Annotated in this window: 102 protein-coding genes, 2 tRNA genes and 1 pseudogene (2 of these 105 running past the window's edge); 54 read left to right on the plus strand and 51 right to left on the minus strand. The window is 54.5% G+C overall.

Features of this window, described 5'->3' with window-relative positions; all coding sequences use genetic code 11:
* The 4 genes from recQ to JJL52_RS14100 form a co-directional block, all read left to right on the plus strand.
* Nucleotides 1–666, plus strand: partial view of a DNA helicase RecQ gene (gene recQ / locus JJL52_RS14085; RefSeq protein WP_202053129.1) — the 3' end only. 1,458 nt of this gene lie to the left of the window's left edge; 666 of the gene's 2,124 nt are visible here — the last part of the coding sequence; the start codon falls outside the window, past its left edge; it ends in the stop codon at nt 664–666.
* A gap of 280 nt (nt 667–946) precedes the next feature.
* On the plus strand, nt 947–1,633 hold the full coding sequence (locus JJL52_RS14090; RefSeq protein ID WP_202053130.1) for a hypothetical protein: 687 nt from the start codon (nt 947–949) through the stop codon (nt 1,631–1,633).
* A gap of 389 nt (nt 1,634–2,022) precedes the next feature.
* Nucleotides 2,023–2,883 carry a hypothetical protein gene (locus JJL52_RS14095; protein WP_202053131.1) on the plus strand — a complete coding sequence of 287 codons (861 nt, stop codon included), beginning with the start codon at nt 2,023–2,025 and terminating at the stop codon, nt 2,881–2,883.
* Between the two features lie 171 nt (nt 2,884–3,054).
* Entirely contained in the window at nt 3,055–3,813 is a 759-nt protein-coding gene (locus JJL52_RS14100; RefSeq protein WP_202053132.1) for a class I SAM-dependent methyltransferase, read from the plus strand.
* 27 nt (nt 3,814–3,840) lie between these two features.
* Here the strand turns inward: JJL52_RS14100 and JJL52_RS14105 are convergent, their stop codons facing one another.
* The 3 genes from JJL52_RS14105 to JJL52_RS14115 all read right to left on the minus strand — a co-directional run bounded on the left by JJL52_RS14105 (nt 3,841) and on the right by JJL52_RS14115 (nt 5,154).
* A complete protein-coding gene (locus JJL52_RS14105; protein ID WP_202053133.1) occupies nt 3,841–4,260 on the minus strand; it encodes an MAPEG family protein in 420 nt (139 codons plus the stop codon).
* Between the two features lie 155 nt (nt 4,261–4,415).
* A complete protein-coding gene (locus JJL52_RS14110; protein WP_202053134.1) occupies nt 4,416–4,907 on the minus strand; it encodes a glutathione peroxidase in 492 nt (163 codons plus the stop codon).
* 28 nt (nt 4,908–4,935) lie between these two features.
* Nucleotides 4,936–5,154, minus strand: a complete 219-nt coding sequence (locus JJL52_RS14115; RefSeq protein WP_202053135.1) for a hypothetical protein — start codon at nt 5,152–5,154, stop codon at nt 4,936–4,938.
* 155 nt (nt 5,155–5,309) lie between these two features.
* Between JJL52_RS14115 and JJL52_RS14120 the strand changes: the two genes are divergently transcribed.
* Nucleotides 5,310–5,549 carry a hypothetical protein gene (locus JJL52_RS14120; RefSeq protein ID WP_202053136.1) on the plus strand — a complete coding sequence of 80 codons (240 nt, stop codon included), beginning with the start codon at nt 5,310–5,312 and terminating at the stop codon, nt 5,547–5,549.
* 39 nt (nt 5,550–5,588) lie between these two features.
* Here the strand turns inward: JJL52_RS14120 and JJL52_RS14125 are convergent, their stop codons facing one another.
* From JJL52_RS14125 to minC, 5 genes are all read right to left on the minus strand, one after another.
* Complete coding sequence (locus tag JJL52_RS14125; RefSeq protein WP_202053137.1) at nt 5,589–6,185, minus strand: metal-dependent hydrolase; 597 nt, start codon at nt 6,183–6,185, stop codon at nt 5,589–5,591.
* A 598-nt stretch (nt 6,186–6,783) separates the two neighbouring features.
* Complete coding sequence (locus tag JJL52_RS14130; RefSeq protein ID WP_202053138.1) at nt 6,784–6,981, minus strand: winged helix-turn-helix domain-containing protein; 198 nt, start codon at nt 6,979–6,981, stop codon at nt 6,784–6,786.
* 30 nt (nt 6,982–7,011) lie between these two features.
* On the minus strand, nt 7,012–7,278 hold the full coding sequence (gene minE / locus JJL52_RS14135; protein ID WP_202053139.1) for a cell division topological specificity factor MinE: 267 nt from the start codon (nt 7,276–7,278) through the stop codon (nt 7,012–7,014).
* Nucleotides 7,278–8,087 carry a septum site-determining protein MinD gene (minD, locus tag JJL52_RS14140; protein ID WP_005374519.1) on the minus strand — a complete coding sequence of 270 codons (810 nt, stop codon included), beginning with the start codon at nt 8,085–8,087 and terminating at the stop codon, nt 7,278–7,280. Before minD ends, minE begins: the two co-directional genes overlap by 1 nt.
* Nucleotides 8,088–8,116: 29 nt before the next feature.
* The gene (minC, locus tag JJL52_RS14145; protein ID WP_202053140.1) at nt 8,117–8,854 is read right to left on the minus strand and encodes a septum site-determining protein MinC; all 738 of its coding nucleotides are present in this window, start codon (nt 8,852–8,854) and stop codon (nt 8,117–8,119) included.
* On the opposite strand from minC, the gene JJL52_RS14150 reads away from it, so the two are divergent.
* A complete protein-coding gene (locus tag JJL52_RS14150; protein WP_202053243.1) occupies nt 8,763–9,017 on the plus strand; it encodes a hypothetical protein in 255 nt (84 codons plus the stop codon). The two genes, minC and JJL52_RS14150, sit on opposite strands and share 92 nt — an antisense overlap.
* A 193-nt stretch (nt 9,018–9,210) precedes the next feature.
* Here the strand turns inward: JJL52_RS14150 and JJL52_RS14155 are convergent, their stop codons facing one another.
* Both JJL52_RS14155 and JJL52_RS14160 read right to left on the minus strand, forming a co-directional pair.
* Entirely contained in the window at nt 9,211–9,468 is a 258-nt protein-coding gene (locus JJL52_RS14155; RefSeq protein WP_202053141.1) for a DUF504 domain-containing protein, read from the minus strand.
* Between the two features lie 53 nt (nt 9,469–9,521).
* On the minus strand, nt 9,522–10,097 hold the full coding sequence (locus JJL52_RS14160) for a DUF2780 domain-containing protein (protein WP_202053142.1): 576 nt from the start codon (nt 10,095–10,097) through the stop codon (nt 9,522–9,524).
* A gap of 248 nt (nt 10,098–10,345) precedes the next feature.
* Here JJL52_RS14160 and JJL52_RS14165 point away from each other — a divergent pair, with 248 nt between their 5' ends.
* Together JJL52_RS14165 and JJL52_RS14170 are read left to right on the plus strand one after the other, a co-directional pair.
* A complete protein-coding gene (locus JJL52_RS14165) occupies nt 10,346–10,849 on the plus strand; it encodes a hypothetical protein (protein ID WP_202053143.1) in 504 nt (167 codons plus the stop codon).
* Between the two features lie 593 nt (nt 10,850–11,442).
* Nucleotides 11,443–12,990 (plus strand): Rieske (2Fe-2S) protein, encoded by a 1,548-nt coding sequence (locus tag JJL52_RS14170; protein ID WP_202053144.1) that lies wholly within the window; start codon nt 11,443–11,445, stop codon nt 12,988–12,990.
* A 647-nt stretch (nt 12,991–13,637) separates the two neighbouring features.
* On the opposite strand, the gene JJL52_RS14175 is transcribed toward JJL52_RS14170, so the two are convergent.
* Nucleotides 13,638–14,033: a hypothetical protein gene (locus JJL52_RS14175; RefSeq protein ID WP_202053145.1), complete on the minus strand. Its 396-nt coding sequence runs from the start codon at nt 14,031–14,033 to the stop codon at nt 13,638–13,640.
* Nucleotides 14,034–14,344: 311 nt separating this feature from the next.
* Between JJL52_RS14175 and JJL52_RS14180 the strand changes: the two genes are divergently transcribed.
* Nucleotides 14,345–15,937, plus strand: a complete 1,593-nt coding sequence (locus tag JJL52_RS14180) for an ABC-F family ATPase (protein ID WP_202053146.1) — start codon at nt 14,345–14,347, stop codon at nt 15,935–15,937.
* 48 nt (nt 15,938–15,985) lie between these two features.
* Here JJL52_RS14180 and JJL52_RS14185 read toward each other — a convergent pair whose 3' ends face one another.
* The 9 genes and pseudogenes from JJL52_RS14185 to JJL52_RS14225 all read right to left on the minus strand — a co-directional run bounded on the left by JJL52_RS14185 (nt 15,986) and on the right by JJL52_RS14225 (nt 25,805).
* The gene (locus JJL52_RS14185) at nt 15,986–16,747 is read right to left on the minus strand and encodes a TIGR02117 family protein (RefSeq protein ID WP_236994263.1); all 762 of its coding nucleotides are present in this window, start codon (nt 16,745–16,747) and stop codon (nt 15,986–15,988) included.
* A 77-nt stretch (nt 16,748–16,824) separates the two neighbouring features.
* Nucleotides 16,825–17,175 (minus strand): hypothetical protein, encoded by a 351-nt coding sequence (locus tag JJL52_RS14190; protein WP_202053147.1) that lies wholly within the window; start codon nt 17,173–17,175, stop codon nt 16,825–16,827.
* Between the two features lie 269 nt (nt 17,176–17,444).
* The gene (locus JJL52_RS14195; protein ID WP_202053148.1) at nt 17,445–19,565 is read right to left on the minus strand and encodes an InlB B-repeat-containing protein; all 2,121 of its coding nucleotides are present in this window, start codon (nt 19,563–19,565) and stop codon (nt 17,445–17,447) included.
* 1,055 nt (nt 19,566–20,620) lie between these two features.
* Nucleotides 20,621–21,433: a formylmethanofuran dehydrogenase subunit C gene (locus JJL52_RS14200; protein ID WP_202053149.1), complete on the minus strand. Its 813-nt coding sequence runs from the start codon at nt 21,431–21,433 to the stop codon at nt 20,621–20,623.
* On the minus strand, nt 21,430–22,326 hold the full coding sequence (gene fhcD / locus JJL52_RS14205) for a formylmethanofuran--tetrahydromethanopterin N-formyltransferase (RefSeq protein WP_202053150.1): 897 nt from the start codon (nt 22,324–22,326) through the stop codon (nt 21,430–21,432). The genes JJL52_RS14200 and fhcD overlap by 4 nt, the downstream gene beginning before the upstream one ends.
* 25 nt (nt 22,327–22,351) lie before the next feature.
* The gene (locus tag JJL52_RS14210; RefSeq protein ID WP_202053151.1) at nt 22,352–22,612 is read right to left on the minus strand and encodes a DUF2442 domain-containing protein; all 261 of its coding nucleotides are present in this window, start codon (nt 22,610–22,612) and stop codon (nt 22,352–22,354) included.
* A 4-nt stretch (nt 22,613–22,616) separates the two neighbouring features.
* Nucleotides 22,617–22,864: pseudogene (locus JJL52_RS21800) on the minus strand (DUF4160 domain-containing protein).
* An 8-nt stretch (nt 22,865–22,872) separates the two neighbouring features.
* On the minus strand, nt 22,873–24,537 hold the full coding sequence (locus JJL52_RS14220) for a formylmethanofuran dehydrogenase subunit A (RefSeq protein WP_202053152.1): 1,665 nt from the start codon (nt 24,535–24,537) through the stop codon (nt 22,873–22,875).
* Nucleotides 24,534–25,805, minus strand: coding sequence for a formylmethanofuran dehydrogenase subunit B (locus JJL52_RS14225; protein WP_202053153.1), 1,272 nt, complete (start codon nt 25,803–25,805; stop codon nt 24,534–24,536). Before JJL52_RS14225 ends, JJL52_RS14220 begins: the two co-directional genes overlap by 4 nt.
* A 240-nt stretch (nt 25,806–26,045) precedes the next feature.
* Between JJL52_RS14225 and prfB the strand changes: the two genes are divergently transcribed.
* Both prfB and lysS read left to right on the plus strand, forming a co-directional pair.
* Nucleotides 26,046–27,144 (plus strand): peptide chain release factor 2 gene (prfB, locus tag JJL52_RS14230; RefSeq protein ID WP_202053154.1). Its coding sequence is split into 2 segments (ribosomal slippage): nt 26,046–26,120 and nt 26,122–27,144, totalling 1,098 coding nucleotides; the frame shifts between segments, so codons are not numbered across the junction.
* 33 nt (nt 27,145–27,177) lie between these two features.
* Nucleotides 27,178–28,677: a lysine--tRNA ligase gene (gene lysS / locus JJL52_RS14235; protein ID WP_202053155.1), complete on the plus strand. Its 1,500-nt coding sequence runs from the start codon at nt 27,178–27,180 to the stop codon at nt 28,675–28,677.
* 427 nt (nt 28,678–29,104) lie between these two features.
* Here lysS and clpX read toward each other — a convergent pair whose 3' ends face one another.
* From clpX to JJL52_RS14255, 4 genes are all read right to left on the minus strand, one after another.
* Nucleotides 29,105–30,379, minus strand: coding sequence for an ATP-dependent Clp protease ATP-binding subunit ClpX (gene clpX / locus JJL52_RS14240; protein WP_202053156.1), 1,275 nt, complete (start codon nt 30,377–30,379; stop codon nt 29,105–29,107).
* A 97-nt stretch (nt 30,380–30,476) separates the two neighbouring features.
* Nucleotides 30,477–31,109, minus strand: coding sequence for an ATP-dependent Clp endopeptidase proteolytic subunit ClpP (gene clpP / locus JJL52_RS14245; protein WP_272901742.1), 633 nt, complete (start codon nt 31,107–31,109; stop codon nt 30,477–30,479).
* A gap of 7 nt (nt 31,110–31,116) precedes the next feature.
* Nucleotides 31,117–32,418, minus strand: coding sequence for a trigger factor (gene tig / locus JJL52_RS14250; protein ID WP_202053157.1), 1,302 nt, complete (start codon nt 32,416–32,418; stop codon nt 31,117–31,119).
* 108 nt (nt 32,419–32,526) lie between these two features.
* A tRNA-Leu gene (locus tag JJL52_RS14255) sits at nt 32,527–32,610 on the minus strand.
* Nucleotides 32,611–33,009: 399 nt separating this feature from the next.
* Here JJL52_RS14255 and JJL52_RS14260 point away from each other — a divergent pair.
* Together JJL52_RS14260 and JJL52_RS14265 are read left to right on the plus strand one after the other, a co-directional pair.
* Nucleotides 33,010–36,597 carry a PAS domain S-box protein gene (locus JJL52_RS14260; protein ID WP_202053158.1) on the plus strand — a complete coding sequence of 1,196 codons (3,588 nt, stop codon included), beginning with the start codon at nt 33,010–33,012 and terminating at the stop codon, nt 36,595–36,597.
* Complete coding sequence (locus JJL52_RS14265) at nt 36,590–38,683, plus strand: putative bifunctional diguanylate cyclase/phosphodiesterase (RefSeq protein WP_202053159.1); 2,094 nt, start codon at nt 36,590–36,592, stop codon at nt 38,681–38,683. The genes JJL52_RS14260 and JJL52_RS14265 overlap by 8 nt, the downstream gene beginning before the upstream one ends.
* On the opposite strand, the gene JJL52_RS14270 is transcribed toward JJL52_RS14265, so the two are convergent.
* Together JJL52_RS14270 and JJL52_RS14275 are read right to left on the minus strand one after the other, a co-directional pair.
* Entirely contained in the window at nt 38,680–39,531 is an 852-nt protein-coding gene (locus JJL52_RS14270; protein ID WP_202053160.1) for a radical SAM protein, read from the minus strand. The two genes, JJL52_RS14265 and JJL52_RS14270, sit on opposite strands and share 4 nt — an antisense overlap.
* Nucleotides 39,532–39,611: 80 nt before the next feature.
* Nucleotides 39,612–41,018, minus strand: a complete 1,407-nt coding sequence (locus tag JJL52_RS14275; RefSeq protein WP_202053161.1) for a hypothetical protein — start codon at nt 41,016–41,018, stop codon at nt 39,612–39,614.
* 509 nt (nt 41,019–41,527) lie between these two features.
* Here JJL52_RS14275 and JJL52_RS14280 point away from each other — a divergent pair.
* The 9 genes from JJL52_RS14280 to JJL52_RS14320 all read left to right on the plus strand — a co-directional run bounded on the left by JJL52_RS14280 (nt 41,528) and on the right by JJL52_RS14320 (nt 52,250).
* Nucleotides 41,528–42,268, plus strand: a complete 741-nt coding sequence (locus JJL52_RS14280; protein WP_236994264.1) for a class I SAM-dependent methyltransferase — start codon at nt 41,528–41,530, stop codon at nt 42,266–42,268.
* Nucleotides 42,269–42,777: 509 nt separating this feature from the next.
* The gene (locus JJL52_RS14285) at nt 42,778–43,956 is read left to right on the plus strand and encodes an acetyltransferase domain-containing protein (RefSeq protein ID WP_202053163.1); all 1,179 of its coding nucleotides are present in this window, start codon (nt 42,778–42,780) and stop codon (nt 43,954–43,956) included.
* A gap of 464 nt (nt 43,957–44,420) precedes the next feature.
* Nucleotides 44,421–45,767 (plus strand): cytochrome C, encoded by a 1,347-nt coding sequence (locus JJL52_RS14290; protein ID WP_236994265.1) that lies wholly within the window; start codon nt 44,421–44,423, stop codon nt 45,765–45,767.
* A 216-nt stretch (nt 45,768–45,983) separates the two neighbouring features.
* A complete protein-coding gene (locus JJL52_RS14295; RefSeq protein WP_202053164.1) occupies nt 45,984–46,766 on the plus strand; it encodes an Aq_1264-related membrane protein in 783 nt (260 codons plus the stop codon).
* Nucleotides 46,767–46,953: 187 nt separating this feature from the next.
* Entirely contained in the window at nt 46,954–47,916 is a 963-nt protein-coding gene (locus JJL52_RS14300) for a cytochrome c oxidase subunit II (RefSeq protein WP_236994266.1), read from the plus strand.
* 11 nt (nt 47,917–47,927) lie between these two features.
* Complete coding sequence (gene ctaD / locus JJL52_RS14305; protein ID WP_202053166.1) at nt 47,928–49,922, plus strand: cytochrome c oxidase subunit I; 1,995 nt, start codon at nt 47,928–47,930, stop codon at nt 49,920–49,922.
* The gene (locus tag JJL52_RS14310; protein ID WP_202053167.1) at nt 49,915–50,517 is read left to right on the plus strand and encodes a cytochrome c oxidase subunit 3; all 603 of its coding nucleotides are present in this window, start codon (nt 49,915–49,917) and stop codon (nt 50,515–50,517) included. Before ctaD ends, JJL52_RS14310 begins: the two co-directional genes overlap by 8 nt.
* Before the next feature lie 9 nt (nt 50,518–50,526).
* Nucleotides 50,527–50,967, plus strand: coding sequence for a hypothetical protein (locus JJL52_RS14315; RefSeq protein WP_202053168.1), 441 nt, complete (start codon nt 50,527–50,529; stop codon nt 50,965–50,967).
* Nucleotides 50,949–52,250 carry a c-type cytochrome gene (locus JJL52_RS14320; protein ID WP_336885077.1) on the plus strand — a complete coding sequence of 434 codons (1,302 nt, stop codon included), beginning with the start codon at nt 50,949–50,951 and terminating at the stop codon, nt 52,248–52,250. Before JJL52_RS14315 ends, JJL52_RS14320 begins: the two co-directional genes overlap by 19 nt.
* Before the next feature lie 28 nt (nt 52,251–52,278).
* On the opposite strand, the gene JJL52_RS14325 is transcribed toward JJL52_RS14320, so the two are convergent.
* The gene (locus tag JJL52_RS14325; RefSeq protein ID WP_202053169.1) at nt 52,279–53,124 is read right to left on the minus strand and encodes a pirin family protein; all 846 of its coding nucleotides are present in this window, start codon (nt 53,122–53,124) and stop codon (nt 52,279–52,281) included.
* Between the two features lie 250 nt (nt 53,125–53,374).
* On the opposite strand from JJL52_RS14325, the gene JJL52_RS14330 reads away from it, so the two are divergent.
* Nucleotides 53,375–54,550 (plus strand): exonuclease/endonuclease/phosphatase family protein, encoded by a 1,176-nt coding sequence (locus JJL52_RS14330; protein WP_202053170.1) that lies wholly within the window; start codon nt 53,375–53,377, stop codon nt 54,548–54,550.
* Between the two features lie 177 nt (nt 54,551–54,727).
* Nucleotides 54,728–55,156, plus strand: a complete 429-nt coding sequence (locus JJL52_RS14335; protein WP_202053171.1) for a DUF2721 domain-containing protein — start codon at nt 54,728–54,730, stop codon at nt 55,154–55,156.
* A gap of 69 nt (nt 55,157–55,225) precedes the next feature.
* Here JJL52_RS14335 and JJL52_RS14340 read toward each other — a convergent pair whose 3' ends face one another.
* Nucleotides 55,226–56,197 carry a CsgG/HfaB family protein gene (locus JJL52_RS14340; protein WP_202053172.1) on the minus strand — a complete coding sequence of 324 codons (972 nt, stop codon included), beginning with the start codon at nt 56,195–56,197 and terminating at the stop codon, nt 55,226–55,228.
* Nucleotides 56,198–56,562: 365 nt separating this feature from the next.
* Between JJL52_RS14340 and JJL52_RS14345 the strand changes: the two genes are divergently transcribed.
* The 10 genes from JJL52_RS14345 (at nt 56,563) to JJL52_RS14385 (ending at nt 65,052) form a co-directional block, all read left to right on the plus strand.
* Nucleotides 56,563–57,510: a 1-phosphofructokinase family hexose kinase gene (locus JJL52_RS14345; protein WP_202053173.1), complete on the plus strand. Its 948-nt coding sequence runs from the start codon at nt 56,563–56,565 to the stop codon at nt 57,508–57,510.
* A gap of 685 nt (nt 57,511–58,195) precedes the next feature.
* The gene (gene cydP / locus JJL52_RS21805) at nt 58,196–58,417 is read left to right on the plus strand and encodes a cytochrome oxidase putative small subunit CydP (protein ID WP_436231525.1); all 222 of its coding nucleotides are present in this window, start codon (nt 58,196–58,198) and stop codon (nt 58,415–58,417) included.
* A complete protein-coding gene (locus JJL52_RS14350; RefSeq protein WP_202053174.1) occupies nt 58,417–59,979 on the plus strand; it encodes a cytochrome ubiquinol oxidase subunit I in 1,563 nt (520 codons plus the stop codon). Before cydP ends, JJL52_RS14350 begins: the two co-directional genes overlap by 1 nt.
* Complete coding sequence (gene cydB, locus JJL52_RS14355) at nt 59,972–61,111, plus strand: cytochrome d ubiquinol oxidase subunit II (protein ID WP_202053175.1); 1,140 nt, start codon at nt 59,972–59,974, stop codon at nt 61,109–61,111. Before JJL52_RS14350 ends, cydB begins: the two co-directional genes overlap by 8 nt.
* A 12-nt stretch (nt 61,112–61,123) precedes the next feature.
* Nucleotides 61,124–61,228 carry a cytochrome bd-I oxidase subunit CydX gene (gene cydX, locus JJL52_RS14360; RefSeq protein WP_202053176.1) on the plus strand — a complete coding sequence of 35 codons (105 nt, stop codon included), beginning with the start codon at nt 61,124–61,126 and terminating at the stop codon, nt 61,226–61,228.
* Between the two features lie 133 nt (nt 61,229–61,361).
* Nucleotides 61,362–61,790, plus strand: coding sequence for a 50S ribosomal protein L13 (gene rplM / locus JJL52_RS14365; RefSeq protein ID WP_202053177.1), 429 nt, complete (start codon nt 61,362–61,364; stop codon nt 61,788–61,790).
* Nucleotides 61,791–61,801: 11 nt separating this feature from the next.
* On the plus strand, nt 61,802–62,194 hold the full coding sequence (rpsI, locus tag JJL52_RS14370) for a 30S ribosomal protein S9 (RefSeq protein WP_202053178.1): 393 nt from the start codon (nt 61,802–61,804) through the stop codon (nt 62,192–62,194).
* Nucleotides 62,195–62,385: 191 nt separating this feature from the next.
* Nucleotides 62,386–63,117: a glycosyltransferase family 2 protein gene (locus JJL52_RS14375; RefSeq protein WP_202053179.1), complete on the plus strand. Its 732-nt coding sequence runs from the start codon at nt 62,386–62,388 to the stop codon at nt 63,115–63,117.
* A complete protein-coding gene (locus tag JJL52_RS14380; protein WP_202053180.1) occupies nt 63,110–63,385 on the plus strand; it encodes a lipid-A-disaccharide synthase N-terminal domain-containing protein in 276 nt (91 codons plus the stop codon). The genes JJL52_RS14375 and JJL52_RS14380 overlap by 8 nt, the downstream gene beginning before the upstream one ends.
* Before the next feature lie 35 nt (nt 63,386–63,420).
* Nucleotides 63,421–65,052: an ArnT family glycosyltransferase gene (locus JJL52_RS14385; protein WP_202053181.1), complete on the plus strand. Its 1,632-nt coding sequence runs from the start codon at nt 63,421–63,423 to the stop codon at nt 65,050–65,052.
* 456 nt (nt 65,053–65,508) lie between these two features.
* Here JJL52_RS14385 and JJL52_RS14390 read toward each other — a convergent pair whose 3' ends face one another.
* The 4 genes from JJL52_RS14390 to JJL52_RS14405 form a co-directional block, all read right to left on the minus strand.
* Nucleotides 65,509–67,752: a fused MFS/spermidine synthase gene (locus JJL52_RS14390; RefSeq protein ID WP_202053182.1), complete on the minus strand. Its 2,244-nt coding sequence runs from the start codon at nt 67,750–67,752 to the stop codon at nt 65,509–65,511.
* 205 nt (nt 67,753–67,957) lie between these two features.
* Nucleotides 67,958–70,663 carry a DNA polymerase I gene (gene polA / locus JJL52_RS14395; RefSeq protein WP_202053183.1) on the minus strand — a complete coding sequence of 902 codons (2,706 nt, stop codon included), beginning with the start codon at nt 70,661–70,663 and terminating at the stop codon, nt 67,958–67,960.
* Nucleotides 70,664–70,756: 93 nt separating this feature from the next.
* On the minus strand, nt 70,757–71,542 hold the full coding sequence (locus tag JJL52_RS14400; RefSeq protein ID WP_202053184.1) for a hypothetical protein: 786 nt from the start codon (nt 71,540–71,542) through the stop codon (nt 70,757–70,759).
* Nucleotides 71,543–71,685: 143 nt separating this feature from the next.
* Nucleotides 71,686–73,800 (minus strand): RelA/SpoT family protein, encoded by a 2,115-nt coding sequence (locus tag JJL52_RS14405; RefSeq protein WP_202053185.1) that lies wholly within the window; start codon nt 73,798–73,800, stop codon nt 71,686–71,688.
* Nucleotides 73,801–73,915: 115 nt separating this feature from the next.
* On the opposite strand from JJL52_RS14405, the gene JJL52_RS14410 reads away from it, so the two are divergent.
* The 9 genes from JJL52_RS14410 to ubiD all read left to right on the plus strand — a co-directional run bounded on the left by JJL52_RS14410 (nt 73,916) and on the right by ubiD (nt 84,563).
* Nucleotides 73,916–75,238, plus strand: coding sequence for a UDP-glucose dehydrogenase family protein (locus tag JJL52_RS14410; protein WP_202053186.1), 1,323 nt, complete (start codon nt 73,916–73,918; stop codon nt 75,236–75,238).
* Between the two features lie 173 nt (nt 75,239–75,411).
* A complete protein-coding gene (locus tag JJL52_RS14415; protein ID WP_202053187.1) occupies nt 75,412–75,909 on the plus strand; it encodes an acyl-CoA thioesterase in 498 nt (165 codons plus the stop codon).
* Nucleotides 75,910–78,141 (plus strand): DNA topoisomerase IV subunit A, encoded by a 2,232-nt coding sequence (parC, locus tag JJL52_RS14420; protein ID WP_202053188.1) that lies wholly within the window; start codon nt 75,910–75,912, stop codon nt 78,139–78,141.
* Between the two features lie 234 nt (nt 78,142–78,375).
* Nucleotides 78,376–78,705: an exosortase system-associated protein, TIGR04073 family gene (locus JJL52_RS14425; protein WP_202053189.1), complete on the plus strand. Its 330-nt coding sequence runs from the start codon at nt 78,376–78,378 to the stop codon at nt 78,703–78,705.
* Between the two features lie 271 nt (nt 78,706–78,976).
* Nucleotides 78,977–79,480 carry a DUF1269 domain-containing protein gene (locus JJL52_RS14430; RefSeq protein WP_202053190.1) on the plus strand — a complete coding sequence of 168 codons (504 nt, stop codon included), beginning with the start codon at nt 78,977–78,979 and terminating at the stop codon, nt 79,478–79,480.
* Nucleotides 79,481–79,629: 149 nt separating this feature from the next.
* Nucleotides 79,630–80,406 (plus strand): pentapeptide repeat-containing protein, encoded by a 777-nt coding sequence (locus JJL52_RS14435; protein ID WP_202053191.1) that lies wholly within the window; start codon nt 79,630–79,632, stop codon nt 80,404–80,406.
* A 100-nt stretch (nt 80,407–80,506) separates the two neighbouring features.
* Nucleotides 80,507–82,546 carry an oligopeptidase A gene (gene prlC, locus JJL52_RS14440; protein ID WP_202053192.1) on the plus strand — a complete coding sequence of 680 codons (2,040 nt, stop codon included), beginning with the start codon at nt 80,507–80,509 and terminating at the stop codon, nt 82,544–82,546.
* A gap of 16 nt (nt 82,547–82,562) precedes the next feature.
* Nucleotides 82,563–83,027, plus strand: coding sequence for a Uma2 family endonuclease (locus JJL52_RS14445; RefSeq protein ID WP_202053193.1), 465 nt, complete (start codon nt 82,563–82,565; stop codon nt 83,025–83,027).
* A 72-nt stretch (nt 83,028–83,099) separates the two neighbouring features.
* Nucleotides 83,100–84,563, plus strand: a complete 1,464-nt coding sequence (gene ubiD, locus JJL52_RS14450; protein ID WP_202053194.1) for a 4-hydroxy-3-polyprenylbenzoate decarboxylase — start codon at nt 83,100–83,102, stop codon at nt 84,561–84,563.
* Between the two features lie 118 nt (nt 84,564–84,681).
* Here the strand turns inward: ubiD and JJL52_RS14455 are convergent, their stop codons facing one another.
* From JJL52_RS14455 to JJL52_RS14465, 3 genes are all read right to left on the minus strand, one after another.
* Nucleotides 84,682–85,365 (minus strand): Fe2+-dependent dioxygenase, encoded by a 684-nt coding sequence (locus tag JJL52_RS14455; protein ID WP_202053195.1) that lies wholly within the window; start codon nt 85,363–85,365, stop codon nt 84,682–84,684.
* 2 nt (nt 85,366–85,367) lie between these two features.
* Nucleotides 85,368–86,066 carry a PepSY-associated TM helix domain-containing protein gene (locus tag JJL52_RS14460; RefSeq protein WP_202053196.1) on the minus strand — a complete coding sequence of 233 codons (699 nt, stop codon included), beginning with the start codon at nt 86,064–86,066 and terminating at the stop codon, nt 85,368–85,370.
* 201 nt (nt 86,067–86,267) lie between these two features.
* Entirely contained in the window at nt 86,268–88,442 is a 2,175-nt protein-coding gene (locus JJL52_RS14465; protein ID WP_202053197.1) for a TonB-dependent receptor, read from the minus strand.
* 297 nt (nt 88,443–88,739) lie between these two features.
* Here JJL52_RS14465 and bfr point away from each other — a divergent pair, with 297 nt between their 5' ends.
* Nucleotides 88,740–89,207: a bacterioferritin gene (bfr, locus tag JJL52_RS14470; protein ID WP_202053198.1), complete on the plus strand. Its 468-nt coding sequence runs from the start codon at nt 88,740–88,742 to the stop codon at nt 89,205–89,207.
* Nucleotides 89,208–89,297: 90 nt separating this feature from the next.
* On the opposite strand, the gene JJL52_RS14475 is transcribed toward bfr, so the two are convergent.
* The 7 genes from JJL52_RS14475 to JJL52_RS14505 all read right to left on the minus strand — a co-directional run bounded on the left by JJL52_RS14475 (nt 89,298) and on the right by JJL52_RS14505 (nt 93,565).
* Nucleotides 89,298–89,720 (minus strand): ExbD/TolR family protein, encoded by a 423-nt coding sequence (locus tag JJL52_RS14475; RefSeq protein ID WP_202053199.1) that lies wholly within the window; start codon nt 89,718–89,720, stop codon nt 89,298–89,300.
* Nucleotides 89,720–90,418, minus strand: coding sequence for a MotA/TolQ/ExbB proton channel family protein (locus JJL52_RS14480; RefSeq protein ID WP_202053200.1), 699 nt, complete (start codon nt 90,416–90,418; stop codon nt 89,720–89,722). Before JJL52_RS14480 ends, JJL52_RS14475 begins: the two co-directional genes overlap by 1 nt.
* Nucleotides 90,419–90,420: 2 nt before the next feature.
* Nucleotides 90,421–91,284, minus strand: a complete 864-nt coding sequence (locus JJL52_RS14485) for an energy transducer TonB (RefSeq protein WP_202053201.1) — start codon at nt 91,282–91,284, stop codon at nt 90,421–90,423.
* Nucleotides 91,285–91,361: 77 nt separating this feature from the next.
* The gene (gene hemP, locus JJL52_RS14490) at nt 91,362–91,544 is read right to left on the minus strand and encodes a hemin uptake protein HemP (protein WP_202053202.1); all 183 of its coding nucleotides are present in this window, start codon (nt 91,542–91,544) and stop codon (nt 91,362–91,364) included.
* An 8-nt stretch (nt 91,545–91,552) separates the two neighbouring features.
* Complete coding sequence (locus JJL52_RS14495; protein WP_202053203.1) at nt 91,553–91,825, minus strand: hypothetical protein; 273 nt, start codon at nt 91,823–91,825, stop codon at nt 91,553–91,555.
* 348 nt (nt 91,826–92,173) lie between these two features.
* Complete coding sequence (locus JJL52_RS14500) at nt 92,174–93,154, minus strand: 2Fe-2S iron-sulfur cluster-binding protein (RefSeq protein WP_202053204.1); 981 nt, start codon at nt 93,152–93,154, stop codon at nt 92,174–92,176.
* Between the two features lie 42 nt (nt 93,155–93,196).
* The gene (locus JJL52_RS14505; protein WP_202053205.1) at nt 93,197–93,565 is read right to left on the minus strand and encodes a group I truncated hemoglobin; all 369 of its coding nucleotides are present in this window, start codon (nt 93,563–93,565) and stop codon (nt 93,197–93,199) included.
* 242 nt (nt 93,566–93,807) lie between these two features.
* Here JJL52_RS14505 and JJL52_RS14510 point away from each other — a divergent pair, with 242 nt between their 5' ends.
* Complete coding sequence (locus JJL52_RS14510; protein ID WP_202053206.1) at nt 93,808–94,452, plus strand: helix-turn-helix transcriptional regulator; 645 nt, start codon at nt 93,808–93,810, stop codon at nt 94,450–94,452.
* Between the two features lie 19 nt (nt 94,453–94,471).
* Here the strand turns inward: JJL52_RS14510 and queA are convergent, their stop codons facing one another.
* Entirely contained in the window at nt 94,472–95,497 is a 1,026-nt protein-coding gene (gene queA / locus JJL52_RS14515; protein WP_202053207.1) for a tRNA preQ1(34) S-adenosylmethionine ribosyltransferase-isomerase QueA, read from the minus strand.
* A gap of 86 nt (nt 95,498–95,583) precedes the next feature.
* Here queA and JJL52_RS14520 point away from each other — a divergent pair.
* Nucleotides 95,584–95,670: transfer RNA gene (locus JJL52_RS14520), tRNA-Leu, on the plus strand.
* Nucleotides 95,671–95,832: 162 nt separating this feature from the next.
* Nucleotides 95,833–96,102 carry an Arm DNA-binding domain-containing protein gene (locus JJL52_RS14525; protein ID WP_202053208.1) on the plus strand — a complete coding sequence of 90 codons (270 nt, stop codon included), beginning with the start codon at nt 95,833–95,835 and terminating at the stop codon, nt 96,100–96,102.
* Between the two features lie 26 nt (nt 96,103–96,128).
* Here JJL52_RS14525 and JJL52_RS14530 read toward each other — a convergent pair whose 3' ends face one another.
* The 4 genes from JJL52_RS14530 to JJL52_RS21595 form a co-directional block, all read right to left on the minus strand.
* On the minus strand, nt 96,129–96,368 hold the full coding sequence (locus tag JJL52_RS14530) for a hypothetical protein (protein WP_202053209.1): 240 nt from the start codon (nt 96,366–96,368) through the stop codon (nt 96,129–96,131).
* A gap of 222 nt (nt 96,369–96,590) precedes the next feature.
* Nucleotides 96,591–96,947, minus strand: coding sequence for an HPF/RaiA family ribosome-associated protein (locus JJL52_RS14535; protein ID WP_202053210.1), 357 nt, complete (start codon nt 96,945–96,947; stop codon nt 96,591–96,593).
* 188 nt (nt 96,948–97,135) lie between these two features.
* Nucleotides 97,136–97,918 (minus strand): hypothetical protein, encoded by a 783-nt coding sequence (locus JJL52_RS14540; protein ID WP_202053211.1) that lies wholly within the window; start codon nt 97,916–97,918, stop codon nt 97,136–97,138.
* Between the two features lie 589 nt (nt 97,919–98,507).
* Nucleotides 98,508–98,636 (minus strand): hypothetical protein, encoded by a 129-nt coding sequence (locus tag JJL52_RS21595; RefSeq protein WP_272901743.1) that lies wholly within the window; start codon nt 98,634–98,636, stop codon nt 98,508–98,510.
* A 577-nt stretch (nt 98,637–99,213) separates the two neighbouring features.
* Between JJL52_RS21595 and JJL52_RS14545 the strand changes: the two genes are divergently transcribed.
* From JJL52_RS14545 to JJL52_RS14565, 5 genes are all read left to right on the plus strand, one after another.
* Complete coding sequence (locus JJL52_RS14545) at nt 99,214–99,561, plus strand: VPEID-CTERM sorting domain-containing protein (RefSeq protein ID WP_202053212.1); 348 nt, start codon at nt 99,214–99,216, stop codon at nt 99,559–99,561.
* Nucleotides 99,562–99,911: 350 nt separating this feature from the next.
* Nucleotides 99,912–101,537, plus strand: a complete 1,626-nt coding sequence (xrtE, locus tag JJL52_RS14550; RefSeq protein ID WP_236994267.1) for an exosortase E/protease, VPEID-CTERM system — start codon at nt 99,912–99,914, stop codon at nt 101,535–101,537.
* Nucleotides 101,538–101,707: 170 nt separating this feature from the next.
* A complete protein-coding gene (lhgO, locus tag JJL52_RS14555) occupies nt 101,708–102,904 on the plus strand; it encodes an L-2-hydroxyglutarate oxidase (protein WP_202053214.1) in 1,197 nt (398 codons plus the stop codon).
* A gap of 408 nt (nt 102,905–103,312) precedes the next feature.
* The gene (locus JJL52_RS14560; RefSeq protein WP_202053215.1) at nt 103,313–103,918 is read left to right on the plus strand and encodes a polysaccharide biosynthesis/export family protein; all 606 of its coding nucleotides are present in this window, start codon (nt 103,313–103,315) and stop codon (nt 103,916–103,918) included.
* Nucleotides 103,919–103,936: 18 nt separating this feature from the next.
* Nucleotides 103,937–105,196, plus strand: a complete 1,260-nt coding sequence (locus JJL52_RS14565; RefSeq protein ID WP_202053216.1) for a hypothetical protein — start codon at nt 103,937–103,939, stop codon at nt 105,194–105,196.
* A 70-nt stretch (nt 105,197–105,266) separates the two neighbouring features.
* On the opposite strand, the gene JJL52_RS14570 is transcribed toward JJL52_RS14565, so the two are convergent.
* Nucleotides 105,267–106,997: an O-antigen translocase gene (locus tag JJL52_RS14570; RefSeq protein WP_202053217.1), complete on the minus strand. Its 1,731-nt coding sequence runs from the start codon at nt 106,995–106,997 to the stop codon at nt 105,267–105,269.
* Between the two features lie 1,196 nt (nt 106,998–108,193).
* Here JJL52_RS14570 and JJL52_RS14575 point away from each other — a divergent pair.
* Both JJL52_RS14575 and JJL52_RS14580 read left to right on the plus strand, forming a co-directional pair.
* The gene (locus JJL52_RS14575; protein WP_202053218.1) at nt 108,194–110,185 is read left to right on the plus strand and encodes a LamG-like jellyroll fold domain-containing protein; all 1,992 of its coding nucleotides are present in this window, start codon (nt 108,194–108,196) and stop codon (nt 110,183–110,185) included.
* 165 nt (nt 110,186–110,350) lie between these two features.
* The gene (locus tag JJL52_RS14580) at nt 110,351–111,874 is read left to right on the plus strand and encodes a hypothetical protein (RefSeq protein WP_202053219.1); all 1,524 of its coding nucleotides are present in this window, start codon (nt 110,351–110,353) and stop codon (nt 111,872–111,874) included.
* Nucleotides 111,875–112,138: 264 nt separating this feature from the next.
* Here JJL52_RS14580 and JJL52_RS14585 read toward each other — a convergent pair whose 3' ends face one another.
* The 3 genes from JJL52_RS14585 to JJL52_RS14595 all read right to left on the minus strand — a co-directional run.
* Nucleotides 112,139–113,026, minus strand: coding sequence for a beta-1,6-N-acetylglucosaminyltransferase (locus JJL52_RS14585; RefSeq protein WP_202053220.1), 888 nt, complete (start codon nt 113,024–113,026; stop codon nt 112,139–112,141).
* Nucleotides 113,027–113,620: 594 nt separating this feature from the next.
* A complete protein-coding gene (locus JJL52_RS14590; protein ID WP_202053221.1) occupies nt 113,621–115,063 on the minus strand; it encodes a class I SAM-dependent methyltransferase in 1,443 nt (480 codons plus the stop codon).
* A gap of 18 nt (nt 115,064–115,081) precedes the next feature.
* A protein-coding gene (locus tag JJL52_RS14595) for a hypothetical protein (protein WP_202053222.1) crosses the window boundary here: on the minus strand, nt 115,082–115,343 show its 3' end. Its footprint extends 1,139 nt past the window's final position; 262 of the gene's 1,401 nt are visible here — the last part of the coding sequence; the start codon falls outside the window, past its right edge — the gene reads right to left on this strand; the stop codon is at nt 115,082–115,084.

The following is a 115,343-nucleotide window of genomic DNA, read 5'->3' on the forward strand; positions in this document are numbered from 1 at the left end:
CGGCTGAACGAGGCCAGCCGGCCGGTGCTGCGCGGCGAGGAAACCCTAATGCTGCGCGAAGACATCCGACCGGAAAAAACCAAACGCACCGCCAAGAAAACCGGCATCGCCGCCGGCTCGCCGCTCTGGGAAGCGCTGCGCGCCAAACGTAGGGAAATCGCCGAAGAACAGGACGTGCCGCCTTATGTGATCTTTCACGACGCGACGCTGATGGAAATGATTTCAGTCATGCCGCAGAACCTCCGGCAAATGGCCGCGATTTCGGGCGTCGGCGCGCGCAAGCTGGAATTATACGGGGAGCAGTTCCTGGATGTGATCCGGGGGCATGCCGAAACCCCTGATCCGGCATCTTCCGAAGATACGGTCGGCACCACGGTCGAGTTGTTCCGACTCGGCTATAGCGTCGAACGGATCGCCACCCAGCGCGGGCTGAAGGCGACGACGGTTTACGGGCATCTGGCCGAAGGGATAGAACGGGGATTGGTAATGTTGAAGGAAGTCGTCGAATTGCCGGAGCGCGAGATCGATTTGATTCAGGATGCGATGTTGAATCTTCCCGAGGCACAGAAGCGGGTGTTGAAGCCGGTTTATGAGCGGTTCGGCGGGGTTTATTCTTATGAGATATTGCGGTGTGTGCGGGCGGAGTTGGATAAGATTATCGGATGACGCAATTGTAGATTGGGTTGCGGTCATCCGCAACCTAACATATCAGGCTCGGGCATTGGGTTGGCAGCCAACCCAACCTACGTCGCTGAATAGGTCTACCGCATGATAGTCATGTCTTTGCCGAGTTAATCATCCGCAAAAATTTAGGCTCGAATATTTCGGTTGGAGAATGTAAAACGTATTATTCAAGAGGTTGAGTCTTTTGGTTGACTTTAGAACACCTGATGCTTTACTGTAGAGTAAAGCCTAAATCTAGCTAGACTTTAAAGTTGGATAGCCAATGAATACTATATTCTTTCTAAAAAACCGGATCGATTTCATTCGTCAGTTATATCGAGTGACTTCTGCTCCGTATCTTGAACGAATACGAAAGATCGAAAATCAAGAGGAACCATTTGTACCTTTATACTATAGCAACGAAGGTAACGGCGATCCTCCCTTTCTAGGAGAGTATAGTGAAGCCAGCGATTCTCTTGACACACTCAGACTAATGTACCTATCTATGCTTATGTCCGCATTGCACTCTTATTTAAAAACCTGGATAAAGCAAAGCTGCATTCCATATGAGAAGAACGCTTACAAAGGCTTTTCTACGAAAAGTGGATGGTTTTGGAGCTATAGCAATCATTTTTTTCATCATTTTAACATTGACTTTAACAATGCTCCTGTCAATCTAAAAGCCGTTGAGGAGATCATTCTTGCTCGCAATAATATCGAACATCAATCATCAATTGCTGATAGCCCGAGATTTGGGGCTAAAGACTATGGAAATCTAAAAACCTTTTCATACATTGATGAGTTTAGTAATCATCTTCTTCAAGAAATTGGGTTCAGTACTCTCACCGCTCCTCACATAAGTGTCACCGAAGAACAGCTACTGACAATAGCTTCTACGATAGAAATATTTTCTATATGGTTTAATAAGGAGATCGAGCCCAAGATTTATCCATCACGTGGAAATCAATAATGAAGATATTACTTACAAAGAGTCTCGCCATATCAATACTTTTAGCCTTAACGTCTTGTGCTATGCAGTCACAGAAACCCTTATATAAAGAAGGCGCAACCCAAGAGGATTTTAGAAGAGATTCGCTAACCTGCCGACAATATGGAATGCATTCTGCCATGGCCAATGGACTGGCTGGCAATATGTTTGTGGAGATTCATATTCAAAATAGAACTAGGGAGTGTCTAAATGATTTGGGATGGAAATAAAGCAGTAAACCCGTGTAACGCATGTTTTCGAGGGATGTGCTTTCTAACGTCTGCATATCCTACGAGCTGAGTTTTACGTTAGGTTATCATAATTCTTCCTTTATCTTACTGCCAAAGATGTTCGATATAAATAATAATTTTATGAATTCATTATTGAAATATTTTATCACGACTAACCTATTATTATCCGCATGCTCGAATGAAGAATTTAATAAAAATAGTACTTATATTAATTCTGAACAAGTCGAGCGCACTGATACCAAAATAAAAGAGAGAGACAGCAAAGTTTTAAAAATTGCGTATGCTACTACTCCTTTTGATATTAGTTCAAAAAGACTTCCCTTAAACTACGAAGGGCATAATCCTGAAGAATATTTTATAAATGCACAAAAAATATATGATAATTTTATAAAAGGTGAATTTGAAACCACAAAACAGTTTCAAAAAAGAGTAGATTATTTTCAACCCCCTCCTTTTATTAAAACTTTAGACAATAATGGTGAATTTGCATTCCGTGTAGTACCTAGTTATTCGGAATATAATGCAGACTTACAAGAATTTTCTATTAAAATTGATGCTGAGTCTCGCTCTTTGGATAAATATGGCACAGGAAAATATTCTTCGTATTATGATTATAATGAGCAAGTCCTCGTAGTCAAATATCTAAAAGAAGGAGAGTCTTGGGAATCCCCAACAGTGCTCGGCATTATATTAGGCGATGCGTTACAGCGACCAAAAGAACTAAAACAGCATCTTCTTTATGAAAACTTAAAGTTACATATACCTATAGAGAAAGCAGAAGATGCCAAGAAAAAAATTAACCTATTGATTATTATTAAACCAAAAATTCCATATACAGAGCATATCTATCGCACAACAGATCATCCACCATATATCCCTTTAAAACTAATTGTAGGGCATATAATTAGTGCTTGGTGGTATAACTACGAGACTGGGGAAATTTATAAGAAATTAACACTAAGCCCTCGCAAGTCCGGTTAGCGCAGCCGGGTAGGCCGGGCAACAGCTTCATCGTTGCCCGACGTCAGATGGCAATCTTGCTTCGCTATTGCGACAATCCGAAGCCGCTACCAAATTGAAACCCTGCAATACCGGGCACAAAAAGCGTGCCCGGCCTACTCGGCTAGTTATACACTAAACCAGAGAAGCCCCATGTTCGAAAACTTTCCGAAAACCCGTCCCCCGTTGCCGAAGGAAATTCAAGCTGTTTACTCAGCACATTACAAGTCAAACCGCGAGGGTAAAACAACAGCATCTTCGTTAGCGCAAAGAATGGAGTCGTGGTTGCATACTCAGGTCGCACGGGATGTCGCCAACCTAGAGGATTCGGCAAAAGTTACGCTTGAGTTAGGAGCCGGCACCCTTAATCAACTTCACTACGAACCCGCAGTCTACCCGTATGACATAGTTGAGCCTTTTACTGATCTATATAAAAACTCGCCCCTTTTGAGGAAAGTCAGAAACATCTATTCGGATATTTCCGAAATACCCACCAGTTGCAGCTACAGCCGAATCACTTCCGTTGCCACACTGGAACATATTTGCAACTTGCCGGAAGTGATCGCGATGAGCGGGCTCTTGTTGGCAGAAAATGGCGTGTTTCGCGCGAGTATACCAAGCGAAGGCACATGGCTTTGGACGCTCGGCTGGAAGTTGACCACCGGCTTGGAGTTCAAGCTAAAGTACGGATTCAATTACGGCCTGCTCATGAAGCATGAACACGTTAATACGGCGAACGAGATTGAGGAGGTATTAGAATATTTTTTTCGCGATGTTACCTGCAAGGTTTTTGGGCTATCGAAGGCGATTTCGCTTTATCGTTACTATGAATGCCGTAACCCAAAAACCGATAGATGTCGTCAATTTTCAAACAATCCCAACCCGCGAAATTCGGAACAACCAGAACCCTAAGTTGACGGACCGTCTTCGGTATCCGCTCTACGCAGCAACGACAAACAGCAGCCCAAGCCACAGGCCTATCAATACCACGTTGCTCACCGCAAAGACGGCCAAGCGGTGCATGACGTTGTTGTAGGTCAGGTGAATCAGGCTGTGGGCGATCCGCAGGGCGACGTACAGCCAGGCGCCGAAGACGAAATAGGGCATCGGCGACCGGGTAACGTATTGCAGAATGCAGAGGACATAGAACAGGACGGGCGCTTCCAGCAAGTTCATAAAGTTTCTGTTGGGCAGGCTGACTTCGCCGGGAACACGTCTCGATTCGCCGTATTTAAAATCATTGGACGTCACATGGCCCTTTCCCGCCGCCTTGAAACGGCGGACCGGGATCAACGCCAGGACGATCAATGTCCAACCAATCAAAGCCATTACCGGAAACAGCACTGCCTTCTCGCTCATTTCTCAACCTCGCCTGTCATGTGGGGAAAATGGCGGACAGCCGGGCGGCAAATCCCCCTGCGAACGTTACGGGATGATCGAACCGCCAAGCCGTTAGCCGGCTCCGGCGCGGCCCCCCCGCCAATAACATTTTGCCAGCTCGATCTTACGCCCGTTCAAACCGGCGGCAGCAGGCTTTCTATAGCGGGGGCCAGTTGCTCGGGCTTGGTCGCCGAGCCGTAACGATCCACGACTTCCCCCTGCCGGTTCACCAGGAACTTCGTGAAATTCCATTTGATCGCGGTCGAACCGAGAATACCCTTCGCCTGCCCTTTAAGATACTTGTACAGCGGATCGGCCTGCTCGCCGTTGACCTCGATTTTCGCGAACATCGGAAAGCTGACTCCGTAATTCACGGTGCAAAACGACCGGATGTCTTCGGCACTGCCCGGCTCCTGCGCGCCGAACTGGTTGCAGGGAAATCCCAATACCACCAGTCCCCGGTTGCGGTAGCGCCGATATAGATCTTCCAACCCCTGGTATTGGGGCGTAAAGCCGCAGCGGCTGGCCGTATTGACGATCAGCAACACCTTGCCGCGGTATCGGTCGAGAGAGACCTCGGCGCCGTCCGGCGAAATTACCTTAAAATCATAAATGGAAGTTGTCATCGCTGTCCGCCTCAAAATTGTAAACGCATTATCGGGAAATCGGATTGTCGTGCCGGCGCGCACCGTTTTTGCGGCTGGTCGATATTGTTCCGCTCTGTTCGTTACCCGGCTCTTTCGCGGACCAGAAACGACGGAAAGCGGTTCGAAGGTCGCAGGCATCCAATATTTGCCCGAGAGATTCCTTGATCAGCAATTCCGCCGCAGCAATATCGCATAGTGGATAGTTCCACCACTGCAGACAATTCATAAACTCCTGCACCAGGCCGCTTTTTGCCTACCCCAGTTTTTTTTCTTCATTCGACAGGTCGGATTTTCCATGGCTTCTCACGAGGGGTCTGAACATTCTCATGCCTCAAACCTTCCATACCCGCCAGGATAACATTTGACCGAACAGGTACGTACATGTCCTTCACGATGATGTCTTCTTCGGAAACCTGCTTATATTGCACCGGGTCGGTAACAAAAGCTCCTGCTCGTAGCATAGCTCCTGTAATAACAGATTTTCCGCGTCATATTCCGGCAAACCGTCTTGTACCATTTGCCGGCAATCCGGTTGGCGCTGTTATTTTTCATGGCGCGGTATCGGTTTTCGTCTATATCCGAATGGCGAAAGCCGGCAAATCTTCTGCGTTTCACGGGTAACGCCTGAATGAGGCGGAACCCGTGTACAGGGTTTGCCTATCAGGTTTTAAACTGCCGAATGAACTGTCTGGGTGTCACTTTAGTGACCGCATCGTCTGAAAAATTTTTCAATTGACTCTGACACAAGGCGATCAGCTTCGTCGTGTGGACGCCATTGAACAGCAGGCCGTCGGCCACTCCGGCGCACAAGCTCCAGGATAACACGATTACCACGAATTCAAGGTTGCCGCTGCGCCACATGGACAGCGAATGGCGCCGAAAAATCCACGGTACGCCCATGGGATTGGGCCAATCGGTAAGCAGGTGCATGAGCCCGCCCGCAGCAAATCCGAAGGCGACGGGCGCCCACCCTGCCGAATTGAGACTGACGTACGAGTACCACAACAGCGTTACCCAGGGAATGCCCCAGTGGGTCAAGGTGCGATGCGTAATCCATAAACGGCGTTTTCCGCGATGCTTCTTTCGCCACCACGCGATTTCCAGCCAGTCCGGAGCCGTTCCTCCCCACGCGCCTGCCACCAATGCCAGCATCGCCAGCAATTGAAATGGCCCTCCTGCTCCTTGATGTACGACAATCACAGCCGCAAGTATGCCGGCAGCAATACCGGAGGCTTGATGAGCTTTTTTCGACGCCATGGATTCCTTTATCCAAAACTGATCATTTTACAAAATAACCCGCATGAGATGAAACCGGCTGACCGGTTTTTCACGGTTGGAAGGGCCGAGCCGTTCGGGTTTGGACGCATACTTGGCTCGGTTCGCGATCGGTGCGCCTCCTAACGTCGGCAACTGCTCCTGCGTTGCCCTCGATCGCTTGTTCCCGACGCGATCTACCTCGCCCATCCGTGGGGTCGTCGATCGCTTGTTCCCGACGCGATCTACCTCGCCCTTCCGTGGGGTCGTCGATCGCTTGTTCCCGACGCGATCTACCTCGCCCTTCCTTGGGCTCGTACCTCTCTCTGTCCATAGACCACCCTTTAGTGGTGGCATCCTTGCAGTCGCCGGCACATCCTACGCATTTTCAGCTGCCGGGGCGATGAAAGCGGCTTCATGTCTGTTAAGTCAAGATATTGCGTAGGCCGGTAACTTAACGGCACCGGGAATAGCCGGACATATCGACCGATTCAGAAGGCATAAAAAAACGCCGGAGGATGCAATGATCCATCGGCGTTGTCAGTTTTACGGCAGGTTCGGAATCGATCGGAGCCTGCCGGAAAGAATTAGACGCTTGTGCTTATTTCAACGACAAAGTTTCCGCGCGGCCTACCATTTCGATATTCAGCTTGTCTTCTTTCAAAAGCCAGCCGATCGCGCGCTGGATGTCGTTTTTGTTTTCACCGGTTTCGACGGTGATTTTGTTAACGCTGGACGGTCCGTTCAGATTCAGATAATTCCAAATCTTGCCAGCCACTTCGCCTATGCTATCAGCCATAAAAGCCTCCTGTTGCACTGATTGAGAAAACTAAGATTTTTTAGGGGGTTGATCCGGCAGCACGATATTCAGCTCAAGCGTTTCCTGATTGCCGTCCTGCTCGAAATTGAACGAGATCGCATCCTGATTGACGTTCACGTGCTTGCGGATCACCTCCAGCAATTCTTTCTGCAATTGCGGAAGATAGGAAGGCTGGTTGCGCGAAACTCTTTCGTGCGCCACCAGAATTTGCAGCCTTTCTTTAGCCACGGATGCAGAACTAGGCCGCGAAGTTCTAAAGTAATCCAGCAAGCTCATCATCCCCTCCCGAAGAGTTTCCCGAAGAGTCCTTTCTTCTCATCAATGAATCGGTGGGGCCGGTCTTCCCCCAAATAACGGGCAACGATATCGGCATAAGCCTGACCGGCATCGCTTTTTTCGTCCAGGATCACCGGAACCCCCGAGTTCGAAGCATTCAATACCGATTTCGATTCCGGAATCACGCCGAGCAGATGCAGCGACAGGATTTCCTGCACATCGTCGACGCTGAGCATTTCGCCCAGTTTCACCCGCTCGGGCGAATAACGGGTCAACAGCAGGTATTCCTTGATCGGCTCCTGGTTCTGCTCGGCGCGGCGCGACTTGCTGGCCAGGATGCCTAACATGCGGTCGGAGTCACGCACCGAAGACACCTCCGGATTGGTGACCACGAAAGCATCGTCGGCGAAATACATCGCCAGATGCGCACCCTTTTCGATACCTGCCGGCGAGTCGCAGACGATGTATTTGAAATCTTTAGACAATTCGTCCAGAATTTTGCCGATGCCTTCCTGGGTCAGAGAATCTTTATCGCGTGTTTGAGAGGCCGGTAAAATGTACAGATTGTTGCAATGCTTGTCCTTGATCAACGCCTGATTCAGCGACGCCTCGCCGCTGATCACGTTGATCAGGTCGTAAACGACCCGGCGCTCGCAGCCCATCACCAAGTCCAGGTTGCGCAAGCCGACATCGAAATCGATGACGGCAGTTTTATGGCCTCGTTTCGCAAGTCCCATCGAAATAGCGGCGCTGGTGGTGGTTTTGCCGACTCCGCCTTTACCTGATGTAACGACAATGATTCTGGCCAATGGTGTTTCCTCCAAATAGAGCGTATGAGTTAAATTTCTTTGATGATAAGCGAATGATCCTGAAGATAAATCTGTACCGGCTTATGCCGGAACTCCTTGGACAGGTCTTCGCTGACTTTGTAAATGCCTGCGATCGAAATCAGTTCCGCCTGAAGATCGGAACAGAAAATCCGCGCTTTTTCGTTGCCCTGTACTCCGGCCAGCGCCCGGCCGCGCAAAGAACCGTAGACGTGAATATTGCCCTCGGCCATGATCTCCGTGCCGGAACTGACCGTCGCCAGCACGATCAGATCGCCGTGCGAATAAACGCGCTGGCCCGACCGCACCGGCTGGGTGATCAACATCGTGGAAGCGCCCTCGTTCGGGGCCGGCTGTTCGGGTGTGGCCGCAATCGTTTTGGTTTTCGCGTTTTCCTGAGACGACCCGCCGCCATGCAAGGCATGAACCGGAATGCTCAACGCCAGGGCCTGCTGGTTTTGTTCCGCATTGCCGCCGCGCAGGCCGATCGGCAATAAATTCAGTTCCCTGATTGCCTTGACCAGATCCCCCACAGGGATGTCCAGATTGCGCTTATTCAATTCCTGCAGATCCAATAGGATCGGAGAATGTTTGAAAAAATCCGGCGCCAGGCCGATCTTTTCTTGGAGTTGTTGTTCGATGTGCTGGAGGCTGTTGTTGAATAAGACCAAAACGGGTACTGAAAAAGTACTGCTTTTAAATTCCAGCACCTGGGGGCTGGAAGACGTTTTTTTGGGGTCTGTCGACATCCGTCAATCTGCTGAATTCAGTTGTGGCTCTGATTTTATCATTAACTATGTTAAAAAGCATACATTATCAGCGCATTATCGCCGAACAGGCCGGATTGGCGCGCAGTTCGCGCGGAACGCGGACGCTGCGGCCGTCGGCTTCGCGGAATGCTTTTCGGATTAAGAAAAGCGTGAGTCAAAAAGCGCCGGATAAATCGTTCCCGCCCGGCAAAGCACTGCAGGCTGCCACCTGAATCCAGCCACATCGGCTGACTAACATTAAACAATTGCCGTTTCTCGGCCTTTCTCTCCAATCGGCGGGATCACGGCCCGAAATTCGGGCCCTCTCTCATTTTGATCATGAGAGGCATTTAAAATTATTCGGCTTCACGCGCCCAGATCAACCGGCCGCTCCGGTAAATTACCCGGACGCGGTGATAAGGTATGGAATACGCTTCGCCCGACTGACCAACCAGTTCAAATGAAAAATGATCGTCTTGCGGAAAGCGGATGTCCTTGAAAGCAACAATCACGATCCGCCGCTCGACCCGGTCGTAATATCCTATCGTGAATTCATCGTTTGCCCAATCCGGATCCCAGCGGATACGGCTCAGCATCTCCTGAACGGGCTTCATCGTATTATCCCTTAATCGCGGCTTGAGCCCCCCCAAAAAAGCCAATTCCCTGCTTAATGCATGACCAACGCCGATTGCAGCAAATTTGCAGTCGTCGGGCCGCTAGTGGTTCTCACATAATCGACGACGACCGGAATAAATTGATTGACCATGCTCTGGGGCATGTTCAGATGCTGGAACGAAGCGGCAAGCGACGTCATCGTATCGATCGAACCACCCACGTCCCCCACCGCCGGCATGGTTTTGGACAGAGGCGGGCCGACTTGCGGAGCGGCCGCCAGCATGTCCGACATGTCGGGAATCGATTGAGACAAATTATTGAAAGCTTGCGGCGCCATTTTGGCTTTGGCGGCCTGAAATATGGCCCCCGCGCCACCGAGGGCCTGTTGCCGGGAAACGCCGAGCTGATTGACCAGGACATCGGTTAAAACCGCCTGCTGGGCCGGCACGCCGGTCGCGGCGGTTCGTCCGGCCTGCATAACCGCTCTTCCCGTATCCGCAGTTCGCCCGACAGTTTCCAAACCTTGGTCAACGGTGCCGAAAACCCGCTCACCGCCATTACTCGCACAACCGGCAAGAGTAATAGAAATGAATAACAGCGTTATTTTTATACGGTCCGAATTTTTCATGGCAATGCCTCCTCAAAGACCCTTTCAACCTGTTCAGACCGGCATGGAATACCGTTAGCTCAAAAATGTTTTAAGCCGCCAAATTGTGGCTGGCTTTTAAAAACCAAATGGAGTCTTTAAAATCTAATTTTTCAGTATCCTGCATTCATTGCAGGCCACCCGAAAAAATCCCAAGCCTAGACGGCAAAATTCGCGCGCACTATTGCAGGTAGTGCAAATCTTAACGATCTGAATCAAGGAGAACCGACATGGCAACAAAATCCGATTTTTCTTCTGCCGAATGGGAGGTATTGAGAGATACGCCCCATCTTGTGATTTTTGCGGTCACCGTAGCCGGTGCCAGCGGTTTCTTCGGCAGCATTGCGGAAGCATTGGCTCCATCCAGTATCATTAATGAAGCCTTGCAAGGCAGTAATCAATTATTGCGGGAAGTATGCGAGCGGGAAGAAATAAAATCGTCGATCGACGCGATCAAAGAACGCGCACGGGCCAGCGGCGACTTTGCCGACATTCAGGCTGTTTTGCGCCAGGAAGCCATAAATAAATCGCGGACCGCGATCGAGATTTTGCGGCAGAAAGGATCCTCCGATGACATCTCCGCCTATAGGGATTTTCTACTCCACCTCGGCGACAAAGTCGCCAATGCCGCGACGGAAGGCGGATTTCTCGGCTTCGGCGGTGAGCGGGTCAGTGAACACGAGCGGACCTTGCTGGCCGAATTGGCCGAAGCCGTGGGCATGCTGCAGGCTTGACGCTCGCTCTAAAGCCGTTGACCTCTGGCCGTTGCACTCCCAGCACTTTCAAGTCATGCAGGGGCTCATTGGAAAGGAAAATTTATCGTGTTGACGCAAGATCGGCAGGATCTGTAAATTGCAGCATCGAGAGGACCAATACCGGCTTATCGATAGAATTTCCTGCCGATGCAGCTAAAAACTCCGCGATACTCCGAGCCCCTGCGTTGCCATCGGGAATCAGATTAGGTCTCATCCCCCGATTGAAACTTCTATCAGGGGTATGGGGGTATCCTTCCGAGAGCCTGTGATTCGATTCGAGATCGCTTAAAACGCCTCTTGACGTTAGCCTGAATATCGAAAGAGAAGTATTGCCGAAGGCTGTTATCCCCGAAAACGAAAAATAAGCCCTAAATCGACCGCTTACTCTATATTGAACAAAAAAACATACTTATTGTCCAATATTAAGTTTTTCATTGTTTCTTAAGATACCTCTTATTAAAAACGCGATCACCCCTATAGCATTCCTATGCTCTTTTAAAACGATATTCCTAATTCATTCTATAAAAATGCAAAATTAAAGCGATTTAATTAATTCAGTCAAGGAGGAACTCATGCTGACAATAGAGTTTTTAGGTCAAGCCTGTACTTCACTACGATGCCATCGAACAGGCATCGAAATCGTATCCGACCCCTGGTTTTCAGGCCCAGCACACTTGAATTCGTGGCACGCCTTTCCGGAATGGACCACCGAAGAAATGGAGCAGCTCAGGGATCGAATCGATGGAGCCACTCATATTTACCTGTCCCACGAACATGCGGATCACTTCGACCCGCAGTTTCTGCGAACCCTCAACCGCAAAACAATTCTGGTCGGAGACTTTCAAAATGAGCGTTTTCGAAAAGAGTTGCAGAATCTCGCTTCAATTCACGAAATCAGATATTGCCGACATGGCGAAATTCTCCAGCTCGGCGATTTCGTATCGGCTCAGCTTTTTATGCAACAGCCGGCATTCCGCACAGATTCTATCCTGCTCGTTCAAACAGCGGATGGCTGTGTGTTGAACGCCAATGATTGCGGCCTGAATACTTCGGTGCTACGGCGTATTGCGCGAAACCACCAAGTAACTCTGTTCCTGTTTACTCTCAACTATATGGCCAACGGCTATCCGATCTCCTATTTGTTCAGTGGAGATCCCGATTTTGACTCCCGAATGCAGGCTGTGCGGGATCAGACGTTAGATACTTTCCGCCTTGCCATACAGACTCTCAATCCAGCACTTTCGGTAGCATTCGCCGGTCCCGTCACCTTCGGCGATCCGATCAACGAGCACCTGAACCGACATCCTGAAGCGTGCAACTGGTCGGATATGGTGGCCGAGTTGCAGCGGGAAGGGCCGGTAGTATGGCCAGCACCATTCTCAGCGATCGAATGTATGGAGGGTAAAGTAGCCCGATCGAATATTCTTGACTGGGAAGGGTTCCGCGCCCGGCCCATTCACTATAGCGAACCGTTAGCAGAGCCACTTCCATCCCTGGAACAAATCCTGCAAGCGGCGGAACACTTTGTGGATAGGCTTTCGGGAGTGCTGCACAAGACCGGCCAGCGAGTGGATACCCCGTTAATCTTGTCCGGAGTTGCCTCAATAGATCAGATCGAATCAAATGCAGCGGATTGGTCTCTTGAAATCGATTTCGATCGTCAGCATGTCCGTTTTCTGCAACAGCCTTCCTTGCTGCCTCCTTACCTGCAAATTCTGGCGCCGGCACAAATCCTGTACGAACTCTTAACTTTCCAGGCAAATGTGGATGACCTCCTCCTATCGGCACGAGGCCGGTTTAGAAGAAACCCGGACACATTCAATCCGATACTGCATGACCTCTTACGTTACGGAGGCGATAACCTTTCCTCACAGGCATTGATTAACTGGTCAGTACGCCGGGCGAAATGCGGCGAGTCGATTACCATAGAAGTAGACGGCGAGCCACGCTGTATTCCTAAATTATGCCCCCATGAGGGCGAGAGCCTGGAAACGGCCGGAATCGTCAATGGCCATCTCGTATGTCCCAGGCACCGCTGGAAGTTCGATCTCAATACGGGGCAATGCGTGGCCGGCGACAGAACGGTGAACCTTTTCAGCCTCGTGGAACAACAAGGATAAGAATGCAACCCAGGGTAAACATGCGTTGCGTAAATGCCTGACCGTAATGAATCGGGATGCGGTTAACCATGGAAAACCGCATCCTCCGTACCCAGTACGTTAACCGGCTCCTTCACCGTCGCATTTTCGAGGCGCCCCCCAACATTTAGCCTCACGCCCTATTGGACACTCCATCCATCGGCTTTGAATTATCGATGCCTCTACACCGCAGCATCGCTCGGCCTTCGGTTCGATACGAGATAGTTCATCGCGGCTGCCGGCCGTCAACCTGAACGCGGGAGCGATGTCCATGCCACGCCTTAGCGGTCCGCTTGTAGCTTCGGATTGACGAAAAGCGAGCCTTCAATCTGCGCTGCCAACAAGGAGAGCGATTCGGTTTATCGCACCGAACCGAGCGAAGCCAATCGGCATTCGGGCCGTTCTCGGCGGCGAAAGCCGGTAGCAGATTACGGCTTATGAAAATTAATGGAGTGTTTCAGGCCAGATACAGAAAGATAAACTGATGCAAAAAAAGCCCATCTTTTGAGAGATGAGCTTTTCTCGACGACCTGTAGGGCTGACACCGTTTTTCTTTTAATTCCTGATGGGGATTAATTTGTCCGAACACTTCGGAATACGGTGTCAAAGCCAGCATCACCGCAGGTTTTTTAGTGAGTCTTGTCGTAGACTGCTTTCATTTCTTTGAAAGAGGCCAGTGCTTCTCTCAAATTTTGTTCCGCCGGCTGCATGTTGCCGCTCTTCAAATCGGCTTGCGCTTTGACCATGGTGTTAACCGCTCTTTGGCGTTGACGTTCGGTTACCTCGAAGCGAAATTCCTTTTGCTGTTGACGGGCCGCACCGATAGCTTTGCTGACCGCCGCGTTGTCTTCGCCTTTCTCCAGCATGCTTACAGCCTGTTCAAGGCTGGCAATCGCGCTTTCAACGGCAGTTCTTACCGCTTCTTCGCCGGCGGGCTTGGAAAATGCAGCCGTTGAAGCGGTAGAAAGGGCTGCCGCCATCGTTAAGGAAACCAATACATTTTTAAAAGAATTCATGACGATCATTAAACCTAAAAATTGATAATATTGTTGTTTTTATGTAGTCATCAACATGACGCTCCATGCAAAAAATCGCACAAATTCAAATTAACTGACTAAATAAGTCAGTTATTCTAGCACATAAATTTTGAACTTCGCTTCGGCAAGCTCCGCGTGAACGGGACGCGTTCCGCTTAGGCAGCTTCTCACACAATCGGCACGACGGTTGTTTTTCCCGATGCCTCTAAAGCCATTACGGTAAAATAGTGGAGCGCAGGCCCGAAACCGCTTGCGCCCTTGCTCCCTAAATCTTTTATTTATCCTTTCGGAACAACACTTTGTTAACCACCGCAAACATCACCATGCAGTTCGGGGCCAAGCCCCTGTTTGAAAACGTCTCCGTCAAATTCGGCGACGGCAACCGCTACGGCCTGATCGGCGCCAACGGCTGCGGCAAATCGACTTTCATGAAAATCCTGAGCGGCGAGCTCGAACCCACGGCCGGCAACGTCAGCATCGGCCCGGACGAACGGCTCGGGATTCTGCGTCAGGACCAGTTCGCCTATGAAGAATTCAGCGTGATCGACACCGTCATCATGGGCCACAAGGAACTTTGGGAAGTCAAGAAGGAACGCGACCGCATCTATTCGCTGCCCGAAATGTCCGAAGAAGACGGCTTAAAGGTCGCCGAACTGGAAAACGAATTTGCTGAAATGGACGGCTATACCGCCGAATCGAGAGCGGGTGAACTGCTGCTGGGCCTGGAAATCCCGCGCGAACAACATTACGGCCCGATGAGCGCGGTCGCGCCGGGCTGGAAACTGCGGGTATTGCTCGCGCAGGCGCTGTTCGCCGATCCCGACATCATGCTGCTCGACGAGCCGACCAACAACCTCGACATCAACACGATCCGCTGGCTCGAAAACGTGCTGAACGAGCGCAACAGCACCATGATCATCATCTCGCACGACCGGCATTTTTTGAACAGTGTCTGCACCCACATGGCGGACATGGATTACGGCGAACTGCGCGTCTATCCGGGCAATTACGACGATTACATGACCGCCTCGACCCAAGCCCGCGAGCAATTGCTGGCGAGCAATGCGAAGAAAAAAGCCCAGATTGCGGAATTGCAGACCTTCGTCAGCCGCTTTTCGGCCAATGCTTCCAAGGCCAAGCAGGCGACCTCGCGTGCCAGATTGATCGAAAAAATCAAACTCGACGAAGTGAAGCCCTCCAGCCGGGTCAATCCGTTCATCCGTTTCGACCAGACCAAGAAACTGCACCGTCTGGCGCTGGAAGTCGAAAACTTGAGCAAAGGGTATGGCGCGGAACCCCTGTTTAAAGACCTGAACCTGATGGTCGCAGTCGGCGAGCGGGTCGCGGTAATCGGCCCGAACGGCATCGGCAAATCGACGCTGCTGCGCACCCTGGTCGGCGATCTGGAACCGGACGCCGGCGAGGTCAAATGGTCCGAGAACTCGGAAGTGGGCTATTATGCCCAGGACCATGCCGAAGACTTCGCCGAAGACATGAGCCTGATCGAATGGATGGGCCAATGGCGCAAGGACGGCGACGACGATCAAACAATACGCGGCACGCTCGGACGAATGCTGTTCTCGCAGGACGAAATCAAAAAATCGGTCAAGGTTCTCTCCGGCGGCGAACAGGGCCGGATGCTGTTCGGAAAACTGATCCTGCAGAAGAACAATATCATGGTGCTGGACGAGCCGACCAACCACCTCGACATGGAATCGATCGAATCGCTGAATACCGCGCTGGAAAACTATCCGGGCACGCTGATCTTCGTCAGCCACGACCGGGAGTTCGTCTCCTCGCTGGCCACGCGGATTATCGAATTGACGCCGAACGGCATCGTCGATTTCAACGGCAATTACGAAGACTACCTGGCCAGCCAAAATCTGGCGTAGCGCTTCGGTTTGAATTCATGCGCGTAGGTTGGGTTAACCGCTTTATCGTTAACCCAACTTACGATGAATTTGTCCTGTCGTCTCAAATAAAATCGCGCCTCCATTTCGGGGCTTCAATGTCTGCATGGCAGGCGCCGCACCGCACGGCCGCCGGTTCGATTCGAGATAGCGCATAACGCTGCCGGCCGTCAACCTGAAGGTAGGAGAAATGCCCATGCCGGCGCTCTTGAGCGCCTTCGCGGTCCATTTGTTGCTGGTATTCATCAGATGATAGCGACCTTCGCCAAGGTAGAACTGACTATTCCGATAAATCCCTCGCGAGAGCGGGATCAGCCGATCGGCCGAGTCCCGGCTAAAGCTCCCGGCCAGGAACGCCTTCAGCGATTTCAGCCCGGATTCCGAGACGCAAGTTTCCAACACCTCACTCCCTGAAAAATAATCCCGCGGATCGCCCGCTATCGCAACGACATGCAGGACGGCGCCTTCCGATCCGAATATCGCCTGCAACGCCAGACCCGTTGTGCCTTCGCGGGCCTGATAGAACGCTTTGTCGCCCCAACCGATTTCATAATAATGCACCGGCCCGAAACGGCCTTCGAGTTCCGGAGCGACCTCATTCAGGTTGCGGGCAGGCACAATGAGTCCCGTATGCCAGCCGTGACTGGCGACGAACAGGCGGTTCGGGTAAAAGAAAGCGGCATTATTTTCCGGCTCGACGACGTAGGGTTTGCCCGAGCATGCAATCAGCGCCAGCGCAAACAGCACGATGCAATTCCGGATAAGGCTTTTATCGGCATTGCATCCCGTCATTTCGGAGAAAGAACTCGTTTTAGCCGACTGCCGAAAACGGAGCCGCCCTGACTGAATACCGTGATGAGTGAAATCGTTCAATATCGAGATTTCCGGCGGAAGCGGATAAATAGAAGAGCCAACCCCACACCCAGCACAAAACCGACGCCTCCCGCACCTCCAACCCACGAGAGCGGCACGCTCCCTCCGGAGCCCGGCAGCAGGCCGAGAGACCGCGCTACACTCGTCCATTCGGCTGCCGTAATCTGGGTCATGTCCGGCGCCTGGTTTAGGCCATAAACACAGATTTCCCCGCCCGGCAGTTTGCAGAAGTTTCGGGCAGGGCATGCAGTCAATATTTCTTGACGGGTGCCCTCTCCGCATTGGGCACCAGCACTCTTGAGAACTTCCAGGGTCACGTCGGGATACTTGCTGAGCTGTTCGGGCATGGGGCCTCCTCGGGAATGTCAAGCGGGTTCAAGAGTTATGATCTTTCCAATGCCGTAACCGTTCGCACGATTTAACGCAAAGTATCGTAGGTTGGGTTACGCTAGCCCAACCTACTTGGCCCCCCGCAAGTTCACCGAAATGAGGCAAAACCAAAAAGATAAACCACAGCCGAAATAATTCGAGTGAAATCTGGCTTAGTTGGCACCAATGAGGGTGGATTGCCTGACGGCGAATCTACCCTGCGATTGATCCCGCCGTCAGGCCGTTTTTAGTTGAACACTGCGGCAACACCTTGATTCCGGGTCATCGGCACACTACAGGTGGCCGAAGTGGAGCCATTGCATACACTGCCCGACCAGTTTTTGAACGTATGCCTTCTGGCCGGCTTGGCGGTCAGAGTCACGGCTGTGCCTGCTTTGAAAGACGTGCTGCAGGTACCGCTGCTGCAACTGATGCCTTTGGGGCTGCTGGCCACGCTGCCCGCACCGCTGATAGTTACCGACAGGGTATAGGCGCTTGGCGCAGGTGCAAACGTTGCGGTAACGTTTTTGACGCTATCCATCGTCATAATGCAAGTGCCTGTTCCCGAGCAGGCGCCGCTCCACCCGCTGAAAACATAGCCTGCCGCCGGGGTTGCGGTCAGCGTTACCTGGGTATTGTAATTCAGGTTTGCCATGCAGGTCGCCAAGCCGAGCGCACAGCTTGCCGTGCCGCCGATACTGCCGCCATTGGCTGTTTTATTGATAGTCAGCGCCAACTGTTGCAAACTGAAGTTGGCACTGACATTTTTAATGCCATCCATCGTGGTCTCACATAAGCCTGTACCTGTGCAGTCGCCGCTCCAGCCATTGAACACACTGCCCGCATCCGCGGTGGCCGTCAATACTACCGGCGTTCCGACAGCCAGTTCCACCGAGCAGGTTGGCCCGCAGGCGATGCCGTTGCCTGCCACGGTACCGGAGCCATTCCCCTGTTTGGCAACCGACAGTGTATAGCTTTGCGGCAGAGGATTGTTGGGATCGACCACATTCAGTACAAAGGCCTTGTTGACCATCGCATTGGCCGCATCGGTAACGGCTACGGTAAAGGCAAAACTGCCCGCCGCCGTCGGCGTCCCGGCCAATACCCCGGTGGGCTTGCCGTTGGTATCCTGTTCAAAATCCATGCCCGCTGGCAATGCCCCAGCATTCACATTGATGGTGTACGGCGAATTACCACCCACAACTACAGTCCGCTGTGGGTAAGGTTGATGGATTTCGCCATCCTGAAGGTTATCGATGACTCCCAGGCCCGCTTCGGCATCGAAACCGGCCATTTGCGCGCCGATATAATCGCCGACTACGATTTCTTGCGAGCAGTCGACTTGGACAGTAGTTACCTCGCCGGGGCGCGCCGGATCCGGGCGGGTCACCCCGACGGTGCCCTCACCGTGAAGGCCGTCGGCGCCGACCTTGTCGCACATGGCTTCCCCGGTTTCGACATCGATGCTGGCGGCGCTGCCGGCATATTTAAAAAATTCATAACGCCGGGTAATCTTTTCGTCGCCGGCCGGGAGGTCTTCCGCGGCGGCAACCAATTGCCCGTTCGCGCCGCCGGGATTATTGGGGTCGTTCAGTTTGGCGAATTCGGTCTGCATCATCCGCCATTCGACTTCCATCTCTGCTACGACATCAATGCCATCGCCTGCTTTATCGTTCAGCCAGTTCTTTTCATCGGGACTGTTCGGATCATCGGAAACCAAGTCCTTCAGTTCGACGGCTTGGTTGTTTTTCGAAGACGTTTTGATTTCTTTGGCAAAAACCGCCTCGCCGAACTTCGCCAGAACAGCCGGCGCGACTTCCGGGGCGGGCGGTGGGGGGGCCTGAATCGCGGCAACGACCTGCGCAGGCTGGGCATTGACCGGCGGATTGTAGACCCAGCTTGGCGTGGCCACATTGACCGCAGGGCCATGAACCAATGATCCCGGGTTTGTCGGGTCCTCGATCAGCCAGTTATAGCGTACCGTAGTCGGTATGCCGTAATAGCCCACTCCAAAATGCTCGCAGCCTTCGTTTACGGCAAGATTGGTACACATATGGCCGTCGGTTGGCGCCAAAGGCGCGGCGGGAACGGCGGTATAGGCAAGAAAGGCGCCGTTCGCGTCCTTTTTGCTCTCGTAACGCACAAACACCCGCGGATTGCCGTTGGCGTCGACATCCTCGCGAATCACCGGCGCGCCGTAATGATTCCAATCAAAGGTATAGGTGATATCCCTACTATGGACACCGTCCAGCTCAATTTCAAAACCGTGGCAAGGCTGGTTGGTATCGTTGACCACATCGAAATTATTCAGGTCGCCATAAGCCGTGGAAGCCATGACGGAATGGCCGGCCATAGCCATAGTTGCCATCGCCAATGACAAAAATTGTCTCTTCATATGCTACGTCTCGCGGGTGAATTGTAGGATTGGGGAGAGATGATGGGAATAAAGCCGGCGCTATTGCATCCCCTTGATGGCGTCATCTTCAGCGAATCGGAAACTGCCAATCTTCCTGGGTATCGGGCGGTTTGGTTAACCTGAGGCACCTGTCATTCAGCCATCAACATCCACGGCGAGAGTAACAAGGAAAGATAAATTCAAACTTAATAATTTAATAATGCAGCCCTGGGCTTTGAAGTTCGGCATAAACCGGGTTACGTAGCTGTTTATTTCATGCGCTGGCGCAGCATTAAACGATCGTTTACTGCCGCTATTGGACTATCAACTCCCAGAGTTTTTGCCAGTAGACAACGTAAAAGGAATAGTGATTTGCCAGCTTCGGTTTTGGGAGCATCGCATCCGGGACCGGCATGTCGACTATATTCATTACAATCCGGTCAAACATAGGTATGTAAGCCACCCCAGCGATTGGCCGTACAGCAGCATCCATCGTTATATTCGCCAGGGAATTTACGAATAGAAGGAGGGCCAGATTTATTTGTAGGTTAGGTTGGCGAAGACAACCCAACACAACGGCCGTAGGAAATGTGGGATTGCCAAAAAGCAGGCAACCCAACCTTGTATGATCAAATCTAATAAAAAATCTTGCCAAGGAAATCAGGTAAGCTGTAATAGTTCATTGGGAGGCCGTCCCAGCCTGAGGACTGGTTGTTAACCAGAGCCTGTCGTGTAGATTGGCCCCCGCCCTATTCACCCATACCGTGGAGTATCCGAGGCTTAGAGCCTGCATACACAAGGAAGGTAGGTGCATGCGCAGGGTCGGGAACCAGCGAACAGTTTACTGTCTTTAACCCACTCCTGCCAAATCACTATGACGCCCCATCCCCTCATAAAAGCAGTCCCTGAATCTCAGCCAGCGTTGTTTGCAGGCATTGATGTCGGCGCCGAGGGCCGTAGGGCCGTAGGATGGGCTGACGAAGGAAGCCCATCGTTCGCGTTTGATGGGCTTCGTACCTCAGCACATCCTACAATTTGACTAACACTTCGCCGCGTCCCGCCTCCGCCATATCCCCCGCATAACGCCGCACGCGGTTAAACCCAACCGCCGCATCCGCAAAGCGCGAGTTCAGGCTCTTGAACGAAGCGAACAGCATCGGCAAGAATCCCAACGTATGCGCGCCGCAGTCGTTGAAGCTGGCCGAAAGCTGCGGTTGACTCCACAGCAGCAGGGTGCCCCGGCGCATCGCGTAGCCGAGGTAGCGGCCGGTCTGGCCCATCACCGCGATGGTGCCGGCGGTCATCCGCGAGCCGCAGTAGTCGCCCGCGTTGCCTTCGATCAGGATCGTGCCGCGGCGCATGTGGTCGCCGGCGCGTTCCCCGACGTTGCCTTTGACCAGGATCAGGCCGCCTTTCATGCCCATCTTGTTGCCGGGCAGCGCGCCGCCGAGGAAGTCGCCGGCGTCGCCGTCGATCTGGAGTGTGCCTTTTTTCATTTCGCAGGCCGCATAGAGGCCGGCATTGCCGGTGACGCGGATACTGCCCGACTTCATACCCATGCCCAGATAGGCACCGGCGTCGCCTTCGACCCGAATGCTGCCGCCGTTCAGTTTCTTACCGATGAAGTCGAGTTTGCCGAAACTGTTCTTGATTACGATGTTCTGAGCATCGCCGAAGGAAATATTAAACAATGCATCGACACGCAGTTTCGCCTTGCCGGATTGCAGTTCGAGTGCGGCGATTTCGGCGATTTCCTTGCCTTCGAGGTTCTGGCAGACCAACGGCGACAGGTCGACGCGCTGGTCGGGCCGGTATTTCAGCGTAAAGGTGAGTGCGCTCATGCCATGATCTCCTGCAGATGAAAGTGGAACGGTCCGAGTTTCCCGCCGTAGTTGCCGGCGCTGATCCGCTTGATGCCGTTTGCGGCGCCGAGGTCGCAGACAGCCTGCATGCCGACGCGCATCGCCTTGTCGATGTCTTCCTTGGTCAGGCCGTCGATCACGATTTCCATCACCGATTCGACTTCCGAAGACAGTTCGGTCTGGGTCATGCCTTTCAGGGTCGGGCAGAACGCGTCGTTGGTGGAAGCGCCGAGCGCCTTGTATTTGGAACCGACTTTCGAGCCGGAGCGCACGACGCCGCCGGGGAACGGCATGATCACGTTAGGGACTTTGCGCATCACATCGATCGCGGCTTCGCAAGCGGCTAACGCCTGCGGCTGCGATTCGGCCAGCACCAGGAAGTTGCCGCCGCCGACCGCATCGACCTGGCCGGTCGTTGCTTCGGCAAGGAATTCGCCGTCCATCACCGGAACCCGCCAATAGCGTTTGCCGCCGATCACTTTCGAGACCTGGAAGCCGTCGCCGAAATAGCGCAGGTTCTTGCCGAGCGGAATCGGCTTGCCGCCGTCGATGCCGGCGAACAGCGCCGAAGTCGGCGAAGTCAGCACGCACTGGCCGGCGCGGGTTTCGAGCTGTTTCGCCAGGCCCTTGCCGCCCATCGCGAAGATCATGATCGAGACGCCGGGACGACCGTCCGGAGTTTCGGACGGATCGAGTACCCGCTCGATGCCGGCCTCGCAGCCGCAGGCGATCACCGAGGTCGCGAAACCGGTCATCGCCTGCGCGGAGATCATCGCCCATTTTTCGTTCTGCGCGGTGATGATCGCGCGCGTCGCCTTCATCGGAAACGCTTCCGCGAAGGTTGCGTCTATCGTTACGCCGTTAATTATCATGCTTGATACTCATTGTTCTTGTCATTTATTGAATCCAGTCGACGCGCTTTCCAGTCGCTCTTTCGTAAAGCGTTTCAGGCGATACGTCAAAACCGCAATCCCAAACCACGGTCGCCCATTCATCCAATTTAAAGGCTTTGAAATTATTTATATCCCGTAACGGCAAGGCGGCAGTGTACTTAAAAACGAGATCCCGTAAGTCGACATCACCGGATTCGCCTGTGTCAAAAACCAGGTTCAACCGGTACGCATCCAGATATTTTGCTGATTTTACGCTAACAATCATATCGCTATACCAAGGGTTTAACTTTGTGAAAATCCTTTGTGTTCCACATTTCCAGTAGCTCCTGTTGGTGCAGCTCAGCCCATTCCTCCACCAAACCGCGCACTTTGCCGGGAAGATGCCCCGTCAGGGTATTTAGCGATTCGATTGCCACCACAGCCTTGTATTCATGTATTTGACATGAAAATGCGGCGGGTTATGATCGTCAAAATACATGAAGATGACGATGCCTAAGAATCGGCTTATTTCAGGCATCTAAATCCCTAAGCAAGCCTTTTCAAGGGATGTGCGGTAATACTCCCGCGTCCGTCTTCGGTGATTTCGTCGTCGCTGATTTTAAAGTTGCCGAGCTTCATGGTCAGGTAGCGGTCGAAGTAGTCCTTCAAACCTTTTTCGACCGACGGATCGAAATCGGGCTTCACGACATGGGTCGTACCCCACTTCGTTGCAATCACCTTGCCGTCCCGGACGACCAGGTCGCCATCCTTGAACACGTAATCGGGCTTTTCGAACATCTTTTCCCGGTCCGCATTTTCGGTGTAGACCGTAATGTCGGCCCAGTTGCCGGGGCTGAGTCCGCCGCGGTCGTGCAGACCGATCAGCTTGGCCGCGCCGGCGCGGGTCATGATCGCGATTTCGTTCAGGGTGTATTCGCGGTCGATCGAACCCAGCGTGGTCATTTTTTGCGCTTCCGGATGGATCGTCGCCAGCATGTCGTTGCGGAACGATTTGTCCATCAAGAGGCGGATCAGGTGCGGGTAGCTGGTAAACGGGGCGCCGTTCGGATGGTCGGTGGTCAGGAAAATCCGCCACGGGTCGTCGACCAGCAGGAAGGTTTCGAGGCCGATCGCCCATTGCAGCGCGTTCACGAAATTCTGGTCGCGGTATTTGAACGGCACGACGCCGCAGCCGGCGTCGCACTCGATGTCCATCGTAACCCACTTGTTCGGGCTCGCATGCTTGTGGTTCGCGTGCTGGCGCATGTTGTCGCCGGAGGCGGTCACGGTCTGACCGAACAGGATCTGGCCGACGTCGATCGTGATGTTCTTGTGCTTGTTCACCGCTTCGGCGATCTGCGCCGCGCCGGATGAGAACTTGAAATCGCCTTCGGTGCCGTAGCTGTGGAACTGGATATGCGTCAAATGCAAGGGCAGGCCGCCGATGCCTTCGATCGTGTTCAGCGTGGTTTCCATGTTGCCGGGCACGCCGAGGTTGCAGCCGTGTACGTGCAACGGATGCGAAACGCCGAGTTCCTTCACCGCGGTCGCCAGCGTCTGCAGGATCTGCCGCGGCGTGACGCCGTAATGGCTGTTCTGCTCGTCGAGATCGAGCTTGCGCTGGTTGAACTTGAACGCGTTGATACCGCCCGGATTAACCACCTTGACGCCGATCGCTTTGGCCGCATTGATCGTCCAGGCGACGTAGTCGTTGACCGCCTTCTGGTCTTTTTTCGCGGTCAGCATGCGCAAGAGGTAATCGTCGCTGCCGAGCATCACATAGCCGCCCTTGTCCAGAATCGGAATATCGCCCATTTCCATATGCGCCTGGCGTGCATTGACCGGCAGTACCGCCGGCTCGAAGCCGGCCGTGTAGCCCATCTCCGCATAGCGGTAACCGGTCACGAACGTGCTCGGCATCGCATGGCCGCAGCCGGACCTTGTGCATTCGGTGCGCGCGACCGGGTCCTGCCGGTGGTCTTCGGGCAAGAGGGTCCGGGCGATGTTGCCCTTGCCGCCGCCGATGTGCGTGTGCATGTCGATCGCGCCCGACATCACCACTTTGCCTTTCAGGTCGTATTCCTTGTCGATCGGCACGTCCTTCGCGGGTTTCTTGACGATGCGCCCGTCCTGAATGTAAATGTCCTGTTTCTTGCCGTCGATGCCGGCGGCAGGATCGTAGACGGTCCCGCCCGTGAGTTTTATCATCATACAGTCATCTCGCGTAGAGCGTTTTCAATCGCATTGAGCGCGTCGGCCGTGCTCGGCAGGCCGGAATCGCGCAATTTTTTGAGCCGGATCGCGACCACGTTGTCCATCCGGTAGGCATGGCCGGCATGATCGATGCCGGGGGTGCCGACCGGAATGAACACATCGGGTTCTTTCGCAAAGGCCATCCCGGAACGGCCGATCACGATCGTCGGCATATGGTCGATCGGCGGCACCGCTTTCGCATTGAACGCATGCACCCAGACCAAAGCGTCCGCTTCGCCGCTATCGATCAATGCATTCGCATCGTTCAGGTACGGGTCGTATTCGGGATAGCCGCGCGAGAACCGAGTCCGCGCCGGATAGCCGGTCGTCCAGCCGCAAACCTGGTTCGCGGTCTGGTCGCCTTCCCTGCCGCCGAGCGGCAGCCCGGAGCAGCGGGTAGTCGTATTGAGTTCCTTGATCATTTCGGACAGGGTCTGCACGGTCAGTTCGGCCTGGCGGAATCCCAATGCGCCGGCGGCCCAGGTCACCACGCTGTAGCGCGCCGCCTTCAACTGATCCGCGATCATCTGCAATTCCGCAACCGCAATTCCGCCGACCGAGTCGGCCTGCAGCGGACGGCCCTTGACCAGTGCCCGTAGGACTGCGATCACTTCCGGCAGTTCCGCATCGTTGCAAGTCAGAACTTTCGCGGCCCGGCCGTTCGGCGAAGTCGAGGCGGTGCCGGACGGTGCCTTGCCGAGATAGATCACCTGGCGGTTTGCGGTGTCATCGACGAACATCGCGTCCGGGTTCCAAATGTAACGTTCGAAGAAACGGGGCGCGAACGCTTCGAGGTCTGTGCCGACAACCAGCAACAGGTCGCAGCGGTTTTTGACTTCGGCCAGCGTGGTATTCATCCAGCCCGAATCCTGCAAAGCCAATAAATTATTGCGTGCTGCCGAAAAATTCATGTTGTCGACCACCGCCCCTGACCGGTCGGCCAGCGCGAGCAGCGCGCGCATCCCGTTCACGTCGGTCGCACAGCCGCCGATCACAGGCAGCTTCGTGTCTTTGAGCAATACGGCCGCCTTTTTCGCGGCCACGTCCAGACTGACTTCCTTGCCGTCAACCCGTGGTCGAGTATCGGTGATCGCCTGCTCGAACGCGGGCGTGTTCACCGCACAACCGTTGGCCGTCACTTTCAGCGCCAGGCCGTCGACTTGAACGCTCAGGTCGTCGGTGCCGATGCCGCAAAAAGGACTCGGTACTTCAGTTATTTCAGTCATCAAGCTGTCCTTCAAAACTAAGAATGAGAGGATCGGACCCGATTGGAAGCCCGACACCCGGATATCCCGTCTATTTTACTCTTAATTCAGGGTTACTGTCTCACTTATGGCCGGCGAAACCTGGGTAAGTTGTTCATGTAATTGAATTTGATATGCGTTATAATTGACGGCTTTTCAATTTAGCCGCGCCGGCTTTGTCTACCGATTCCGCTGCGGACGGCCGTTTTTCCGTTTCTACCCATGCAAGAAATCAATCCGATCAAGTATAAAATCGCCGACCTCAAAGAGCGCACCGAGTCGCTTAGGGGGTATCTTTGACTTCGACACCAAGAGCGAGCGCCTCGTCGAAGTCTTAAGGGAGCTCGAAAACCCGAAAATCTGGGACAACCCGGAACTGGCCCAGGCGATTGGCAAGGAGCGCGGCCAGCTCGAAATGGTCGTAAATACGATCAACAACCTGACCTCCGGCCTGAGCGATGCCGAAGAACTGCTCGCAATGGCGGTCGAGGAAGGCGATGCGGATACGGTCGATACGGTCGCGAGCGACCTGGAGTATCTGGAAAGCCAGGTGGCGACACTCGAATTCCGGCGGATGTTCGCCGGCGAAATGGACCCGAATAACGCGTTTCTGGACATCCAGGCCGGCTCCGGCGGCACCGAGGCGCAGGACTGGGCCTCGATGATCGAACGGATGTATCTGCGCTGGGGCGAGAGCAAGGGCTTCAAGACCGAACTGATCGAAGAATCGCCCGGGGATGTCGCCGGCATCAAGAGCGCGACGATCAAGTTCGAGGGTGACTATGCATTCGGCTGGCTGCGCACCGAGACCGGCGTACACCGGCTTGTAAGAAAGTCGCCGTTCGATTCCGGCAACCGCCGGCATACCTCGTTCGCGTCGGTGTTCGTGTCGCCGGAAGTCGACGACAACATCGCCATCGAAATCAATCCGGCCGACTTGCGTGTCGACGTGTACCGCGCTTCGGGCGCCGGCGGACAGCACATCAACCGAACCGAGTCGGCGGTGCGGATTACGCATAACCCGTCCGGGATTGTCGTGCAATGCCAGAGCGACCGTTCTCAGCATAAAAACCGCGACACCGCGATGAAGCAGCTGAAAGCGAAACTGTACGAACTCGAAATGATGAAGCGCAGCGCAACCCAGCAGGCACTCGAAGACAGCAAGTCGGATATCGGCTGGGGCAGCCAGATTCGCTCTTACGTGCTCGACCAGTCGCGGATCAAGGACCTTCGCACCGGCGTCGAAACCGGCAACCCGCAGGCAGTACTGGACGGCAATCTCGACATGTTCATCGAGGCGAGCCTGAAGAGCGGTTTGTAAATTACAAATTCCAATTCTGAGAAATTAGAAAAAATGTCTGAAATTGAACAAGATGAACAGGAACTAATCCGGCTGCGCCGCGCCAAGCTGAGCGCATTGCGCGAAAACGGAATCGCGTTTCCGACCGATTTTCGGCGCAATGTGGTGGCCGGCGAAGTGCTGGCCGAATACGATGAAAAATCAAAGGAAGAACTGGAAGAGAATCCGTTGCGCGTAAAAGTCGCAGGAAGGATCATGACCCGCCGGATCATGGGCAAGGCGAGCTTTTGCCATATCCAGGACATGTCCGGCAAGATCCAGCTGTACGTGACCCGCGACGCGCTGCCCGGCGATTTCTACAACGAACAGTTCAAGAAATGGGACATCGGCGACATCGTCGGCGCGGAAGGCGTGCTGTTCAAGACCAATGCGGGCGAACTCAGCGTGAAGGTGGACGACATTCGTCTGTTGACCAAATCGCTGCGTCCTCTGCCGGAAAAATTCCACGGCATCGCCGACCAGGAAATTAAATACCGCCAGCGCTATCTGGACCTGATCATGAGCGAATCGTCGCGCAAGACGTTCTTGCTCCGCTCACGGATCGTCGCCTACATCCGCGAATTCCTGATTAAGCGCGACTATCTCGAAGTCGAAACCCCGATGATGCAGGCAATCCCCGGCGGGGCGACCGCACGGCCGTTCATCACCCACCACAATGCGCTGGACATGCAGCTCTTCCTCAGGATCGCGCCGGAACTGTATCTAAAGCGACTGGTCGTCGGCGGCTTCGAGCGGGTGTTCGAAATCAACCGCAATTTCCGGAACGAAGGCCTGTCGACTCGGCACAATCCGGAATTCACGATGCTCGAGTTCTACCAGGCCTATGCCGAATACGGCGACCTGATGGACCTGACCGAGGAAATGCTGCGCGGATTGGCTAAAGAAGTGGTCGGCCAGACGATGATCACCTATCAGGGCGAAGAATACGATTTCGGCAAGCCGTTCGAACGGATGACCGTATTCGAATCGATCCTGCGCTTCAATCCGGACCTGACGGCGGACGATATCAATAACCGCGAAGGCGCGATTGCTGTCTGCAAAAAACTGAACCTGCCGGTCAAGGACGGCTACGGCCTCGGCAAGCTGCAGATCGAAATTTTCGAAAAAACGGTCGAAAGCCGGCTGATGAACCCGACCTTCATTACCGCCTATCCGGTCGAAGTGTCGCCTTTGGCGCGCCGGAACGACCAGGATCCGTTCATTACCGACCGCTTCGAGTTTTTCGTCGGCGGCCGCGAGATCGCGAACGGCTTTACCGAGCTGAACGACGCGGAAGACCAGGCCGCACGCTTCCAGAAGCAGGTCGAGGACAAGGAAGCCGGCGACGACGAGGCGATGCATTTCGATGCGGACTACATCGTCGCACTCGAACACGGGATGCCGCCGACCGCGGGCGAAGGAATCGGCATCGACCGGCTGGTGATGCTGTTCGCGGATGCGCCGTCGATCCGGGACGTGCTGCTGTTTCCGCACATGCGCGCGAAGAATCAATAAGAGATTTGCTTCCGCCGTAGGGTACGCTGTGCGTACCTTTCCGGGATCGCAGCAAAGACGGTACGCACTCGGCAACTGCTCCCTGCGTTGCCCTCGATCGCGTGTTCCCGACGCGATCTACCTCCCCCATCCGTGGGGTCGTCGATCGCGTGTTCCCGACGCGATCTACCTCCTGCATCCTTGCAGTCGTCGGCTATTGCTCCTGCATTGCTAGACCACAAGGATGTGGCGAATGCAGAAAACGCAGGAGCGGTTTTCTGCCTACCTCCTGCATCCTTGCAGTCGAGCGTATCCTACGATTTACGGAACCACAGACCTGCCAGGTTTTTAAAACCTGGCAGGGCTTGATACCGACATAATATTCGAATCAATTTTACATTCGTTTTTGCAGACATAAAAAAGGAGCCTTACGGCTCCTTTTTTATTTTTAGATTTCCGACGAAGCCTTCTTCAGGTCCGACTTATAGACCAGAATCGGTTCGGATTCGCCGCGGATCACATTCTCGTCGATCACGACTTTGCAGATATCCTCTTCCGAAGGCAGATCGTACATCGTATTCAGCAACACGTTTTCGACGATGGTCCGGAGTCCGCGCGCGCCGGTTTTGCGTTCCATGGACTTCTGCGCAATCGCGCGCAACGATTCGACACGAAATTCGAGCTCGGCCCCTTCCATTTCGAACAAGTGCTGGTACTGCTTGACCAGCGCGTTCTTCGGCTCGGTCAGAATCTGCACCAGCGCATTTTCATCGAGCTCTTCCAGCGTCGCGACGACCGGCAGACGGCCGACGAATTCCGGAATCAGGCCGTACTTGATCAAATCCTCGGCCTCGACTTCGGAAAATACCTGACCGACGTTCTTAGTTTCTTCCTTCGATTTGACGTCAGCCGAAAATCCGATGCCGCCTTTTTCGGAACGCGCCTTGATCACCCGGTCGAGCCCCGCGAACGCGCCGCCGACAATGAACAGGATGTTCGCGGTATTTACCTGCAAAAACTCCTGCTGCGGATGCTTGCGGCCGCCTTGCGGAGGCACCGAAGCGATCGTCCCTTCGATCAGCTTCAAAAGCGCCTGCTGCACACCTTCGCCGGAGACATCCCGGGTAATCGACGGATTATCGGATTTGCGCGAAATCTTGTCGATCTCGTCGATATAGACGATCCCGGTTTCGGCCTTTTCGACATCGTAGTCGCATTTCTGCAGGATCTTCAGGATGATGTTTTCGACGTCCTCGCCGACATAACCGGCTTCGGTCAAGGTCGTCGCATCCGCAATCGTAAACGGCACATCCAAAAGGCGTGCCAGCGTTTCGGCGAGCAGAGTCTTACCGGAGCCGGTCGGACCGATCAGCAGGATGTTGCTTTTACCGATCTCGATGCCGTCTTTCCGGGTTTTATTGCGAAGCCGCTTGTAGTGGTTGTAAACCGCAACCGCGAGGATTTTTTTCGCGCGCTCCTGGCCGATCACATAGGCATCGAGCTCTTTCTTGATTTCTTTCGGTTTCGGCAAATGGCCGTTTTTAAAAGAGGAAACCTCTTCCTGCAATTCGTCCTTGATGATGTCGTTGCAAAGCTCGACGCATTCGTCGCAGACATACACGGAGGGACCCGCGATCAGCTTGCGGACCTCATGCTGACTCTTCCCGCAAAAAGAACAGTACAGCAGCTTGTCTTCGTCTTTGCCCCTTTTGTCGTTACTCATATCAATACCCGAAATTATCCCAAAGTCGAGGAATTACCCTTACCTTAGGCAAAGAATATCCCGAAACCTTCGGAAAACAAAGCAAATTCGTCTAGATTTACAGCCGGCTTGCCAGAACCTTATCAACCAGACCGTAACTGACCGCGTCATCGGCGTTCATAAAATTGTCCCGGTCGGTGTCGACTTGAATCTTTTCGATCGGCTGGCCGGTGTGGTGCGCCATGATTTTATTCAGTTTATCGCGCACGCCCAGAATTTCCTTCGCATGAATCGCAATATCCGATGCCTGCCCCTGGAAACCGCCCAACGGTTGATGAATCATCATCCGGGAATGCGGCAGGCAATAGCGCTTGCCTTTCGCGCCGCCGGTCAAGAGCAGCGCACCCATGCTGGCGGCCTGGCCGATGCACATCGTGCTGACGTCGGGTTTGATGAACTGCATCGTGTCGTAGATCGACATGCCGGCGGTCACCGAACCGCCCGGCGAGTTAATGTACAAATGAATATCCTTATCCGGGTTTTCCGATTCCAGAAACAAAAGCTGCGCAACGACCAGGTTGGCCATGTAGTCTTCGACCTGGCCGACCAGGAAAATCACCCGCTCTTTCAAGAGGCGCGAATAAATGTCGAAAGAACGCTCGCCGCGCGCGGTTTGCTCGACAACGATCGGCACCAAGCCGCCCGCCGCTTCGATCGTCATTGCAGGATTGATCATCTGTGGTTTGAACATGGGTAAATTACCGTGCTTGGTTGTCCATCAAATCGTAAAAATTCAGGTTTTCGTCCTGAACCTTGGCTTTGGCGACGAGCCAGTCCACGGCCTGGTCTTCCAGCACCATATTCTTGACTTCGTCGAGCCGCTTTTCGTCCGCATAATACCAGTTGATGACATCCTGCGGTTGCTCATAGTTTTGCGCCATCTCTTCGATCGTATTGCGGACGCGGGCGTCATCCAGCTTGATTTCGCCTTTGTCGATCACTTCGGCCAGAATCAGGCCCAAGGCGACGCGGCGGCGGGCCTGCTCTTCGAACAAATCTTTCGGCAAGTCCAGCTCTTCGAACTTAACCTTTCTTTTCTTCGCGTTTTCCTTGTAAGGCGCCATCAGATTTTCGATTTCGCCGTCGATCAGCGTATTCGGAACCGCGACCTGAACCGCGCCGTACAGCGCGTCCATCACCGAGTTTTTCAGGCGGGCCGCCAACGCTTGTGCGAGCTGGCGCTCCATCGTATTGCGGATATCTTCACGGAAGGACACCATGTCGCCGTCCTCGATGCCGTGTTTCTTGATGAAATCGGCATCGATTTCCGGCAATACGGATTCTTCGACCTTGACCGCTTCAACTTCGAATTCGGCTGTTTTGCCGGCCAGCGTGTCCTTGCCGTAATTTTCAGGGAACGTCGCGTTAAAGGTTTTTTGCTCGCCCCCCGACAGGCCGATCAGGCTGTCCTCGAAGCCTGGAATCATCTGGCCCGCGCCGATCTCGACCGGATAGTTCTCGACCTTGCCATCGGTAAAGTTCTCGCCGTCGACGCTGCCGGAAAAGGTGATCGTGATGCGGTCCTGCGCCTGTGACGGACGCTCGACCGTTTGCCAGGTCTTGTTCCGCACCCGCAATTTTTCGATCATTGCATCGACATCGCTTTCGGTCACTTCGGCGACCGGCCGCTTGACTTCCATACCGTTCACGCCATCGAGCGAAATTTCGGGGTACACTTCGAATTCGGCGATGTATTGGAAACCTTCGCTCTGATCGGCCGGCTGAATGTTGGGATAACCGGCCGGTCTAAGCTGCTCTTTGGACAGCGCCTCGAAATACGTGCTCTGGATCAGGTCGCCGGTCACTTCGCCGCGCACGCGCTCGCCGTACAATTTGTTGATGACTTGCTGGGGCGCCTTGCCGGGCCGAAATCCATCGATTTTCACATTTTTCGACAATGACTTTAAGCGCTCCGCCACTTTCTGCTGAACGACTGCTTCAGGCACGCTTACGATCATTTTTCTGCTTAATTCTGATGTCTTTTCGACAGAAACCTGCATTTCTTTACCTCAAATTGTTTGGAATATGTATTTTTGGGAGCGCCTTGCGGCCAAGAACAAGGAACGGAAAGTCAACCTGGACCGGCTGCTTCTTATTTGGAAAATAAATGGTGCGAATGGAGAGACTCGAACTCTCACGGGGTTACCACTGGAACCTAAATCCAGCGCGTCTACCAGTTCCGCCACATTCGCACATAAAATTAACGGATGATTTTAACCGATATCGGCAAGGTTAGCCAGTTATATTCTCCACGGCGCATCGCCGAAAGTGCGGCAGCGGCTTCGATTAGAGGGCTTAAGCGCGCAGCGGCCGGCGCTAAAAATTTCTATCCTCGGCTGACAAAAGTTATTAAAGTTGGCGGGATAGAAACCCGGATTACTCAGTCAAAGAGTTTTGTTCACCGTGGATAAACCCTAATAAAAACCAATCCCTTAAATAAATGCGCGCACCTATCTCATTGCTGCAACAGGAAACCTGCCTCATTCGCAGCCCTCCCAATTCCTGTAAGCTACCGGTTTGCAATCCGGAACCGCTCTCCCCCGGCCCTATAAGGCTAACAGGGTTTGCTGCGGCCGCTTTCAGTTAATTTTGTGAATCTCCGGCTACCTGAAAAGATCATGCAGAATTGCTCCAGCCGCTTTGTTTTTCCTTTCGCCCCGACGGCCGCTCGACTGACTAACGGGATTGCCCTGTTCGTCATACTGATCAGTCTGCTGGTAATCATGGGCTGGATTTTCGACATCGCCGAGCTAAAAAGCATTTGGCCGAACCCGACCACCATGAAGCCTTTGGTCGCGGTCGGACTGCTGCTTTCCGGCTCCGCGCTCTGGTTGCTGCACCGGGACGACCCGAATTCGCACCGGCAAATGCTCGGACAAATCTTTTCCGCTTTAGTTGCAGTACTCGGCGGACTGGTCCTGCTGGAATATCTCGGCAACGTCAATTTGGACCTGGACCAGTGGCTGTTTCCAAACGCAGTCGCGGAGGAGGATGTGCTGCATCCCGGCCGCCCCTCCCCAAGCGCCGCCTATTGCCTGTTTTTGACCGGCATGGCCCTGGTCGCGCTGGATATGGAAGCGCGCTGGATCACGCCATTTTTAGCGCTACAAATTCAGTTGTTCGCGCTTCTCGCGCTGGTAGGGCATGCCTATGACGTATCCACCCTCTATCAAATCCGGCCGTATGTGTCGATCCCGCTTCACACGGCCGTATCCCTGTTCGTACTAGGCGTCGGGATTCTCAGCGCGCGCCCCGAACGCTACCTGGCTTGGCTGATCAGTCCGTTTGCCGGCAGCGTCATGGCGCGAAATCTCCTGCCGGCTGCCGTTCTGCTGCCGTTTGCGATCGGCTTGATCCAACTGAAAGGCCAACGCTCCGGGTTATACAGCGCCGATTTCGGCTGGGCGCTTTTCATTATTTTTCATATCGTGGCGTTCAGCGGGATGATTTATCTGGCGGCAAAGTTGCTGAACAAGGCCGACTCCGAGCGCGAAATCGGCTTCGCCGCTTTGCAGGAAGGCGAAGAACGTTTCCGCCTGCTCTTCCAGGCATCTCCGAACGGGCTGCTGATGGCCGATCTCGAAGGAAAGGTCAGACTCGCGAATCGGCAGTCCGAAACCCTGTTCGGCTACCAGTCGGGTCATCTGCAGGGCCGTGCGCTCGAAACGTTGTTGAAAGATCCGGAGCAGAATCACCCCTATGCCTACCAGGAACCGTTCACCGTAAAGCTCCTGCTCAAAATTAAAGGCATAGGCAGCGAAATGATCGGATTAAGACGGGACGGAACCCAATTTACGGCTCAGGTCGACGGCAGTTCGCTCGTCACCCGCCAAGGCAATATGCTGTTGGTCACCCTGGTCGATGTGACAAGGCGCAAGCTTGCCGAAGCGGAACGCGATCGTTTTGTGGCGCTTGCCGAAGGCAGCACCGAATTCATCGGCATGTGCGACCGGAACTTCAAGCCCTTCTATGTAAACCCCGCCGGGATGCAGATGGTAGGCCTTGAAAATTTAGCCGCTGCCTGCAGCGTGCGGGTCCAGGACTATTATTTTCTCGAAGACCAGGCTTACGTCACCGATGAGTTCTTTCCCCGCGTCATGCGGGAGGGAAACGCCGAAGTGGAAATACGCTTCCGGCATTTTCAAACCGGCAAGGCAATCTGGATGCTTTGCAACGTCTTCAACCTCCGCGACGAAAAAGGCCGGATTTCCGGTTGGGCGACCGTCAGCCGCAACATTCATCGGCGCAAACTGACCGAAGAAGCCCTGGAACAGCAACAAATCCTGCTGCTCAGCATCATGCAGGCCACCGACGTAATGCTGGTCTACCTTGACCCCCAGTTCAACTTCATTTGGGTCAATGCATCGTATGCCGATACTTGCGGAATGAAGCCCGAAGAACTGCTCGGAAAAAACCATTTCGATTTGTACCCGGACCCGGAAAACGAGGCGATCTTCCGCCAGGTGCGGGATACCGGCAAAGCGGTGTTTTATAAGGATAAACCGTTCGAATTTCCCGATCAGCCGGAGCGCGGGACCACTTATTGGGATTGGAGCCTGGTGCCGGCTACCGACCTGGATGAATCGGTAACCGGCCTGGTCCTTTCTCTGCGCGAGACAACGCCTTTCAAACTGGCTCAAGAGGCCCTCCGCGAAAGCGAAGAGCGCTTTCGCAAGCTGGTCGAATCTTATGCCCAGGCCGTCTGGGAAGCAGAGGCGGATGGCGTTGTGGCAGTGGACAGCCCGTCCTGGCGCGCCTATACGGGCCAGGCCTTCGAGGAATGGATCGGCTACGGCTGGCTCAATGCCGTCCATCCGGAAGATAGGGATTACGCCGCACGGCAATGGCACGAAGCGGTCGCTACCGGGCACGACATCAACGCGGAATTCCGGATAAAATTCAGAAACGACGGCTGGCGATGGACCAATGTCCGGGCAACGCCGCTTTTGAGCGATGACGGCCAAGTCATCAAATGGGTCGGCAGCAATACCGACATTCACGACTGGAAGCAGGCCGAGGAGGCCTTGCGCGAAAGCGAAGAACGCTTGCGGCTGGCCTGGAAAGCCACCCGCGATGTCATTTGGGACTGGGACATCATGCACGACTTGCAACGCTGGAGCGAGGCGAGCGTGGATGTCTTCGGCTGGCGGGATGCGGTCGATGCCCCCCAGACGGCCCGATGGGGACTCGAGCGGGTGCACCCCGACGATCAGCAGCGCGTTGCGGCGAGTGTGCGCGCGGTGCTTGACAATCCCGCCTTCGACCACTGGGAGGACGAGTACCGTTTCCTGCGGAGCGACGGCAGCTATGCCAGCGTACTTGACCGCGGATTCGTACTCCGCGACAACCGGGGGAAGCCCTGCCGAATGATCGGCGCAATGCAGGACATTACCGAAAGAAAGCGCGCGGAAGAAAAAATGCAGGAGCTGAACCAGATGCTCGAACAACAAGTAAAACTTCGCACCAAAGAACTCGAAACCATCAATGCCCGCATCAAAAACGAACTGAGCGAACGCCAGCTTGCCGAGTCCCGAGCAGTCGCCTCCCTGCGGGAAAAAGAAGTACTGCTGAAAGAAATTCACCACCGGGTCAAAAACAATCTGCAAGTGATCGCCAGCCTGCTTCGCCTCCAGGCCGATTCCCTCACCGATCCGGCCGCCCGCAGCGCGTTCCTGGACAGCCAGCAGCGGGTCCATTCCATGGCGCTGGCGCACGAGCATTTATATCAATCCCGCAGTCTGGCCCGGATCAAAATGGCCGAATACATCACCAGCCTGGTCAACTCGCTCCGCCGCTCATACGTTCAAGCCGCCTCGTCGATCCAGCTCAAAATACAAATCGCCGATGTCGAGCTCGATGTCGAGCAGACCGTACCGATCGGATTGATCATCAGCGAATTGGTTTCCAACAGCTTTAAGTACGCCTTTACGCCGCCCACCACTTCTTCGTGGGAGCTGTGGATCAAACTGGTGAACGACAAGCCGGACAGGCTGATGCTGGAAGTCGGCGACAACGGCCGAGGCATTCCGGACGATGTGGAAATTGCAAAACCGTTGTCCATGGGTTTACATCTGGTGCAATCTTTCGTCTTGCAGTTAAATGGGCAGTTGACGGTTCGGCGCCGGCCGGAAACCGTATTTTTCATTTCCATACCCCAAAAAAAAGGTAACCATGCTTAAAGCACGCATGCTGGTGGTCGAGGATGAAGTCATCATCGCCCTGGACATTCAACGCACCCTGAGCAGAATGGGCTACGATGTGCCGGAGTTCGCCACGTCGGCCGAATCCGCCCTGGAACGCATCGGCACGCTGCAGCCCGACCTGGTACTGATGGACATTCACTTGAGCGGCACAATGGACGGCATCGCCGCGGCCGACGAAATCCGCAAGCAGCATGCCCTGCCGGTCGTGTTTCTGACCGCCCACTCGGACGAAGCCACGCTGAACCGCGCGAAAATCACCGAGCCTTACGGCTATGTGCTGAAACCTTTCGAGGAGCGCGAACTGCAGATCGCCATCGATATCGCCTTGTACCGGCACAGCGCCGAAACGAAGCTCAGGCAAATGGAACGCTGGCTGGGCACGACGCTCGAAAGCCTCGGCGACGGCGTCATTGCGACTCGCCTCGACGGCCAAATTACGCTGATGAACCGGATGGCTGAAGTGCTGACCGGCTGGCCGCAACCCGAGGCGCTCGGCCGGCCTTTCGGCGAAGTGCTGCGGCTGGTTTACCAGACGACGGGAATTCCACTCGCCAATCTGGTGGAACGCGTACTGGAAAACGGCCTGATCATCGATCTGTCGCCCGACACAGCGCTGATCAATCGGGAAGGCATGGAGATTCCTGTCGACAAAAGCGCGGCGCCGATACGCGATAAAAGCGGCAATGTGACCGGGATAGTGATTGTTTTTCGCGAACTGACCGCCCGCAAATACGTGGAGGAAAAATTACGCCATTTTGCCGCGCATGACGTACTGACCGGCCTGCCCAATGAAATCTTATTGACCGACCGGTTGAGCCAAGCCTTCGAACATGCCAAGCGCTATCCCGATTATGCTTTTGCGTTGCTCGTCATCGACCTGAACCGTTTCAGGCACATCATCGATAGCTACGGGGATGTATTCGGCGACATGGTATTGAGCGCCGTCGCCCAACGCCTGAGGGAAAACCTGCGCGCCGCGGACACCCTCGCACGGGTCGGCGGCGATGAATTTATGGTTCTGCTCACCCATATTAATGACCTGCTGGACGTAGTCCGTATCGCCCAACGCATTCTGGACAAAATAGCCGAAGCAGTCATTATCGAAGGACAGGAAGCGTTCATCTCGGCCAGTATCGGGATCGTCCTGAGCGAACCGCGTTACCAACGGACCGAAGACATATTGCACGACGCTGTTTTTGCGTTGCGCCAGGCAAAAGCCCAAGGAGACCGGCAACTGAGGGTGTTCAATACCGTTCAGGATAATTACGCCGTACGGCTGCTGCAGTTGGAGGCCGACTTGAACTTGGCTATCGAACGCAATGAATTCCGTATTCATTACCAACCGATCATAGAACTCGCCAGCGGAACGCTGTCCGGTTTCGAGGCGTTGCTGCATTGGCAGTATTCCGAGCATGGCCTTTTGGCACCCGCCGATTTTTGGGCGCTGGCGGAAAAAATCGGCATTTTGGTCAAAATCAGCGCCTGGATGCTGCACGAATCCTGCAGGCAGCTTCGGGTCTGGCAACAATTGTGCCCTGCGAATGCCACCCTGTCGGTCGCGGTCAATTTATCGCAAACACAATTTTTGCATCCGAGTTTACGAAACCAGGTGACCCAGGCATTGGCGGCATCCGGCTTGGACGCGCGCTATTTGTGCCTGGAAATTGCGGAGGAAGTTGCCGCCGTCGACCCACTCGTTTCGTCCCATATTCTGGCCGAACTTGGCGAACTCGGTGTGCAATTGCACCTCGACGATTTCGAAGCCGGGGGTAACGCCTCACTGAATCTGCTCCAGAATCCGTCGGTTCACACGATCAAAATCGATCGCAGCGTGGTCCGATCGGTTAGCGACACATCCGACCGCAAAAGCGCGATCGTGCGGTCGATCCTGTCGCTGGCGGGCGAATTGGGCAAGAAAGTTGCAGCCGAAGGCATCGAAACCGCAGAACAGGCCGAGCAGCTTCTATCCTGGGGATGCCAGTGCGGACAAGGCTATCACTTTGCCGATCCGCTGGCGGCAAAGGATGTCGAGCGATTTGTTCTCAGCCAGGGCAAGACCTAGAGGCTGATCGAAACCTCGAAACCCAACGCGCGCAGCGCCTCCGCAAACGCCCGCATGACCGGCTCCGGCATTCGGCCAAGGCGTCCCGCTTCGGGCTGCAGGGAAGGCCTGGCTATCGTATAGAGCAGGATCTCGCGTACTCCGCTGCGCTTTTTGACGGCCTGCAGCGCCTCCAGCAGCGCGGTTCTTTCCTGCTCCGCAAAGCCCTGCCTGTCGATGTCCACCAGGCAGATCTGCACTTTGGTCCGGCAGCAGCCGGACGCCAAAACCAGATTGTTCAGGCTCGCTTCGATACCTTGCCCGGCCTTGTTGATCAGTCGCCTGCCCGCTGGCGTCGCGCTGTCAAGCTTGAACCAAACTTCGCCGCCGAACCGGCTCAGCGCTTTCAGGCCTTCCTGGACTTTGGGCTGATGCACTAAGCTGCCGTTCGTGATCAACACATAACGGCTGGCGGGGAACAGCCCGGCTTCGGTTGCAATCCTGCCGATCAGCTCGACCGCCTCGGCAAACCGCGGCACGCTGGTCGGCTCGCCGTTTCCCGAAATGGCGATATCCTTAATCGTCCGCTGATCCTCCGGAACCTCAAAGCGGCGGAAAAACGCCCCGGACCGGACCTGTTCCAGAAAACCGCGCAGCTCGGCTTCGAGCAGCCCGAAATCGAGTTCCGGCGCGGCGCCGACCCTCAAATCCGGCACCTGGCAGTAAATGCACTGCCAGTTGCAGGCGTTGTTCGTATTGAAATTGACGCCGATCGATATCCCGCCGGCGCGCCGGGACAAAACCGGATAGATATAGGTCAGACCGGCGCGGTCCCGGCTATGATCGGCGGCAGTGAGCTGCAAAGACATCGTTCAACGCGCTTTACAGCGGATAAGGCCCGCCATGCAGATCAACTTCCCCGAAAAAGCGAAGGCCGGTTCCATTACCTTTATCCTTTGGCCATTCCGAACAGATTTTTGATTTTTTTCATCTGGCTTTTCGCGGAATCGGGCTCAGCGGCATCCGGAGATACCGGCACAGCCTGTTCAGCCGCACGGGATTCGACGGGCTCTGCTTTCGCCTCGGCGGCTTTCTGCCTGGACAATCCCAGCAGGCTCTTCATTTTACCCAACGGCTCCTGCGCGGAGCCGGCCGAAGGCTGCGGTTGCGACTGCGGCTCGGGCCGGATTTCGGGCGGAATTTCCGCCGCGGAGTAACGGGTTGCCTCGGCTCTTTCGACGGGCGCGCCGGATTCCGATTTAGATTCCGGTTGGGACTTGCCGAACAGGCCCTTCAATTTGCCGGCGAACCCGGCTCCCTGCCCCTTGGAGGCAGCGTCTTCCGCCTTTGGCGGAACGGCTATTTCCGGCTGGTAATCCCAGTCCGGCAGCACGATCGCTTGCGGCTGATCCTGCACCCCTGCCGCCTGCTCGATCGCCGCCGGAGTCGGGATCACGGCGGCTTCGGCTGCCTTAGGCCGGGGAGCCGGGGCAAATGCCGCGGGCTCCGCAGGCGCCCGGGGAATGATCGCTTCGACCGGCGCGGGCGCAGCCGCTTGGACCGGCTCGGGATGCATTTCCGGCAGACCCGGCTCGGCTTCCGCAACGGGCTCAGGATGAATTGGCGCCGGCGCCGGTTCGGCTCCCTGGCGGGTTTCTACCGCTTTTTGCAGCCGGCCCAGTTCGGCTTCCGCCGCCGCCAGCTTTTCCGCCAGCTGTTGCCGTTGTTTTTCCGTATCGTTCCACTCCAGGCGCTGCCGTTCGAGTTCCGTGAGCCGCGCCGATTGGGCGGTATGTTTTTCGAGAATTTCGGCGACCTGCTGTTCCAGGCCGGTGATCTGAAGCGCTTTCTCGGTCAGCGTATTCTGCAGATTATCGACGGCCGCTTCTTTTTCGGCGCGCCGCTCCTTCTCGGCTTGATAGGATTGCTGCAGCTCGGCTTTGGCCTGCCGCTCGGCGCGCAAAGCGTTCGCCAGTTGGGTAACCACCCTGTCATGCTGCTGCCACAGCTCCTCGGACGCCAGATCTTCGCTGACCGCGGGCAAAGGCTGTTCGCCCACATCGAAACCGGCCGCCAGCGTCTGAACCGTGCCGGAAATCTGCTGATTGCGCAACACGAGGCGCTCCTGCAGGCCGGCGGCCTGTTGCTGCGTCATCGAAAGCTGGCCCGCCAGCTCGGCGCGCGCCTTCTCGCCGGCGGCCGCCCTTCTTTTGAGCGGCGCCCTCCTGATCATGCCGACGATGGAGGCCAGCAGCGCGGTGGCGAGTACCAAGGCCGCGGCAAACAACGGGTTGCCGAGCGCAAGTTGTGCCCACTCCAGCAAAGTGGCTTTTACGACGGGTAAGAATTCTTGCATAATTATTTCCTCATTCAAAAGAGTGTTCATGTGCAGCGGATTGGGGCATTTATTTTTTATTCTTGGACGCCCGCACACGTGTAAGTATCCGTCCGGACAGACAAACTATCGAAACACCGTGCCCGCTTCCCTGCTCCCCGGATTCGCGATTCCAGCTATATTCGGCCTCAGGATTTTCAGGGCGTCCGAAGCGCACCGATCAGCAGAGTTTTTCGACAACCTTTCGTTCCGACAGTCATTTGGCGATCTCCCTTGCATTTATCGTTATTCGTCGAGATCGCGGCATTCGTATTCGTCATCATTTCATCAATAGCCCTCCCCGAACGTTGCCAGCCGCCCTGTATACCACACCTTCACGGCATGCTTCAATGATTCCGGATTTTTCTCTGCGCGGGCGGATACTGAAGGACTTGCCGAAAGCGGGCCAAATGCGCCGGCGCCGCCTGCGCCCGTTTGACAACGGCTTGCTTGTCCAGTAATTTCCCTCATTTTGTAACTTAATGAATACGATGAATCCGAAACACGCCGCAGAGCTTTTATTCGAGGGACCGCTTGCGGAAGAATACGGGATGCTGGCGGTGATTTGCCCGCCCGCGGCGGAAATAAGCCGCCGGGTAGGCGAATACGTCGGCGGCTGGGCGCCGCCTTACCCTGCGGCCTCGCTGAATCTGCTCGAAATCGGCTCGGGCACCGGCATCACTACCGCCTGCCTGCTGGCCAGCCGTCAGGATACCCTTATCGAAAGCGTCGATAATGCACCCGCGATGCAGACTCAGGCGCGGCATAACCTGACTGCGGCGCTGGCCGCAAAACGGCTGCGGCTGATCGAGCGCGATGCGCTGTCGCACTTGCGGGAAATGCCGGATGCCTCGATTGATGTCGTCGCCAGCGCATACACGCTGCACAATTTTTTGCACGGCTACCGGCAAAACGTGCTGAAAGAAATCCTGCGCGTACTGAAGCCCGGCGGCCTGTTCGTGAACGGCGACCGTTACGCGCTCGACGATGCGGCCGAGCATCTCAAAAGCACTCAGGAAGAGGTCAGGCATTATTTCCGGGTGTTTACCGAACTCAAGAGGCCGGATCTACTGGAGCAATGGGTCATCCATCTGTTCAGCGACGAGTCCGAAGAGCACATCATGCGCCTGAAGCCTGCGCTGGACATGATGGCCGACACCGGTTTCGCAAACACGCGCCTGCATTTTCGGAACGGCGTGAATGCGCTGGTCAGTGCGGTCAAACCGGCATGATCCGGCCGAGAGCCCTCTCCCGGCCAAAACGCCTTGTTTGACCGTCCCGAGAACTCGGGGCGAACGCTTTTTTGAAACAGGCGAGTTATAATCGGCGAAATTCAATACGGATTAAGAGCTAAAGGCTGTTACGCTGTGAAAGCAGCCTAATAAAATCCCCCCTGCCCCCCTTTTTCAAAGGGGGGGAAAGCGGCAGCATTGTCAAACGTTATTGGTTGTCGATGTGGTCAATGCTCCCCCTTTTTCAAAGGCGGAAAGCGGCATTGTCAAAGGGGCGAGGGCAGGCGTCGCTTCAACAATGGCCAAAACGGCATTCCCCCTTTGACCAAAACGGATATCCCCTTTTTGAAAAGAGAGCGAGTACGTTGGAGACATCCCCCCCCTTTGAAAAAGGGGGCAGGGGGGATTTGCTCTGTATATAATTGATGGGAGCTGACGCAGCGCTTAATCCGCATTTTAATGCCACGGAAGGTTTGCCTTTTTGCTCCGCTGATTGAAAGGTCCTCCGAATGAAGCCTACACTGCAACGCCTGGAATCGATCGACATGATGCGCGGACTTGTGATGGTTCTGATGGCGCTGGACCATACCCGCGATTATTTCTCGAACGCGATGTTCAATCCGGTCGATCTGAGCCGGACCGATGCCGCCTATTTTTTGACGCGCTGGATCACGCATCTGTGTGCGCCCACCTTCATGCTGCTGGCCGGCGCCGGCGCGTTTTTATCGACGTCCCGCAAAAATCTGACGCAAAGGCACCTTTCCGCTTATCTGGCCAGCCGCGGGTTATGGCTGATCGTATTGGAATTGACGCTGGTGCGTTTCGGCTGGACGTTCAACTGGGATTACAGTTACGCGCTCGGCCAGGTGATCTGGGCGCTGGGCTGGTCGATGCTGGCGCTGGCCGCGCTGGTTTTTCTGCCGCGCCGGGCCATTGCGCTGTTCGCGGTACTGCTGATCGCCGGCCATAATGCCTTCGACGGGATCCATGCCGGCAATAGCCCCCTTCCCCGCTGGCTGTGGATACTCCTGCACGAACCGGGCACCTTCGAATTCTGGCCCGGCCGTTCCTTCGATTCGCTTTATCCGCTGATTCCCTGGATCGGCGTGATGGCGGCGGGCTATTGCCTGGGACCGCTGTTTCTCGAACCGAACAGGAAACCCGTGCTGTTCCGCCTGGGCCTTTTATGTCTCGCCTTGTTTCTATCGCTGCGCCTCGGCAACTTCTACGGCGACCCCCATGCCTGGGCGCCGCAAAAAAATGCGCTGTTTACGCTGTTTTCGATCCTCAATTTCGAAAAATACCCGCCCTCGCTGTTGTATTTACTGGTAACGGCAGGTCTGATGTTTATCGGACTGTCGCTCTTCGAAGGGCTAAAGCTGGAACTCATCCGGCGCCCGTTGCTGACCGTCGGCAAGGCGCCGTTATTTTTTTACCTGCTGCACATCTATCTGATCCATGGCGCGGCGCTGGCCGTCACCCGCTACCGGCAACTGCCAATTAACTGGCTGATGACCGGTTCCGCCGCAACGCCGTACCCCGAGATTCCGTCCCCCGAATTCGGCTACGACTTGCCGGTGGTTTACGGGGTCTGGCTGGCAGTGCTGTTGCTGCTGTATCCCTGCTGTTATGCTTTCGTCCGAATCAAACGCCGGTACCCGCATCTTGTCTGGCTGAGCTACCTATAGAATCGAAAACCGCCCTCTTCCTCCGGTTCATTCGAGCCGCCACACGCTATCCGGCAAACGGTGTATATCGCCCCTGCTTCCGGTTTATATAAACCGCCGCCCCATCGCCTCATCCCAAATCCCTTGCTTTTCGCAGGGAAAATAACTGTTTTAACAAAAGCTTATATTAACTCACTAACGGCCCAAAACTTGGCATTATTTTTGGATTAGTGCGAGAACCGATGGGTTTGTCGACGGAGAGGGATGGTACATCCATGTTTGGCTTACCGTCGGTGCTGCCGCGATGACGGAAGCGAAATTTCCTCGATCGGCCGGAAAGCGGTTAGCGCTCCAATGCCTTGTCGCGATTTTCCGATCCACTTCCTCATCGCTTTTATTGTTCATTGAAAAAAACATACAAAAATAATGGGGGACTTATGGTTGAAATAACCGGATTACCGGAGGGAAGCTTCGGTTTCGATAAAATGAAATCTCTATTTCTGACGGGATTATTTTGGACCGCACTCTCGCTCTTCATGATGGATGAAGCCGCGGCGGTGCCCAGTTTTGCGCGCCAAACCGGAATCTCGTGCTCGGGCTGTCATACCCAGTCGTTCGGCCCGAATCTGACTCCGCTGGGGCGTAGTTTCAAACTGGGCGGCTATACGATGAGTACCGGTTCGGATTCCAATGCCAAACTGCCGCCGATCAGCGCGATGATCGTCGGCTCGTTCACGCATCTCGACAACAAACTGCCCGAAGCACCGGCCCCCGGCTACAACACGAACAACAACGGGTCTTTCGACGAGGCCAGCCTGTTCTATGCGGGCAAGGTGTACTCCAAACTGGGCGCCTTCGTCCAGTTGACCTACAACGGCATCGAAGACATTCTCGAACTGGACAACACCGATATCCGGCTGGCGGACCGGACGCAATTGGGCAACCACGACTTCGTTTACGGGGTATCGTTCAACAACAGCCCGACCGTACAGGATCTGTGGAATACCACCCCGGTGTGGGGCTATCCCTACGCTTCGTCCGAGCTGACCAATACGCCCGGCGCCTCCACCCTGATCGAAGGCGGCTTGGCGCAAAACGCGGGCGGCGCGACGGCCTATATGATGTGGAACGATTTGCTCTATCTGGAAGCGGGCGCCTATGCTTCCTTTTCGACGCAATTTCAGCGCAATGTCGGCATTTCGGAATCCGCGACCGCGGATAAAATCGACGGCGGCGCGCCTTACTGGCGGATCGCTCTGCAGCATCAGCTTGGCGGGCATTACTTTTCCGTCGGAACCTTCGGTTTGCGCGCGAATATCGTGCCCGGACGCGACCACTCCCTGGGCCTGAACGAATATTCGGACCTGGGCGTCGATGCGAACTATCAATTTCTGGGTTCCGCGAAACATATCTTCGAATACAAGGCCTCCTATATTCGCGAAGATCAAAAGTTCGGTTCCGGATTTTTGCTGGGCGGCAACGCCGCAAATACGAACAACCGGCTGTTTTCGCTGCATTCGAACGCTTCCTATACCTACGATCAAACCTACAGCGTCAATTTGGGCTATTTCCGGACGACCGGCTCGTACGACCCGCTGCTTTACGCGGACAATATCGCCCGCAAACCCAACAGCGAAGGTTTCATCGCCGAATTGGATTATGTGCCTTTCGGGAAGTCCGACTCGCCCTTGGCGCCGTGGCTGAACCTGCGTTTCGCCTTGCAGTACACCGCTTACACCAAGTTCGACGGCTCGCAGTCCAATTATGACGGCTCGACAAGAAACGCGAGCAGCAACAACACCCTGTTCCTGAACGGCTGGCTGATCTTTTAGAGTATTTTCGGTTCGAATGTACGGCCTTGGTAGGAGCAAATAAACTCGCCCTTACATGGGATATGAAAATACTCTAATCCCGCCTCTCGCTCCCGTTCCGCCCGAATCTTTCGAGGCGGAGCGGAGCGTCTGAAAACACAGCTCCGAACGCCTCGGCCACCCCGCCCGCACACACGCAGCAATTCCACATTTTCTTTATATTTTGGAGATCCCTCAATGGCAGAATCATACCGCAACCGTTCCGAAAGCGACCGACGCTCAGGGAACTATCGCCGCTTCAGGGATATTTCGGTCAGCGAACGCATCCTGAATACCGCTTTCCTGCTGACGGTGGGAATCGGCTATCTGGTCGCGCTGGCGAACATGTATTACACCCATCAGGGACGCGACGGCAAGGCCGGCTTATCGATCGACGACGTGATGGTCGCATATCACGGATCGCACAATCAAACCCGCCTCGGCTCAGCGATCAAAGGCATCATGGAGCCGAATTTGAAATACAAGAGCGATAAGGACGTCATTCTGCAATGGATACATAACGGCGCCGAAGAACCGGAATACCAGGAACGGATCGCGCCGATCCTGAACCGCGACTGCATCACCTGCCATACGCCTGCGATCAACCCTTCCTTGCCGGATTTGACCCAATACGCGGGCGTGGCCCAGGTCGCCCATTCCGGCGGCGCGACCCTGCCGTTCCTGATCCGGGTTTCCCACATCCATTTGTTCGGGATTGCGTTCATTCTGTACTTTATCGGCAAGATTTTCCTGCTGTGCGACATGAACGTGATCGTCAAACGGATCGCGGTGGTAATTCCGTTCGCCGCGATGCTGCTCGATGTAATGTCGTGGTTCGTCACCAAATCGTTCCCGGAATTTGCTTACGTGGTTGTAGCCAGCGGCGCCTTGATGGGTGTCTCGATGGGCATGCAGATTCTGGTCAGCATTTGGCAAATGTGGTTTTATTCGACGAAAACGATCGAACCGGAAGCCACCTGAGACCGAAAAGCGAGTTTCGGATTTCATTTTTGGAAAACATTTAAAAATTCGCGGTCCAACTTGTGATTTTAACGAATTTAAAATGCGGTTGGCGCCAATGCACGATTCAGGATCCGAATATCGACATTGCACCGCGGGCGGGAACGCTTTTTTTCCGCTTGCCTTTGGGAGTATGCCGGACACGGCGATGAAGGCGGAAACCGAAGCCGCTCCGCTGAACTATTTCCTGCACAGCTACGGCCCGGCTTCCCTGCCCACCATGCACCTCGGATGGGTGTTTACGGCTGTCGTTATGATAGTTTTGTTGATCATCGCGCTGCTGCTGGCGGGTGCCCTGTTTCGAAAACGCACGCCTGCGGCGGCGCAGGCGATCGGCCGCGAAAACGAGGGCATGCGCTGGATCTACATCGGCACCGGCCTGTCCACCGCGGCACTGTTCGCGCTTGCGGTGTATATGCTGATCACGCTGAATCAGGTCGCCCAACCTGCGCAACCGCCGGCATTGACAGTCACGGTTACCGCTTACGATTGGTGGTGGAAAATCGAATACGACGATGACGACCCTGCCCGCCGTGTTGTCACCGCAAACGAAATCCATATTCCCGTCGGCCGGCCCGTACTGGTCAAGCTGCAAAGCGCCGATGTGATTCATGCGTTTTGGGCCCCGCTGCTGGCCGGCAAAACCCAAATGATTCCCGGCCTGCTCAATCGGCAATGGCTCCAGGCCGACGCCGAAGGCATCTATCGCGGGCAATGCGTGCAGTACTGCGGCCTGCAGCATGCGCATATGGGATTCGAGATCGTGGCACAACGTCCGGAGGCCTTCCGAGCATGGCAGGACGCCCAGCGCAAAGCGGCCGCACCCGCTTCAGAGCCCAATGCCGCCGCCGGGCAGAAGTTTTTCATCGAACAGTGCGCCGGCTGCCATTCGGTGCGCGGCACTGATGCGGCGGGCAAGCATGCACCCGATTTGACGCATTTGAACTCCCGCCGAATGCTGGCGGCGGGGTTATTGACCAACACGCCCGAACACCGGATCGAATGGACTACCCGTGTCCAGGATCTCAAGCCGGGCGCCCGCATGCCCGCTTTCGCGCTGACGCCCGGCGAAACCGCCGCATTATCGGCATTTTTATCGACCCTCGATTAGGAGCGCTGTCTATGAAGGATGCAGTTGAAACGCCGTCCGATCGCACACTCGCACGCATCCCCGAAGTCGGCAGTGCGCCGATCGGCTCGGACGCGGAAAGACATCTCTCCGAACTGTGGGAATCGGCGCCCGGCTGGCGCGGCTGGCTGTCGACGGTCGACCATAAAGAAATCGGCCTGCGCTACCTGGTCACTTCGTTCATTTTTTTGCTGATCGGCGGCGGCGAAGCGCTGATCATGCGCGTGCAGCTCGCAGGGCCGGACCGGCACCTGTTGACCCCGGAGCAGTACAACCAGCTCTTCACGATGCACGGGATCACGATGATTTTCCTGTATGCGCTGCCGGTGCTGTCCGGGTTTTCCAATTACCTGTGGCCGCTGATGCTGGGCTCGCGCGACATGGCGTTTCCGCGCCTGAATGCGCTCTCCTATTGGCTGTTCCTGTTTGCCGGCCTCTTTCTCTACGCCAGCTTTCCGTTGGGCGAAGGGCCAAATTCCGGCTGGTTCAACTATGTGCCGCTGGCCGGCCTGGAATACAACACCGGCCCGAATATCGACGTGTATGCGCTCGGCATGGTACTGCTCGGCATCTCGACGACCGTCGGCGCGGTCAATTTCATCGTCACGCTGTTCAGGATGCGGGCGCCCGGCATGTCGATCGACAAGGTGCCGATCCTGGTCTGGGGCACCCTGACGGCTTCGGTCGCCAACATATTCGCGGTGCCTTCGGTCAGCCTCGCCTTTTTCCTGTTATGGCTGGACCGGCGTAACGGCACGCATTTCTTCGATCCATTGAACGACGGCAAGCCGATGCTCTGGCAGCACCTGTTCTGGATGTTCGGCCATCCCTGGGTCTACGTGATCGTGCTGCCGGCGATGGGGATCGTTTCGGACGCGCTGCCGACGTTCTGCCGGCGCCCGCTGGTCGGCTATGCGGCGGTGGCGTTGTCGACGATGGCGACGATGCTGCTCGGTTTCGGTGTGTGGATCCATCACATGTTCGCGACCGGCCTGCCGGCGCTGGCGATCTCGTTTTTCGGCGCGACCAGTTTGGCGATTTCGATCCCCAGCGCGGTCGCGGTATTTGCCTGGATCGCGACGATCTGGCTCGGGCGCCCGGTATTCCAGACGCCGTTTCTGTTTTTTGCCGGATTCGTCCTCCTGTTCGTGATGGGCGGCCTTTCCGGCGTGATGACGGCGGCGGTGCCGCTGGACCTACAGTTGAACGATACCTATTTCGTGGTGGCGCATCTGCATTACGTGTTGCTCGGCATCAACGTGTTTCCGGTGGTCGGCGGCATCTATTATTGGTTTCCGAAATTCTGCGGCCGGATGATGAACGAAACTTTGGGAAAATGGAGTTTCTGGGTCCTGTTCATCGGCTTCAATCTCGGCTTCTTCCCGATGCACGTGGCAGGTCTTTTGGGCATGCCGCGGCGGATCTATACCTATGCCCCGAACATGGGCTGGAACTCCGTCAACCTGGTCACTTCGATCGGCTCGTTCGTGTTTGCGGCCGGCATTTTGATCTTTTTGTCCAACATCGCCTTCAGCTTGAAACGCGGCGCCTTGGCGCCGCAGAACCCGTGGGACGCGCCTACCCTGGAATGGGCTGTGCCTGCTCCGCCGCCGCCTTACAATTTTGCGGTGATTCCGTTTATCGCCAGCCGGCATCCGTTATGGGAGGACCGGCTCGATACCGCGGAAGGCCGTTCGAACCTTCAGGAAGGCTATTTATTGATGGAGGGACGGGAAACGCTCGGCACGACGGCGCTCGACGCCGTACCGGACGTGATTCTGAAAATGCCGGACGACACCTATGCGCCGTTTTTCCTGGCGTTGTTCGGTTCTTTGGGATTTGCGGGGCTGCTGCTGGACTGGAACCGATTTACTTTTCTGATGACGGCCGCCGCCGGCCTGTCGCTGGCCGCCTGGATGTGGCCCAGGCAAAAGCTGGTCCAACGGTTGCCGGGCGTTAACGGGGTAACGGAGGCCGGCCGTGGCTGAGGCGCTGGCGGCGTCGGAAAAACCGCTGCCGATCGGCAGTGCGGGTAAGCATTCGGGCGGCTGGTGGGGCGTGATGGCATTGATCGCAACCGAAGGTTCGCTGTTCGGCTATCTGCTGTTCTCTTACTTCTATCTGGCGTCTCAAGCCGAACAGCATTGGCCGCCGGAAGGTTTGCCAAGGCTCTTGATGCCGGGGATCAATACCGCCCTTTTGCTAACCAGCAGCGTCTTCGTCTGGGCGAGCGAGCGCTGTTTGCGATTCGGGCAGCCACGCCTGAGCCTGGCGGCGATGGCCGCCGCGTCGCTGCTCGGTGCAGCCTTCGTGGCAATCCAACTGGGCGAATGGCACAGCAAACCCTACGGCCCGTCAGCGAATCTGTACGGCTCGCTGTATTTCACAATCACCGGCTTTCACCTGCTGCACGTGGTGATAGGGCTCGTTATTCTGGCGCTGCTCCTGATCTGGATCGCGCTCGGTTATTTCGATCACCGGCGCCATGCCGCGGTCACGATCGGGGGCCTGTACTGGCACTTTGTCGATGCGGTCTGGCTGTTCGTGTTTTCCGCCTTATATCTCTTTCCGTATCTGGGTTAGTCAAAGACTATGAATCCGATATCCGAATTGGAAGTTCCGGCTTGCCGGCAGAACAGATTGAGCCCAGTGCGTATCTTGCTGGGTTTGTTCGGTGCACCGGCCGCCTGGACGGCGCAGATCGGGCTGAGCGAGCCGCTGGCCGCTTATGCCTGTTACCCCTACCGGACGCCGCTGTCCGCACCGCTTTGGGAAGGGTTGCCCTGGCTGCTCGCGGCGATCAATATGGCCTGTATCGGCCTGGCGTTGTTCTCGGGAGGCATGGGCTGGAGCGCGTGGCGGCAGGCAGGCCGCCGGCCGGTCGGAGCCGGCGGACTGCCTGCCGGATCGAGTAAAGAGCGGAATCGCTTTTTGGCGATGCTCGGCCTGATGTCGAGTTTTATCTTCATCGCGGCAGTCATTTTCAATGCCTGCGCGTTATTGCTGGTGCCGCTGTGCGGCTCGCCGCCGTGATGGGCCGGTTATTCGAAGCCCTCTTCGCCGCCGGCGCGGCCCTGTTCATCGGACTGGCGGCGATACCTCAAGCCGGGGCGGCGGACATGAGCCGGGGCGCCTACCTGGCCAAAGCGGGCGACTGTATTCCCTGCCACACGGCCGGGCCGGAGGCGGTGCCGTACGCCGGCGGACTGCCGATCGAATCCCCTTTCGGGATCATTTATTCGACCAATATCACGCCGGACCCGGTCCACGGCATCGGCCGGTACACCTTGGATGACTTCGCGCGCGCGGTACGCGACGGGATCGCCAAAGACGGCAGACGGCTCTACCCTGCGATGCCTTACGCATCGTTTACTGCGATTACCGATGAAGACATCCGTGCGCTTTACGATTATTTCATGCATGAAGTCAGCCCGGTCAGCCATGCGCCGCCGGAAACCCGGCTGCCTTTCCCGTTTAACCAGCGCGTCGGCCTGTTTTTCTGGGATTTGGCTTTCGTCGATCACGCCCGCTTCCAACCGAATGAAAAACGGAGCGCGGAGTGGAACCGCGGCGCCTATTTGGTGCAGTCGCTCGGCCATTGCGGCGCTTGCCATACGCCGCGCGGGTTCGCCTTCCAGGAAAAAGCCTATTCGGAAGCCTCGCCGCACTATTTGAGCGGCGCCGTAATCAACCACTGGTATGCGGCGAACCTGAGGGGCGATCCTGCCTCCGGGCTCGGACGCTGGCAGGCGGCGGACATTGTGAAATTTCTTCAGGTCGGGCATGGCGGAGGCGCGATGGCGTTCGGCAGCATGACCGACGTGGTCGAAAACAGCATGCAATATCTGCGCGACGACGACTTGAAAGCGATCGCCCTTTATTTAAAGTCGCTTCCCGCCGGCGGCGAAGACGCCTCGTTCCGGCCTGAAGGACCGGATGTCGCGGTCAAGCTCGCGGCATTGCAAAGCGGTGAGGTCGAACAGCCGGGGGCGGGCCTTTATGCGTCATTCTGCGCCAAATGCCATCGGCTCACCGGAGAGGGAAAACCCGGCCGGTCTCCGAAACTGGCCGGAAATTCGATCGTGCTGGCCGACAATCCGACTTCGCTGATTCGGCTGCTGCTCGAAGGCGCCGCGCCGCCGAAAACCGGGGCAAATCCGAAACCGCACAAAATGCCGGGGTTCGCCGCGAAATTCACTGACAGTCAAGTTGCCGAAGTGTTGAGCTTTATCCGCAATAGTTGGGGTAATGACGCTTCTCCGGTCACGACTCGTCAGGTGGCGATGTTGCGCCGCGCGTTGCGGAAAAAGCCCTGATAAGCTTTTGCGAAGCTTATTATCCCGGTTATCGGTAATTGAAATCCGCCATCGCCTGCCGGATTTCCTCCTGGGTATTCATTACGAACGGCCCGTAACCCGCGATCGGTTCGTCGATCGGCTCCCCGTTCATCACCAGCAGCATCGAATCCGTAACCGCGTTCAGTTCGATACGGTCGCCCCGGCTTTCGAAAAAAGCCAATTCCGCCTCGTTCAGCATGGCGTCGCGGTTGATTTCCACCCGTCCGTGCAACGCCAGCAGTAGGGTGGTGTAATTTTCGGGCAGGCTGAGAGCGAGGTTCTGTCCGGCCGACAGTCTGATATCCCATAAATTGACCGGCGTGTAAGTATCGGCCGGGCCTTTTATGCCCTGATAGCTGCCGGCAATCACCCTGATCATGCTGCCTTTTTCGTCCAGCCTGACTTCCGGGATTTGCGCCTTCGCAATCGCCTGATAATGCGGATCTACTTGCTTGTATTTGGCGGGCAAATTCACCCAAAGCTGTATCGCTTCAAAAGTGCCCCCCTGCCGGGTAAACGCAGCCGAGTGCATTTCTTCATGCCTCAGTCCCTTTGCCGCGGTCATCCACTGCACATCTCCGGGGCCGATTAAACCGCCGTTGCCTGCGGTGTCGCGGTGTTCGACTGCGCCCTGGTACAGGATCGTGACCGTTTCGAAACCGCGATGCGGATGGAATCCCACCCCTCTGGGCCTGGACGCGGGAGGAAATTCGGCGGGACCGGCATAGTCCAGCAGCAAAAACGGGCTAACCTCGGCGTCGGGCGTCGCATAGGAAAACAAGGTGCGGACAGGGAACCCGTCGCCGACCCAATGAAATTGACCTTCGTGTACGATTCGATATAGTGGTTTCATCGGTTTGATCCCGGCCGGAGAAAGTCAGGGCTTAAAAGCTATCGGAATGAGCATCAATAAATTTCACGACCTTTTATTGGATCGGCCAGCGGCTCGGTAGGTTCCGAAACGCCAATGGATGCTTTATTGAGGCCAAATTAATCGGAAAACCGGTAGTTATACGAATTGCATGCCCAAAATAAAGCGATACAGTAACGAAATGGGATTGTTTTTTAATTACTCATAAATTCTTATGTTAGGGAGAACTCTGATGAAACCTTTACTTCATTGCTTTACCCGGATAAGTCTGCTTTATCTCGCTTTTTCGGCGGCGGCCGATGCCAGGATTAATGTCATGACCCTGAACCAGTATCTGGGCGCCGACGTGACTCCGATTGTTACACCTGCGGATCCCGTCGCTTATAATCAGGGACTGGTTGCGGTTTTGACGCAAACCGCGCAGAGTGATTTCCGTGCCCGTGTCCTTGCTCAGGCTAATGCGATCGCTAAGCGCTTGCCGGACGTACTGGCTTTACAGGAAGTATGGGAGCTGCGGTGTCAGGATTTTGATTCGGATGCTACGAAAGGATGTGAGGACCCACAAATCGCGGGGGCTTTCACCGATCATCTGGCATTAACGTTGGCGGCGTTGAAAAAGAGAGGCGTCCAATACAAAAAGGCCGCCTTGATCAAGAATTTCGATCTGGAAAAACTCAATTTCCCGGGGGCTCCGGTTGCGGGCATCCCGTTTGTGATCAATGGGGTGCCTGCGTTCCTGGTCGCGGTTGACCGGGATGCAATTCTGGTTCGTAACCGTATCGAGGCTCAGGCGGTGATTTTTTCGTCTTCCTTATGCCCTAACCCTTCGGATGACGGTTGCCACTACTCCACCGCTGCCGAAGCATTAACTCCGGCCGGGCTATTACGGGTTGAAAGAGGCTTTACAGCCGTCGATGCAACAATTGCAGGCCAGGACTACCGGATATTCAATACCCATCTGGAAGTGAAAGGAGAGGACTTAGGTATTCCTCTATTTACTTCCTTTCAGGCGGCCCAGGCCGCCGAATTGATCCAAGTGATCGGTTTTTCAGCATCGGCGGACAGAAAAACGCTATTGCTTGGGGATATGAATTCCTCACCGGAACAGCAAAATCCGACTCCCGATATCATAACGCCTTACAATCAATTTATTGGCGCGCAATACCTTGACATTTGGAATTTACGGCCGGGGGATGTGCCGGGTTATACCTGTTGCCAAGAAGAGAATTTGCAAAATAGGAGGCCTACCCTGTCTGAGCGTATCGATATGATTTTTTCAGTGGATGATCCTTCCAAGGCCAATAAAATCCGTGTTATCGGCGATAATGCCTCAACAAAAGCCAAATCGCACGGCTTGCGTTTGTGGTTTTCCGATCATGCCGCTGTCGCCGCTACGTTACAGTTTTGAAATGAAACCTTTCCATAGACTTCATTCGAGAGACTGGAATACGACCGGATAGAAGCATGGGGTTATGGTAGTAGGCGCCTGCCGCGGACTGTCGGAAAGATGCGGCGTATCCGTACTGTCTTGTGCTATGCTCGAATGCTGATTCAATATAATTTCAGCAAAACTACACGAGAAAAAATGGAAGCCCTAGCCAATATTCCAACCGTTGCCCATGCGATTCAGCAAGCCGTCGCCCCGGTCTTTTTGCTGACCGGCATCGGCTCGATCTTAAGCGTGCTTGCCGGGCGCCTTGGCCGCGTGGTGGATCGTTACCGTCTGCTGAATAAAATGGAAGGCGATGCGCTGCAAGCGCATCGGGTCGAAATGCGCATGCTGTCGCAGCGGGCGCGCTGGAACCACTGGGCGATCTCCTTATGCACCGTCTCGGCCTTGTGCATCTGCCTGTCGATCGCGTTGCTGTTCATCGGCGCCGAATTGCGGATGGATCTTTCCGGCGCGGTGGCGCTGCTTTTCGTCGCGGCGATGCTGACGCTGATCGGCGGCCTGTTGTGTTTTCTTCGCGAGATTGCATTGGCAACCGGGGTGATTGAGGTTCGGAAGCTTTAGTTTTTTCGTTCTAACCCGACGCTTCTAACGAAGCGTCGGGAATGGCAACGCCCCCCAGGCGAACGTCTGTTACTTCTTCTTTCTTTTCTTCGAAACGGACCTAGGGACAACCGGATCTTCGCTAGCGGCAACATAAGCGCGCCCTTTCGCACGAAGCTGGTCGGACAGTTGCTTGAGGGTATCGTTCATCGCCGCCCGGGTGGCCTGACCCAAGGCGCTGGCCGCGAATGCGCTTTCGCCGCCGCCGACGCCGAACAGAGAGAAACCGCTGCTGGCCGATTCGGCGCTGAAACTGCCGTGGGAAACGATTGTGCCGATCATCCGACCGCTTTTGGGCTCGACCACCTGCAAGTCCATCCCGACCGCTCCGGTACGGCGGGCTTTGGTGTTCTCCCAGGTCGGGTTCGCGGCCGAAATCGCCGCGCCGGCAATGCCCGCACCGGGTGTGCCCGAAATCGCGCCGGCCACGCCCAGAACAGTACCGGCCCAGCCCAGCGAACCGCCTTGACGCTCGTTATTGGCTTCGGCCACTTCGCTGAATTCGGTGACGGTACCCTTGATCACGAACGGGCCCGCTTCGCCGGCGCGCAGCAACTTGGAGGGATTATCGGCGTTCTTCAGGTAATGATTGTAATCGATCACGACAACATTGCCGGAATTGCCCAAGGCACTCAGCAACTGCGCGGCAATGCCTTTTCCGACTTTATCGCTCATGCCCTGCAGAGGCGCCTCATAAGCCGTGGGAGCGGGACTGCCGCCGCGCGGACCGATCCAGCCGAAAGGCCCCCAACCGTAATAATTGCCGCTCGACTGGCCGCTGCTGGGAGGAGGGCCGCCTGCGGAACCGTCGGCGCCCATCTCCAGCGGTTCGACCGTCACCACGTACATGGGCTGAGTAGGATCGAAAGGAATCCGAACGGTTTCCACCTGCATCGAAGTCGGTGCCGTCGACGTGGCTTGCACCGACGCCTTGTCTACCGTGGCGGCGCAACCGGCGACGACAGCCGCGGCCACGCCGGTCGAAAAAATGCTTAATTTCATAATCTCTCCCCCGTAAAACGAAAAATGCCGGATGCTCCGCAAGTTCGGAAGCCTCGAGCCGCTGATTGCTGTATCACAAGCTCCATAGATTAGCATTGTCGATCAGGCGCGGCAATGTCGACCGCTGCGTCAGTGGATGGCTATATTTGACTCATCCCATTCGGCATCGGCTTCGCTTATACCGATACCGTTACGTTGCGTCCCGAGGCATTGCAAAGCCGGCCTTGCCACTCCGTCAAGCAAGCTGATTCCTGCTTATCCCGACGGCATTGTCGTTTATACTGGGCAGTTTTTTACGACATCCTCCGGGTGCCACGCATGATTGCGCATTATCCGCACACTGAAACAAGGGGTTCCGGCTGACCATGGCGAAAATCGTTTCAGTTACCGCCAACACCGCAATCGATCTACTGATCGAGGCGGATGGCCTATACCGTCTGGACAATTTAATTGCGGAATCCAGCCGCGAATTCGCCTGCGGCAAGGGCATCAATGCGGCGAAGGCGGTCGAGTCGCTCGGCCACCCGGTCATTTGCCTGGGCTTTGCGGGACGGCAATCGATCGGCCCGTTCAACGCGCTGAACTCCGGTCTGCTGCATACCGACCTGATCGCGGTCGAGGGCAAAACCCGAACCAATATCACGCTGAGCGACCGCAGCGCAGGCCGGGAAACGCATATTCGAACGCCCGGCTATCGGGTGACGCCCGAGGATTGCAGGGGTCTGGCCGAAAAAATCGAAGCTTCGGTGCTGGCCGGCGATATCGTGATCCTGAGCGGAAGCCTCCCCGCAGGCGCGCCCGACGATTTTTACCGAACGCTGATCGGCATGTGCCGCCGAAAATCCGCAGTCACCTTTCTGGACAGCAGCGGCCGGAGCCTTGCGGAAGGAATCAAGGCCGGCCCGGACCTGATCAAGCCCAATTTGCAGGAATTGGAAGAATTGGCCGGCACCGGGTTGAAAACAACTTCGGCCGTGCTGAAGGCGGCGCGCTCCCTGCTCGGCCTGGGTATCGGGCGGATTTGCGTCTCGCTGGGCGACGAAGGCGTTTTGGCGGTCGATGCCGCGAGCGCATTGGCGGGCCGGGTAAGGCCGTGTCCGATCGAAAAGGCGACCCAAGTCGGCTGCGGCGATGCGCTGGTCGCGGGGCTGGCGGTGGGACTGCTGCGCCGCCTGCCCTGGGATGATTGCGTCAGGCTGGGCATTGCCTGCGGCACAGCCAATCTGTACTCGCCCGAACCCGGCCGTTTTAACGCCGAGAGAGCCGCCGATATTCTTACGGAAGTTGAAATTACACCGAATTTAAGCGGATAAATTAACGCGAAGAAGCCAATTGCCGCAGATCCGACAATAGTCAGTACACTGACCAGGATCAGCACGAGCAGCGCGATATCGAAACCTTTGCCGCCCGGCGTGCCGGACTGAAAGATGATATACAGCCAGTGCCGCCAACCTTGCAGGCGCGATTTCATGCCGATATTCCCGACCCTCTGCCTGGCTGTTTTGAGCGTTCATTATTCATGATGTCATTATCGTATTGTTCGGGTAATTTCATCCACGCGGCCCGCCACCCGCGACAGGTTCTGCGGTCAAGGATCGGCCGGATTCGGACGTGCGTGCCGCGCCAGCCGATCGATACGCTCTGCGCCCTAAAGCCGCCGGCTCAGTTTCATTCCTCAATTTGAAACAAATTTATGTTTCACAAGAAACATTGCCGAAACAAAACATCTGCGAAAAACCCGTTGTGTGCGGAGGCGGGCGGCGGAAACCGGGATTCCGGAATTATGGCATGGTGCTTGCCATATGTCATTCCGAGAGCAAAGCCAATGCTTATCCGTTATCCTCATCCTCGCCTTTTCCGGAACGGCGCCGTCCGTGAAGGAAAAGGCCCTTTTTTGCCGGCCGCGGGCTTCCCGCCGGGGAAACGAATCTGTACTGAACGCCTCGCAGCCGATTTTGTCTTCGGTAAGTTACGCTGAAAATCCATTCGAGACCCACTATGCCGAAACTTCAGAGGTCCTTCCGCCGCCCCAAAAAACCGGACGGCCCCGGCAATGCAAATTTGGCGCGCGATCTTACATTGGCTCTATTTATCAAATTTTGTTTGCTAGGTATTTTATGGTGGGCTTTTTTCGCGGGGAAGAAAGTTCCGGTTGATGCGGGCAGCGTAGCGCAAGCCCTGCTGAATCCTTCAATGAACCGTTTACAGGAGAAACCCTGATGATTGTCGATGAGGTCGTCGAACTGTCGCGTCTGCAATTCGCGCTGACCGCAATGTATCATTTTTTATTCGTGCCGTTGACGCTCGGGCTGTCGTTTTTGCTGGCGATCATGGAGTCGGTCTATGTGATGACCGGCCGGCTGATTTACAAGGACATGACCCGCTTCTGGGGCAAGCTGTTCGCGATTAATTTCGCGATGGGCGTGATGACCGGCATTACGCTCGAATTTCAATTCGGCACCAACTGGGCTTATTACTCGCACTATGTCGGCGATATTTTCGGCGTGCCGCTGGCTATCGAAGGCATGATGGCATTCTTTCTCGAATCGACCTTCGTCGGTTTGTTCTTTTTCGGCTGGGACAAGCTCAGTAAATTCCAGCATTTGTGCACGACCTGGCTGCTGGCCTTGGGTACCAGCCTGTCGGCGCTGTGGATCCTGATCGCGAACGCCTGGATGCAGCACCCGATCGGCGCCGCATTCAACTACGATAGGATGCGGATGGAGTTGACCAGTTTCGAAGATCTGTTTTTCAACCCGGTCGCGCAGGTCAAGTTCGTGCATACGGTGGCGGCGGGCTATGTGACCGGCTCGATGTTCGTGCTCGGGATCAGCGCCTATTACCTGCTGAGAGGCCGCGACAGCGCCTTTGCGCGGCGCTCGTTCCGGATCGCGGCCGGTTTCGGCCTGGCCTCGGTGCTGTCGGTGATCGTGCTCGGCGACGAAAGCGGTTATACGATCGGCGAAGTGCAAAAGGTCAAGCTCGCCGCGATCGAAGCCGAATGGGAAACCGAAAAGCCGCCGGCATCGTTCACGCTGATCGGTTTTCCGAATGAGGAAACGATGCGCACCGACTATGCGATCAAATTCCCCTGGGTAATGGGCCTGATCGCCACGCGCTCAGTCGACGAACCGGTGCTCGGACTGAAGGAGATACTGAATACGAATCGCGAGCGGATCAAGAACGGCATGATCGCCTATGAGAACCTGCAGATCATCCGCCAGGACAAAAACAACGCCGCCGCTAAAGCCGAGTTCGAGGCGCACAAGGCCGATCTCGGCTACGGACTGCTACTAAAACGCTATGCGCCGAACGTCGTGGATGCGACGCCGGAACAGATCGAAACCGCGACCCGCCATTCAGTGCCGAAAGTCTCACCGATTTTTTGGAGCTTCCGGATCATGGTGTTCTGCGGCGTCACCATGCTGTTCATCTTCGCGGCTGCATTTTATTTCAACGCCAGGCGCACCGCGCACACTAAGCGCTGGCTGCTGCGTCTGGCGTTTTACGGAATTCCGCTGCCGTGGATCGCTTCCGAACTGGGCTGGGTGGTGGCCGAATACGGCCGGCAGCCCTGGACTATCGCCGAAATTCTGCCGACTCACCTGAGCAGTTCGAGCCTCAATGTCGAGCAACTGCATCTGAGCCTGGCGGGTTTCGGGTTTTTCTATACGGTGCTGCTGGTCATCGAACTGTTCCTGATGGTCAAATACATCCGCCTGGGGCCGAGCAGCCTGCATACCGGCCGTTACCACTTTGAACAGGAGAAAGGCCATGCTTGATTTCGAAACCTTGCGATTGATCTGGTGGGGCATTCTGGTCTTTCTGGTGTGCGGCTTCGCGGTGCTGGACGGTTTCGATCTCGGCATCGGCATTCTGCTGCCGTTCGTCGGCAAAACCGACGACGAACGCCGGGTGATATTGAATACGGTCGGACCGACCTGGGAAGGCAGCCAGACTTGGCTGATTACGCTGGGCGGCATCAGTTTCGGCGCCTGGTCGATCGTGTACGCGGCATTTTTCTCCGGACTTTATACCGGCTTGCTGGTGCTGCTGTTCGCGTTGTTTCTGCGTCCGGTCGGTTTCGACTACCGGAGCAAGCTGCCGAATCCGCGCTGGCGCAATGCCTGGGACTGGGCTTTGTTCATCGGCGGCCTGGTACCGGCGACGGTGCTGAGCCTCGCGGCCGGCAATCTGATCATGGGCCTGCCGTTCCAGCTTACTAATGAACTGCGCTCGGTTTATTCGGGCGGCTTCTGGGATTTGTTCCACCCTTTCCCATTGCTATGCGCCGTCACCGGCGTTGCCCTGTTCACCTTACACGGCGCAGTGTTTTTGCACTGGCGCACCGAGGGCGCATTGGCGGAGCGCGCGTTGCGGGTGATCCGCTGGAGCAGTCCGCTCTTCGCGGCCGGCTTCGTACTGGCCGGCATCTGGGTCGGACTCGACATGGACGGCTACCGGATCGTTTCGCCGATCGACACCTCCATAGCCGCAAACCCTTTGGCCAAAACAGTCATCAAGGCGCCGGGCCTGTGGCTGAATAATTACCGTCTCTTTCCCTGGCTGGCTGCGGCGCCGATAGTCGTATTGGCCGGTTCCTGGCTGGTCGTCAAGTGCAGCGGGGGAAGCCGTCATGGAGCGGCATTTGCCGTCAGCAGCCTGATGACGATCGGCGCGATCGTGACGGCGGGCGGTTCGATGTTTCCGTTCATCATGCCGTCGAGCACCCATCCGTACAGCAGCCTGACGGTTTGGGACGCAAGTTCGAGCCAATACACGCTGCAATTGCTGCTGGCCGCCACGGTAGCGCTGATGCCGATCGTGCTGGTTTATACGATCTGGGTATACCGGGTACTGCGCGGCAAGGTAACGGTGGAACACATCCGCGGCAACGAACATACGCTTTATTAATAGAGGTGCATCATGTGGTATTTCGCTTGGATATTGGGCGTGAGTCTGGCCTGCGCGCTGGCGGTGATCAACGCCATGTGGCTGGAACTGGGCGACAACGCCGAACAGGACGAGTAATTTTCAAAATTATTGCTGACATTTCGGCCTTTTACGATCAGTTAAAGCACAAATCAGCTTGAAAACTCGTTGACAATTTAGTAGAATTCTCAGTCTTTTTTATTGTTCCTTTAAAAGCAAGACCGAACTTACGATGAAAACATTTAGTGCAAAACCTGCAGAAGTTAAGCGCGATTGGTACGTGGTTGATGCGGAAGGGAAGACGCTTGGCCGTCTTGCTTCTGAGATTGCACGTCGTCTGCGCGGCAAACACAAGCCCGAATATACGCCCCACGTGGATACCGGGGATTACATCATTGTCGTGAATGTCGAAAAAATCGGCGTGACCGGCAACAAGGAAAAGGACAAGTTGTATCATCACCATACCGGCTATATCGGCAATCTGAAAACCGTCAGCCTCGGCAAGTTGAGAAAGACTTACCCTGACCGCATCCTGACCACCGCCGTCAAAGGCATGCTGCCGAACAATCCGCTCGGCCGCGCGATGTTCAAGAAGTTGAAAGTCTATTCCGGCCCGGAACACGGTCATCAGGCGCAACAGCCCAAAGTATTAGAATTTTAAGCGAGTAATCCATGGCAGCAGCTCAATATTACGGAACAGGTCGTCGTAAAAGTGCAGTAGCACGGGTATACGCCACCAAAGGCACCGGCAAAATCACCATCAATCAAAAATCGCTCGAAGAATACTTCGGCCGCAAGACCGATCAAATGGTCTCCCGTCAACCGCTGGAATGCGTGAAGATGGAAGGCGAATTCGACGTCAACGTGATCGTCAAAGGCGGCGGCCCATCCGGCCAAGCCGGAGCGATCCGTCACGGCCTGACCCGCGCCCTGATGGAATACGACGAAGCCTTACGCCAGACCCTGCGTAAGGCAGGCTACGTCACCCGCGATTCGCGCGTGGTCGAACGTAAGAAAGTCGGCTTGCACAAAGCCAGAAAACGCCCGCAATACTCCAAACGTTAAGCTTTCGGGCATTTTGCGAGTGGCTAGGGCCGCTCATCGAAAAAGGCTGCATTTTATCGGATGCAGCCTTTTTTATTGCTCGAAATTACTGAAAAACTAAATCATTCTCAAATCCGCCCGGATTGTGGGCGGTTGTCATAATTTCGTAAAATTTACCTCGTATAGTATTCGATTCCCTGCAAAACGCCTCAATGAAAATTTCCATCGTCGTTCCCGTCCATAATGAAGCCGGCAATATTTTGCCGCTGATCGAAGAAATCGAAGCGGCCATGGCGCAAGCCGAAGCTTATGAGATCATTTACGTGAACGACGGCAGCCGCGATCGGACCGAAACCGAACTGAAAGAAGCCATGCAGCGCTGCAAGGCGTTGCGCGTGATCCGGCACCGGCAAAGCTGCGGCCAAAGCACGGCGGTCCGCAGCGGCGTAAAGGCTGCGGCTTATCCCTGGATCGCCACGCTGGACGGCGACGGACAAAACGATCCCGCCGACATTCCCCGTCTGTACGAGACATTACTTGAAAAGAACCTGAACAACGACAACTTATGGATGATTGCAGGCTGGCGTAACAAGCGCTACGATTCGAAATGGCGCCTGTTCTCGTCCAAATTCGCAAACGCAGTCAGGTCCACGCTGCTCGGGGACAATACGCCGGACACCGGCTGCGGCCTGAAAGTATTCTCCCGGGACAAATTCCTGGAACTGCCTTATTTCGACCATATGCACCGGTTTTTGCCGGCACTGGTGATTCGGGCCGGCGGCGCGGTCGTTTCCGAGCCGGTCAATCATCGGCCGCGCGGCGTCGGCGTATCCAACTACGGCACGCTCGATCGCCTGTGGGCGGGCATCACCGATCTGCTGGGCGTGATCTGGCTGCAAAAACGCGCAAAATTACCGGAGATAAACGAAATTGAACTTGGATAAAGAAACCCTTTGGCTGGCTGTCGGCTTTCTGGGCCAGGCCCTGTTCTCCGCGCGTTTTCTGGTACAATGGATCCAGAGCGAAAAGCAGAAAAAAAGCGTGTTCCCGATCGCCTTCTGGTATTTCAGCATCGCCGGCGGCATCACTCTGCTGGCCTATGCGGTCTATCGGCAAGATCCGGTTTTCATCCTCGGCCAAGCCAGCGGACTGTTCATCTATCTCCGCAACCTTTATTTCGTAATCTACGAACGTCGGCAGCTTAACGCCTGAGCTTCCACCTGAATCCGCCCGGCACAGGCCACTCTATGTATCATTTTCTGCCCGTCAGAAGCTGGGTATTCGTCATCTGGGCGGTACTCGTCAGCGTTGCGCTCTATGCCAGGCCTTTACTGCCGGTTGATGAAACCCGCTATGCGGCGGTGGCCTGGGAAATGTGGCTGCGCAACGATTTTCTGGTGCCGCACCTGAACGGTGAACTTTACAGCCACAAACCGCCGCTGTTGTTCTGGCTGATGCAGCTGACCTGGCTGCTATTCGGCGTCAATGACTGGTCGTTGCGGCTCGTATCGCCGCTGTTCGCGCTGGGTACCGTTTATCTGACTTCCGCCATCGCCCGGTTATTATGGCCGGAGCGCAAAACAGTCGCCGACATGGCGCCGATCATGCTGCTGGGTTCGGGCTTCTGGATCGTTTTCAGCACGTTGACCATGTTCGACATGATGCTGGCGTTTTTCGTCGCCCTCGGCATTTACAGCCTTTTGAAACTGGCCGACGCGGGACTGACGCTGCCGCGCTGGCTGCTGCTCGGCGCCGCCGTCGGAGGAGGCGTGCTCTCCAAAGGCCCGGTGGTCCTGCTGCACTTATTGCCGGTGGCGTTGGCTGCGCCCTGGTGGCACCGCGAACTCCGGCCCGGATCCTACTGGAGGCTGTGGTATGCCGGGCTCGCCTTCAGCATTCTGCTGGGCGCCGCGATTGCGCTGTGCTGGGCGCTGCCGGCCGGCATGGCGGGCGGTGAAGTTTACCGGAATGCGATCTTCTGGGGACAAACGCAGGGGCGCCTGGTCGAGTCGTTCGCACACCGGTTACCGTGGTGGTGGTATGCGCAATTTATGCCGGCCGTGTTATTACCCTGGCTATTGATGAAACCGATCTGGCAGGGCCTGAAAACGTTGAATCCGAAGGACGCGGGCCTGCGCTTCTGTGCGGCCTGGGGCGTGCCGCTGTTTATCGTGTTTTCGGCGATCAGCGGTAAACGTATCCACTACCTGCTGCCGATGTTTCCGTTATTGGTTCTGGTGCTGGCCAAAGCGGCGGCACAGGCCGACGAGGGACAAGCCGACTGGCGGCGCGCCCACCAATGGGTAACGGCCTTATTGGCGCTGCTCGGCGGCGTAATGGCAGCCACACCCTGGATCGACGGATTCACGGGTCGCAACCCGGAATTGTCGGCATTGTCCCCCCTATGGGGTACGGGCGTATTGCTTGTGGCGGGATTATTATGGCGCTACCGGGCTCAAAATGCCCCGGAGTCGGTTTTTGCCGTCAGCACCGCCATTGTGATCAGCGTACTGAGTATCTCTTCGGCGGTTTTTTCCGTTATCGGCGAACGCTTCGACACGCGCCCCATCGGCACCAAAATTGCCGAAGTTTTAAATCAGGGCAAGGAAGTGGCTTATATGGGCGCCGTCTATCACGGTGAATATATTTTTACCGGACGCTTGACGAAACCCGTTAAGGTCTTTCACGTTTTCCCCTTGCTTGATGAATGGATGCCCGAGCATCCGGATGATTATTTACTGATGCGTTTTAAAAGGGAATCCGATTTGCCGGCGCGATTCCCGTATTATCGGCATCGCTATAAGAACACCTATATGGCGGTGGTACCGATTCGGGAATTCCTGGAGCATCCCGAGCTGAAAAAGATATTGTATTATTAATGCCGGACTCTGGTTTTGCCCACTGCGTCCCTCCTCCCCCCATGTCGTTAAGATTAAGCCGGAATATCAGGCCGCTGAATGAAGCGGCAAAGCTGGCTTTGTCAACTCATTTGCAAAACCGGCTTTGCAACCCTTCGGGCTAAACTTAGGATTTCGTCAAAAACACCTTTCCCCTTTAAAAAGGGGAACTTCGTCAAAAACACCTCCCCCTTTGAAAAAGGGGGATCGAGGGGGATTTATTTAAAAAATCTCCCCGGCCCCTCTTTTTCAAAGAGGGGAGGTGAATAATCCGCTTTTCGAATTCCCTGTTTTTTCCTACCAGCTCCTTAACCACACCCCCCTCTAGGCGAAACAGCATTTAGCGACGACTTCTGCGGCAGGCCCATTACGCAAAAAGCCCGTCCTTCCGATAGAAGGACGGGCTTTTTTACTTTTTCCGAAACTATCCCGGAGAGCCTATTTCCAGATCGTCACGATATTGGTGAAATCGTCGGTCCACGGCTTCAGACCGAAGGTGATCGGCAATTTCTGCCATTTACCGAGGCCGCTGGCACGCAGCGGATCCAGCGTTTCCGGCTTTTCCGCCATCACGACCCAGTCGGTGGCCGCGACCAGCGGGATTTCCTGCTGAGGGACGAATTCCTGCAGCAGCGCATCATAGTGCAACTGCTTGGCGTGGTCGGCCAGCACTTTCTTCAGTGCCAGATGCCGGTTGGTGATGTGCAGCGCCAGGATGCCGTTCGGCTTCAGTTTTTTGAAATAGAGTCGGATCGCCTCCTGGGTCAGCAAATGCGTCGGGATCGAATCGGAGCTGAATGCGTCGATGACGTACAGATCGAATTTTTGATCCGGCTCTTTTTCGAGCGACAGGCGCGCATCGCCGACTTTCATGTTGACTTTCGGATTGCAGCGGCTGATGTAGGTGAAATATTTCGGATTGCTTGCGACATCGACGACCAGCGGATCGAGCTCGTAAAACGTCCAGTTTTGCGTGGGTTTCGCATAACAGTTCAATGTACCCGCGCCGAGGCCGACGACGCCGATTTCCCAATTTTGATCGACGTTGTCGAATACACTGAACACCTGCCCGATGGGTCCCGGCCGGCTGAAATAGGTCAACGGCGTCAAAGCCTGGTCCGAGTTGACCCGTTGCGCGCCGTGCTTGGTCGTGCCGTGGTAAAACTCGTGAAATCTTTCCGGCCGGCCTGCTTCATCGGTCAGCACGCTTTCCCGAACCGACAGTACGCCGAAGAAGGTGCGTTCCTGGTACAGCGTATTCGACAGCAGGCCGTGCAGCCCCATCGTGAAAAAAATCAGAATGCCGGTCGACAAAGCCAGCGTCAGCGGCTGACCTCTGAATGCATACAGCAAGCCGGCCAACAAAATCAGGCCGACACCGATCGTATCGAGATATTCCGGCAAATTCCCGACCCCCAGATACACCGCGATCCCGAATACGAGCAGCACGGCCGGGAACAGCGCCTGTTTCAGCCAGTCAAGCTTCTCCGCACCGATCGACAGTTTCAAGCCCGGACGCAACAGCAAGGCGGCCACGATCATGATCGGGTATTCGTAAACGCCGTTGAACACGAACGGCGCGACGAAGGTATTGAACATGCCTCCGAGCATGCCCGCGAACGACATGATCAGATAATAGGTCGTCAGGTGCCGTGTATGCGGCCGGGCCTTGGCCAGTTCGCCGTGGCAGACCATCACCGCGATGAAGAACGCGGCCAGATGCAGGGCCAGATTGACCCAGTACGGAATGATCGCCGGATTGATGAACGAATAGGCGATGAACGGCAGCAAGACCATCGGCTGCAGCTTGACCATCCACGGATGGATCGCATCGTGCCATTTCGAAAACACGATGATGAAGGTCAACAGGTAAAGCGTCAGCGGAATGATCCACAACAGCGGCACCGAAGCGATATCGGTGCTGATGAAATTGGTCAGGCCGAGCAGCAGGCTGGACGGCACGAACGCCAGGGCCAGCCAATGCAGTTGGGTATAAGGATTTAGATCGTTATCGCTCCCGCTTTCCTCCTCGACGATCGGATTCAGCCGATGCGACTTCCACAGCGCGAACGCGCAGCCGGCAATCAACAGACACAGCAGCCCGTAACCGATGCTCCAGTTGGCTCGTTGGCTGTCCAGTCCGATATTCGGCTCCAGCAAAAACGGATAACTCAGCAGCGCGATCAGGCTGCCCGCATTGCTGGCTGCATAGAGGTAATAAGGATCATGGCTGGTATGGTGGCCGACGTTCGCAAACCATTTCTGGATCAAGGGGGCAGTCGTCGAAACCACGAAAAAAGGCAAGCCGATCGCGATGAACAGCGTCCAGAGCAGCCAGAAGGTCGGATTGCTTTCGGTCGGCGGCGCCGCGTTTTCGGGCATCGCGACCGGCAACGCCAACAGACTGACCAGAATCACCGCGCCGTGAATCAGCACCTGCCGATGCGTGTTTTGCCGCGTCGAAATCAGGTGCGCATACAGATAGCCGAGGAACAGCAACGTTTGATAGAACACCATGCAGGTATTCCAGACCGACGGCGATCCGCCCAGCAACGGCAGCAGGATCTTGCCGAACATCGGCTGCAGCACGAACATCAACGACGCGCTGGCGAACAGGGTGACGGCAAATAAAAGGATCAGGGACAGGCGGCGGTCGTTCGAGTTTTCTAAAGACGGACTCATGGTGGATAAAGCATTCGCTGTTTAGTTATTATTCTTTGAAGGGCTTATTATTTTTTTGAGGCGCTAATGATAAAGCATTTGGTTGTCGTTGAGGCACTTTATTAGGACGGCCCTTAAACGGACGGTCACATATCCGAACAAAAATAATATTTCCGCGGTATCGGCCTGCTTTTATGCGGGCCGTATTACTCACCCGGATTCGGCATCAATGCGCCTCGTCCCAGTTATCGCCGACGCCGACATCGACGAGCAACGGCACTTTCAAGTCGGCGGCGTAGCTCATGATCGACTCGATTTTCGCCCGGCAGTAGTCGAGCTGGTCTTCGGCGACCTCGAACACCAGCTCGTCGTGGACCTGCATGATCATTTTCGCGTCCGTCCGCTCCTCGGCCAGCCAGCGGTCGACCGCGATCATCGCCCGCTTGATGATATCCGCCGCGGTGCCCTGCATCGGCGCATTGATCGCGGTGCGCTCGGCATACTGGCGCTGCGCGGCGTTGCGCGAGTTGATATCGGGCAGGTACAGGCGGCGGCCGAACAGCGTCTCGACATAGCCCTGCTCCCGGGCCTGGGCCCGGATCGAATCCATGTAAGCCTTCACGCCGGGATAGCGCTCGAAATACAGGTCGATATACGACTGCGCCTTGCCCCGCGGCAAGCCGAGCTGTTGGGCGAGACCGAACGAGGACATCCCGTAGATCAGCCCGAAATTGATCGCCTTGGCCGAACGGCGCAAATCGTGCGTCACCCGATCCGGCGGCACCCCGAACACGTCCGCCGCGGTAGCGGTATGCACATCCACGCCGTCGCTGAACGCGCGCAGCAATCCCGCATCGTCGGACAGATGCGCCATGATGCGCAGCTCGATCTGCGAATAGTCGGCCGCGAGAAGCTTGAAACCGCGCGGCGCGATAAATGCCTTGCGGATCTTGCGTCCTTCCCCGTTCCGGATCGGAATGTTTTGCAGGTTCGGATCCGAGGACGACAGCCGCCCGGTCGCGGCGACCGCCTGATGGTAGGAAGTATGAATCCGGCCGGTCTTCGGGTCGACCTGTTCGGGCAACCTGTCGGTATAGGTCGATTTGAGCTTGCTGAGGCCCCGGTGTTCGAGGATCAACCGGGGCAAGGGATAGTCGACGGCCAGTTCCTGCAGCACCGACTCGTCGGTGGATGGCAGGCCCTTCGGCGTTTTCTTCAGCACCGGCAACTGCAGCCGGTCGTACAGGATTTCCTGGATCTGTTTCGGCGAGCCGAGGTTGAAGCTGTGCCCGGCCAGTTCGTGCGCATGCTGTTCGAGGCTGACGATCTGGCTGGCCAGCTCCAGGCTTTGCTGCGCGAGCATTTCGGTATCGATCGCGACGCCGTTGCGCTCGATCCGGGCCAGTACGCTGACCAGCGGCATCTCGATCTCGTGGTAGAGCCGGTACAGCGCATCGTGTTCGGCAAGCTGCGGGCACAGTTTACGGTGCAGGCGCAAAGTAATGTCCGCATCCTCGGCCGCGTAAGGAGCGGCCTGCTCGATCGGGATTTCCTCGAACGACAGTTGCTTCGCGCCCTTGCCGGCGATGTCCTCGTAGCGGATCGTGTCGACGTCGAGGTATTTCTTGGCCAGGTCGTCCATGTTGTGCCGGGTGGCGGTGCTGTTATAGACGTAGGACTCCAGCATCGTGTCGTGCGCGATGCCTTGCAGGCCGATGCCCTCGTTGGCCAGCACATGCAGGTCGTATTTGATGTTCTGGCCGAGCTTGGCCTTGTCCGGATTTTCCAGCAGTGGACGCAGCCTCTCCAGCACGTGCGCCTTGTCGAGCTGTTCGGGCGCGCCGGGATAGTCGTGCGCGAGCGGCACATAGGCCGCATGGCCGGATTCGACCGCGAACGACACGCCGACGATCTGCGCCTTGCTGTAATCGAGGCTGGTCGTTTCGGTGTCGAAAGCGAACAGCTCGGCTTTCTCCAATTTCTCCAGCCAGCGTTCGAATTGTTCTTCCGTCAAAACCGTTTCGTATTCGGCTTTGCCGGCAAAAGTGTCCGGCGCGGCTACAGAAGGCGCGGACGTCTCGCTGCCGAGCGCCTTCAGCCAGGTCGTGAAGCCGAATTCGGACAGCAGCGGTCTCAGTTCGGCCGAGTCGATCGGTTTGCGCGTCAGTTCGTCGATCTCGTACGGCAATTCGACTTCGCACTTGATCGTGGCCAACTGCTTCGACAGCGGCAGCTGATCGAGGCTCGCACGCAGATTCTCGCCGATTTTGCCGGTAATCTTGTCCGCGTTCGCGACCAGATTGTCCAGCGTGCCGTATTGTTCGAGCCATTTCGCGGCCGTTTTCGGACCGACCTTCGGCACGCCCGGAATGTTGTCGACCGTGTCGCCGATCAGCGCCAGATAATCGACGATCTGGTCCGGCCGGACGCCGAATTTTTCGATTACGCCCTGGACGTCCATCCGGACGTTGTTCATCGTGTTTTCGAGCGAGATGTGCTCGTTGACCAGCTGCGCCATGTCCTTGTCGCCGGTCGAAATGATCACCTGATAGCCCAGTTTTTCGGCTTTCTGGGCCAGACAGCCCAGCACATCGTCCGCCTCGATCCCCGCCTCGATGATCAACGGCAGCCCCATCGCCTTCACCATCCGGTGCAGAGGCTCGATCTGGCAGCGCAGGTCGTCCGGCATCGGCGGCCGGTGCGCCTTGTAGTGCTCGTAAAGGTCGTGCCGGAAATTGTTGCCGGGCGCGTCGAAAACAACCGCGAAATGCGCGTCGGGATAATCGCCGAGCATCTTTTTCAGCATGTTCGAAACGCCGTAGACAGCATTAGTCGCCAGGCCCTGCGGACTGGTCAAGGGCGGCAGCGCATGATAAGCGCGGTACAGGAAAGACGAGCCGTCGACGAGAATCAGGCGTTTCGGAGCATTCATAAAAGCGGGCAAAAAAGGTAAAGGCGCAAGGCTAAAGGAAAAAGGCGCAAGACGCAAGGCTGAGGCAGACTCCGTAGGTCCGATTACGCTGCGCTAACCGGACCTACGCGGGCTTCCAGCGGCGACCATATTATGCAGGCGGTTCAAGGGAATTAGTATCGGTTCTGGGCGAACGCTGAGCATGATGTCTAGCTTTGGATGTCGGACAGCAAAAATAAATCTATGTTCAAGCTGATGTTCATCACGTTTTTCCTTCCGAAAAATCGCGCGTAACAATGCATCGTTGGCATGCGGGATTCGCTCGACATCCTCTACGTTCTCTATCCTATACTCGCGACTCTCAACGTATTCAACTGGATTATCCATCATCAAAACCTGAAGAGAAAGATTGGCTATTGGAAGTGATTCGACAATCCTTCTGGAATGGTCCGACAGACAATCTAGCGTGAGTGTATTGGCAAGTGCATTTCCAATCGTGTCTCTGAAGGCGATGCGATCGGTAATCTCCCAGAATGAATCATAAGTAGAGTCAAACCGGGCAGCTTGATCTAGCGAAGGTGACGCCTCAGGTGGTGTAACTGAAACGCAGAAAATATAAACATTGTTCACCGTAGCAACGACCTTGGCATTCTGTTTTGGGATTATCGTTACGCCATTACCTCCGATAGCCCCGCCAGATAGACGATCACTTACTGCACTAGTAAGTGGTATTTCAACACCTTCCTTAATAGTAATTTTATGGGTTCCTTCACCATCATCAGCTATGGAAAACTTGGGATCCATATGACGGTAATACTCGAGCGTTCCAAGTTTAATGGATGTGGCACCTAACGCCACGTTGTATTGACGAGGACAATATTTTATTAGGCGGTTACTCATAAAACTACTCCACTTTTTTTATTAATGAATTACTTAGCAGCCATTCAATTAATGAGTTCGCCTAACGGCAAATGATAGATATTAGTATCGATTACGATCGAGTCTGAATTAAAAAAATTTTTGGCCTAAATTAAAATTTACACCTAAACCGTCTGCCGCCGCGAAACCTCGACGATGTTCGGCAGACAACTGATCCGGTTCAATACCTGGCTCAGCTGGCCGATGTTTTCGATCTGGATGGTCAGGTTCAGATCGGCCGAAAAGTCGGGATGCGTGTTCAGCGAGGCATTCGAGATATGAATCTTCGAATGAGCCAGAAGCTGGGTCACGTTGCTGAGCAAATCCTTGGCGCTCTGGGCCTGGATCCGAATCGGCACCGAATAATAAGATTTGTCGCCGCCCCATTCGACCCGGATCAGCTGCGCCTGCTTTTCGGGCGGCAAGTGCAGGATATTCTCGCAGCTCACTCTATGGATAATGATGCCTTTTTTGTGCGAAATATAACCGATGATCTCGTCGCCCTGCACCGGCGAACAGCAGTGCGCGAACGTGGTCAGCACGTTGTCGATCCCGTCGACAGTGACCGCCGATTTGGCTGACGGCTTTTTCTGCTGCACCTTGGCGGGCGGTATTTCCAGCTCGGAAATTTTGAAAAACGCGGCGAGCTGACGGCTGTTGATGTCGCCGCGACCGATCGCCTCGAAAAACCGGTCTTTGTCGGTATGTTTGAAGTGTTTCGCCAGCTCGTTCAGATTGACCATTTTCAGGCCGAGCCGCTGCACTTCCTTATCCAATATGCTCTTCCCGGTTGCGATGTTCTGCGCCATCTGCTGGTTCTTGAACCAGCTCTTGACGCGCCCGATCGCGTGCGGCGATTTCAGATAACCCAGATTCGGATCGATCCAGTTGTGGTTCGGGCCGCCTTCTTTCGCGGTCAGAATCTCGACCTGTTCGCCCGATTTCAGCGCATAGGTCAACGGGGTGATCCGCCCGTTCACTTTGGCGCCGCGGCAACGGTGACCGATTTCGGTGTGGATCGCATAGGCGAAATCGAGCGGCGTCGAACCTTTGACCAAATCGATCAGCTTGCCCGCCGGGGTCAGCACATAAACGCGGTCGGAGAACAGTTCGGTTTTGAAATCCTCGGCCAGGGTCTCGTCGTTGTCCTTTTCTTCGAGTAGCTTGCGCAAGGAGGCGATGTTTTTTTCGACCGCAGCGTTGTGCTTGCCGCCTTCCTTATAGGACCAGTGCGCCGCGACGCCCATTTCGGCGAACTCGTGCATTTCGCGGGTGCGGATCTGCACCTCGATCCGGTTGCCTTCGTTGTCGACGATGACCGTGTGCAGCGACTGGTAGCCGTTTTCCTTGGGGTTGGCGATGTAGTCGTCGAACTCTTTCGGAATGGTCTGCCAGAGGCTGTGTACGAGGCCCAGCACGGTATAGCACTGAGTCAGATTGGTCACGATCACGCGCACGGCCAGAAGATCGTACAGTTCCTCGATGTCGAGCTGCTTTCGCTGCATCTTTTTCCAGATGCTGTAGATGTGCTTCGGCCTTCCGTACACTTCGGCGGTGATGCTTTCGAGGCCGAGCGCGGCGTTCAGCTGCTCGATGAAACGGTTCACGCAGCGCTCGCGCTCCGTCCGCTTGTCGGCCAGCGACTTGGCGATGCTCTTGTAGACCAGGGGCTCCAGGTAGCGGAACGCCATGTCTTCGAGCTCCCATTTGAACTGGTGAATCCCCATCCGGTTCGCAAGCGGCGCATAAATGTCGAGCGTTTCGCGCGCGATGAAGTGGCGCACTTCTTCCGGCTCGCCCGCGAGGCTGCGCAGCCGCTTGATCCGGTAGGCCAGCTTGATCAATACTGCCCGCACGTCGTGCGTCATCGAGAGCAGCATCCGGCGCAGGGTTTCGGTCTGGTTCGGCTGGTGCGTCATCTCAGGCGTGTAAACGGACAGCTTGTTCAGCCAGTTCACGTCCTTGACCAGGGAATCGACTGTTTCGCCGAACAGGCCGACGATGTCCGGCCGGGGATCCAGGGCAGTTAGCCGCGGGTCGCTTAGAATGGCCGCCAGCGTCGTTTTCAGATCGACATGAAAATCCGTTAAAATGGCCGCCACTTCAAACCCTTTCGGACGATAATAATGAGGATCGTCGGGAATTTGGGCGATAATGGCAAGCGCCTGGTTCAGCTGTTCGCAGTCGGGCGCGGAAAACCCGTCCAACAGCGATTTATTGGGATCGATTTTTTTCGACATTATCAAGGAAAATGCAAGAGCCGCTACGGACTTTTGACCCGATTACTCGGAAACGTATGGCAGGCGTTGTCGCCATTTATAATCAAATTCTTCTTTTAATAATAAAACGAATAAAATGAAAATTACAGTATTCGGTAGCGGTTATGTCGGTTTGGTGACGGGCGCCTGTCTGGCGGATGTCGGTAACCAGGTCGTTTGCATGGATATAGATGCGGAAAAAATCGCCAAGTTGCAGCAGGGGGGGATTCCGATCTTCGAACCGGGCCTCGACGCGATGGTCAGGGAAAATCAGGCGGCAGGCCGCCTTCGATTCACGACCGACGTGAAGGAAGCGGTTGAGCACGGCGTTTTCCAGTTCATCGCGGTCGGCACCCCGCCCGACGAAGACGGCTCGGCCGATTTGCGTTATGTGCTGGCCGTCGCCGAAAGCATCGCCGAATACATGACCGATTATCGAGTCGTGATCGATAAATCGACCGTGCCGGTCGGCACCGCCGACAAGGTCCGGGCAAAGATCGGCGAAGGACTGGCAAAACGCGGCGAAGAAATCGAATTCGACGTGGTTTCAAATCCGGAGTTTTTAAAGGAAGGAGCGGCGCTGAACGACTTCATGCGCCCCGACCGGATCATCATCGGCGCGGACAATCCGCGCACCGCGGAATTGCTTAGAGCGCTGTATGCGCCGTTCAACCGCAGCCACGACCGGATCATCACGATGGACGTGCGCTCCGCCGAACTGACCAAGTACGCGGCCAACGCGATGCTGGCCACCAAGATCAGCTTCATGAACGAGCTCGCGAATCTGGCCGAATATCTGGGCGCCGATATCGAACAGGTCCGCCAGGGCATCGGCTCGGACAGCCGGATCGGCTACAGTTTCATCTATCCCGGCTGCGGTTACGGCGGCTCCTGCTTTCCGAAGGATGTGAAGGCGCTCGAACGCACCGCGCGCGAACAAGGCTATCATGCCGAACTGTTGAACGCGGTCGAAAATGTGAACAATCGCCAAAAGAACCGGCTGTTCGAAAAAATTGCCGATTATTACCAGGATAAGCTCGAAGGCAAGGTTTTCGCGCTTTGGGGGCTCGCCTTCAAGCCCGATACCGACGACATGCGCGAAGCGCCGAGCCGGGTGGTGATCGAAAGCCTGTGCGGAGCCGGCGCGGCCGTTCAGGCCTACGATCCCGAAGCGCTGGCCGAAGCCCGGCGGATTTACGGCGACAATCCGCGTTTGAAACTCTGCGCTTCGCCCCACGAAGCCTTGGAGAATGCCGATGCGCTAATTATCGTGACCGAATGGAAGGAATTCAGAAGCCCCGATTTCGACGCGTTGAGCCGCTCGCTGCGCGACAAAGTGATCTTCGACGGCCGCAACATGTACGAGCCCCGGTTTGTACGCCGCAGCGGTCTGGATTATCATGCCATAGGCAGACCTTAATCAATACTGTTATGATAAAAGTATGATAAGGCGCGCCGCGGAGCGTACCCGGAACTTAACTATCGGAAAAACCGCCGAAAAGGAGAAGTATTGCGTTTCCTGTCCGATCTTCGAGATCACATTCCTAACTCTCCCTCCTGTGGAAGACCTCAACCATTTTTTTAACGCCCAACATGACTAAACAAGAGAAATCCCTCGCGATGACCGTGCTGATGACGCCGGACATGGCCAATTTCGCCGGCAATGTGCACGGCGGTTCGCTGCTGAAACTGCTCGACCAGGTTGCCTATGCCTGCGCGGCGAAATACTGCAAGAATTACGTCGTGACCGCGGCGCTGGATCAGGTGTTTTTCAAGGAAAATATCAACGTCGGCGATCTGGTGACCTTTTATGCGCATGTGAACCATGTCGGCCGTTCCTCGATGGAGGTGGGGATCAAGGTGGTCGCCGAAAATCTGACGACCCACGAAAAGCGGCACACGACTTCCTGCTATTTCACGATGGTCGCGATCGACGGGCACGGGCACAGCATCGAAGTGCCCCAATTGGAACTCGAAAACGATATCGAGCGGCAGTTGTTCAAAGATGCCGAACAGCGTAAGAAAAATCGTGAGGAATTGCTCGAAAAAAACCGCGCGATCCGGGTCGATCTGCCGGAGGGGCTGCTCTAAGTGGGCATTCAGGACAATTTCGAGCAGCTGCCTTTAAAAGAGTTTGCCGAGAAAGCCTACCTCGATTATTCGATGTATGTGATTCTGGATCGGGCGCTGCCGCATATCGCGGACGGCCTGAAGCCGGTCCAGCGGCGGATCGTGTACGCGATGTCGGAGCTGGGCCTGACCGCACTGGCCAAATATAAAAAATCGGCCCGCACGGTTGGCGACGTGCTCGGCAAATATCACCCGCACGGCGATTCGGCCTGCTACGAGGCAATGGTGCTGATGGCGCAGGATTTTTCCTACCGTTATCCGCTGATCGACGGCCAGGGCAACTGGGGTTCGCCGGACGATCCGAAATCGTTCGCGGCGATGCGTTACACCGAATCTCGCCTGACTCAATACGCGCAGACCTTGCTCAGCGAACTCGGCCAGGGCACCGTCGAATGGACCGATAATTTCGACGGCACGCTGAAAGAACCGGAACTGCTCCCCGCCCGGCTCCCGAATGTGCTGCTGAACGGCACGATGGGCATTGCGGTCGGGATGGCGACCGACATTCCGCCGCACAACCTGCGCGAAGTCGCGGCGGCCTGCATTCGGCTGCTCGACGACCCGGACAGCACGCTCGACCAGTTGCTTGAACATATCCAGGGTCCCGATTACCCGACCGACGCCGAGATTGTCTCGACGAAAGACGACATACGCAAGATGTACCTGAACGGCGGCGGCTCGATCAGGATGCGCGCGAAATACGAAGTCGAGGACGGCAACATCGTGATTACCGCGCTGCCGTATCAGGTTTCCGGTTCCAAGCTGATGGAGCAAATCGCCGCGCAAATGCTCGCGAAAAAGCTGCCCATGATCGAAGATTTGCGCGACGAGTCAGACCATGAGAACCCGACTCGCCTCCTGGTGATCCCGAAGTCGAAACGCACTGACACCGACGCAGTGATGTCGCACCTGTTCGCGACCACCGATCTCGAAAAAAGCTACCGCGTCAACCTGAACATGATCGGCCTGGACAACCGGCCGCGGGTCAGGGATCTTCGCGAAATTCTGGTCGAATGGCTGCAATTTAGGACCGAAACGGTCCGGAAGCGCCTTCAGCACCGCCTGGATAAAGTGCTAGCGCGCCTGCACATCCTCGAAGGCCTGTTGATCGCCTACCTGAACATCGACGAAGTGATCAAGATCATCCGTGAGGAAGACCATCCTAAACCGGTGCTGATGGCGCGCTTCGGAATCACCGACATTCAGGCCGAGGCCATCCTGGAACTGAAGCTGCGCTATCTTGCCAAACTCGAAGAAATGAAGATCCGCGGCGAACAGGACGAACTGCAGCAGGAACGCGCCGCGCTCGAAAAAACGCTCGGTTCGCCGCGCCTGTTGAACCGGCTGATCCGCAAGGAACTCGAACGCGACGCGGAAAAATACGGCGATGCCCGCCGCTCGCCGATCGTCGAGCGGGAAGCCGCGCAGGCGATGGAAACAACCCAGTTGATCAACAACGAACCGCTGACTGTGATCCTATCGCAAAAAGGCTGGATCCGGGCCGCGAAGGGCCACGACTTCGACGTCGACAGCCTGAACTACCGGGCCGGCGACAGTTTTCTGGAAGCGGTCAAATGCCGCTCGACACAACCGGTTTACCTGCTCGACTCGACCGGCCGCGCCTACAGCACGACCACGCACGACCTCCCCTCGGCCAGATCGCAGGGCGAACCGTTGACCGGACGCCTGAATCCGCCGCCCGGCGCGCTGTTTGCGCATCTTCTGGCAGGCGATCCGGACGACTGGTATCTGGTCGCGAGCAGTTACGGCTACGGTTTCCGGGTGCAGCTGAAAGAATTTTACAGCAAAAACAAGGCCGGCAAAGTCCTGCTGACGCTGTCGGAAGGCGCCAAAGCGGTCAAACCTGTCGAACTCCACAGTGAGGATGATCTGCTCGCGGTCGCAACCCTGCAGGGACGCTTATTGATATTTCCGACGCATGAACTGCCCGAACTGGTCAAAGGCAAGGGCAACAAGCTGATCCAGATTCCTACGGAGGATCTCGCGGCCGGCAAGGATGCGGTAGCCGCGGTGGCGGCACTGCCCGCAAACGGCCAGTTGAAAATCACCGCAGGCAAGCGCCAGTTGACATTGAAAGAGGGAGACATCGCCCAATATATGGGCGCGCGCGCAAAGCGCGGCCTGCACCTGCCGCGCGGATTCCAGCGGGTCGAGGCGCTGGAGGCCGAATGAAAAAATAGGCCTCGGTATGAATTAGGCGATTTTCACGCGGTCTTAATGTTAGGTGGATAATTGCCGAGTATAGTTAAGAGCGCGTTATTTTCTTGAATATACTGGCTACGCATAACAGTGAACGAGTCGGGTCCGGGAAAAATCCGTAAACCGTCTTCCATACTCTCTGGTTTATGCCCACTCAATAGAATTTTTGCCGATAAGGTGCGAGCACCGACTACGGGAGGTTAACAGATGAACAAATTACGTTTTTATTTGACGGTCGCGATTGCCGCGCTATGGCTGGGCATTGCCGCCGACGCCAATGCCGCCAATACGGCGGCCGGAAAATTCGGACGCGGCCTCGCCGGAATGACTTGCGGGTTTCTCGAAATTCCAGGCAATATCGTGCATGAAACGCGCCGCAGCGGAGCAATGGGCTTTCCGGTGGGTCTGGCTAAAGGGCTGGGCATGACGGTAACTCGTGAATTAGTCGGCGTTTACGAATTTATCAGCGCGCCTTTCCCGGTGCCTGCCGGCTTCAGACCCATTTTAAGCCCCGAATACCCTTGGGATTACTTCTAGCCGAAAGGCATCAGATACCTTCGGTTGGCGTCAGGCTTTACGCTGCAGCGCCAACCTTCCCGGCAAATTTCTGACTACGCGACCGAATATCTGGCGCGCTTTTATTTGTTTCCTGCGTTGCCCCCGTTCTGCGCCCCGAATCCGCCGCATCAACAATGAACCGGACGCCAAACGGACGAGTCCAACCCTCAAGTAAATCCTCTGTGCAGCCTGCATCCGAACTTATTTTCGGGACAGGTTCTTAACCGATCGAAATTGAGAGGGCAACGCGATGAGACGCATTTATTTTTTAGTGCCGGACATCAAAACCACGCATAACATTGTCAATGAGCTTCACCAGGAGGGCTTCGACGACCGCCATATCCACATACTCGCCAAGCGCGACACGCCGTTGGAAGATCTGCCGGAAGCCACCATTCTGGAAAAAACCGATTTTATCCCGGCCGTCGAACGCGGCATCGTACTGGGCGGCACCTCCGGCTTGCTGGCAGGATTGATCGGTTTGTCTTACGCCGGATTCGTGATTGCCGGCGGGCCGCTCCTGGGAGTCATCCTGGCCGGCGCTACCATCGGCTCCCTGGCGGGCGGACTGACCGGGATGAGCACAGGCAACTCCAAACTCAAACAATTCGAAGAGGCAATCGAAAAAGGCGAATTGCTGGTGCTGCTCGATATACCGACCGAACGAATCACCGAAATCACCCAAAAGATCCTGAAACACCATCCGAATGCCGAATTCGACGGCATCGAGCCGATTTTACCGCCGACACACTGATTCCTCCGAAATGACTAAAACCTCCCGGCCGCCGGAGCCTCGGACAAAGCGGGCCATTTTCCAGCGCGGCGTTTCCGGGTTGCAATCCAGTCCCTGCGGCGTTAGAGTTGTCCGTGCACTCAACGTCTCACTTTTCTGGAGTTTGCAATATGATTTTCCGATCCATCTTGGCGGGCCTGCTGGCGATCGGCTTTTACGGGATGGCTATTGCGGCCGAACTCGACCGCCCGGAAGTTGAAAAGCGTCTCGCCCAGGCCGGCAAGGGCCGCCCCGCCGATCTGCGCCGGAAAGACCTGACCGGCCTGGACTTGTCCAACCTGGACTTCCGCCAAGCCGATTTATGGGGAGCCGATCTGCGCCGGGCCAATTTCAGCCGGAGCAACCTGTCGGGATTGAATCTGGATCTGACCGTGATGACTCACATCAATTTGTCCGGAGCCGATTTGTCCAACACCAGCATTTTCGGGGTTTCGATCATGAATGCCGATCTCAGCGGCGCCAATCTGACCGGCAGCCGGATCATCGCGAATCTGGACCGATCCGATCTGAGCCGTGCCGATCTGTCTCATGCGAACTGGGGGGCAGACATGAAGAACCAGCCGATGGGCCTGATGCGGGTCAGCCTGAACAGCGTCAATTTGTCGGGCGCCGATCTGAGCGATGCGAATCTGAACCGCGCCTTGATGCGGCATGCGAACTTGAGCGGCAGCCGCTTGCACAATGCGATGCTAATCAGCGTCGATTTGTCGGGTGCGGACTTGACCAATGCCGACTTGAGCGGCGCCGATCTGTCCGGCAGCCACCTGGAAGACGCCGATCTGACCGGCGCCAACTTGGCTGGCGCCCGCTTGACCGGGATCGGCAACAAATCCACGATCAAGGGCTTGGATAAGGCTAAAAACCTGCCATCGGCGATTTTCGACTAACTACGCTTTTTCCCCGATAAATTCGCCGGCCGAAGAAATCGCGGCCGGTTCCGCTGTCTTATATAATGACGCAATCTCGATTTCACAACCGGATACTTTCATGAGCAACCCATTACTGGCCAATACCGAACTGCCGCTGTTTTCTGAAATCAAACCCGAACATGTCGTCCCCGCGATCGATCAGCTGTTGGCGGAGGCGCGCGCGACCGTCGAAAGCTGTCTGAATGCTACGACCGACTATAGCTGGAAAAACCTGGTCGAGCCGATCGAAAACGCCGAAGACCGGCTCGGCAAAGCCTGGTCGCCGGTCAGCCACATGAATTCGGTCGTGAACAGCGACGCACTTCGCGAAGCGTACAACGACTGCTTGCCGAAACTCAGCGCCTATTCGACCGAAATGGGTCAGAACGAGGCGCTATTCAAAGCCTATAAGTCGATCGCGGAAAGCGAAGAATATGCCTCACTGGATACCGCGCAGCAAAAAATCATCCAAAACGCATTGCGCGATTTCCATTTGTCCGGCATCGATCTCGACGCCGAAAAAAAGCAGCGCTACAAGGAGATCAGCCAGGAACTGTCGCAGCTCGCCAGCAATTTCGAAGAAAACGTGCTCGATGCGACGAATGCCTGGACCAAGCTAATCACCAACGAACTCGACCTGACCGGCCTACCCGACTCGGCCTTGGCACAGGCCCGGCAGACCGCGGAACAGAACGGCCAGGAAGGCTGGATGATCACGCTGCAGTTTCCGTCCTACCATGCGGTAATGACCTATGCGGATAACCGCGAGCTGCGCCGTGAGCATTACGAAGCCTATGCGACCCGCGCGTCCGATCAGGGTCCCCAGGCCGGGCGCTGGGACAACAGCGAAAACATGGAGAAAATCCTCGCGCTACGCCACGAAAAGTCCCGCCTGTTGGGTTTCGACAACTATGCGGAACTTTCGCTGGCGAAAAAAATGGCCGAAAAGCCGGATGAGGTAATGAATTTTCTCGAAGACCTGGCCGATAAATCCTGGCGGCAGGCGCGCCGCGACCTGGCCGAACTGCGCGACTTCGCCCGCACCTATCATGGCGTGGGCGACCTGCAAAGCTGGGATATCGGCTATTACTCCGAAAAGATGCGCCAGCATTTTTATCAGCTGTCGCAGGAAGAAGTGAAAGCCTATTTCCCGATCACCAAGGTATTGCCCGGCCTGTTTGCGGTAGTCGAAAAGCTGTACGGCCTGCGTATCAGTGAAATTCACGATTTCGATACCTGGCACCCGGACGTCCGCTTTTTCGAGATTTCCGACCAAAAAGGCGAGCTGCGCGGCAGATTCTTCATCGATTTATACGCGCGTCCGAAAAAACGCGGCGGCGCCTGGATGGACGACTGCGTCGGCCGCAAGAAAATCGACGGCAAGGTGCAGACACCGGTCGCCTATCTGACCTGCAACTTCACGCCACCCACAGGCAGCGATCCGGCGCTGTTGACACACGACGAAGTGACGACGCTGTTCCACGAATTCGGCCACGGCCTCCAGCACATGCTGACCCGAGTCGACCATCTCGGCGTATCGGGCATCAACGGCGTCGAATGGGATGCGGTCGAACTGCCGAGCCAGTTCATGGAAAACTGGTGCTGGGAAAAAGACGCGCTGCCCTTGATGTCGGGCCATTATCAAACCGGCGAGCCATTGCCCGACGAGCTGCTGAATAAAATGCTCGCCGCGAAAAACTTCCAGTCCGGAATGCTGATGGTACGCCAACTCGAATTCAGCCTGTTCGATTTCCGGATCCATCGCGATTACGACCCAAAGAAAGGCGGACGCATCTACGAAACTCTGAGCCAGGTCCGCGAACAGGTGGCAGTCGTGATTCCGCCCGCATTCAACCGGTTCGCGCACAGTTTCGGCCACATTTTCGCGGGCGGCTATGCGGCTGGCTATTACAGTTACAAATGGGCCGAAGTGCTGTCCAGCGACGCTTTTTCGCTGTTCGAAGAGAAAGGCATCTTCGACCCAGCAACCGGCAATGCGTTTTTGACGAATATTCTCGAAAAAGGCGGCAGTGAAGACGCCATGGAACTGTTCGTCAAATTCCGCGGCCGCAAACCGACGATCGATGCCTTACTCAGACACAACGGCATCGAAGCCTGACCGGCGGAGGTAATGGATGGAATGGGCTGAAATCATCAACAATCCGCTCTTCGAGAATCTACCGTTCAAGATCGAGTTGAACCGTTTCGGGCAGATTCTGATGAGCCCGGCCAGCAATAGCCACGGCAACATGGAATTCCGTGTCGGCCGTGCGCTGGAGCAAGGATGTCCGCAGGGAGAAATCATCATTGAATGCGCCATCCAGACCGCTGACGGTGTTAAAGTTGCGGATGTAGCCTGGGCCAGCGCCTCGTTCATCGCCGAGTTCGGCTATGTTACCCCTTATCCTCAAGCCTCCGAGATCTGTGTTGAAATTCTGTCGCCTTCGAACTCCGAGGAGGAAATGCGCATCAAGATCGATCTTTATCTAGCGCGCGGCGCCCAAGAGGTTTGGCTGGTCGACACCGCCGCCAAAATCCGTGTCTTCGGCCATACGGGCGAATTGCCCGGATCGCGCTGGATCGACACCATCCGGATCTAATCAGGTTGTAGGGTACGCATTGCGTACCATTTAATTCGGAAGCTTTTCCCTATAATCAATATCAACGTCATAATGAAATACAAAGACCTCCGCGACTTCATCGCGCAACTCGAAAAAGAAGGCGAACTGAAGCGGGTCAACGCGCCGGTCGACCCACACCTTGAAATCACCGAAATCTGCGATCGCACCCTGAAACAAGGCGGCCCAGCGCTGCTGTTCGAAAATCCGGTCGGTTCGACAGTTCCGCTGCTGGGCAACCTGTTCGGCACCGCGCGCCGGGTCGCGATGGGCATGGGCGCCGACTCGGTCAGCGAATTGCGCGGGATCGGCGAACTCCTGGCCTACCTGAAGGAGCCCGAGCCGCCGAAAGGGATGAAGGATGCGTTCGAAAAGTTTCCGGTGTTCAAGCAGGTCTTGAACATGGCGCCGAAGCTGGTCAAGGATCCGCCGTGTCAGCAGGAAGTGATCGAAGGCAGTGACATCGATCTCGGCAACTATCCGATCCAGACTTGCTGGCCGGAAGACGCCGGGCCATTGATCACTTGGCCCTTGGTGATTACGAAAGGCCCCTTCAAGGAGCGGCAAAACCTCGGCATCTATCGCCAGCAAGTGATCGGCAAGAATAAAGTCATCATGCGCTGGCTGGCGCACCGGGGCGGCGCGCTCGATTTCCGGGAATGGCAGAAAGTCCGGCCGGGCGAGCCTTATCCGGTCGCGGTCGCGCTCGGCGCCGATCCGGCCACGATCCTCGGCGCGGTTACCCCGGTGCCAGATGCGCTGTCCGAATATGCGTTTGCAGGACTCCTGCGCGGCAGCAAGACCGAGGTCGCGAACTGCCTGAGCAACGACTGGCTGCAGGTGCCGGCCAGCGCCGAAATCGTGCTCGAAGGCTTCATTTATCCCGGCGAAACCGCGCCCGAAGGCCCGTTCGGAGATCACACCGGTTACTATAACGAAGTGGACGAATTTCCGGTGTTCACGATCGAGAAGATCACTCAGCGCCGCAACCCGATCTACCACAGCACCTACACCGGACGCCCGCCTGACGAGCCGGCGATTCTCGGCGTCGCGCTAAACGAAGTGTTCGTGCCGATCCTACAGAAACAGTTCCCGGAGATCGTCGATTTCTACCTGCCGCCGGAAGGCTGCTCGTACCGGATGGCCGTGATCAGCATGAAAAAGCAGTATGCCGGTCACGCGAAACGGGTGATGCTGGGCACCTGGTCGTTCCTGCGCCAGTTCATGTATACGAAGTTCGTGATCGTGGTCGACGACGATGTCGACGTGCGCAACTGGCAGGACGTGATCTGGGCGATCACTACCCGAATGGACCCGGCCCGCGACCTGACGATCCTCGAAAATACCCCGATCGATTATCTCGACTTTGCCTCGCCGGTTTCGGGGCTCGGCTCGAAGGTCGGCTTCGATGCGACCAATAAATGGCCCGGCGAAACGAACCGGGAATGGGGCCGGACGATCGCGATGACCGAAGAAGTCATCAAAAAGGTCGACCGAATGTGGGAAAGTTTGTTTTAAACGACTAAAAGCCGTAGGTACGATTAGCGTAGCGTAATCGCACGTATGTGAGGTGAAGCCATATTCCGCCGGTTACGCTATCGCAGCAGGCTCTCGCAGTAGCAGACCCGTGCCGCTCCTACATATCCGCCCACATGCGCAGCAGGTTATGGTAGCAGCCGGTCAGATTGACCGCGGCCGGAATGTCCCCCTGCGTTTCGCGCAGCTCAAGAATCGCCATGTCCATTTCGAACAGCAACCGTCGGCGTTCGGTTTCGCGCACCATGCTCTCGATCCAGAAAAACGACGCTAGCCGGGCGCCGCGGGTGACCGGCACGACCCGATGCAGGCTGGAACCCGGATACAGCACCATGTCGCCGGCCGCCAGTTTCACCGCGTGATCGCCATAGGTGTCCTCGATCACCAGTTCGCCGCCGTCGTAGCTGTCGGGGTCGCTGAAGAACAAGGTCGCGGACAGATCGGTGCGGACCCGGACGCCGGAGTCGGCGCAGACGCGCACCGCGTTGTCGATGTGATTGCCGAAAGTGTTGTAGGCGCCTTCGTAGCGGTTGAATAACGGCGGAAAAATCCGTTTGGGCAAGGCCGCGGACAAGAACAGTGCGTTCCGGTTCAGCGCCTCGAGCACGACTTGGCGGACGGTCAGGCTGGCTTCGCACAGTTCCGGCAATTGCAAGTTCTGCTTGACCTTGGCTGACTGGGTGCCGGCGGTGATCCGGCCGTCCGCCCAGTCGGCACCGGCCAGGATGGCCCGGCATCGAGCAAGTTCCTCGATGGACAAGACTTCGGGAATCTGAATCAGCACGCTCAGCCTCCCGCCGCCTGCCAGGCAAATCCGACCGCCAGGCCGAGCGATCCGAGGCCGAGGCCGGCGGCGGCAAGGCGTCCGCCGTGCAAGCGCGTCCACAGCAGAATGCCGGTCAGGCTCAATACGATCAGGCCGCCGGCCAGGGTATCGGCCAACAGCACCCAACCGATGCCCATGCCGACGCCTTTATGCAGATTGGTCAGCAGCGCAAACAGGTTCCCGGTGCCGCGCTTGACGGTCACGGAACGGTTGCCCGGCCAGTATTCGGCCTGCACCGATTCCCGTGGCGTACGCACAGTGACCTGCCAGCGTGGCGGCTGCTCGACGCTGATGCCGTTCCAGACGACCGTTCTCGCCGGCTCGCGCTGGATTTTCGCATGGCGGGCATCCAGCCCGAACTCCTGTCCGAGCCATTCCGCCAGCGCCTTAGGATCGGCAGGAAGCGGCTCCGGCAATGCCAGCTGTACTTCGGACTTTTCGATTTTAGCTGCGGGGATCTTCATCACTTCATGATGATTCAGCAAAATGCCGGTGATCCCGAACAGCAGCCCCAGCGATGCCCCCCAGAGCCCGAACCAACCGTGAGTCCTGCGCAGCCATTTCAAAAAACTGCCGCGCACCCAGCGTTTCGGCAAGAACAGATAGCCGCCCCCGGTTTTGGGGCGGGGATTGACAGTGATACTTTGCGATTTATGCATATAATCTCAGGATGTGATGGTCGCTTCCCTATCGCTCCGATGTTCCCCGCGAACCCTCAGAAGAACAACGCCTTGGATACGACATACGGTAGGGTACGCTGCGCGTACCTTTGCCAGCACTCAACCGCAGAACATTCTGAAAAGGTACGCGCAGCGTACCCTACGTCCAGGAGGAGAGAATACATCTGTACGGCCTGTATGTTAATACTTCAGCCTGACCGACAGTTGCCCGGACACGGGGGCGCCCGGCAACGCGGAACGGGTTTGCCCCGATTCGTAGTAAACGGTATCGGTCAGGTTGAACACGTTCAACTGCACATCGTAATGTTTCTGGTGGTAGGCCACCACCGCATCGAGCCGCGCATAACCGGGCAAAGTCACTTCGTTGACCGTGTCGGTATGCCGCTCGCTGCTGTAGAACACCCCTCCCCCGATCTCCCAGGCATCGGTCAGGTGATAACTGAGCCAGGTTACGCCGCTGTGCCGGGGTACGTTGACCGGAATCATCCCCTGCAGGGATTTGGTCTGGCCGCTGACCGTGCCGACCGCGGTCGAGTTCGATTTGGTCACCTCTGCATCCAGATAAGCATAGGTCATCGACAAATCCAGGCGCGGCAGGATTTCGCCAGCGAGGCCCAGCTCGAAACCGTCGGTACGCTGTTCGCCCGACAGTACGGTCAGGTCGGGATTTGTCGGCGACGCGGTGCGCGCATTGGTCTTTTCGAGTCGGAACAGGGCAGCGGTTGCCGACAGCCTGCCGTCGAACAGGTCGTATTTCGCGCCGATCTCGAAATTGCGGTTCTTTTCGGGTGGTATATTGGCGGTATTGGCGGCCAGGCTGAAGGCTTCCGCGGACGGATTGAACGAGGTGCCGTAGCTGAAATAATACGACTGGGCCTTGGTCGGCTGCCAGACGATGCCGGCACGCGGGTTCCACTGGCGATCGATCCGGCCGAAATCGCCCGCATCGCTCAACCGATCGTCCTGCGAAGCCGAAAACACGTCGTAGCGCACGCCGCCCAAAAGTTTCAGCTCCGACGTCAACTCGAACTGATCCATCAGATAGCCGGCATAGGTGCGGGTTTCGGTATAACGGTTGGTCGCCAGCGTCCCGCTGAAATCGGTGGCGAGACCCGCCCCAACCGAAGGCGTCAGCACCGGATTGAAAATCGAGATCGGTGTGACTCCGATCGAGTTCTTCGATTTGAAATCGTAATTTTCCCAGCCGAACTCGGCGCCAAACATCAGCGTATTGTCGAAGCCGAGCACCGGTTTCTTCAACACGAAATCGGTCTGATTATACAGGTTCTCCTGGTGATTGCCGCGCAGGGCCTGCGTTCGAGCAACCGTGGAAGTCAGTCCCGTATCCGTAACCGCCCCGAACAGGTGCGTCAGGTATTTGCGGTCGTATTCGCCGTAGCGCACGGTGTTCTTGACCGAAAACTCGTCGTTGAAGCGGTGCGACAGGGCGACCGTGCCGACATTCACGTCGGTATCCTGCATCTGGTTGTCGGGAAAGCCGTAATAGGTATTGATCGGCACGTCCGCGGGCTTGCCTTTATACATCGGCACCCCGTAATCGAACACTCCGCTTTCTTCCTGATGCAACAGGTTCGCCGTGAGCTCGGTGTCGGCCGAAATCTTGTACCGGAACGACGGCGCGATGCCCCAGCGGTTGTTGTAGTTGTAGTCGCGGAACGAATCGCTGTCCTGCCACATCAGGTTCAGCCGCGCCGCCAAATCGTCGTACGCGGTTTCCGCATCGATCGACGAACGCTTGAAATCGTACATCCCGTAAGTGAAATCGCCGATTACCTGGTTCCGACCGGTCGGCTTCTTGAAGATCTGATTGATCACGCCGCCCGTGGCTCCCCGTCCGAACAGGATCGACGAAGCGCCTTTCAATACCTCGGCGCGTTCCAGAAAAAACGTATCCCGGCTGTATTGGCCGTTTTCCTTCACCCCGTCCAGGTATTGGTCGGAATTGGCCGAAAAGCCGCGTAGCGTAATCGAATCGCCGGTGCGCCCGCCTTCGCCGGCAGCGATCGTCAGGCCGCTGACGTTTTTCAAGGCGTCGCGCAAATTGAAGGCGTTTTGCGACTGAATCAATTCTTTTTTAACCACGCTGATCGACTGCGGAATGTCGCGGATCGGCATCGCGATTTTACTGCCGGTCGAGGCCGAATCCGCCTTGTAAGCGGCTTCCTTTTTATCGCGTGCGGCCTTGACCTTCACGTCTTTCAGCACGATTTCTTCATTCGCGTCGGGCGGCGTCACATCGGCGGCCATCGCCATACCGCTCAAGGCAGCGCCCAAAGGCAATAAAGCCCCGACCCGCCAGCGGCGCCCGGCGCGTTTTGTGGATTTTTCAGACATAACTTCCCCCGTGGATGTTATTGTTATTTTTCGGATAGTGGCTGCCTGGCGGGAAATGCTGGGTGGCTGGCTTGATTTTGATCGAAGCATGCAGGAATTGCATACAAATGATAATGATTCTCATTATATAAGATTTAATCCCGATGTCAAGCCCCAATTGAACTCAGTGCGGATGCGGCCGATTGCCTAAATAAGGCCCGCATGCTTATAATCCCCGGCATAGGGGGGGGACAAGCCCGGCCAATGCATTTTCACGGCAACGTCCGATTGTATTATTAATTTTTGGGAGTAGAACGCATGCAAGGCAATCAGCAAGTCATCGAATATCTGAATCAACTACTGACCGGCGAACTGAGCGCGGCGGATCAATACCTTATTCACTCTCGGATGTATCAAAACTGGGGCTTTGAAAAGCTGTACGAGCGCATCGCCCACGAAGTGCAGGACGAATTAGGCCATGCGGATGCCCTGATCAAGCGTATCCTGTTTTTGGAAGGTACGCCCGATGTCGCCAAGCGCAACCCTCTCAACGTCGGCAGCAGCGTTCCGGAAATGCTGAAAAACGATTTGGCGCTCGAACTCAGCGTGGTGGCGGCGTTGCGCGAGGCAATCGCCGTATGCGAACAGCAGCACGATTACCAGACCCGCGAAATTCTGCGGGCAATGCTGGAGGATACCGAAGACGACCACACGCACTGGCTGGAAAAACAACTGGGGTTGATCGAGCGGATAGGGCTGGAAAACTATCTGCAATCGCAGCTTTAGCCGGCAGCGTAAAACCGCGCAGCAGATCGCTTCTTCATCCAGCGCATTTTTGGTTACGGCGTTTACTCCTGAAGGTGAAATGCAAAAGCGCTATCGAGAGACTTCCGGCTCGGACACAAAACCGATCCGGCTGACGCCGGCCGTGGCGGCATCGGCGAGCGCTTCAGCGACTTTGCGGTACGGCACGTTCTGGTCGGCGCGAACATGCAGTTCCGGCTGCGGCGTCTCGGTTGCGATTCGCTGCAGGTTCTCCCGTAGCTGATCGCGGCTGACAGAGGCCGCATCCCAAAAGATTTGACCCTCCGCATCGATCGCCAGATCGATGTGTTTGGTTTCCTCCGTCTGAGCGATGCTGTCAGCTTTCGGCAGATCGATCTTGACCGCATGCGTCATCAGGGGCGCCGTAATCATGAAAATGATCAACAGCACCAGCATCACGTCGATCAGCGGCACCATGTTGATCTCGACCACCGGATGCGCATTACTGTTTTGATTGAAGCCTCCGAATGCCATCAGCGTTCTCCCTGCACAGCGGGCAGAGCGCCTGTGGTCAGCAACGCGAACAGGTCATGCGCGAAGGCGTCGAGTTTCGCCAGCACCAGCCGGTTCGAGCGCGCGCAGGCGTTGTAGGCAAGCACGGCCGGAATCGCCACCGCCAGTCCCAGGCCGGTCATGATCAGCGCCTCTCCGACGGGACCCGCGATTTGCTCCAGAGTAGCCGCCCCGCCCTGGCCTATATTGGTCAAAGCGTGAAAAACCCCCCAAACGGTGCCAAACAGGCCCACGAACGGCGCGGTGCTTGCAATCGAAGCCAGCACCGTCAGCCCCCATTCCAGGCGGGCGGTTTCTTCATCGATGATACGACGCATCGCGCGGGTTAGAAATTCGGATGCGGAACCCGCTTCCTGGAGGCGCTGTCCGCCATGCCGGGCATGATGACGCCTGGCGTTTATTGCATGCAGGGTCAACAGAGAAAACGACTCTTCCGGCGTTTTCTCCTCCAATCGTTCGGCGATCTGTTCCAGCGACGCGGCGCTCCAGAACGCTTGCAAAAACTGCGCGGACCGGCGGCGCGCGCGGATGCCCTGCCAAGCCTTGATCAGAATGAAGTACCAGCTGGCGACCGACATGGCCGCCAGAATAAAGAACAGCGCCTGGCCGACGCCGTCGCTTTGGGCAAGAAAATGTTGCAGAGTGGTTGTCGTATTCATTGTTATCCTTCCAAAGAAAAAGAGATCGGCACCACGACCCAGGCCGAAACGGTCGCCGTGCCGCGCCGGGCCGGTACGAACCGCCATTTTTTGACCGTTTCCAGCGCGGACCGGTCGAGATCGGGAAAACCGCTGCTCCGCTTCATCGCAAGCTCGGCGACGGTGCCGTCGACATTAATCAGCGCCCGCACCAAAACCTTGCCTTGTTCGCCGCGCTCGCGCGCCTCCTCGGGATAATGCGGCGCCGGGTTATCCAGATAATCGGCATTCAGATTCGGCAGAGTCAGCGGCAGACTGCTGTCGGCCGATGGCGCCGCGGGAGCCGGTCGGGCGGCATTGAGCGCCGGTTTGGCGGCCGGCGCTTCAAGAGGTTTTGTTATGGACGGCGCCGCTTTCTCGATGTTTTCTGCCGGTGCCGGAGCCGTTACTGGCGCCGGAGCTTGGGTAGACAGTACGGCTTTAGGGCGATTTTTTTTCGGCTTAACGGCCTTCGGTTTCGGCTTGGCCTTGTTTGCGGTCTGCTGTTTCGGTGGCGAGGGCGGTGCGGCCGGCGGTTTTTCTGCCTTCGGTCGAGGCGCTGCAATCCAGGCGACCTGGATCGGGGCAGGCGCAGTCAGCGGTTCTTCATGCTCCGCATCAGACATCCAGGCAAACCCGGCAAAATGCAGGCTCAGCGCCAACAGCAAGGTAGAGACGCCTTCACGGCGTCGACAGCAAGGATGCGCCTCTAAAGGACGATACATCGCAAGATGTTCGGACTCCAGCGCGAAAGGAATCACCTTCCGGCCGATGAGGCTCGATTGGCTCGAACCGTCCGGGCGGTTTGCAGGCGCAGAAAAGTCGATTTTATGAATAATGGCGGGCATGGCCGTACCTCCTGTATCGGAATTCGGAGTGGCTGGCTACCCGGCACGGGATGGCTGGCTATGGGTTGGCGGGAACACTATTTAGTCAGTATCAGCTTCCCGTTGCTCGTAATGCGCAGGCGATATTCTTCCTCGTTATGAAGAATCACGATTTCGTTCCGGGTTCCGAATAAAGCGCTGCTGCTGATCCTGCGCTTCTCGCTGAGCGACTCTGTTGGCGGCACAGCACCGCCGCTGCGAAAGACTTTTTCGCTTTTCATCGACCCGCTCAATGGTAAACAGCCGCGGTTTTACGGGCGTGCTGTTGTTCCAAAAGCTGCGCAGCGATCTTTTGCCAGTGTTCGAGCATTTGCAGATACATGTCGCGCGCGTTCGAAACGGGCTCCAGTTCCGGATGGGTCAGCAGTTGGTTTAATTGGTGAACGATCATGTGCGCCAGCTTGGGACATTGGTGTCCATTGATGAACCGCGTCATCGACAGGCAAGTTGCCGCATGCAGACGCGCCAATTCCCCCTTCTCAACAGATTGTGATTCGAGCATAAGAGTCCTCGCTTCGAGTAATACGAAAAAATGTTCGACGCATCCCGCAGAGAGGGTTGCAGATGCGCCGAACAAGAGCGACGAGAGGTCAATGTTACGGCCCTCGAATAAATGATAATCATTATCATTAATTAATGCAAGAATTGGAGGATCGTTTGCTGAAAGAATGCATGCACAGCATGCTCACTTATCAACAAACCATTGATTAATAAATATTATTAAATCAGAAACGTACCGGCCCGCGGTATTGATGAAATTCCGCCATTGCCGTTTAACTGAATATTTGGGAGGAAAAGGGCGCCGTCCCTTTACGGTCCGGCGCGAAACATGGAGAATTAAAAAGACGATTTAGTATACGGCCTCGGTCGAGACGACAAAGGCGTCACAGTAGATATCCGCCAGCCTGGCGCCTTTCAGATAAGCCTGCTTTTGGGTGCTTTTGACCATATCCGGATGGCCGCAAAGAAATATCCGCCAACGGGACAAATCGGGATGCGCAGCCAAGGCCACCTCATTCGCACGTCCCGAAGCGAAACCTTCCGGCGCGTCCCCACTCGAAACGCACGGCGTATAGGAAAGATTCGGGTAGCGCTTGGCAAGTTCGTGCATTTCCTCGGTCCGATACAGGTCTTCCTTCTCGCGGCTGCCGTGGAACAGGCGGATCGGCCCCGAATGGCCGTGGGCCAGCGCATCGGCCAGAATACCCGCAAGGGGCGCCAGCCCAGTGCCGGTCCCGATCAACAGGAGCCCCTGCTCCTTGCGGTCGGGAAGATAAAAACAGTGGCCTTGCGGCTCCGAAACTCGAAGCAAGTCGCCGACCCTCAGCTCATCATGCGCCCAAGCGCTGAACCGCCCGCCAGGCAGGCGGCGGACATGAAATTCGAGAGTGCCCGACACTTGCGGAATATTCGCGATCGAATAGCTGCGTGTCAGGCCGTCGCTGCGCTGCAGATTGACGAACTGGCCGGCCTTGTACCGGTGCGCGTCATTGACCCGGATGATCAACAGGCGGGTATTCCGGTTCATCAACTCACTGGCAACGACGGCGCAATCCGTATAGCCGGCCTCCTGAGCGGGCAGCTTCAGCCTCATCGATTGCTCGGGAACGCATTGGCAGGCCAAAAAATGCCCGCTGCTTTTGAGCGTATCTTTCAGGTTTCCCTGCGTCTCGGCCGGCGGCGTGACGTCGAGGCTTTGCACGACACAACTCTGGCAGATGCCAGCCCGACAGCCGTAAGGAATATTGACGTTTTCGCGCAGCAGCGTGTCGAGCACGGTTTCGCCCGGCCGGCAGGTAAAACGGTTGTTTTTAATTATTAAGTCGAACATAATGCCACCTCGACAATCAAGCCGCGGCTTGCAATCGCTTGATTACAATCCCAGGACATCCGAACGTGCGCCGAGCGCAATACCGGCGGCTTCGGCGATCAAATCCTCAGGCACATTCAATTCGTGCAGCGTAGCTCCCAAATGCTCCATCACCGCATCGAAATGCGAACCGTCCATGCCCATTTTGACCAGATGCGCATGTGCACTGCGCATGTCTTTGCCGGTGTAATGGTTCGGCCCGCCGAACGCATAGGTGAAAAACGCCTTTTGCTTGGCAATCTGGCTGTCCATGTCGGTTTTGTCGAAGAAACGGTTGATCCGGTAATCGCTCAAGACTTTCCGGTAGAAAAGCTCCACAGCGGCGTTGACCGCTGCTTCGCCGCCAATTCTTTCATAAAGTGAATCACTCATTGTAATTTTCTCATAATTTTTGGACACGAATTTTTCATGCGCCCCTTTCGACAGCTCGAAAAGAAGCCCACAAAATAATTTTAACTCGATATTACACTTATGCAATACTTTTATTGAAAAAGAGAATAAAATAATCCGCAACCCCGTATCAGACACGTCACTACTTTTGCGAGGAACATTCCTGTAGAAGCGCATATTTGCTATGATGCATCCTGATAAACCTTAAAAATAGACAGGCTTTTATGGCTGAAAGCATAAGTTCCAGGCAACATCAAATTCTCGACCTTTTACTCAACACCAAAGCCGGATTAAGCATTGATGAACTTGCTGCTCAATTGGCGATTTCCCGGAATGCGGTGCAACAGCATATCGACAAGCTGGAACGGGACGGCTACGTAAAGACCGGCATGCTGAACAAGACCGCCGGACGTCCGGTGCGCGTATTCGTGCTGACCGAAGCCGGCATCAACAGTTTTCAGAAACAATACGCCTGGTTTTCCGAACTGCTCCTGAGCAAATTACGCCAGGAAATGGGAGTCGTGGCGCTGGAGCGCTATTTGCATGATCTGGCGGAGTCCTTAGCGCAAGGCTTACTGCCGCAATTTGCCGGCAAACAGGGCGATGAACGGCTTGCCGAGCTGATCAAGATCATGAACGCGCTCGGTTTCAAGGCCAGGCTGAATACATCCCGCGAAGAGCCGGCCTCCATCGATGCATTCAACTGCATCTATCACGACCTGGCACAAAAATTTCAGGAGGTTTGCGAGTTTGACCGGGCTCTGATCACGAAGCTGCTGGAGCAGGACATCGAGCATCTCGAATGCATGGCCAAAGGCGGGGGCGTGTGTAAATTCAGGGCTAAACCAAGCGACACCCCGAATCCGTGAAGCGCTCGCTCAGAAGAGTTTAAACGCTTGCCAGAAACATCGCATCGCCGTAGCTGAAAAAACGGTAAGAGTGCTCGATCGCGTGCCGATACGCCTTCATGGTCGTTTCATAACCGGCAAAAGCCGATACCAGCATCAAAAGGGTGGATTCGGGCAGATGAAAGTTGGTCAGCAGCGCATCGACCACATGAAAACGGTATCCCGGCGTGATGAACAGATCGGTATCGCCGCAGCCCGCTTCCAACCGGCCGCTTCGACTGGCCGACTCAAGCGCCCTGACCGAAGTCGTGCCGACCGCGACGACACGCCCGTTGCGCTCCCGCGCCTGTCGAACCGCTTCGACCGTTTCGGCAGGAACCGAAAAAAATTCCTGGTGCATCACATGGTCGTCCAGATTCTCGACCCGCACCGGCTGAAACGTGCCGCTCCCGACATGCAGGGTCACAAAAGCGGTCGAGACGCCTTTCGTGGCAATCCGTTCCATCATTTCCCGATCGAAATGCAGCCCCGCGGTCGGCGCCGCCACCGCCCCCGGCTGCTTTGCGAAAACGGTCTGGTACCGGCTCAGGTCTTCCCGCTCGTCGGCTCGGTCGATATAAGGCGGCAGCGGCACATGGCCGATCCGTTCGAGTATCTCCGGAAGCGACGCTGCCGAATCGAATTCGAGTTCGAACAAATCACCGGCTCGCTCTACAACCCTGCATTGGTGTCCCTGATCCAGCACGATCGCCGCGCCCGGCTTCGGCGCCTTGCTGGCCCGGATATGCGCGACGGCGCGATGCGCATCCCGTATTCGTTCGATCAGGATCTCGACCTGGCCACCCGTGCTTTTCCGTCCGAACAGTCGGGCAGGAATTACTCGAGTATCGTTGAATACCAGTAGGTCCTTTGCATCGACCAGGTCGATAAGGTCGGTAAACTTCCGGTCTTCAATCCGCCAATCGGGAGCCCGCATGCACAACAGCCGGCTGGCCTGCCGCTCGGGTAACGGATGCTGGGCAATCAGATTTTCGGGCAGATGATAAAAAAAGTCGCTTTTCTTCATAAATTAATGAATCGGATTAATCGGCGTTCTATTGTAAAAAAGTCCTTGCCAATACAAAAATTTTTTCATTATAATATCGCTTCTTTGCCGGGGTGGCGGAACTGGTAGACGCGCCGGATTCAAAATCCGGTGATGGTGACATCGTGTCGGTTCGATTCCGACCCTCGGTACCATTTCATGGTTCAGAGCCGTGCAAAGAAATTCAAAAACCCGCGTAGCTTCTGGCTTCGCGGGTTTTTTTATGTCCAATGAAGTTCAACCAGAAACATTGACATCCAATAGCTCTGGGGGTATTTTTCGGGGTACATTTTGTACCCCCAAAAAAATATACCCCCATGCCCCTATCAGACATCAACTGCAAAAACGCCAAGCCCCGCGAAAAGCCCTACAAGCTGGCCGACGAAAAAGGGCTATTTCTGCTCGTCCACTCGAACGGCTCGAAATATTTCCGGATGAAGTACCGGATCGACGGGAAAGAGAAGCTTTTAGCCTTGGGGGAGATACATCCAAAAACCACGCTGAAAAAGGCCCGAACCAAACGCGACGAAGCGCGGGATCGGATCGCCCAGCGCCTCGATTCCAACGGCGCCCGCAGAGAAATCTAAATCGCTAAACAGATCGAGGCGGAAAATCAAAAGGGCGTCGCGACGCCGGCTTGTCGACCCTGAGCGGCGCCAGTGCCGTCGTACCCAACCAATGGACTGATCGATGCCGTCATAGGCCAGTTGGGCGGCCGTACCGGCCAAAACGGTCTGCCGCAGGCGCCGGTCAGTTGGTTGTCGAGATTACAGGCGCGGGACCAGGCGCCGTTGCCGGTCAGGTTACCGTTGCCATCGTAATTCAGCGAGCTGCTGGCGGTGGTGCGGATCAAGCGGAGTTAATCAAAGCGTCTGCTACACTCCGCTATTCGGACACTACGAGGACTGGAATGAATGCAAACCCGGACGCGGCTTGTAAGGTTGTAACCGAAGGGTTTGAAGCAGGCTCCCGCGCCGCAGTGAATGCGGCGCGAGAAACAATGGAATATTGCGGAGATTGTCTAACCGCTTTACTCGCAAGAACAAACTCCACTTTCGCCTTTTTCGGCTCCGGATTATCCTGCCTGCGTTGAATGGTTTTTAACTTCGCCGCGCTGCATCCGAACATAATCTTCGAGCTGCCTGGTTGCGGCATTGAACGCGTCGCGGATCGCGACATACACATCTTCGTGAGCCTGGTTCTCATGACGCTCGCGGCTGGTGACGATTTCCTTGCCCGGCGTGGTAATGTCGATGCGAATATGGTACAGATTGCCCTGGTGATGATGGTGATGGCCGGATTCCACCGCCACCCTGCAACTCATGATGTGCGAATGAAACCGATCGAGTTTGGCGACTTTTTCCCGAATTCTTGCTTCAACCGCTTCCGATGGCTCAATGCCCCGGAAAATGATCTGTAACGGAATTTGCATGATGATTAACCTCTTCTGTTGTTTTCTAAATACGGCTTAGGCTTTTTTGCATATCAATGTCATGCTTAACAGCGCTCCAGCCTAAGCTTTAACCCCTGCGCTTTATTGTAAATCTTAGCCTATTTCGACTGGCATTGTTCACTTTGCGGACTGTCCGCACAATCGGTACGAATACCTAAAACCGCCCGCTAATTCGACGCTACGATACCAGAAGGCGCCTTCCCTACCAGATTACCATAGTTGATCGAAATCTTGAGCCCTGCAAACCGGCCCGACATTTTGGTCAGCTCCTGCGTTTTTTTATCGAAGCTAAGATTGAGCGTGGTCAATTCCCGGTCTTCGTAGCCTTCTTCGATCCCGTGCGTGATCAGCTTGAAATGGTACACGTAGATATCCTGATCATGGTCGTCGTTGATGCGCAACGGCTCGCCCAGTTTCTCCACGACCTTGCTTTTCAGGGGCAGGTTCACGTTGATTTTACCGAGACGCGAGGTATCGGCTTTCAACTGCATTTTTTCTTTGTTGATGTCCGCACCGCCTATCGAACGCAAGGAGACTTCGAGAAGCTTCGGCGGCGCGATTTCGAGAAAAAGCGAGGAGAACGACCAAGCCGTAATCCTGTCCTGCCTGTTAAAGTTCAGGTCGGAATAGAACTCGATTTTCGGTTTGATCACTTTACCTTGTTGATCGACCTTCCGGAACCAATAGCGCCAGCGTTTCCCGTCAGAGGTCGGCTTTTCTTCGCTCGCATGCAGCTTGGCGAGAGAAACAAAGTCATCGCTGTACAGAATCGGCTCCTTGAATTGCAAGGTAAAATCATCGGCAACCGCGACCTTGAAATAGCGGTCGAACTCACTCATCTGCAAATAGGTTTGATAGGCGCGCCACCAGTAAATACAGCCGGCTAGCGGCAGTGCCAGCAGCAGAATCAGAGCGATACGGAGAATTTTCCGGAAGAAGAATGAATTCATGAAAAAAGGTTCTGGAAGAGATAGAGATAAGACGGCGATTGCGCTTCCGAGTCTTGAGGATGTTTGGAAACAGCCTCAACCTAGGCGGACACTAAGTGACTTGATCGGATAAGCAACGGAAAAAGATTGCGCCGGGTATCCGCGCAGCTGTTGCGAATCAAAATAGAGTAAGCAATAGACCGCCGCTGGAATTTTGTATCGATCATCATTCTGAACGCCATAATCCACATCCTCTGATGATAATTTTTTCAACCTCCGGCTGGTACGACGGCTGAATTTCATTGCGGTGAATAGTTGCCTCATAAACAATAAAATTGATTGAGCCCGACCTGAACCGAACATTATCAGCACTTCAGGCCCCGGTCATTTCCGAACCCGCAACCCAGCTTGTTGAACCGACGTCAAAATGTAAATTACTTCGCGCCTGCGCGCTTTGTCAAGCCAAGCCTCTGTTTTTTTGCAGATTAACCGCGCCATGCCGCCTTTTTCCCGAAGATCGGCTCTGTCCGATAGATACCGGCCGCTCAATCAAGCGCGGTTTTTCGTCAGGTTAGATTGTCTTTACCGGACCCATAACGATTCAATAGATTTAGAACAGCGCGCCGGATTCCGGATTAAATCCGAATTTTCCGGCGCTTGACCCATTTCTGGCTCGACTGCCGTTTACCCCGAACCGCACATCCAACAAACCAATACGGCTGATTTTCGGTGCGCCCATGGTCTTTATCTGTGCGGTAGTAAACCTCGGCCGACGGGAATTTTACAAACGAATTTGCTTTTTAACATTTCGTAAGGCGTTTTCCAGCCTGGGCGAAGTGAGGCCGATGAAAGTTCAGGCTCTTCCCGTTCGGCCAGTTTCTTCGAGAGATCGACATGATCTTTATATTCCAACAGCGAATAGAAGGCCTGCCGGTCGGTTAATTGGGAACGCTCGACTTTGCCGCTGAGCCTTAAATTTTATACATAAGTCGACTTACTATTACGCACTTAAAATCACAACAGTTTGAGCTTAAATAACTGGCATATACGCATCACTTTATAAGTAATCAATATATCTATTCTTTATCTTTTCGATATCATTTTTTATATGTATCATTCTATCGTTATTAAATATAAAATGTGCCCAATAAGATAATAATCATTCATATACCTTAGCGCCCCAGTCACATCAAAAGAATAACAATTTGAAGTCATGGTGTCTTCGAATTATCAAACTGTTATATGTGAATGCATAATTTCACCGGTAATAGCTTGAATTTTTTCGCCAATGAAAAAGTGAGAAAGTGAGGTGTACTATGAAAATACGACAAAAAATAATAATGGGCATGACCGTAATATTACTGACAACGGGCAGCCCGATCGCGTGGTCCCATCCCAGCCCGAACTCCAGCTTCCATAACTGGAAACACTCCTGGTCACATGTATGGTCACGCTTTAAATCACACGGCAGATGGTTCCATAGGGGCAACAAGAGCCTCGGCATCAACGCCAAACCGAGTTCAGGAATCAGTAAGAGCCATGTCAGCTTTTCCCGGACCTATGATGTACCGGAAATCGATGCCACATCCGGAACCAGCGCGCTCGCGCTGCTGACAGGCGTTTTATTGCTGGCCAGCGAAAAGCATCGATCTAAACGCCGTTAACATTCCGTCAATGATAAGAATTACGACCGGATCAGTAGGGTGGGTTCCGATTGCTTTTTACTGATTCGGTTTTTTATCGAACACCTGTCTCTGCCCTGATTACGGCGACTTACCCTTCAGTAAGTCCTTTAACTCTGTATACGATCAGGAGCAAAGGATAGGATTGCTGATACTCCGGCTCAGGGCTGCCGGAATACTCAGATTTTCTTCACTCAACGACTTAACGGCGGCATTGGGATCGAGGCTGATGGATCGGCATTTCAGGAGCTATCATTTATGCGCGCTTTATTTATCTAATGACTTCTGAAAATATAATACAAGGACATGTATCGGCCCCCTCGAAGCGATTCTTGATCCGCTGGCTGCTGCTTTTAGCTATCGCGGCGCTCGAACTCGGCGTGCTGACGGCACGCTATGAAGCTCCTCCACTCCACGCGAATAAAGCCGAATGGCCGGCGTGGCTCTTCCATTTTTCGAAAGAAATTTGGCCGGCCGGCCTGTGGATTATCGCAGCTTGCTACCTGATCCTAAGCCCTCGACTTAAAACCATCCTCGACAATTTACGGGAACACGGCCTCGGATATCGATGGCAGGTCTGGCTGGCGCGTCATGCGCTCGCGCTTGCGGCCTTCGCTGCCATCACTCAACTCATATTCGGTATGCCGAGCGACCCAGCGCGCCTCTCGTTACTCTGGCTTACAGGCTGGGCTGGGCTAGCGAGCATAACACTATTGTCATGGATGATGGCACTAGCCCCCGGACGTTTTTGGCGTCGATTAATGCACCAGGAACACACTGCCTTACTCGTAGGAAGTATACTGGGCATGGGGGCATGGATACTCGTATCAATGCTTAGCCAGCACAAAACGTCCCTTCTCGGTCAAAATGAGTTTTGGAATTTCCTCGGCATACCTTCTTTGCTGCTTGCCCGCTTCCTGCTCGGCTGGTTTTATCCGGATATCGTTTATCAGCCCGAGAGATTCCTTTTAGGTACGGATTCCTTCCAAGTCAAAGTCAGTTATGTCTGTTCGGGTATCGAAGGCATTTCGCTGATCACCCTGTTTATTGCCGTCTATCTTTGGGTGTTCCGCAAAGAGCTGCGCTTTCCGCAAGTTTTCTGGCTTTTCCCACTCGGAATGATAGCCGTCTGGCTATTGAACGCCGTGCGCATTGCGATCCTAATAGCGATCGGAACATCCTTTTCTCCAGAAATCGCCCTCCAGGGATTCCACGCCCAGGCTGGCTGGATAGTGTTTACGCTGATCGGGGTCGCCGCGATCGCACTGTCGAATCGAATGCAGTGCTTTACCGCGACTCAAACAGACTTTCAAGGCGTTAAAAGCAGCCAGCCTCTGGCTGCCGCACTGCTGGTCCCCTTCATGGGGCTAATGGCGGCCACGATGGCAACGTCGGCTTTCTCTACCGGGTTTGACCTTCTTTATCCTCTGCGCATATTGATTCTCGCCGCACTGCTTTACTGCTTCCGCAAATATTATAAAAGCCTCAGCTGGAAATGGACTTGGCAGGCTCCTGCCATCGGATCGACTGTCTTCATCGTCTGGATACTCCTGGAACCTGACGCCGGCAACGGCGGGACAGTATTGCTGCAAGGCCTAGAGGCTCTGCCAAGCGAAACCGCAGCCCTATGGCTGATTTTCCGCGTGCTGGGTTCAGTTATTGCCGTGCCGCTGGCCGAGGAACTCGCCTTCCGCGGTTATTTGATCCGCAAGCTGATCGCTAAAGAATTCGAACGTGTGCCGCCGAGGCAATTTACCTGGCTTTCCTTTCTGCTGACGTCCGTGCTGTTCGGATTACTGCACGATCGCTGGCTTGCGGGGACGCTCGCAGGAATGGCTTACGCCCTGGCTCTTCACCGCCGCGGCCAGATGGGAGACGCGGTCATTGCCCATATGACGACCAACGCGCTGATCGCCGTTTTCGTGCTAACCCAGGCAAAATGGTCTTTATGGTCGTGAGAAGGAGCCCAATGCATCCCTCGCGCTCCTTCGCCTGCGACGCTTTCACAGAATGAAGCGCCGCAGCCCGTAATATATCCTGACGGCCGGCCAAGCCTGACTCCCGGCATTCTGCCAGATTTTCCTCGAAAAAAAGCGGCTCCCTTATTACAACTTTAGGATGCAACTCGATGAGCATACGGAAAGGTTTTCTGATCGTCGGCGGCGGACTGGTCGGCTTGGCAACGGCTTACCGGCTGCTTGCGCGGTTCCCGTCAGCGCGCGTGACCTTGCTTGAAAAAGAAACACGCGTCGGCGTGCATCAGAGCACTCACAACAGCGGCGTATTGCACGCGGGCCTGTACTATGCACCCGGCTCGGCCAAAGCGAAATTAGCGGTAAGCGGCATCCGGCAAATGACGGCATTTTGCCGTCAGGAACGCATCGCGCATGAAATCTGCGGCAAACTCGTCGTGGCGGTAACGCCCGATGAGTTGCCACGGCTGGATGAACTCCTTCGGCGCGGCCTCGCCAATGGGCTTAAAGGTCTACGAAAAATCGACCCGGCCGAAATGCGGAAAATCGAGCCTTACGTAAACGGTATCGCTGCGGTGCATGTGCCAGAAGAAGGCATCGTCGATTATCGGCAGGTCTGTGACCGACTGGCTTTGCGCGTGCAGGAGCAGGGAGGACTTATCGTTACGGACGCAAAGGTCGAACACCTCGAACGTAAAGGGGGCACATGGGTCGCCGGAACGGCGAGGGAAGAATTCCATGCCGACTTCCTGATCAATTGCGCCGGACTGCAATGCGACCTCGTGGCCAAGCTGGCCGGCGAGCCGCGGGATATCCGGATCGTGCCGTTTCGCGGCGAATATTATCATCTCAGGCCGGAAGCCAGGCATTTGGTAAAAAACCTGATTTACCCGGTGCCCAATCCCCAATTCCCGTTCCTAGGTGTCCATTTTACCCGGACGATCCACGGCGGTATCGAAGCCGGTCCGAACGCAGTCCTCGCCTTTGCGCGCGAAGGCTACCGATTAACGGATTTCGATACTCGCGACCTGCTGGATGCCCTGTTTTTTCCAGGACTCTGGCGTTTTCTCCGAAAATATCGGGCAACAGCCTACGCGGAATTGATCCAGTCATTCAGCAAGACCCACTTTTGCCGAGCATTGCAGCGGCTGGTGCCTGAGATTCGCACAATCGACCTTGCATCTGGCGGCGCGGGGGTTCGATCGCAAGCAATGAAATCTTCGGGAGACTTAATGGACGATTTCCACCTCCTCGTGCGCCAGAACGCTCTGCATGTTCTGAATGCTCCCAGTCCTGCCGCCACGGCTTCGCTGGCTATCGGTGAATACATTGTCGATCGACTGCCAGACTAAAGCAATACTCAAGGCAGGAAAAATCTGCACCCTATAAATAATCGATATACCTATTAGCTATCTTTTCAATATCATTTTTTAACGGTACCGCTACCTTGTCATTAAATATAAACTGTGACTCGTGTAATGGCAGACGAATAGTTTTTTCATTCCGAAATGAAAAATATATCAATTTGTATCAAATACTTATCATATAAATAAGAATTTAGTCCGGCACTTTGCCGAAAATTTGAAGAAATTCCTCTGGCAGATGCTCGCAATGTTTTTTTGATTCAAGCAAAAAAGCTATTGCAATTGAATGGAACAACACAAGAGTAATGTCCATCACGGGCGATGGTTCTGAATCCTATCGAACTCGCTTGCCGCGCATGTATGGACGATTGCTATTGACGATTTAGGATTTCACAAATGAACACGTTCACTATAAAAAAGAGCCCAGCGGGCTCACATGGCACGGGTACTGTTTCCGCCATTTTTTTCAGCAGCCTGCTCTGGCTGTCTCACCCGCTTTTCGCCCTGGCCGACGACAGTTACCGGCTCAATCCGGGAGACAGGCTGGAAATCACCGTCTGGGAGGAAGAAAAGCTGAAACAGGAAATCGTAGTGCTGCCTGACGGCACCATCTCTTTCCCATTAGTCAGACAGCACGTTACGGCCGCCGGCAAAACGACCGATGAATTAGTAGGCACATTGCGCTCGCTTCTGGGCCAGTTTATTGCCGACGCCGAAATCAACGTCAGGCTTCTCTCCGCCGAGGGCAACAAGATTTATGTTACGGGCGAGGTCTCTCATCCCGGCTCATTCGTGATGACAAGTCCCACGAACATTATGCAGGCCTTGAGCATGGCGGGCGGATTGACGGAATTTGCCAAAAAAAACGACATTCTGGTGCTAAGACGTGAAGCGAACGGACAAACCCGGTCCTTGCCTTTTGAGTACGGGGATGTGGAAGACGGAGAAAACATCGAATCGAATATCCTGTTGCAAAGCGGCGATACCCTCGTTGTACCTTAAATTATTTTAAGAAAAAGCATGTACTTCGCCCGAAGAAGAATAGGAGTGTTTGTTCTAGCCTACGGCTTTTTCGGGAAAGGAGTAACCGCAGCCGACTGGGCATTAACGGGAGGTTTAGGGCAACAGTTTCAATATAACGATAATTTTTCATTCAGCCCTGTACGGAAAGAGTCTGTTTTTGGTTACCTCTTGAATCCAAGATTCCTAGCCGGCAGAAAGACAGAAGCATTGGACCTAGCCCTCGAAGGACAGGCGGACATTCGTCGTTACAGCGATTCCCGCTGGGATTGTGATAATTTCAAATTAGCCGCCAACGGCGATTACCGCATCCATCGAAGCATTTTTAGCTTAAATGGCGGTTACGGCGTCAATTGTTCCTATACACAGCAAATCACGGATACAGGCCTGATTCTGCCTAACAATCAGGTCGAAAAGTATCAGTTGGCTCCGTCATGGACTTGGCAGTGGACCGCCCGAGATCAACTGATCCTTAATGCCTCCTATTTCAAAACGAGCTATAGCACTCAAAACGGGATTGCTTCGGGCAGTCCTTCATTAATCTTCAGAGGCAACGAAACCTACACCATCAGCCTCAGCGGAAATCATCAATGGAGCAGGCGTCTTTCGCTCAATGAAAAGCTCTACTTTTCGAATACGCAATACACGGGACCGAACGCCACGGAACAAAACCTGTTCGGCTTTCAACTGGGGGGAGATTATAAGATAGACCGCCTTTGGACGGTTAACGCAAATGCAGGACCGGTATGGGTCGATACCCAGCCGGATGCGAATGCGGTATCAACTACCCAAAGTTCCTCGTTGTCCTTGGGCAGCATCGCCAATATTTCTATAAATTATGACGGACAGCTGACCAAATTCTCTACCGGCTATTCCAATGCCGTCAAACCAAGCGCGATCGGCCAAGCACTGCAAACCCAATCCTTCTTTGCCCATTATTCGTATCGCCTGGCCCGGGATCTACTACTCGATCTCTCCGGCCACTATACCCAGAGCGAATCGATCGCCGACAAGTCGCTCAATAACTCAAACAGACAATTCGATCGCACCTACTTCAGGGTATCCGCAGGTATTACATGGGACCTTGCCAAGCACTGGCAACTCAGAGGCAGCTACACCTACAATTGGCAGGATTACCAACAAAACCAGAATCTGCAAAATTTCGACGGGATTGCGAACTTGAAGGCAGGGACAAGCGAAGCTAATGTGGTAATGTTTTTCCTGAATTATTCCTGGGATGGCGTGCGTATTTCCCGTTAACATGATGACCCAACCGAACCTCTTGCCAATCCCCAACTGATAAACCTCGGCTTCCAAAAAACCGCGTTTTTTATCCCCGAGGCAAAAGCGACAGCAGCCTTTCGATTTCCGAATCGAAAGATCTCCATTCACGCGCCCAACCGTAAGCCTCTTTATACCAGTGCCCCCACATCGAAAACACAGCCGCGATCATGAACGCAAAAATTAATCGTTTCATGCCCATTAACGGCTTATTTTCAACAGCGACACCGCCAATCGTCGCTCTAACCCCGAATTCCCATTCACCGAATTCGCGGGAGCCGGAATCGATAAAACGGAATCCCCTCAATAATTTGAGGAGGGGCCGTGGAATCTGGTCGAAAGGGACAAGATTGAGCAGAACCTGCAGCGAGTAAATACCGCTCAGCAGGACGGCCGAAGCGCCGACGCTCATCGCCCATAAAGGCGGCAATGCATAATAGCTGCAGAACACAACCGCTATCAAGAAAAGAAAAAGAAAGCAGGCTTGCAGGTTTTCGCTAGACCAGCGGAAACCACTGAGTTTCCTTACCATCACATAGATCATGAATACATGGAACACATACGAGCCAAAGAACGCGATACCGGCTCCTTTCAGCCCAAAAGCATTCACACAGATCCATGCGAGCCCGAGATAGACAATAGTCCAGGCCACCTCGGAAAATATAAGCAAATTCTGGACGCCCTTGGCTACGATAATGAAACCCATCGGCCACGAAATCACGCGCAGGGTCATGCCCAGGCATAACCAGCGCAAGATTTCCACCGCGCCTTCGAATTTAGCGGTATAAAAAACCGCGATAACCAGAGGCGCAAATGTCAAGGTTCCAGCTACGCCCGGCCCGGCCAGCAACAGGCTGACATGGGCCTGTTCGTTCACGATACGGTTGCACTCGGAATTATCCCGGGCAATAGCGGTTAAACGCGGATAGAAGTCCGCACCCATCGCCTGCAAAATGAAGCCTATGTATAATCCCCCGAGCGCCCAAGCGGCCTGATACAGCCCGGCCGCATCGAAGCCGATCTTGCGAACGATAATCAGGCGTACGACATAAGCGGCACCGCTCATCAAAAGACTGCCGGCCATGAAGGCGAAACCGAGCTTGAACATGGCGGCCGCTTCCTGCCCCACTTGCGAAGCCGATATTGTAGGTTTCGGCACGTGAATTTTCCGGCTGTACCACCAGGATGTGATAAGCGAGATGGCGGCAATCAGCACCAGCGACAGCACCACCCCCTTTTCGCGAAGAAAATAAACCACGGTGATGCTGATGACCGCCCCGAAGAGGGTACCCAAGATCCCCATCTTTGCCATATCGGAGATGCGGCGCATCCCTTGCAGCAAAGCCCCCTGTCCGGCGGCCAGCAGATTGAAAAATACGGCAATTGACAGCAGCGTTATTGCGGTAGCGTATCGGTCGCTCCCGAAAGTCACGGTCGACACCAGCCCGGAAAAACCTGCCAGCAAAGCGGCGCCTAGCAATCCCAATAAAATCGATATCCGGCGCAGCACAACGGCGGCCCGGGCAACTCTCTCTGCCTCGTCGGCACCGACTGCCTCGGCGATTTGGCGTACCCCACTGCTGTTGATACCCATACCGGCAATGCTAGTGGTGAGCTCTAAAATCGATCCATAGAGTCCCATCAGCCCGACTCCGCTCGGACCCAGCAGCATCGCCATAATCTTGGTACGCATTACACCAATGGCAATATTCAGCAGAGCCGATCCGCCGATCATGGCTGAAGATTTCAAAATCTGTCCGTAGGTATGCTTTTCAGCCATGGTTCCTCCTAAATAGCAAGATACAGTTGGCGAATTAAATGCCAAACATCTGTTCGAAAAAAGATATTTCCTTCGATAAAGACGCTGCTTGCGCTACTCTCCCGGTCGCCGCAAGCCGCCCGTGTTTTTCACCCACTTATTGTTAAATTTCACAAAGTCTTGCGTTGATTATTCAATCACAGCAAAGGGCGTTACACCCTGTGAACAAGAACCAACAATAGTCATATGTCGGCAGGATCTTCCTCATGCCGACCCTAAGCCACAGCCGGATTTGCTAGATAGGGCAACTCTTGCTTGATTAAATGAATTGAGATCGCTCTTTTTCCGAGCATCACGGCACCCACAAACCCCAACAAATTCAAATCATAACTATTTGTTTTTTATTGTAGATTACAAACCGCAATCATATTATCAAGCTCAACCTCAACATTATCAACCGCACAAAAAGAAAACTTTTACACCCACAATATAAGAGACTGTTAAGAATAGTAGATTATGATCTTGAGCTACAGATGAAACAACACATATACAAAGAAAAACAGCCTATTACAAAACTTTTCATATCTACTAATAAAGAGTTAAGAAAAGTAGATTATGATCTTGAGCTACAGATTCATCGCAAGACAACACGGTAGATCTTTCTATAAGAAGAGCCTACATAACCATTCATCTATTTACATTGCTTGAGGTATTTAAAGATATAAAACATGCATTTGCTATTTCATAAAATTTAAAAATTCTCCATAACGCTTATACCATTGGGACCCAGGCCTGTATTTGGCAAAGAGCCCCGGCCAACCAATACACGCTTTAATCTACAACACGGCGGAACCATCGAAAAAACCTTGGCACCGCAAAGTTTCCAGTCTAACTGGACTTTTCCTAAGACAGTGGGGAATGACAATCCGAGCAACCGTTTAAACGCTGCTTGCCGGAGGTCGCTTGCCCATAAAGGAACTCGTCGCTTATCTATCAAGGAACTCCTCAAACCTATTTCTTAATTTAGGAGAAGAGTTTTGTACTCGAACATAACAGCAATCAAACAAAAAGTTTCATAAAATCAGAAACTTATAGACTTTACCCTGCTTGGTTCCATTAAGGGTTTCACGGACCCTAGGGAAAGCTTTGGGTAAAAAAATCATTAATCTACGCAGGGCTTATCCGATAAGCCGGGCATTCAGAAATCATCTTCAACAATGAAAAAGAAAAATTTCTTTATTCCAAACACTACTTTACGCGAACTTTTACCGCGTATTTTTTTGACTCTATTTGCTCTATTTTTGTTCAACGGCAATTCATTCGCAGGGACTATTAAATTGGCTTGGGATTCAAGCTCGTCATCCAATGTAGGAGGGTATAAAATCTCTTACGGAACCAGCAGCGGCAGCTACACCTCGACCGTCGACGCAGGCAACAACACCACTTATTCGGTTTCGGGACTGCAGGACGGCGCCAAGTATTTTTTTGCGGTCAAAGCCTACAATGCGACCAAAACCGCCGAAAGCGCTTATTCCAATGAAATCAATGCGACCGCGCCTACCGCGACGGCGACCTTGACAGCCGATTTCACCGCGAGCAAAACCAGCGGTATGGCTCCTCTGACAGTAGATTTCACACCGGTAACAACAGGGGCTATCACCAGCTGGAAATGGGATTTTCCCGGTTCGTACACGCCTTCCATCACGAACTCAAGCGCAAAAGTCACCACCGTCACTTACTCGACCCCGGGAACTTATGACGTGAGCCTGACTGCCACGGGCACGAGCGGCAGCGTCACCAAAACCAAACCGAGCTTCATCACCGTCAGCGGCACCGCTCCGGTAGCGAACTTCTCGGCCACTCCGACTTCCGGCATCGCCCCATTGACAGTAAGTTTTACCGATACCTCGTCAGGCAGCATTAGCAGCAGATCGTGGAATTTCGGCGACGGCTCGACCAGTACGACAGCCAATCCAAGCCACACCTACAGCGTGCCGGGCAGCTATACGGTGAGCTTAACGGTTACCGGCTCAGGCGGCAGCAATACTAAAACGAACAGCAACTTCATCAATGTTTCTTCGGGAGGAACAACGCAACCGCCGGCAACTACCAGCGAAGGCCTCGTAGCAGCTTACGGCTTTGAAGAAGGTAGCGGTGCGATGGTTGCGGACGCTTCGGGCAAGGGCAACCACGGTACGATCAAAGAAGCCGTCAGAATTACCAACGGCCGTTATGGCAAAGCGTTGAAATTCGACGGCGTCAACGACTGGGTCACCGTCAACGACAGCGCCTCGCTGGATCTTTCGACAGGACTGACTCTCGAAGCCTGGGTCTATCCGCTGTCGCAATCGAACGGCGGCAATACAGTCATTCTGAAACAGGCTACAGGCGCCGAAATGTATGCGCTCTATTCCGAAGAAGACGCCAATTTGCCGATCTCTTATATCAACGACGGCAGTTACCGAAGCGTTATGGGACCCAACCGGTTGCCGGCGAACGCCTGGACCCATCTCGTAGCAACCTACGACGGAGCCTATCAGCGGTTATACGTTAATGGCCTCGAAGTGGCCAAGAGTGCTCGAAACACCTTGATCCAGCCATCCAACGGCGTGTTGCGCATCGGCGGCAACAGTCTGTGGGGCGAGTATTTCCACGGCTACATCGATGAAGTTCGTGTTTATAACCGCGCCCTGACCACAACCGAAGTCAGCACCGACATGAAAACCGCGGTCAGCGTATCCAATCCTCCGCAGTTTGTAATGGGCGACCAAAACCAGGAGCCTTGGGTCGATTACCGAGCCCAGGGTACTGCCGAAGCGTTCCAGACCGTGCCCACAAAATCCAATGCGGTTACCACTGTGCAGGTTTATCTGGATTCCAGCTCAACCGCCACAGAAGTAGTAGCAGGGATTTATAAGGACAACTATGGCCACCCGGGGACTCGTATAGCTGAAGGCAAGTTAAGCACACTTAAAGCTGGAGCCTGGAATTCAGTGTCGATCTCTGCAGCTTCCGTTACTGTCGGCCAGCCTTACTGGATTGCAATACTCGGGACCAAGGGACAGATGGCCTTTCGCGACCAAGTAGGCTCCTCCACCGGCAAAATGGAAACCAGCGCGTCCAAAACGCTGACCGGCCTGCCTTACACATGGAGTGGCTCGGCTACTAAAACTCAGGCGGCAATGTCGCTTTTCGGAAAGGGGTATTGATCAACTTAATGTAAATTTTTAAATGACCTACCGGCGGAACTGGCATCGCTTTTGAGCGGGGCGCAGCATCCGCCGGTAACTCAGGCAATTTGTAACGGCAACTTTAACTCAACTAGAGTTTAAATTAGTTTTTTGGTCTGCAAGACCTTTCTTGAGGTTTTTATTATGAAAAAAAGGATGCTATATCCTATTGTATTAGGTACACTTATTAATTCTCTCTGGGTTACTATGAGAAATACTATAAAAAGAAATATTACTCGCACCCTGTTCGCTCCTGTCTTGGTGCTTTTATCTACAGGTGTTTGGTCTTTCGCAAATGCTGCCACTTATCACGTCCGCGTCGACGGAAACGACACGAGTTGTAATGGGTCTGCTAACGCCTCTTCTTCGACGGCTCCGAATTGTGCATTTAGGACAGTACAAAAAGGTCTCAACGTGGCTCAGGCAGGAGACACAGTCTCCGTTCACGCAGGAAATTATTCGACAGCAACGATTAATTCCGTCAGGGCAGGTACAGCTTCGGCTAGGATTACAATATCAGGTGCAGGAGACGGGACTGCCACCCTTGGCAGAACAAACATCCTCGCTGGTCACGATTACATCACCATGCGTGGGCTAAATTTCGCGGGCTTTACAAATGGAACTGCAGGAAAACCAAGTGTTTCGCAGACACTCATTAACGTTAAAGGTAAGTATTTCACTTATACGAACAATCATATGCAGCCTACTAATGCGGGATCATATGGATTTGCCCTCGGCATAAGAACGAATGCCGCCTACACCACGATCAGCGATAGTACCTTTGAGGCGGGCACCGTCGTTAATGGCCCTTCGTTTTTTAACGTTATTACTTTGGATTATGGTGGTGATAATGCCTATATAAATCATAATATTTTTAAAAATATGATAGATGTAGAAAGAGTATTTGAACTATGGGCTAATAACATAAAAATCTCAAATAATGAAATTTATAACTTAAAGTCTACATGGCCATCATGGTGCCATCCTGATATATGGCAAACATGGGCATCTCCAGCCCCTGCCAATTTACTCGTCGAAAATAACTATCTTCATGACCTTCAGACTCAAATAGGAATTGTTGAGTATGGTATAACGCGTACTGCTAATACTCCTTGGATATTTAGAAACAATGTGTTTGCGAATATCGACATGTGTCAGTTCATAGGCGTAGAAAAGGTATATTGGTATAATAATACATTCTACCGCGTTTCACGTGGCTGTCCCGCTCCTATTAACGGAGGATACAAAGGTGCAGATAAGCTTGATGTGAGAAATAATATTTTTGTGGGAAGCGGCACAAACGATAATAATGGTTGGTATGCTTTTCAAAGTGGTACCGGCGACTACAATTTTGTCTCGACTTTAACATATGGAAAAAAAGGTGGATTTTCTGAAGCACATGGAATAAACGGCGGAAATCCCATGTTCGTTAATGCTAAATCTGACTGTATAAATAATGCTTGTGACTTTCACCTTGCAGCCGGCTCAGTAGTGATTGGCAAAGCTACAACAATTACCAATGTTTCCGCAGATGGGACACCGATTTCTGCTTTTTCTACAGATAAGGATGGTAAGTCTCGAACGACGGGCCATTGGGATATGGGAGCTTATGCATACGGCAGTAATGTAGCCACCATACTGCCTCCGCAGAATTTGAGAGTTTATTAGTAGGCTGAAATAATTTCGCAATATCAAATGACACTTTCTTCTGTACTAAGCGAAAAAATCATTTCTACGAAGAGTATGTGATTTATTTGGCATAGCAAAACATATCATCAGCCAATTTCATTGGGTCAGAGTTGGATCTAATGCTCCTGCTCTGACCTCTGGCTTTCTTAAACAAATAAAGACTAAGCAATTAATTTTAATTAAAGAACATAACGCTTTAAAATTATAAAAGTTAGTTCTCCATCGACTTATGCAATAAAAACCCTACCCTTTTGAAATTGACTTAATCCTATCAGGCATTGAAACGTAGCTATATATGTTTTCAATAATAATGTTATCTATGGTGGCATCAAATTTTCTTGCAAATAGGGCGTCCGAGCGAATTAGCTTACCGTAATCGTCCTCTCGCAATGTACGCGGATATTCAGGTCCGGTGTCAAAATCTACATACCGTAAACCGTTTTGTATGACCTTACTGGCATAAGGTGAGTTCATTATAATGGTCTGAAAAAATATTTCATCTGCACATCTTGTATATCTAAATGATCGCAGGTATTGCTTATTGTTATTTAGATAACTCAGTATGTATTCGACACAATCCCCAGTCAAATTGAACGATGCGCCACCTCCCCAATAACTATAATATAAATCTCTCTTTAATATTGGAAAGGATCTTTGTAATTTTCTAATAACTCTAAATAAGTTATCGATTAACCATGTGTAAATTGTCTTATGTAACTTTTTATTTGGATAGTACAAGGATATACGATCTAACCCCCCGTCATGAGAGGCCCAGGATCTTCGAGGCAACTTTTCAGCCTCAATAAACTGTGCATCAGGGTTATTCATAAAAAAGGCCACGATAGAGCTATTCGGCTTCAATGGAATATCTTGTCCACTAATGAAAATATAACGGTCATAGCATTTTTCGTGGGTTCTTTTTAGCAATCTTATAATAGCAATAATATGATTATATGACCCCCAATAAACAGGCGATCTTTCAACTAGAACAACATTTCTTTCTGGACTTATATCCATATGTGAATTGCTATCTATATGAACATAAATATCAAAATCTGATTTTAGATGATTTATAAGGCGTTGTAGCTGACTTTGATTTTTGTGTGCGAGAATCAATATTGCTATTTTCATAGTAGCTCCATTTTTTGTAGCTCCAATTTTTAAAAATTTTCCAGATAATTTGTGATAGGGCTAGCTATATTCAGAAATTTTTCATCGTCATTGACAAAACTGGTCTAGTTTCTGTTAATGTTTATCCTATCCGCATTAAAAACCCAGGCAATAGCAAAGAGAGAAAGTATGTATTTTCGTGGAAAACTGCCTTTCGATCGACTCAATGCTTCAGCTTCGGAGAACTTCCTTATACTCCAGTCGCACTTGCATAGGCACTAATATTCATGCTATCGCTTAATACCTGTTGTCAGATTCGGATATCGACGATAACGTGCATGCTATTTTTTCCAAACCTTCTGTTTGAACCGATGCCAGAAGCGCTTAAAAATAGAATTCCATCCCTTCAATAACAAACGCCATTATGGATCACTTCGTAAAATCCCTAGAGCTCCATTCAGAAAACGACGATATTTTCCGAGTGGTACAGCATTAACTCGTCCATCTTGTGCCAACCTGGGAAAAACATCCAGTTCTCCTCTCTGACTTCCGTTCAGCCACTCGCTTTGCCTGAGTACGCAAAACCTTTATAATTGCTGCAAAATAATATCTAATTTACTCATCATGTCTCCGGTTGGCAACAAATACAATATTTGACGCAACCAGTTTTTCTGATAAGTGAGAAGCAACAAATTTAGGTATTAAAGGAAACGAATTGTAAGCTTCATACCGCACTTCAAGTGGATAGAGGTTGCTGGCCTTTAGCCATCTTTTCAGCATCAACGAATTCGTCAAATTGAGGCCTATATTGTTGAATTCACCTCTTAACTCAGCCCACCTATTGCTTTTAGCTCGTAATCGGCCACACAGCCTCCGACTGAAGTTCAGATTAGGAATGCTCCCCACAATTACCCCGTGCGCACGCAGAAGAGAGCCTAACTTTTCAAGTATTTCAACCGGATTTGGTATATGTTGAAGTACATCTGAGACAACTATGGCATCGAATCTGCTGCCAATGAGCAGTTCGAAGGCCTGTCCGAAATCGGGAGGGAGCACCCTGATACCTCGCTCCTCTGCTAGTCTGCCAATAACTGAATCGAGCGGTATCGCGACTACACGTTTATCATTCTCTAACAAATAAGATTCAGTCGCTCCCCAACTGACACCTACCGAAAGAATTTCCTTAGCATAGGATGGAATTAAACGAACAATATCATTCCTACATAGTTCGTAGTAGCTTTTATCCCATGCTAAAGTAGCAAGAGGCTTTTGAGTAGTAAAAAGCTCCTCATGAGACCTTTTTTGATCAAGAATCTCAAGGAGAGCCGCTATTTGCAATTTATACCCATCCTCATGCAGTCCGGCAGAGTTATTTGAAATGAGTCCTGTCCGGTTCAGGTAGGCATTAGGCAAATGGTGTAACTCAAACTCTTGCAGATGCGAGAGACATATGACTCTGGTGAAGCCACATTGGATATAGGGGTCTGTAGAAGCACTACAGAGCAAATCATAGCGACCGCTGTGGGGCGCCACCAAGAATCCTCCTGATGCCAAGGCTTTGCGCAGTTGTGCCTGAGTCAGAATGTAGCAAGCTGAATGAGCGTTCGAAAATTCGGCAAAGGTATACTCACCGAATCTTTTCACTGAATCTGGAATCCAATGAAAAGGACCGTGAGCCTGCAAGTAGCTTTTCTTGCCATTAGGATATAGCTCATATTGCACAAAACCTGGCAGAAAATTGCTCCCTATTGTTTCCGATGCTTTCAGAAATGCCAGGATGTTATCCTTTCGGATAAGCATATCGTCTTCCGTGTATATAAAAAGGTCATAGCTTTCTATATTCTCTGCAAATAGCCGTTTATGTCCAAATGGAAGTGACCATGGGTCTTTAGTAGGGAGACCGACTAGTACTGAAATATCGCTCCCGTAATCTTTTGGAGCTTCCGATAGGACGAAAATATCCACTTTAAAAGGCATCGAGCGATACTCCTGAATGATCCGCTTTGCGTACTCGATATTTTTCGTCCCATAATTTGTAATCGCAACCAGTATCCTCATCTTTGCCTCTACTTAGATCTAAGTTAAATTTTTCCTTGTTGGGAGTCGATCGCAGCCGTTCGTGGCATAGTAACGCCTGTATCTTAGTTTTTGGTAAGTATTGGATGCTCTGGCGGTTTCCGAGCACATATACGTACTGTTTGAAACGTGACAGATAATCGCCTGCAGCCAATACCAGATAAGAATGGTTTGATCAAAATAGGTGGCTGATATAAAAGAAAGACAGTGCGCAAAAAAAGCAACGCCTATCGCCCAAACAAAGAATTCAGCAGAAGCTCCC

Origin of the sequence: Candidatus Methylomicrobium oryzae (genome assembly GCF_016745425.1) — a bacterium.
GTDB classification, from domain to species: domain Bacteria; phylum Pseudomonadota; class Gammaproteobacteria; order Methylococcales; family Methylomonadaceae; genus Methylomicrobium; species Methylomicrobium oryzae.

Bases quoted from the DNA above. Each gene is read 5' to 3' on its own strand.
- rpsI (WP_202053178.1), top strand. From the start codon at position 61,802: ATGGCAGCAGCTCAATATTACGGAACAGGTCGTCGTAAAAGTGCAGTA.
- JJL52_RS14155 (WP_202053141.1), bottom strand. From the start codon at position 9,468: ATGAAGCCCGTTCAGGAGATGCTGAGCCGTATCCGCTGGGATCCGGAT.
- JJL52_RS14165 (WP_202053143.1), top strand. From the start codon at position 10,346: ATGGCAACAAAATCCGATTTTTCTTCTGCCGAATGGGAGGTATTGAGA.
- JJL52_RS14475 (WP_202053199.1), bottom strand. From the start codon at position 89,720: ATGGCATTCGGAGGCTTCAATCAAAACAGTAATGCGCATCCGGTGGTC.
- JJL52_RS14115 (WP_202053135.1), bottom strand. From the start codon at position 5,154: ATGAATTGTCTGCAGTGGTGGAACTATCCACTATGCGATATTGCTGCG.
- JJL52_RS14495 (WP_202053203.1), bottom strand. From the start codon at position 91,825: ATGCTCGAATCACAATCTGTTGAGAAGGGGGAATTGGCGCGTCTGCAT.
- JJL52_RS14330 (WP_202053170.1), top strand. From the start codon at position 53,375: ATGAAACCTTTACTTCATTGCTTTACCCGGATAAGTCTGCTTTATCTC.
- fhcD (WP_202053150.1), bottom strand. From the start codon at position 22,326: ATGATAATTAACGGCGTAACGATAGACGCAACCTTCGCGGAAGCGTTT.
- JJL52_RS14225 (WP_202053153.1), bottom strand. From the start codon at position 25,805: ATGACTGAAATAACTGAAGTACCGAGTCCTTTTTGCGGCATCGGCACC.
- JJL52_RS14210 (WP_202053151.1), bottom strand. From the start codon at position 22,612: ATGATTGTTAGCGTAAAATCAGCAAAATATCTGGATGCGTACCGGTTG.
- JJL52_RS14170 (WP_202053144.1), top strand. From the start codon at position 11,443: ATGCTGACAATAGAGTTTTTAGGTCAAGCCTGTACTTCACTACGATGC.
- cydX (WP_202053176.1), top strand. From the start codon at position 61,124: ATGTGGTATTTCGCTTGGATATTGGGCGTGAGTCTGGCCTGCGCGCTG.
- JJL52_RS14505 (WP_202053205.1), bottom strand. From the start codon at position 93,565: ATGAGTGATTCACTTTATGAAAGAATTGGCGGCGAAGCAGCGGTCAAC.
- lhgO (WP_202053214.1), top strand. From the start codon at position 101,708: ATGAGCATACGGAAAGGTTTTCTGATCGTCGGCGGCGGACTGGTCGGC.
- JJL52_RS14415 (WP_202053187.1), top strand. From the start codon at position 75,412: ATGACTAAACAAGAGAAATCCCTCGCGATGACCGTGCTGATGACGCCG.
- JJL52_RS14290 (WP_236994265.1), top strand. From the start codon at position 44,421: ATGAAATCTCTATTTCTGACGGGATTATTTTGGACCGCACTCTCGCTC.
- JJL52_RS14095 (WP_202053131.1), top strand. From the start codon at position 2,023: ATGAATTCATTATTGAAATATTTTATCACGACTAACCTATTATTATCC.
- JJL52_RS14160 (WP_202053142.1), bottom strand. From the start codon at position 10,097: ATGAAAAATTCGGACCGTATAAAAATAACGCTGTTATTCATTTCTATT.
- JJL52_RS14525 (WP_202053208.1), top strand. From the start codon at position 95,833: ATGCCCCTATCAGACATCAACTGCAAAAACGCCAAGCCCCGCGAAAAG.
- JJL52_RS14465 (WP_202053197.1), bottom strand. From the start codon at position 88,442: ATGTCTGAAAAATCCACAAAACGCGCCGGGCGCCGCTGGCGGGTCGGG.
- JJL52_RS14405 (WP_202053185.1), bottom strand. From the start codon at position 73,800: ATGTCGAAAAAAATCGATCCCAATAAATCGCTGTTGGACGGGTTTTCC.
- JJL52_RS14430 (WP_202053190.1), top strand. From the start codon at position 78,977: ATGAGACGCATTTATTTTTTAGTGCCGGACATCAAAACCACGCATAAC.
- JJL52_RS14325 (WP_202053169.1), bottom strand. From the start codon at position 53,124: ATGAAACCACTATATCGAATCGTACACGAAGGTCAATTTCATTGGGTC.
- clpP (WP_272901742.1), bottom strand. From the start codon at position 31,109: ATGTTCAAACCACAGATGATCAATCCTGCAATGACGATCGAAGCGGCG.
- lysS (WP_202053155.1), top strand. From the start codon at position 27,178: ATGTCTGAAATTGAACAAGATGAACAGGAACTAATCCGGCTGCGCCGC.
- JJL52_RS14285 (WP_202053163.1), top strand. From the start codon at position 42,778: ATGAAGCCTACACTGCAACGCCTGGAATCGATCGACATGATGCGCGGA.
- JJL52_RS14535 (WP_202053210.1), bottom strand. From the start codon at position 96,947: ATGCAAATTCCGTTACAGATCATTTTCCGGGGCATTGAGCCATCGGAA.
- JJL52_RS14340 (WP_202053172.1), bottom strand. From the start codon at position 56,197: ATGAAATTAAGCATTTTTTCGACCGGCGTGGCCGCGGCTGTCGTCGCC.
- JJL52_RS14580 (WP_202053219.1), top strand. From the start codon at position 110,351: ATGAAAAAAAGGATGCTATATCCTATTGTATTAGGTACACTTATTAAT.
- JJL52_RS14460 (WP_202053196.1), bottom strand. From the start codon at position 86,066: ATGCATAAATCGCAAAGTATCACTGTCAATCCCCGCCCCAAAACCGGG.
- bfr (WP_202053198.1), top strand. From the start codon at position 88,740: ATGCAAGGCAATCAGCAAGTCATCGAATATCTGAATCAACTACTGACC.
- JJL52_RS14100 (WP_202053132.1), top strand. From the start codon at position 3,055: ATGTTCGAAAACTTTCCGAAAACCCGTCCCCCGTTGCCGAAGGAAATT.
- ctaD (WP_202053166.1), top strand. From the start codon at position 47,928: ATGAAGGATGCAGTTGAAACGCCGTCCGATCGCACACTCGCACGCATC.
- polA (WP_202053183.1), bottom strand. From the start codon at position 70,663: ATGAATGCTCCGAAACGCCTGATTCTCGTCGACGGCTCGTCTTTCCTG.
- JJL52_RS14570 (WP_202053217.1), bottom strand. From the start codon at position 106,997: ATGGCTGAAAAGCATACCTACGGACAGATTTTGAAATCTTCAGCCATG.
- JJL52_RS14195 (WP_202053148.1), bottom strand. From the start codon at position 19,565: ATGGCAACTATGGCTATGGCCGGCCATTCCGTCATGGCTTCCACGGCT.
- JJL52_RS14185 (WP_236994263.1), bottom strand. From the start codon at position 16,747: ATGACGGGATGCAATGCCGATAAAAGCCTTATCCGGAATTGCATCGTG.
- rplM (WP_202053177.1), top strand. From the start codon at position 61,362: ATGAAAACATTTAGTGCAAAACCTGCAGAAGTTAAGCGCGATTGGTAC.
- JJL52_RS14400 (WP_202053184.1), bottom strand. From the start codon at position 71,542: ATGAGTAACCGCCTAATAAAATATTGTCCTCGTCAATACAACGTGGCG.
- JJL52_RS14390 (WP_202053182.1), bottom strand. From the start codon at position 67,752: ATGAGTCCGTCTTTAGAAAACTCGAACGACCGCCGCCTGTCCCTGATC.
- JJL52_RS14445 (WP_202053193.1), top strand. From the start codon at position 82,563: ATGGAATGGGCTGAAATCATCAACAATCCGCTCTTCGAGAATCTACCG.
- queA (WP_202053207.1), bottom strand. From the start codon at position 95,497: ATGAAGAAAAGCGACTTTTTTTATCATCTGCCCGAAAATCTGATTGCC.
- JJL52_RS14300 (WP_236994266.1), top strand. From the start codon at position 46,954: ATGAAGGCGGAAACCGAAGCCGCTCCGCTGAACTATTTCCTGCACAGC.
- ubiD (WP_202053194.1), top strand. From the start codon at position 83,100: ATGAAATACAAAGACCTCCGCGACTTCATCGCGCAACTCGAAAAAGAA.
- JJL52_RS14270 (WP_202053160.1), bottom strand. From the start codon at position 39,531: ATGTCTTTGCAGCTCACTGCCGCCGATCATAGCCGGGACCGCGCCGGT.
- clpX (WP_202053156.1), bottom strand. From the start codon at position 30,379: ATGAGTAACGACAAAAGGGGCAAAGACGAAGACAAGCTGCTGTACTGT.
- JJL52_RS14585 (WP_202053220.1), bottom strand. From the start codon at position 113,026: ATGAAAATAGCAATATTGATTCTCGCACACAAAAATCAAAGTCAGCTA.
- JJL52_RS14565 (WP_202053216.1), top strand. From the start codon at position 103,937: ATGTACTTCGCCCGAAGAAGAATAGGAGTGTTTGTTCTAGCCTACGGC.
- JJL52_RS14540 (WP_202053211.1), bottom strand. From the start codon at position 97,918: ATGAATTCATTCTTCTTCCGGAAAATTCTCCGTATCGCTCTGATTCTG.
- minC (WP_202053140.1), bottom strand. From the start codon at position 8,854: ATGTCGACAGACCCCAAAAAAACGTCTTCCAGCCCCCAGGTGCTGGAA.
- JJL52_RS14175 (WP_202053145.1), bottom strand. From the start codon at position 14,033: ATGATCGTCATGAATTCTTTTAAAAATGTATTGGTTTCCTTAACGATG.
- JJL52_RS14120 (WP_202053136.1), top strand. From the start codon at position 5,310: ATGTCCTTCACGATGATGTCTTCTTCGGAAACCTGCTTATATTGCACC.
- JJL52_RS14220 (WP_202053152.1), bottom strand. From the start codon at position 24,537: ATGATGATAAAACTCACGGGCGGGACCGTCTACGATCCTGCCGCCGGC.
- JJL52_RS14295 (WP_202053164.1), top strand. From the start codon at position 45,984: ATGGCAGAATCATACCGCAACCGTTCCGAAAGCGACCGACGCTCAGGG.
- hemP (WP_202053202.1), bottom strand. From the start codon at position 91,544: ATGAAAAGCGAAAAAGTCTTTCGCAGCGGCGGTGCTGTGCCGCCAACA.
- JJL52_RS14350 (WP_202053174.1), top strand. From the start codon at position 58,417: ATGATTGTCGATGAGGTCGTCGAACTGTCGCGTCTGCAATTCGCGCTG.
- JJL52_RS14410 (WP_202053186.1), top strand. From the start codon at position 73,916: ATGAAAATTACAGTATTCGGTAGCGGTTATGTCGGTTTGGTGACGGGC.
- JJL52_RS14315 (WP_202053168.1), top strand. From the start codon at position 50,527: ATGAATCCGATATCCGAATTGGAAGTTCCGGCTTGCCGGCAGAACAGA.
- JJL52_RS14110 (WP_202053134.1), bottom strand. From the start codon at position 4,907: ATGACAACTTCCATTTATGATTTTAAGGTAATTTCGCCGGACGGCGCC.
- JJL52_RS14130 (WP_202053138.1), bottom strand. From the start codon at position 6,981: ATGGCTGATAGCATAGGCGAAGTGGCTGGCAAGATTTGGAATTATCTG.
- JJL52_RS14125 (WP_202053137.1), bottom strand. From the start codon at position 6,185: ATGGCGTCGAAAAAAGCTCATCAAGCCTCCGGTATTGCTGCCGGCATA.
- JJL52_RS14545 (WP_202053212.1), top strand. From the start codon at position 99,214: ATGAAAATACGACAAAAAATAATAATGGGCATGACCGTAATATTACTG.
- JJL52_RS14510 (WP_202053206.1), top strand. From the start codon at position 93,808: ATGGCTGAAAGCATAAGTTCCAGGCAACATCAAATTCTCGACCTTTTA.
- JJL52_RS14590 (WP_202053221.1), bottom strand. From the start codon at position 115,063: ATGAGGATACTGGTTGCGATTACAAATTATGGGACGAAAAATATCGAG.
- minE (WP_202053139.1), bottom strand. From the start codon at position 7,278: ATGAGCTTGCTGGATTACTTTAGAACTTCGCGGCCTAGTTCTGCATCC.
- JJL52_RS14200 (WP_202053149.1), bottom strand. From the start codon at position 21,433: ATGAGCGCACTCACCTTTACGCTGAAATACCGGCCCGACCAGCGCGTC.
- JJL52_RS21595 (WP_272901743.1), bottom strand. From the start codon at position 98,636: ATGGGCGCACCGAAAATCAGCCGTATTGGTTTGTTGGATGTGCGGTTC.
- JJL52_RS14190 (WP_202053147.1), bottom strand. From the start codon at position 17,175: ATGCCCGAACAGCTCAGCAAGTATCCCGACGTGACCCTGGAAGTTCTC.
- JJL52_RS14275 (WP_202053161.1), bottom strand. From the start codon at position 41,018: ATGCAAGAATTCTTACCCGTCGTAAAAGCCACTTTGCTGGAGTGGGCA.
- JJL52_RS14500 (WP_202053204.1), bottom strand. From the start codon at position 93,154: ATGTTCGACTTAATAATTAAAAACAACCGTTTTACCTGCCGGCCGGGC.
- tig (WP_202053157.1), bottom strand. From the start codon at position 32,418: ATGCAGGTTTCTGTCGAAAAGACATCAGAATTAAGCAGAAAAATGATC.
- JJL52_RS14105 (WP_202053133.1), bottom strand. From the start codon at position 4,260: ATGAGCGAGAAGGCAGTGCTGTTTCCGGTAATGGCTTTGATTGGTTGG.
- JJL52_RS14280 (WP_236994264.1), top strand. From the start codon at position 41,528: ATGAATCCGAAACACGCCGCAGAGCTTTTATTCGAGGGACCGCTTGCG.
- JJL52_RS14425 (WP_202053189.1), top strand. From the start codon at position 78,376: ATGAACAAATTACGTTTTTATTTGACGGTCGCGATTGCCGCGCTATGG.
- prlC (WP_202053192.1), top strand. From the start codon at position 80,507: ATGAGCAACCCATTACTGGCCAATACCGAACTGCCGCTGTTTTCTGAA.
- JJL52_RS14335 (WP_202053171.1), top strand. From the start codon at position 54,728: ATGGAAGCCCTAGCCAATATTCCAACCGTTGCCCATGCGATTCAGCAA.
- JJL52_RS14435 (WP_202053191.1), top strand. From the start codon at position 79,630: ATGATTTTCCGATCCATCTTGGCGGGCCTGCTGGCGATCGGCTTTTAC.
- JJL52_RS14485 (WP_202053201.1), bottom strand. From the start codon at position 91,284: ATGCCCGCCATTATTCATAAAATCGACTTTTCTGCGCCTGCAAACCGC.
- JJL52_RS14345 (WP_202053173.1), top strand. From the start codon at position 56,563: ATGGCGAAAATCGTTTCAGTTACCGCCAACACCGCAATCGATCTACTG.
- cydB (WP_202053175.1), top strand. From the start codon at position 59,972: ATGCTTGATTTCGAAACCTTGCGATTGATCTGGTGGGGCATTCTGGTC.
- JJL52_RS14265 (WP_202053159.1), top strand. From the start codon at position 36,590: ATGCTTAAAGCACGCATGCTGGTGGTCGAGGATGAAGTCATCATCGCC.
- JJL52_RS14385 (WP_202053181.1), top strand. From the start codon at position 63,421: ATGTATCATTTTCTGCCCGTCAGAAGCTGGGTATTCGTCATCTGGGCG.
- JJL52_RS14480 (WP_202053200.1), bottom strand. From the start codon at position 90,418: ATGAATACGACAACCACTCTGCAACATTTTCTTGCCCAAAGCGACGGC.
- JJL52_RS14560 (WP_202053215.1), top strand. From the start codon at position 103,313: ATGAACACGTTCACTATAAAAAAGAGCCCAGCGGGCTCACATGGCACG.
- cydP (WP_436231525.1), top strand. From the start codon at position 58,196: ATGCCGAAACTTCAGAGGTCCTTCCGCCGCCCCAAAAAACCGGACGGC.
- JJL52_RS14575 (WP_202053218.1), top strand. From the start codon at position 108,194: ATGAAAAAGAAAAATTTCTTTATTCCAAACACTACTTTACGCGAACTT.
- JJL52_RS14375 (WP_202053179.1), top strand. From the start codon at position 62,386: ATGAAAATTTCCATCGTCGTTCCCGTCCATAATGAAGCCGGCAATATT.
- JJL52_RS14090 (WP_202053130.1), top strand. From the start codon at position 947: ATGAATACTATATTCTTTCTAAAAAACCGGATCGATTTCATTCGTCAG.